Source organism: Wenyingzhuangia marina (assembly GCF_900130035.1).
In the GTDB taxonomy this organism is placed as follows: Bacteria; Bacteroidota; Bacteroidia; order Flavobacteriales; family Flavobacteriaceae; genus Wenyingzhuangia; species Wenyingzhuangia marina.
On the sequence record NZ_FQXQ01000004.1, the window covers coordinates 57,672 to 173,014 of the forward strand.

Consider the following 115,343-nt stretch of genomic DNA (forward strand, 5'->3'; position numbering starts at 1 on the left):
CTTGCTCGTTTTTTGAATCAACAGTAATAGACATATTTTTATAGCTGTTTATAGAGGGTAAAGTTACGTATTTCTACTGGTATATTAAAGTTAAACAAAAAGAACCCTTGTGTCTGTTTTAAAACAACTGTTGTTTAAAGAATTTAATGAGTGGTTGGGCTTTTAAAGTAACTGTAAATCTGATGTTTTCGTAGTATTTATTATCTTTTGGAACAAAACCTTCTTTGTTGTAAATAGGTAAATAAAATTCTAAAATATCTGGAATAAAGTTTAGTCTAATCCCTCCTTCATAATCAAAAAAAGCAGCTTCAGTTTTACTTTTTGATAAAGAGATATTGTTAAAAGCTTCTACCCATCTTACAATTCCAATACTGGTGTTAATACTTGTTAGCCATTGATTAGAAAATCCAGGTTCGTTTTGACTAACAAAACCTCCTTCGGCTTTTACATATTGCTGACTTAAGACCCCTGAAGTTTCGGATCTTCCTAAATATGGAAGTTCAAATAAATAATCATTTGCAGTATGTTGATTAAAACTAAAATAATCTGAGGTTGAGGCGTTTCGTAAAAAGATTCCACCAAAAAATCTAAACTCAACAGGTCGTTTTTTATTGGTTAAATGACGATATCTAAAATCAGTAGTTAATTTAGAAAACTTCGTTGCTATTTCTGTGCTGATGTTTAATTTATAATCGTTAATAAGCTGATTTTTTCTATAGTTATAAGCAACTTTAAATAACTGATATTTGTCTTCGTCTGTTTGTGTTGTTCCTGGTGCAACTTCTTTATTGATTCCTAAAAATCGAGCGGTAATTTTATTGGTTCCAATAGCTCTCATATTTGGTTGCTTAAAAGCGATTTCAAAATATGGAGAGATAACATTATAGTTAAGGTCTTTTGTATAGTGATAATTACTACCACTCATTCCTAAACTTACATCAAAAACATTGGTTTTTTCTGGGAAAACAGTATAAGAAAAATCGAATCCACCGGTTAGGGTACCACTAGCGGTACTAAAGGTTGGTTTTAGTTTGTATTCAAAGTTTTTGTGAATAAAAGCTTTGTTTTGAATTCCAATTCCTAAAATAACACCATCGTATAAGTTGTAAGCAAACTCAGGGTTTAAAAAAACTTGATGTGCATTAGGGTTGTTTAAATCTTTTAACAATTTAATTTTTAACGGACGTTCAAATAATTTGGGTTTGGCATTTTTCCAATTGTTTCGATTGTTAATTTCTGGGTAATCATTTTCATAGTTTAAAATAACCTTGTCTAAACTATCATTTTTAATGGCTATTTTTTTTGTGTCCGAAAATCCGTCTGTCCATGTTTTACTTTTAATTTCGTTATTTTTTAAACCATATATAGCTACAGGGGTTTTAATACTTCTTCGGTTTTTTAAAGTAATGTATACACTGTCTTTTTTAAAGGTAGCTTTACTTATTTTATGATCTATTTTTTTGTTAGAATTCACCCATTCTTCCATAAACCAAGAAATGTCTTTAGAACTATTTTTTTGTAAAATATTTATTAAATCTTTAGGATTACTGGTTTTATTAAGGTTTTTATGAATGTATTCTTTAATAGAATTTTGTAGTTTTTCTTTACCTATATAATGTTCTAAAAAAACAAAACTTAATCCTGCTTTGTATGGAGTGATGACTTTTTTGTTATAGTTAGATAATTCTTTTAACGGAGTGTTTAAACTTTGATCTAAATTTTCTCTTGCAGTAATTTGATGAACGATAGAAAACTTATCAGTGAATTTACTTTTAGCAATATTCATAGATCTAAGTCCCCAAATTTCAGATAAACGTCCTATTAGTTTTGAATTAGGATGGTTTTCATTCATATATTGAATAAACAAATAAACTTCTAAACCTTCGTTAAAACAATAATACTTGTATTTGTTGTTTAAAATCACTTGATCAATATATTCAGAACTTAAAGTTTTAAAGAATTTAATTTCCCATTTAAATTGTTCTTCATAGGGATGAAATATTTTAGGTAAATATTTCAATTCATAAATAGGTTTTTGGTTGTAAGTTTCTTTTTCAACAAGAATTTGTTTATGAGGAAGTTGTCCCAAGTTTTTTTCTAAAAAAGACATCATTTGTTGCATCTTTTCCTCTTGTATGGCTGTGTCAAAATCCTCAGAAATAAAATCAGTAATAATATTTGTTTTTCCAGTGTTTACTTTTAAATAAGATTTTAAAAAAGTAATACTAATGTTGGCTTTTACAAAGTCTTCTCCGCTTAGGTGATAGTTTAAGAAATCACTTCCAATTTTTTTTTCTTGATGAAAAGCACTGTGAACCTGAAAACCAATAGGAACCTTGAAGTTGATATTAAAGTCTGTAGGTGTGTTATATTGGTAGTTTAAATTGTTATGAGAATCTAAGACCCATGCCTCTTCATATGGAGCAGCAGAAATGTACCAATCTTGTAAATAATAATCCATCCCTTTTTTTCCGCTTCCTGTAAATTTAGCATCGGGTATTTTAATGGTATATTTTAAAGAAATAGTAATATTTTTATTGGGGAATAGAGGGTTTTTTAGGTTTACATAGATCAAATCTTTTTGATGAATAGGCGAGTGGTAGCTAAGGTTTTTGTTGTTTGATTTGATACTGTTGATTTGTGAATATCCACGATCATCATCTTTAGAGAAATAAAAATCAGTCTTATAATCCTCTAATAATCTTTTGGCCAAAGGGGTTTCATTATCTCTATAACTATCTGCCCAGTTTCTTAATACAATTTCATGTAAAGTGTCTTTACTAGTGTTGTAATAGGTGAGTTCTTGGGAGATATTTAGAATATTTTTTTCCGCAAACAATTGAGCATTTATAGTCGTTTGGTTTTTTTGACTATAAATGCTTAATCCTGTTAATAAAAGTATGATGCGAAAAAATACCTTGAACATTAAAAGTTAGGTTTTAAATGATATTTTTCGTAGAATTTGTTTAAATGTTCAACTGCTTCATCAGCTGTATCTACTAATCTAAATAAGTTTAAATCCTCGGGACTAATGGTTTTGTAATCTTCTAACAAACGTTCTTTAATCCAATCTAGTAAACCACTCCAATAAGAAGTTCCTACCAATACAATTGGGAAACGACCAATTTTTTTTGTTTGAATTAAAGTGATGGCTTCAAATAGTTCATCTAAAGTTCCAAACCCTCCAGGCATTACAATAAAACCTTGAGAGTATTTTACAAACATTACTTTTCTTGCAAAAAAGTAATCAAAGTACAAACTTTTGTCTTTGTCTATCCAAGGGTTGTTGTGTTGTTCAAAAGGCAAATCAATATTTAAACCTACCGAAACTCCATTTCCTTTACGAGCTCCTTTGTTACCAGCCTCCATAATTCCTGGTCCACCACCGGTAATAATTCCAAAACCACTTTTGGTTAATTTAAAGGCAATTTCTTCGGCTAATAAATAATTTTTATCGTTTGGTTTTGTTCTTGCGGATCCAAAAATAGTAACGCAAGGTCCTATTTTTCCAAGTTTTTCGTATCCATCAACAAACTCAGACATAATTTTAAATACTGCCCATGAGTCGTTGGTTTTTATTTCATTCCAATCTTTTTGCTCAAACTTATCGTAAATTTTATCTTCTTCGTTTTCCTGATCTGTCATGTATGTAAAATCTTTTGTAAATAATAACTCATGTTAAGATACAAAAAATAGAACATGAGTTATAGTTCTTTCTTCAAGAATCGAGCCGTATAGCTTTTTTTATGTTGCGCAACTTCTTCGGGGGTTCCAGAGCAAATAATTTTACCGCCACCTTTACCTCCTTCGGGTCCTATATCTATAATATGATCGGCAAGTTTTATCACATCCATGTTGTGTTCAATAATCAAAACAGAATTGCCTTTATCAACCAATTTTTGAATTACATTCATCAAAACTCTAATGTCTTCAAAATGTAGTCCAGTGGTAGGTTCATCTAGAATGTAAAAGGTATTTCCCGTATCTCTTTTTGATAATTCAGCAGCCAATTTAATACGTTGTGCTTCACCACCAGACAAAGTAGTAGATTGTTGTCCTAAAGTAATGTATCCCAAACCAACTTCCTTAATGGTTTTTATTTTTCTGTGAATTTTAGGGATATGTTCAAAAAAGACAACGGCTTCGTTAATGGTCATTTCTAAAATATCAGAAATAGATTTTCCTTTGTAACGAATTTCTAAGGTTTCTCTGTTAAAACGTTTCCCTTGACAAGTTTCACATTCTACATGAACATCGGGTAAAAAATTCATTTCAATTACACGCATTCCGCCACCTTCACAAGTTTCACATCTACCGCCACTTACATTAAAAGAAAAACGACCAGGTTTGTAACCACGAATCATGGCTTCTGGGGTTTTGGCAAATAAACTTCTTATTTCATCAAAAGTTTTGGTATAAGTTGCAGGATTAGAGCGTGGAGTTCTACCAATAGGAGATTGATCAATATCGATGATTTTATCAATATGTTCTAGTCCTTCAATACTTTTATATGGTTGAGGTTTTTTAACGCCATTGTAAATATGTGCATTTAAAATAGGGTAGAGCGTTCCGTTAATTAAAGTAGATTTTCCACTACCGGAAACTCCTGTAATACAAACTAGTTTTCCTAAAGGAAAATGAGCAGTTACATTTTTTAAATTGTTACCTGTCGCTCCTTTTAAAATTAATTCTTTTCCGTTTCCTTCTCTACGTTTTTTAGGAACTTCAATGGTTTTTCTACCAGTTAAATAATCGGCAGTTAGGGTTTCTACTTTAGAGAATAAATCATAAGATCCTTGACTTACAATTTCTCCTCCGTGAATTCCTGCTCCGGGACCAATATCGATGACGTGATCGGCACGTTCCATAATATCTTTATCATGTTCTACTACCAAAACCGAATTTCCAACATCTCTTAACTGTTCTAAAGAGTTGATTAGTTTTTCATTATCACGTTGGTGTAATCCAATACTTGGTTCATCTAAAATATATAATACTCCAACCAATTGAGAACCAATTTGAGTAGCCAAACGAATACGTTGTGCTTCACCTCCTGATAATGATTTTGAGGTTCTATTAAGTGTTAAATAATCCAATCCAACATCTAATAAAAACTGAATTCGGGTTCTTATTTCTTTGGTGATTTCTGCACCAATGGTTTTTTGTTTGTTGCTTAATTTGTTATCAATAGTATCAAACCAATGAGCCAGTTCTTTAATATCCATAGAAGTTAACACTCCTAAATCGTATCCATCAATTTTAAAATAAAGAGATTCTTTGCGTAAACGGCTTCCATTACATTCACTACAAACCACGTCATTCATAAAATCTTTTGCCCAACGTTGGATGCTTTTAGAATCTGTATTTTTGTGTTGACTTTCTATAAAAGAAACAATTCCTTCAAAATCTATCTCATAACTTTTAGTAACACCTGCAACTTTGGCTTTTACTTGTATAAATTCTTTACCACCATTTAAAATAATGTTCATAGCAGTCTCGGGAATCTTGGCAATAGGATCTTCTAAACTAAATTGATATGCATTGGCAATGGTTTGCAGTTGCTTAAAAATCCATGTGTTTTTTTGAGTTCCTAAAGGAATAATTCCACCATCTTTGATAGAAATACCATCATCCGGAATTACTTTTTTGAGTTCAATTTCTGCTACATGTCCCAATCCGCTACATTTAGGACAAGCTCCTTTAGGAGAGTTAAAAGAAAAAGAGTTAGGTTCTGGTAAGGGATATGAAATACCAGTGGTTGGACACATTAAGGCCCTACTAAAATAACGAGCATTTTTCTCGTTAAACTTCATCACCATTAAAACACCATCACCAGCATACATAGCGGTTTTGATAGTTTCTTCCAAACGTTTTTCTTGCTCACTATTAATAACCAAACGATCGATGACAATTTCAATGTCATGTGTTTTGTATCGATCTACTTTCATGCCTTTGGTGATGTCTAAAATTTCACCATCTACACGAACTTTGGTAAATCCTTGTTTGGCAATTTGCTCGAACAATTCACGATAATGTCCTTTTCTAGATTTTACTACAGGAGCTAAAATCAAGGTTTTTTCACCATCAAAATCTTGTAAAATTAACTCTTTGATTTGCTCATCGGAATAACTCACCATTTTTTCATTGGTGTTGTAAGAATAAGCATCGGCTACACGAGCGTATAACAAACGTAAAAAATCGTAAATTTCTGTAATGGTTCCTACGGTAGAACGTGGACTTTTATTGGTGGTTTTTTGCTCAATGGCAATCACAGGAGATAATCCATCAATTTTATCAACATCGGGTCTTTCTAAGCCACCTAAAAACTGACGGGCATAAGCAGAAAATGTTTCTATATATCTACGTTGTCCTTCGGCATAAATAGTGTCAAAAGCTAAAGATGATTTTCCACTTCCACTTAAACCAGTAATAACGACTAGCTTGTCTCTCGGGATTTTTACATCAATGTTTTTTAAGTTGTGAGCTCTAGCTCCTAAAACTTCTATATACTCGTTTGTTGCCATGTGTTTTTTGCAAAACCACGAAGTTAAGATTTATAGTTTTATGTTCAAGGTTTAAGATTTAAAGTTTGTTCATCTAAGTTCAATGTTCAATATTTAAAGTTGTGATGATGTCACTTCGAGTTGCGTTTATTAGAACAAATTGGAGATAAACGAAGTATCGAGAAGTTGTTTTAACTGAGAATGTTTCTAAATGTTAAATTGATTCGTGGAGATTTTACCAAAGTAGTAGGTGGTAATTTATGCAACCAATGGGGTTGAGTATCTCCTTTCATAATTAATAAACTTCCTTTTTCAAGGACAAGAGAAACGGTTTGTTTGGTGGTTTTGTGTTTAAAAGAAAATTTTCTATCGGCACCCAAACTAATAGAAGCAATTACGGGTTGGTTGCCTAATGCTTTTTCATCATCGGAATGCCAACCCATATTTTCGTTTCCGTTATGATACAAATTCAACAAACAGGCGTTAAAAGAAATGTTACATTTCTGTTCTGCAATTTTTTTTAAATCGATGAGTTCTTTTGTCCATGGTAAGGCTTTCTTGATGGTGTTAGAATATCCATATAAAAAATTGGAATTCCCATACAAAGCCACTTTTCTATCGGTTACAATATGTTTACCAAAGATGATGGCTTCATCATTTTTCCATTCAATATTTTTGAGTAAGTTTTCATAATATTTTTTGGAGTCAGATATGCTTAAAATATTAGGATAATAATATACTTCTCCATCAAAAGGTAAAAGGTTGGATGGGTTGGGGTTAAATAGATCCATTTACAATTCTGTTTTTGCAGCTTCCCAACCAATGATAGAAGTTTTTCTAGTAGCTCCCCACATATAATTTCCAAAAACTCCCGTAGATTTAATCACTCTGTGGCAAGGAATTAAAAAGGCAATAGGATTGTTTCCAATAGCTGTTCCTACTGCTCGGCTGGCTTTTGGTTGTTGAATTTGCTGAGCAATATCTCCGTAAGTACTCAACTTTCCTAAAGGAATTTTTAACAAGGCTTCCCAAACTTTTAATTGAAAATCGGTACCTTTAATATGTAGTTGTAAAGATGTTTTATTGGTTAGTGGGTTTTGAAAAATATCTACAGCTTGATTTTGCAATAGGTGTTTTTCGTTTTTATAAGTTGCATTTGGATATCTGTTTTTTAAATATTGAATATCGGTTTCCAAATCATCAATAAAAGAAATATGACAAATACCTTTATCTGTATTGGCAATTAAAATAGCTCCAAAAATGCTTGAGTAGTCTTGATAATAAATCGTTAAGTTTTTTCCTTGATTTTTATATTCTCCGGGAGTCATTCCTTCAATTTTAATAAATAAATCATGGAGTCTTCCAGTGCCAGATAAACCTGTTTCTATAGCTGTATTAAAAAGGGTTTGTTCAGGTGTTTTTAATAAGTTTTTTGCGTGTTGAATGTTTAAGTATTGCAAAAACTTTTTAGGACTAACTCCTGCCCATTGCGTAAACATTTTTTGGAAATAGTGCGGGCTTAGGTTTACTGCTGCAGCGATGGTTTCTAAACTAGGTTGCTCGTTTTTATGCTGCTCAATAAAAGCAATGGCTTTTTCTATAATTTGATAATTGTTGTTGTTTTCCATTGATGTTATCATGAGGCTTTACAAATGTAAGTTTCCTAAAAGATATTTAAAACCCGATTCTTGTTCTCCATACAATTTTATTTCGTTCCACTTCATAAAATCACTCGAACTGACATAAGTAGATTTAAAGATGTGATGATGTCACTTCGAGTTGAGTTTGTTGAAACGGAGTGGAGACAAACGAAGTATCGAGAGGTGTTTCTGATAAGATTAATTTGTAGATAGATTTAAGTTCTGGTTTTTTGAATGTAATTAATAAAAATAAAAAAGATGAAACTTTATGAGTTTAATCTTTTTGGAATATTTTGTGTTAGAACTTCTTGTACAGATTCATAAAGCATTTGTTTTAAATCATCACCCATTTGATTTTGAATAGCAAACTTATGATTAATTTCTAGTTCAATTCCTACATATTTTTCAGGAAACTGTTTTCTAAGCGTTTTGGTAAATCCATCGCTCACTCCCTTGTATGGATAGTTAAAACGTACATTCAATTCGGGAGCTCTTTTTTTTAGTTCCGTTTTTAATTGTTTGGCAATGTTTTTTTCTAATTCTTTAGCAGGATCATACAAAATACCAATATCACATTTTCGAGTGACTCCTTTGAAAACAGGAGTAAACGTGTGAATGGATAGATGGAATACACTTTTATTACAGTCTAAAATATTCTCTATTTGTTGAGTGATTTTACTTCTGTAAATTAAATAATACTGTTTTATTAAAACTTGCTTTTGTTCTTTACTTAAAGATTTTGTGCACTCTGAAAACAAGGCAGGGTGATGTAAAGATCTATTCAACTCAATCAATAAACGACTAATTTCATTGCTTTTACTGTATGTAGCAAGTGGTCGTAAAAATTTAAATAAATCTAAAGCACCAGGATCATAACCTTTGTGCGTTTTTAAAATAGTTTCATGTTTTTGAAACAGTTTGTCGTAGGCTAAAGGAATTTGATTTCCTCCGTGTTCACAAGAAAGAATTAATTTCATGCTTTAAATATCGAATAAAATATTGGATTGTAAACAATCAGCTAATTTTATATAAACCATAGTAATGTTTTCAGGAGACATATTATCATTCAAAGCCTTTTCAATTCGGGTAGCCAAAGTCCCTTTGTTTAAAATAACTTCTAAAGCTTCTCTGTAATGAGGAGCAATGTTGTTTTTAACATGTTCATACAAATGTTTCCAAACATCTTTTACCAAACAATGATCTCCTAAACCTAGTTCTTCTAAATAGCCAAAGTTTGTGATTTCATAATTTTCACCCTCTTTGATGATTTTATTTAGTATGCTGGCTAATTCATTTTGATGCCAATCTTTTTGTGATATTAAAGAGGTAAAAGGATGGTAAACCAATAATTTTAAAACTTCAATCACCAACACAGCAATAGCGATATCGGCTTTTGGGCATTCTTGAATATCAATGACTCTAATTTCAATGGCATTTCTATCAAATCTAGCAATGGCACCTCTTGAGTTTACAAAGTGATAATCTAAAATTCCATCTTCGTTAAAAGGCTCAATAGCTTTTTGAATGGGTAAATAAATACCAGCTTCATAAGCTTCTTTACTAAAAGCTTGTTCAGGAACTACTTTCCCTGCAATGACAGGAATTTCTTTTTGATTGGTTTTATAACTTTCTAATCTACTATCTTTAAAACCAGTAATTTTTCCATCTAAAATAGGGGAACTAGCACATAATCCTGGAAGGATAGGTAACAAAATACGAATGGCAGCATGTAGTTTTTCAAACTCTTCATCGTTGGCAAAAGGCAAGTTAATGTGCATACTTTGTAAGTTGCTCCATCCGTGACCTCTACAATCAAAAATTTTGTTGTACAATTCATAAATCTCGTTGGAACCATGCTCCCAAAGTTTGGTTTCCTCAAAAGGATTCATCAATGGGTGGCAAGCAGTACCCAACAATTTGCTATCAAAAGGTTTTAATAGATTGTTGATTTCTAAAATATTTTGATGAAAGGCATCAGCCAAACCATTCAATTCATCCGTAGGACCATTGGTTTTAATTTCTATAACATGCGCAACCAATTCGTTACTCCATGCAATGGCTCCGTTTTCAATATCATCAATTAAAACGCCATTTTTAGCAGTTAAAACCTCTGCTACTTTTGGATTTACTTTAAAAGTTGAATTGTTAACTAACATGTATTCTAGCTCAATACCGAATACTTCAAATAAATGATAAACATTATTCATTTTATTCTAAACGATTTTTAAGGGCTGTTAAAATTTTTGTGTATACCAAATCACCGTAATATTCATCTTCTACACCCACATCAATATTGGGGTTGTCGTTAATTTCTATCACCATTGGTTCGTTGTTTATGACTTTGATGTCTATTCCGTATAATCCTTTTCCCATCAACTTGGCAGATTTTACAGCCATGTTAATTACTTTTTTAGGAACTTTTTCTATGGGTAAACATTCTGATAGTCCGTCTTGTTCTTTTTTCTTTTTGGCACTCCAGTTATAAATTTGCCAGTGACCTTTGGCCATGTAATATTTACAAGCAAAAAACGGTTCACCATCAATAATTCCGATTCGCCAATCATAATCTGATGGACAAAATTCTTGAGCAATAATTAAGTCCGATTCTTTTAGCATATCACCAACCATAGTGTTGTACTCTTCTTTAGAAGTTGCTTTTTTAACTCCAAAAGAAAAAGTAGAATCGGGGGCTTTTAAAACACAAGGAAAACCAATAGTGTCTATGACTTTTTCTTTGTTATCGCTATGAATAATTGCTGTTTTTGGAGTACTGATGTTCGCGTTTTGTAAAGCTTCGGCCATGTACACTTTGTTACAGCATTTTAAAATAGCATCAGGATAATCTACAATAGCAATAGATTCTTGTTGTGCTTTGCGGGCAAACATATAAGCCTCGTTATTCACCTCGGTACTTTGTCTGATAAACAAAGCATCAAAAGAAGTTAGTTTAGACAAATCTTTAGGCTGAATAATTTCAGTATAAATATGCATTTTCTCAGCAATGTCCATAAACTTTTTAATGGCCTTGGCGTTGCTAGGAGGAGCAGGATCGTTTGGGTTTACCAAAATAGCCAAATCAAAATCGTATTTGGTTAACTTGGGTTTGTCGTAACGTTTTTTAGAAAAATATTGATTGGCAAAAATCTGTACATCTTCCATGTGTTCCAAAGGAATTTCTGCCTCGGAAATGGGTTTAATGCTTTGTATTTGCCACTTGTTGTTAAACACAAAGTTGACACGTACAAACGGAATTTGAAAATGTTTGTAAAACAAACTACTTAACTCCTTGTATTTTTGAGCCACGTTTTGACCAAAGTAAATACTTAAGGTAAACTCTCTAGATTTAATGTTTTTTAAACTTTGTTGAATAACATTGTCAAACTCATCAGATAAAATCCTTACAATTTTTAAGGTTTTTAAATCTACTAAGTTTTTAACGGTTGGCGATACCAAATGTCCACGAGCCTCTGCTAATAAAGACACATAATATCCTTTAGATTGATAGCTGTAGTCTTTACAAAGGTTGAAAATCCTTGCTTTTTTTAGCAAAGCGTATTTGGGGTTGGTAAGATATTCTTGAGGGGAAATAACAAAAATTGTGTCAATCGAAAAATTCCATTTTTCAGGTTGATTTACAACAATATACTTGTTCATTAAAAGGTGTTCATCTTGCTTTAATTTTGGGATAAATGTATATTAAAAAACAATACAAATTCAAAAAAAATAACAAACCCATTTTAAAATTTAGATGTTAAAAATTAGCGTTACCGTAGCTCCTTTATCCGGGTTGTTGGTTATTTTTATATCAGCATTGTGAACTTCCATAATTAATTTAATCAAAGCCAATTCTAGACCTTTATTTTTATCGGTCTTTTCTTTATCTGAGGCAAATAGTTTAAATAAATTGTTTAATGCATACTCACTAAAACCTTCTCCTTCATCAATAACTTTACATATAATCTGATGGTTTTGAGTACTTAGTTTTACATCAATAGAACTATTTTCGTTGGAGTGTTGTATTGCGTTTTTGATGATTTTTTCTAAACTATATAAAATTAATGTTGGGTCTCCTTGAATGGTAAAATTTTCAGGGCTATCCTCTATATTTAGATGTATTTTTTTGTCATTTAGTTTTGAAGATAGTTTTAGAGAACACAAACCTAATACTTGATTAAGTAGAATAGGTTTTTTTATAAAACTGTCTTTTTGAGTTCTTAATTCTGTAATTCTTAAACTTAATTTAGAAAAAGATAAAAGTCGGTTGGCAGATTCTTCTAATAACTTAACAAAATCAATTAGTTCGGAGCTTTTTAACTCGTCTTTTAATACATTAGTGAATCCTAAAATACCGTTAAGAGGGGTGTTTATTTCGTGACTAATAATGGCTAAAAAATCATTTTTAATGTTGTCTAAATTTTCAAGTTCATGATTAGCAATTTGTAAGTCTTTATTAATGCACTGTATTTTTTGGTTGTATTCAATATTTTTAGATCTGTAATAGGCTAGTATAAAAGAAGTGAATAAGGCTAATAATACTAATAAGATTACTGGTTGAAAGTATGCCGTTAGAATTTCTTTTTTAAGAGCTTCTAATTTTAAAGCAGGAACAAATGAAACTACTTTCCAATATTCATCTGTAGAAAAGTAGTTAATCTCATTAGTTGTTTTGCTGTTGATGTTTCTAAAATTTAAGGTATTAAAAGTAAATATTCCGTATTTATTAATAATCTGTCCATTATTTGCAACTTTAATATCCTTCCATGCATTAGGATAAATATGAGCATAAGTATTGTCCTTTTTATCATCAAACATAAATCCCCAATTGTTTTCAATATTTGGTGATATTAAAAAATATCCATCAGGATCAAGTAAATGGATATTGCTAGGGCTGTTAATATTTAAATCTTTAATTCTTTTAACCAAATCATTTCCTTGGTAGTTTAAAATTAAATAACCTGTAGTTTCTCCAATACAGTTTGATATTTTACATCCTGCTCTTAAAACTTGATTGAATGGAATTTCAATTTTTTTGTTTTCAATATTTAAATCAAACTTAGAAAAGTAAAGATCTCCAATATCTAAACTTTTCATCTCTTGATAATAATAGCGATGCGATTTGTCTACTAAAAGACTGTCTGGAACAAATGAAGGAAGCGTATTATTATTGTAATTGCATTTTATAAGCTCTAGGCCGTTGTTGTTTAAAATTTTTATTTGGCTATATATTTCCTGATGTTCTATAAATTTATAAATATCTTCTTTTAAGGTGTTGGTTTCCCTTCCTTTATTACAATTAAATAACTTAGTAGAAGAGGCTAAACTTTGTATAAAGAGTAAATCTCTTTTTACCATATTAAAATCTTGGGTGATTTCATTTACTTGTAATTGAAGTTTATTGATTTCGTTTTTTTCTAAGTTTTGTAAAGTTATTGTTGTTTTAGAACAATACATAACATACGAAGCTATTAAAAGGATTGTAACCGTTAACAACGACAATTTAAAAAACTGAAGAATAAAAGTTTTATTCAAAAAATCCTCTTTACTCATGGTGCTCATAATCAAGTTATATAAATGTAATAAAATTCTATGTTATAATTTCATTGTTAGACCAATACGTTTATTGTCTAAATCTAATTGAATTACTTTAACAGTCACAATTTGGTTTAAGTGTAAAACATCATTTGGAGAGTTGATAAATTGATGGGTAATTTGAGAGATATGTACCAATCCATTTTCTTTAATCCCTAAATCTATAAAAGCTCCAAAATTGGTGATGTTGCTTACTTGTCCTTGTAAAATCATTCCATCATGCAAGTCATTAATAGTGGTAATGTTTTTGCTGAATTCTAATTGATCTTCTTGTTTTCTAGGATCAATGTTGGGTTTGGCTAATTCGTTTAGCAAATCATTTAAAGTAAGTTTTCCGATCTGTTCTTGTAAATTGATATCATTATTTAATGATAGAATATCTTTGTTTCCAATTAAATTTTCTATAGATAACTTTTGTTCTTTAGCAATCTGATTTACAACAGAATATTGTTCCGGATGTATCCCCGTATTGTCTAAAGGTTGTTTTCCTTGTACACGTAAAAAACCAGCACATTGTTCAAAAGCTTTATCGCCCAAACGAGATACTTTTTTAAGTTCGTTTAAACTGTTAAACTTTCCGTTTTTTGCTCTGTATTCTACAATGTTTTTTGCCAAACCAGGACCAATTCCTGCAATATATTGCAATAAATATTTACTAGCGGTATTTAATTGTACGCCAATTTTATTTACACATTTTTCTACTACGTGATCTAATTCAGTTTTTAAAAGCGTTTGATCAACATCGTGCTGATACTGTCCTACACCAATAGATTTAGGTTCTATTTTAACTAATTCTGCTAATGGGTCCATCAATCTTCTACCAATGCTTACTGCTCCACGTACGGTAATATCGTGGTTAGGAAATTCTTCTCTACCAATTTCGGAGGCAGAATAAATAGAAGCACCGTTTTCATTTACCAAATAAATAGCAATGTCTTTAGCAAGGTTTATAGATTTTATAAATGTTTCGGTCTCTCTACCAGCCGTTCCATTCCCAATAGCAATGGTTTCAATTTTGTGTTTATTTAGTAGTTGTAATACTTTATCTATGCTTTTGCTATGCTGTTGCTGTGGCGGATGTGGATAAATAATAGTGTCTTCTAATAAATCTCCTTGTTTGTTTAAACAGATTACTTTACACCCTGTTTTAAAACCAGGGTCTATGGCTAAAACATTCTTTTTACCAATAGGAGCTGCCAATAATAACTGTTCTAAGTTTTTAGAAAAAACCTGAATTGCTTCTACATCTGCTTTTAACTTTAGTTCATTTAGCAATTCTTTTTCTAAAGATGGTTTTAAGCTTTTTCCATAAGTGTTAGCAATGGCTTGTTTTACAATTTCAGCGCTTTTGTTTTTACTTTTGATAAAATTTCTTTCCAGTAATTCAATAGCGGTTTGTTTGTCTATACTAATGCCAGAACTTAAAAGTCCTTCGTTGGTTCCTCTTAAAATGGCTAAAATTCTGTGTGAAGGTAGTCTTGTTGCTTTTTGTTCAAATTCAAAATAAGTTTTGTAAACCTGAGCTTCCGTTTCTTTTCCTTTTTTGATTTTACTCTTTAAAACTCCTTCTCGGTTAAATAATCTCCTTAGTTGATTTTTGCTATAACTATGTTCAGTAATCCATTCACTAATAATATCCATAGCCCCTTCAATGGCTTCAGTTTCGTTTTTGATGTTGTTTTTGATGAAAGGTTGAATATTGATTTGGTCACTTTTTTGTGACATGATGATTTTTGCCAAACCTTCTAAACCGTTTTCCTTAGCTACACTAGCTTTGGTTTTACGCTTGCTTTTGTACGGAGCAAATAAATCTTCTAGTTGTTTTTTATCCCAACAACTTTTAATATTGTCAATCAATTGTGTGTTATCAATCTTTAATTCTTTGAGGGTTTCTAACACATATTCTTTTCTCTTAACCAATTCTTCTATGGAAATAGCTTCTTTCTGAATTTTAAAAATTTCATGATCTTCTAATCCTCCAGTTTGGTCTTTTCTATAACGTGCAATAAAAGGAACAGTGGCTCCTTCATTTAATAAATCTAAGACTGCTTGTATGTTGTTTTGAGCGAGTTGGGTATTGTTTGCAATTTGTAAAGATAAGATGGCTTGACTCACAGTTAAAATTTTTAATTGGGAACTGTAAATATAATGGTAGAAGAGGAATTGTTCGTATAATTATTAAGAATAAATCATCTTTTTTTAATTGAAATAAAAACACAAAGAAAATATATATGTTTTAAGTCATATAAAGTTATGTTGTTACTTAGTTATTATAAGTAGTAACATTTTGTTAACTTGCGCTAAATTGATTTTAAGGAATGAGTTTGATAAATGATATCCGACATTTTTTTGAAAAACACGGTTTTGATGTTTCATCAAGATTGGCAGATCGTATGGGGATAAGAACCGCCAATGTGCGACTGTTTTTTGTGTATATATCATTTGTTACCTTTGGGTTTTCCTTTGCCATTTATTTAACCTTGGCATTTTTATTAAGGTTAAAAGACATGGTCAGGACCAAGAGGACATCCGTTTTTGATTTATAAAAGCCCTATGCTGAGCAAAATTTATAAAGGTTTAGTTTTATTTGCCATTGTTCTGCTTATAGGGACTCTGGGGTTTTTCTTAGCGTTTGACTATTCTTGGTTAGATGCTTTTTTTATGACCATTATTACCACAACAACGGTGGGTTTTGGGGAGGTAAAGCCACTAGATGATGCTGGAAAGTTATTTACTATATTATTACTCTTAATGAGTATTGGGGTTTATGGATATTTAGTAACTGTAATCTCAGATTTTTTTTCAAACAACGTACTTATGGATGCTTTTAGAGTAAAAAAAGAATTAAAAGAAATTGCGAAATTAGAAGGACACACCATTATTTGTGGTTTTGGAAGAAATGGAAGACAATCATACGAGAAGTTAAAAAGATTTAAAAAAACTTGTGTGGTGATAGAACAGAGTGAGGATTTTATAGAAAATCCAATGTATCAAGAGATTCAATTTGTAAAAGGAGATGCTACGAATGACGATGTTTTAAGAAATGCAGGTATAGAAAAAGCATCAAGTTTAATTACAGCCTTACCATCAGATGCAAACAATTTATATGTGGTTTTGTCTTCTAGGCAACTAAATGAAAAATTAAATATTGTTAGCAGGGCAAACGATGAAAATGCTACAAAAAAATTAAAGATTGCAGGAGCTAATCATGTCATCATGCCCGATAAACTTGGAGGAGACCACATGGCTTCTCTTTTAGTAACGCCCGATTTGGTAGAGTTTGTGAATAGAATTAATATGGAAGGTGATTCTAATGCCAATTTAGAAGAAATAGGTGTAGATGAATTGCCTGAGGAATATTTAATGAAATCGATACAAGATTTAGACGTTCGTAGAAATTCAGGATGCAACGTCATTGGTTTTATTACAGAAGAAGATGATTATATTGTAAATCCATCTTCTCAAATGATTTTAGAACCAAAATGTAGATTAATCGTCTTAGGAAGACCTGAACAAATTAAAAAATTTAAAGAAATTTATGAGTAAAACTATTCGAAAAACTATTCAAAAAGCTGTCGGTGTACTACTGTTATTGTTGCCAACCATTTCCTTTGCTTCTATTGATGAGGTAATTGAAGAGAATTTTGCACCTATTTCGCATGTAGTAACACAAATTGTATTTTATCCTATAACCATTGGACCTAAGCAAGTGCCTATTGTATTGGTTATATTGTTAGGGGGGGCTTTCTTTTTTACGTTGTATTTTAAATTTGCTAATATTCGTTTGTTAAAAGTAGCTATCAAGGCAACCAAAGGAGATTATGACGAAATAGACCATGCTTTTGAAGAAGGTGATGATATTGAAACAATAAAAGAAATTGCAGATACTGACAAAGAGAGAAAAACAACTCCTGTAATTGGAGTTGTAACTCACTTCCAGGCTTTAACGGCAGCTCTTTCAGCTACCGTAGGTTTAGGGAATATAGCAGGGGTAGCAGTCGCTATGGCCTTAGGAGGTCCAGGGGCTATTATTTGGATGATCTTGGCTGGTTTCTTAGGAATGTCTACTAAATTAGTTGAAGCTACTTTGGGAGTGAAATATAGAGAAGTAAGTCCAGAAGGAAATATTTATGGAGGACCTATGTATTACTTAAAACAAGGATTGAAAGAAAAAAACATGGCTGTTCTAGGTAAGGTTTTGGCAGCGATGTATGCTGTTTTTGTTGTTGGAGGTTCTCTAGGAGGAGGAAATATGTTTCAGGCAAATCAAGCAACTGCTCAGTTTATGTCTCTAACAGGAATGAAATCAGGCTTTGTTTTTGGTTTGGTTTTGGCTGCTTTGGTAGGAGTTGTAATTATTGGAGGAATTAAGAGAATTGGTAGAGTAACAGAAAAAATTGTTCCTTTTATGGGGATATTATTTGTTGGAGCTTCTCTTGTTATCATATTTAAAAATATAGACATGGTTCCTAGAGCTGCTTTTCAAATTTGGGATGGTGCTTTTGGAGACAATGCCATGTTAGGTGGATTTGTTGGTGTCATGATTGTTGGTTTTCAGCGTGCAGCATTTTCTAATGAAGCCGGAGTGGGTTCTGCTTCTATTGCTCATGCAGCGGTAAAAACAAAATTCCCTGCAAGTGAAGGTATTGTAGCGAGTATAGGACCCTTTGTAGATACTGTAGTTATTTGTAGTATGACTGCTTTGGTGATTATTATTACTAACTTAAAATACGATTTGTTTAGGTATGCAAACTTAGATGGAAGTAATGTAATTATGAATGGTACTGGTGATAAAGTAGGAGGGGTAGATTTAACTTCAGTTGCATTTGATTCTTCTATACCTCACTTTTCTGTAGTGTTGACTGTAGCTGTTATTTTGTTTGCTTTTTCTACCATGTTGTCTTGGTCTTATTACGGAATTCAAGGATGGAGTTATTTATTTGGAAAAGGAAAAGTTGCAGATATTACTTATAAAGTATTATTTTTATTTGTAATTGTTGTGGGAGCTTCTTCTTCATTAAACTCTGTAGTAGAATTTTCAGATTCTATGATTTTTGCCATGGTCTTTCCTAATATTATTGGTTTGGTATTATTGGCTCCAAAAGTTAGGCAAGAGATTAAACGATACTTAACTGCTATTAAGCACAAAGTGGAAAGTTAAAAATAAATAAAAATGAAATATATTAAATCCCATTTTTTGTACTCAAGAAGTCAACGAAATGGGATTTTTTTATTGGTACTTATTGTTATTGTTCTACAGGGTGGTTTGTTGTTTTTTAATAATTTTCAAAATAATTCTGTTGTAATTTCATCGGTATCTAAAGAACTACAGTCTCAACTAGATAGTGTTTTGTTAATGAATCAAACCAAGGAATTAAAAATCTATCCTTTCAACCCTAATTACCTGTCAGATTATAAAGCATACCAATTAGGAATGTCTATAGAGGAGATTGACAGGTTGATGACTTTTAGAAGTACTGGAAAATATATCAACTCTACATCTGATTTTAAGAAAGTAACCCAGGTCTCAGATTCTTTATTAAATAACATCGCTCCTTATTTTAAGTTTCCTGATTGGGTTACAAAGAAAAAATCAATAGTAAAAGAAAAGATTGTTGATGTGTTCGTTGTAAAGGATATTAATACTGCTAGTTTAGAAGAGCTGATGAAGGTAAAAGGAATTGGAGAGAAAAGAGCTTCTAGTATTATTAAGTATAGAACTTTATTAGGAGGTTATACCTATGATACACAATTAAAAGAGGTTTGGGGAATTCCTCCGGAGGTTTTAGAGCAATTTCAAAAAGAATTTCAAGTGTTGTCAAAGCCTAGGATTGATAAAATAAATATCAATACAGCTACGGCTTATCAGCTTTCTAGAGTTGTTTATATAGATTCTAAACTGGCAGAATCAATCATTGAATACAGAAAAGAAGTAGCTGAAATACAGAACTTAGCCGAGTTGAAAATAATAAGAGATTTTCCTGAGGATAAATTTAACTTAATAAGCTTATATTTGCACGCTTACTAAAAAACACAAAAATTTTTTTGAATGAATTTCGAGACGAATGAAACCCAAAAAATGATAGCATCTTCTATTCAAGATTTTGCAAAAATTCATATTGCTCCCAATGTTTCTAAATGGGATGAGTCACAGGAATTTCCTGTGGATTTATTTAAAAAGTTAGGTGAAATGGGATTTATGGGCGTATTGGTTCCTGAGGCTTATGGCGGATCAGGATTGTCTTACCATGAATACATCACAGTTATTGAAGAGATTTCTAAAGTAGATCCTTCTATAGGGTTGTCTGTAGCAGCTCATAATTCACTTTGTACAGGACATATTTTGCAATTTGGAAACGAAGAGCAAAAAGCAAAATGGTTGCCAAAATTAGCGACAGGTGAGTGGATTGGTGCTTGGGGACTGACAGAACACAATACAGGTTCTGATGCTGGAGGAATGAATACCACTGCGGTATTAGATGGAGATGATTATGTGTTAAACGGAGCAAAAAACTTTATTACCCATGCCATTAGCGGGAACATAGCTGTGGTAATTGCCAGAACAGGAGAAAAGGGAGATTCTCATGGAATGACTGCTTTTGTGATAGAAAAAGGAACTCCAGGTTTTAGTTCAGGAAAAAAAGAAAACAAATTAGGAATGAGAGCTTCTGAAACAGCAGAGCTTATTTTTGATAACTGTAGAATTTCTAAAGAAAATGTGTTAGGGAAAGTAGGTGAAGGATTTATTCAATCAATGAAAGTTTTAGATGGCGGAAGAATATCTATAGCCGCCTTGTCTATTGGTGTTGCTAAGGGAGCTTATGAAGCTGCTTTGAAATATTCAAAAGAAAGAATTCAGTTTGGAAAGCCTATTTCTTCATTCCAAGGTGTTTCTTTTAAGTTGGCAGAAATGGCCACAGAAATAGAAGCTTCAGAATTGTTAACTCACAAGGCAGCTGCCAAAAAGGAATTAGGTGAGAAAATGACTACCATTGGAGCAATGGCTAAAATGTTTGCTTCAGAAGCATGCGTGAGAGTGTCGAATGAAGCAGTTCAGATTCACGGAGGATATGGGTATACTAAAGATTATCCTGTAGAGAAGTTTTATAGAGATAGCAAGCTATGTACTATAGGAGAGGGGACTACGGAAATACAAAAAGTAGTGATTTCAAGAAATATTTTAAAATAAAGTATTTATATCGTTTTTTAAACTATCTTTGCAGTCCAAAAATTTGACTTAAAAACACTTAAAATATATTACGACATGAAGGGAGGTGCTAAATTATGTTAATTATTCCAATTAAAGACGGAGAAAACATTGATAGAGCTTTAAAGCGTTTCAAGAGAAAATTCGACCGTACGAAGACAATGAAGCAATTACGTGAACGCCAACAGTTTAATAAACCATCTGTAGTAAACCGTAAGCAAAGAATTAAAGCTTCTTATGTTCAACGTTTAAGAACTAACGAAGAGCAAGCTTAATAATTTGTTTCAACGTATAATAAAAACCCTGTGAATTTTCACAGGGTTTTTTTATGTCTTAACTTTCGCTAGATAAAAGATTCAAATATGGAATTGATTCATAAGTTTTTAGAGTACTTGTCTTTAGAGAAAAATTATTCTCCACATACCATTACTGCTTATCAAAAAGATCTTCTTGATTTTTTTGCATTTATAGAATCTGAATATCAGGAAATAGACCCTTGTGCTGTAGAGTATTCCTACGTTAGGTCGTGGATTATTAGTTTAAATGCCTCAGGAATTGTTAATAGATCTGTCAACAGAAAATTAACGGCTTTAAAAAGTTTTTATAACTATCTGCAAAAGATAGAAATGATGGCTAAAAACCCACTTTCAAGTCAAAAAAGTTTAAAAACAGCTAAAAAAGTCATCATTCCATTTTCTGAAAGAGAAATCGAGGAATCGCTTTTGGTTACAGATGAACGTGATACTCCATTTGAACAATTAAGAAATAAATTAATGATTCATTTGTTATATGCTACGGGAATAAGGCAAGCAGAATTAATGAGTATGAAAGTTCAAGACATTGATTTTGAATTAGGTACGATTAAGGTGGTAGGAAAAAGAAATAAGGAAAGAATCATACCCTTGTATACAGAGGTTTTAAAAGAATTAAAAAGCTATATAAAACAAAGAGCTGGTATGGATGTTGATACTTTATACTTGTTTGTTACTAAACGAGGTGGAAAAATGTATGGAGCGCTTGTTTATCGAATTATTAATTCTTATTTTAGTAAGGTCTCGACGAAGGAAAAAAAAAGTCCTCATGTATTAAGGCATTCCTACGCTACGGATTTGATAAACCAGGGAGCAGATTTGAATTCGGTAAAAGAGTTACTAGGGCACTCTAGTTTAGCCGCTACTCAAGTCTATACCCACAATAGTTTAGACAAGTTGAAACAAGTTTATAACCAAGCACACCCTAGAAGTGCGAAAAAAAAATAAAGTATATGAAAATATTTGTTCAGTCAGTAAATTTCAACGCCGACAAAGATTTGGTGGAGTTTGTAAACAAAAAAGTAGAAGGATTGGAGAAATTCCATGATAAAATAGTTGATGCAGAGATATTCTTAAAGGTGCAACAGACTAGTGAAAAAGAGAATAAAGTAACGGAATTGAAGCTGAATATTCCTGGGCATGATTTGATGGTGAAAAAAGAATCAAAAACTTTTGAAGAAGGAATAAGTTTATGTGCTGATGCCATGAAAAGACAGTTAATGAAGACCAAAGAAAAGGAAAGAGTTGCCTAATGATAAAAAAAAGTAAAATATTTTTAAAATGTTTTGCATGATATCGAAAACTTTATAAATTTGCAGTCCGTTAAGATAGCGGGCTGCTTTTTTGTGGAAACTATCTAAAAGCCGATATAGCTCAGCTGGCTAGAGCAGCTGATTTGTAATCAGCAGGTCGTAGGTTCGAGTCCTATTATCGGCTCAAAAAGAAAAGAAAGCGTTCTTTTAAATTATTGGATTGGTGGGATACTCAAGTGGCCAACGAGGGCGGACTGTAAATCCGCTGACTATGTCTTCGAAGGTTCGAATCCTTCTCCCACCACAAATGAGGCGTAAATTGTATTTATGTTCCTTCTGATGAAAAATCAGTAAAATGCGAAAGTAGCTCAGTTGGTAGAGCGTCAGCCTTCCAAGCTGAATGTCGCCGGTTCGAACCCGGTCTTTCGCTCAAATTTAAATCCATGCCGGTGTAGCTCAGTTGGTAGAGCGCATCCTTGGTAGGGATGAGGTCACCGGTTCAAATCCGGTCATTGGCTCAAAAGGATTAAAATAGGTTTAAAATAAACACTAATATATAACTAAGAATTAAAATTTATAATCATGGCAAAGGCAACATTTGATCGTTCGAAACCACACTTAAACATCGGTACTATCGGACACGTAGATCACGGTAAAACTACTTTAACAGCTGCTATTACTACTGTATTAGCTAACGCTGGTTTATCTGAATTAAGATCTTTTGACTCTATTGATAACGCACCAGAGGAAAAAGAAAGAGGTATTACTATTAACACTTCTCACGTAGAGTATTCTACAGCTAACCGTCACTACGCTCACGTTGACTGTCCAGGTCACGCGGATTATGTTAAGAACATGGTAACTGGAGCTGCTCAAATGGATGGTGCTATTTTGGTAGTTGCTGCAACTGATGGACCAATGCCACAAACTCGTGAGCACATCTTATTAGGACGTCAGGTAGGTATTCCACGTATCGTTGTTTTCTTAAACAAAGTTGATATGGTTGATGATGAAGAGTTATTAGAATTAGTAGACATGGAAGTTCGTGATTTATTATCTTTCTATGACTATGATGGTGATAATACTCCTGTGATTCAAGGATCTGCTTTAGGAGGATTGAACAATGAGCAAAAATGGGTTGATTCTATTATGGAATTAATGGATGCTGTTGATTCATGGATTGAAGAGCCAGTTCGTGAGGTTGAGAAAGATTTCTTAATGCCAATCGAAGATGTATTCTCTATTACAGGTCGTGGTACTGTTGCTACAGGACGTATTGAAACTGGAGTTGCTAATACTGGAGATACTGTTGATATTATTGGTATGGGAGCTGAGAAATTATCTTCTACTATTACTGGAGTTGAAATGTTCCGTAAGATTTTAGATAGAGGTGAAGCTGGAGATAACGTAGGTATCTTATTAAGAGGTATTGCTAAAGAAGATATCAAAAGAGGTATGGTAATCTGTAAGCCAGGTTCTGTTAAGCCACACGATAAATTCAAAGCTGAGGTTTATATCTTGAAAAAAGAAGAAGGTGGACGTCACACTCCATTCCACAACAACTACCGTCCACAATTCTATGTACGTACAACTGACGTAACAGGTACTATTAACTTACCTGATGGAGTTGAAATGGTAATGCCAGGAGATAACTTAACTATTAAAGTTGATTTACACTCTCCAATTGCAATGAACGTAGGTTTACGTTTCGCTATCCGTGAAGGAGGTAGAACAGTTGGTGCTGGTCAGGTAACTGAAATTTTATAATCGTAAGATTTTATTATATAAAGAGCTTGTTTAAAGCAGGCTCTTTTTTTTACGGGCGTAGCTCAGTTGGTAGAGCACTGGTCTCCAAAACCAGGTGTCGGGAGTTCGAGTCTCTCCGCCCGTGCAAAATAGAAGGAATTATAATTTTTATAATTCCTTTTTTTAGCAAACAAGTCAAAAAAAGATATAAAGTTATTTACGTGTTGAATAATTTTATATCTTTGCACGGCTTTTCAAGAAAATATTATGAATATTCTTAATTACATAAAATCGTCATTTTCAGAGTTAAAAGACGAAATGACGTGGATCTCTAAAGAAGAGGCTCAAAAATCTACTGTAGTGGTGGCTGTGTTTACAATCATTTTTGCTATCGCTGTTTTTTTAGTAGACCAAGGGTTTCAAAAAACATTAGAAGGTTTTTTTAATTTTATAAAGTAAAGGTAAATTATGGCTGATTCTGTAAAGAAGTGGTATGTAGTAAGGGCTATTGGTGGTCAGGAAAACAAGGTGAAAAATTATATTGAAAATGAGATTTCACGTTTAGGTTTGTCTGATTATGTAGATCAGGTATTGGTACCAACAGAAAAAGTTGTTCAAGTTCGTAATGGAAAAAAATCTACACGTGAGCGTGTTTATTTTCCAGGTTATATCATGGTAGAAGCTAATTTAACAGGAGAAGTTCCTCACGTTATTAAAGCAGTTACTGGAGTTATTGGTTTTTTAGGTGAAACTAAGGGAGGAGAACCAGTACCAATGAGACAAAGTGAAATTAACAGGATGTTAGGTAAGGTTGATGAATTAACCGTTCAACCAGATCACAACATAGCTATTCCTTATACTGTTGGAGAAACTGTGAAAGTAATAGATGGTCCATTTAATGGGTTTGATGGTGTGATTGAAAACATTCATGAAGAGAAGAGAAAACTTGAAGTAATGGTTAAAATCTTTGGTCGTAAAACGCCTTTAGAGTTAAACTATATGCAAGTAGATAAAATATCATAAATAAAGAGTGTTACAAATTAATCTTGTGTTTGCTTCCAACTAATACACAGGGTTTAATTTAATTTTATATTAAAAATGGCAAAAGAAGTAAGTAAGATTGTAAAGTTACAGGTTAAGGGAGGGCAAGCAAATCCTTCACCACCAGTAGGTCCTGCTTTAGGTGCTGCCGGGGTTAACATTATGGAGTTCTGTAAGCAATTTAATGCTAGAACTCAAGATAAACAGGGAAAGGTTTTACCAGTTGCAATTACTGTATATTCTGATAAATCTTTTGAGTTTATTGTTAAAACTCCTCCAGCTGCAGTTCAAATTTTAGAAGCTGCTAAACTAAAGGGTGGATCGGGAGAACCAAACCGTAAAAAAGTTGCAAGTATCTCATGGGATCAGGTAAAAACGATCGCAGAAGATAAAATGCCTGACTTAAATGCATTTACTGTAGAGTCAGCAATGAAGATGATTGCAGGTACTGCAAGATCTATGGGAGTAACGGTAAGCGGAGACGCTCCATTTTAATTGATAAACAAGAAAACATGGCAAAATTAACAAAAAAGCAAAAAGAAGCTCAAGCTAAGATTGACAGTTCTAAAGTTTATTCTTTGAATGAAGCATCTTCTTTAGTAAAAGAAATTACATTAGCTAATTTCGACGCATCTGTAGATGTTGCTATTCGTTTAGGTGTAGATCCTAGAAAAGCAAATCAAATGGTACGTGGAGTTGTAACATTACCTCACGGAACTGGTAAAGATGTAAAAGTATTAGCATTGGTTACACCAGATAAGGAAGCTGAAGCTAAAGAAGCAGGAGCAGACTACGTTGGTTTAGACGAGTACTTAGCAAAAATAAAAGCAGGTTGGACAGATGTTGATGTAATCATCACTATGCCAGCTGTAATGGGTAAATTAGGACCGTTAGGACGTATTTTAGGGCCAAGAGGTTTAATGCCTAACCCTAAGACAGGAACCGTTACAATGGATGTTAAGAAAGCAGTAGCAGAAGTAAAAGCTGGTAAAATTGACTTTAAAGTTGATAAAACTGGTATCGTACATGCTGCTATCGGTAAGGTATCTTTTGATGCTGATAAATTAACTGAAAATGCTAAGGAATTAATTCAAACAATTATTAAGTTAAAGCCTACAGCGGCTAAAGGAACTTATATTAAGAGTGCATATATCTCTTCTACACAGTCTCCTTCAGTTCAGTTAGATCTTAAAACGCTTTAATTAGCTGTTAAAACTCATAGACAATGACAAGAGAAGAAAAATTTCAAGTAATTGAAGATTTAACAAGCCAATTAGAGGAGAATACAGTAATCTATTTAGCCGATATTTCAGGGTTAAATGCTGCTGCAACTTCTAACTTAAGAAGAGCTTGTTTTAAGGCAGATATCCAATTATCTGTAGTGAAAAACACATTGCTAGAAAAAGCAATGGAGAAGTCTGAAAAAGACTTTGGTGATTTACCATCAACATTAAAAGGTAATACTTCTGTGTTTTACGCTTCAGTAGCTAATGCTCCTGCAAAAGTAATTCAAGATTTCTTAAAGAAATCAAAAGGAGAAAAGCCATTATTGAAAGGAGCTTTCATTGCTGATGAAGTATATGTTGGAGCTGATCAATTACCTGCTTTAGTAGCAATTAAATCTAAAGAGGAACTTATTGGTGATATCATCACTATCTTACAGTCTCCTATTAAAAACGTTGTTTCAGCGTTGACTAATGAGGAACGTCCAGATAGAGCTGGTGAAGCTGTAGAAGCATCTACAGAAGCAGCAGAATAATTACGCGCACAAATAAATTATAATACACCACGTTTAATAAACGTACAAAAAGAATCAAAATGGCAGAATTAAAAGATTTCGCAGAACAATTAGTTAACTTAACAGTTAAAGAAGTAAATGAATTAGCTACTATCTTAAAAGATGAGTATGGTATCGAACCAGCTGCAGCAGTAGTTGTAGGAGGTGGAGCTGCTGAAGGTGGTGACGCTGGAGAAGCTCAAACTGAGTTTGATGTTATCTTAAAAGAAGCAGGAGCATCTAAATTAAAAGTTGTAAAAGCAGTTAAAGAATTAACTGGATTAGGATTGAAAGAAGCTAAGGAATTAGTTGATGGAACTCCATCTGCAATTAAAGAAGGTGTTTCTAAAGAAGAAGCAGAAGGAATTAAAGCTTCTTTAGAAGAAGTTGGAGCTGTAGTTGAGTTAAAGTAATTTTTTTACTACAAAACCTTATAGGTTTAGGTCTTTCCCTCAAGGGTTAGACCTAAACCATTTTTTGCGTTTAAATAGTTCCTATATTTATTCGCACCGCATACAAGCTTAAAAAAGAAAATAGAATTATTAATTCACCTAAATTTTTCCCCTTTGGCAACGAAAAATAATACAAGAGTTAACTTTGCTTCAGCCAAACTAAGTACAGAATATCCGGACTTTTTAGATATTCAGATTAAATCTTTCCAAGATTTTTTCCAGTTGAAAACTAAGGCTGACGAACGAAGCGATGAAGGTTTGTATAAAACTTTCATGGACAATTTTCCAATTACTGACACACGTAACAACTTCGTGTTAGAATTTTTAGACTATTTTGTAGATCCACCTAGATACTCTATTGAAGAGTGTATTGAGCGTGGTTTGACTTATAGTTTACCATTAAAGGCAAGATTGAAATTGTACTGTACAGATCCTGAACATGAGGATTTTGAAACCATCGTGCAAGATGTGTACTTAGGTACTGTTCCTTACATGACCAATTCTGGTACATTTATCATTAACGGTGCTGAGCGTGTTATCGTTTCTCAGTTACACCGTTCTCCAGGGGTATTCTTTGGACAATCTTTCCATGCAAACGGTACAAAATTATATTCTGCAAGAGTAATCCCTTTTAAAGGATCTTGGATAGAATTTGCTACCGATATCAATCAAGTAATGTATGCTTATATTGATAGAAAGAAAAAATTACCTGTAACTACTTTATTCCGTGCGATTGGATTTGAAAGAGATAAGGATATTTTAGAAATCTTTAACCTTGCAGAAGAAGTTAAAGTTTCTAAGTCTGGATTAAAGAAAGTATTAGGAAGAAAATTAGCTGCTCGTGTATTAAGAACTTGGTTTGAGGACTTCGTTGATGAAGATACTGGAGAAGTTGTATCTATTGAGCGTAACGAGATTGTATTTGATCGTGACACTATTTTAGATAAAGAACATATTGATGAAATTGTTGATACAGGAGCAAAAACAATTTTATTACACAAAGAAGATAATGAAAGTGGAGATTACGCAATTATCCACAATACATTACAAAAAGATCCTACCAACTCTGAAAAAGAAGCAGTAGAGCATATCTATAGACAATTACGTAATGCTGAGCCGCCAGATGAGGAAACTGCAAGAGGAATTATTGAAAAATTATTCTTCTCTGAGCAACGTTACAACTTAGGTGAAGTAGGACGTTTTAGAATGAACAAAAAGTTAGGACTTAACGAATCTTTAGATGAGAAAGTTTTAACTAAGAATGATATTATCACTATCATCAAAAACTTAATTGAGTTAGTGAACTCAAAAGCAGAAATTGATGATATTGACCACTTATCTAACAGACGTGTTCGTACAGTAGGAGAACAATTAGCTGCTCAATTTGGAGTAGGTTTATCTCGTATGGCTCGTACTATTAGAGAAAGAATGAATGTACGTGATAACGAAGTGTTTACACCGATTGACTTAATTAACGCGAAGACTTTATCTTCTGTGATTAACTCATTCTTTGGAACCAACCAATTATCTCAGTTCATGGATCAAACAAACCCGTTAGCAGAGATTACTCACAAACGTAGATTATCAGCTTTAGGACCTGGAGGTTTATCTAGAGAAAGAGCAGGATTTGAGGTTCGTGACGTTCACTATACTCACTACGGTCGTTTGTGTCCTATTGAAACTCCTGAAGGTCCAAACATTGGATTGATTTCATCTTTAGCAGTATATGCAAAAGTGAACAATTTAGGGTTTATTGAAACAGCATACCGTAAGGTAGTAGATGGACAAGTAAATACTACTGAGGAACCTATTTACTTAAGTGCTGAGGAAGAAGAAGGAATGAAGTTTGCACAATCAAACATTGATATTGCAGAAGACGGACAAATCAATTTAGAAAAAGTGATTGCTCGTGAAGAGGCTGATTATCCAGTTGTAACTCCACAGGACATTGACTACATGGATGTATCTCCAAACCAGATTGCATCTATTTCAGCTTCGTTGATTCCTTTCTTAGAACATGATGATGCGAACCGTGCCTTGATGGGATCTAACATGATGCGTCAAGCAGTTCCTTTATTAAAACCTGAAGCTCCTATTGTTGGAACAGGTTTAGAGCGTAGAGTTGCAAAAGATTCAAGAATCTTAATCAACGCGGAAGGTATTGGTGAAGTTATTTATGTTGATGCTAATAAAATAACTATTCGTTACGAAAGAACTGAGGAGGAAGCTTCTGTAAGTTTTGATTCTAACGAAATTACATACGACTTAATTAAGTTTAGAAAAACCAACCAAGGAACTTCTATCAACTTAAAGCCAATTGTTAAAGTTGGAGATACTGTTGAAGAAGGACAAGTATTGTGTGAAGGATATGCTACTCAAAAAGGTGAATTAGCCTTAGGACGTAACATGAAAGTAGCCTTCATGCCTTGGCAAGGGTACAACTTTGAGGATGCGATTGTGATTTCTGAAAAAGTTGTAAGAGAAGATATCTTTACTTCTATCCATATTGATGAGTACTCTTTAGATGTAAGAGATACTAAATTAGGAGCAGAAGAGTTGACCAATGATATTCCTAACGTTTCTGAAGAGGCTACTAAAGACTTAGATGAAAACGGAATGATTCGTATTGGTGCTGAAGTGAAGCCTGGTGACATTTTAATTGGTAAGATTACTCCAAAAGGAGAATCAGATCCAACACCTGAAGAAAAATTATTACGTGCCATCTTTGGAGACAAAGCAGGAGATGTAAAAGATGCTTCTTTAAAAGCTTCTCCATCATTAAGAGGAGTTGTAATTGGTAAAAAATTATTTAAGAAAGCAGTTAAAGATAAATCTAAGAGAGTTAGAGATAAGGAGCAAATTGAAGCTTTAGAAGCACAATTTACTCACGACTTTGAATCTTTAAAAGATACTTTAATAGACAAGTTGTTTACTTTAATTTCTGGTAAAACTTCTCAAGGAGTTCAGAATGATTTAGGAGAAGAAGTATTCCCTAAAGGTAAAAAGTATACTTTAAAAATGTTAAACTCTGTTACAGACTTTACACATTTAACTAAAGGAGCTTGGACAACAGATGATCACTTAAATAACTTAGTTGCTGAATTAATTCACAATTATAAAATTAAAGTTAGTGATTTACAAGGTGCTTTAAGACGTAAGAAATTTGCGATTACTATCGGAGATGAATTACCAGCAGGTGTCTTGAAATTAGCTAAAATTTATATCGCTAAGAAACGTAAGTTAAAAGTAGGAGATAAGATGGCAGGACGTCACGGTAACAAAGGTATTGTTGCTCGTATTGTTCGTCAAGAAGAAATGCCATTCTTAGAAGATGGAACACCTGTAGATATCGTATTGAATCCATTAGGGGTACCATCTCGTATGAACATTGGACAGATTTATGAAACCGTATTAGGATGGGCAGGACAAAAATTAGGTCAAACTTATGCAACACCAATTTTTGATGGTGCGAAGTTAGATCAAATTAACGCCTTAACAGACGAAGCAGGAATTCCAAGATTTGGACACACTTACTTATATGACGGTGGAACAGGAGAAAGATTTGACCAACCAGCAACTGTAGGTATTATCTACATGATTAAGTTAGGTCACATGATTGATGATAAGATGCACGCACGTTCTATTGGACCATACTCATTAATTACACAACAACCATTAGGAGGTAAAGCTCAATTTGGAGGTCAGCGTTTTGGAGAGATGGAAGTATGGGCATTAGAAGCCTATGGAGCATCTAGTATTTTACGTGAAATTTTAACAGTTAAGTCTGATGATGTTATTGGTAGAGCCAAAACTTACGAAGCAATCGTAAAAGGAGAACCAATGCCGGAACCAGGTTTACCAGAATCATTCAACGTGTTGATGCACGAATTGAAAGGTTTAGGATTAGACGTAAGATTAGAAGAATAGTTGTTAAGTACAAAGTACAAAGTATAGAGTACAAAGTAAAAAGTATAAAGTAAAAAAGTATAGAGTATTGAGTTGATAACATTTCGTTTAAGTAGCAAAGCTACTGTACTTAATACTCTGTACTAATTACTAGATACTAAAAAACAAAAGATCATGGCAAGAAATAACGATAAAAACCCTACGCAAAAGAGATTTGAAAAAATTTCTATTGGTTTGGCATCACCAGAGTCTATTTTAGAGGCTTCTCATGGTGAAGTTTTAAAACCAGAAACAATCAATTACCGTACACACAAACCAGAAAGAGATGGTTTGTTTTGTGAGCGTATCTTTGGACCTATCAAAGATTTTGAATGTGCTTGTGGAAAGTACAAGAGAATTCGCTACAAAGGTATTGTTTGTGATCGATGTGGTGTAGAGGTTACAGAAAAGAAAGTGCGTAGAGATAGAGTAGGTCACATTAATTTAGTGGTGCCTATTGCTCACATTTGGTATTTTAGATCATTACCTAACAAAATGGGATACCTTCTAGGGTTGCCATCTAAAAAGTTAGATATGATTATTTACTACGAAAGATACGTAGTAATTCAACCAGGTAATGCAACTCAATTAGATGGAACTCCATTACAAAAAATGGATTTCTTAACAGAAGAGGAGTATTTAGATATTTTAGAAACTGTTCCTATGGAAAATAGATATTTGGATGATGATGATCCAAATAAATTTATTGCCAAAATGGGAGCTGAGTGTTTAATTGAGTTATTAGATCGTATTGATTTAGAAACTTTATCATATGAATTAAGACACAAAGCAAACACAGAAACTTCTAAGCAACGTAAAACAGAGGCTTTAAAACGTTTAAATGTAGTTGAGGCTTTCCGTGAATCTCAAAAGAACAGAGAGAACAATCCATCATGGATGATCTTAAAGGCTATTCCGGTGATTCCACCAGAATTACGTCCTTTGGTACCATTAGATGGAGGTCGTTTTGCTACTTCTGATTTAAATGATTTATACCGTAGAGTAATCATCCGTAACAACCGTTTAAAGCGTTTGGTAGAAATTCAGGCACCTGAAGTTATTTTACGTAACGAAAAACGTATGTTACAAGAATCTGTAGATTCATTGTTTGATAACACTCGTAAATCATCAGCAGTTAAAACAGAATCTAACAGACCATTAAAATCTTTATCAGATTCATTAAAAGGTAAACAAGGTCGTTTCCGTCAAAACTTACTTGGTAAGCGTGTGGATTATTCTGCTCGTTCGGTAATTGTTGTAGGACCTACTTTGGCTTTATCAGAATGTGGATTACCAAAAGATATGGCAGCAGAGTTATACAAACCATTTATCATTCGTAAGTTAATTGAGCGTGGTGTTGTAAAAACAGTAAAATCTGCAAAGAAAATAATAGATAAAAAAGAGCCTGTAGTTTGGGATATTTTAGAAAATGTAATTAAAGGACACCCTGTATTATTAAACCGTGCCCCTACGTTACACCGTTTAGGTATTCAAGCATTCCAGCCTAAGTTAATTGAAGGAAAAGCAATTCAGTTACATCCATTAGTATGTTCGGCATTTAACGCCGATTTTGATGGGGATCAGATGGCGGTACATTTACCGTTAGGACCTGAAGCTATTTTAGAAGCTCAAATGTTATTATTAGGTTCTCACTCTATCTTGAATCCAGCGAATGGTGCTCCTATCACAGTACCTTCTCAGGATATGGTACTTGGTCTTTATTATATGACCAAATTACGTGTTACTGATGAAAAACATACCGTAAAAGGAGAAGGGTTGACGTTCTATTCACCAGAAGAAGTTACTATTGCTTTTAATGAAAAAGCAGTTGAATTAAATGCTGGAATTAAAGTTAGAACTCAAGATATTGATGAAAACGGAAATCAAGTAACTAGAATTATAGAAACTACAGTTGGTAGAGTATTGTTTAATGAACACGTACCAGCTGCAGCAGGATATATAAATGAAGTATTAACTAAGAAATCTTTAAGAGGAATTATTGCAAAAGTGTTAAAAGCTACTGATATTCCTACTACTGGTAAATTCTTAGATAATATTAAAGATATGGGATTCAAGTTTGCTTTTAGAGGTGGATTGTCATTCTCATTAGGGGATATTATTATTCCAGCTGAAAAGAAGCAGATGATTGCTGATGCCAATGTTGAAGTAGAGATGATTATTCAAAACTATAACATGGGTATGTTAACGAACAAAGAGCGTTACAACCAGGTGATTGATATTTGGGGATCTACAAACAATCAATTGACAGAATTGTCTATGAAACGTTTGAGAGAAGATCAACAAGGATTTAACTCTGTGTTTATGATGCTTGATTCTGGAGCCCGTGGTTCTAAAGAACAAATTCGTCAGTTAACAGGTATGCGTGGATTGATGGCAAAGCCTAAAAAATCTACATCATCAGGAGGAGAAATTATTGAAAACCCAATTTTATCTAACTTTAAGGAAGGTTTATCAATTTTAGAATACTTTATTTCTACTCACGGTGCTCGTAAAGGTCTTGCCGATACAGCATTAAAGACTGCCGATGCAGGATACTTAACACGTCGTTTGGTAGATGTTGCACAAGATGTAATTATTAACGAATTTGACTGTGGTACTTTAAGAGGTTTAGAAGTATCTGCTTTAAAGAAAAATGACGAAATTGTTGAGTCTTTAAGTGAGCGTATTGTAGGTCGTGTTGCATTACACGATGTTAAAGATCCTGTAAATCATGAAGTAATGGTAACTGCAGGTTCTGAAATTACTGAAGAATTAGCTGCTGTTATTGAAGAATCAGGGTTAGATACTGTTGAAGTAAGATCTGCATTAACATGTGAATCTAAGAGAGGTATCTGTTCTAAGTGTTACGGACAATCAATGTCAACACGTGATATGGTTCAAATAGGAGAATCTGTTGGAGTTATTGCTGCACAGTCTATTGGAGAACCTGGTACACAGTTAACATTACGTACTTTCCACGTTGGAGGGGTAGCTGGTAACATTTCTGAAGATAATAAGTTAATTGCTAAGTTTAGCGGTGCATTGATTATTGACGACTTGGTAACTGTACCAGGTAAGAATCCTCAAGGTGAGCCAGTAGAGATTGTAATTTCTCGTACAGCAGAAGCTAAAATTATTGATGATAAAATCGGAACTGTATTAAGTAATACAGTAATTCCTTATGGTTCTTATATTTTTGTAAATGGACAAACATCTATTAACAAAGGAGATGCTATCTGTCAATGGGATCCATTTAACGGTGTAATTGTTTCTGAATTTGCAGGTAAAATTGCCTTTGAAGATTTAGAACAAGGTATTAACTATGCAGTTGAAATTGATGAACAAACAGGTTTCCAAGAAAAAGTAATTATTGAATCTAAAGACAAGAAGAAAATTCCTGCTTTATTGATTCAAGATCTTGATGGAAATACTTTAAGATCATACTCTTTACCTTTGGGAGCTCACTTAATGGTGAACAATGGTGAAGAAATTGAAACAGGTAAAACATTGGTTAAAATTCCTCGTAAGTCTGGTAAGGCTGGAGATATTACTGGAGGTTTACCACGTGTAACAGAATTGTTTGAGGCACGTAACCCATCTAACCCAGCAGTTGTTGCTGAAACTGACGGTGTGGTATCTTTTGGTAAAATCAAGCGTGGTAACCGTGAAATTATTGTTGAGTCTAAGTTTGGTGATGTTAAGAAATACTTAGTGAAGTTATCTAGTCAAATTTTAGTACAAGAGAATGATTATGTAAAAGCTGGTATGGCTTTATCTGATGGTTCTGTAACGCCAGAAGATATCTTAAGAATTCAAGGACCTTCTGCAGTGCAACAGTATATTGTTAATGAAATTCAAGAAGTTTACCGTTTACAAGGGGTAAGAATTAATGATAAGCATTACGAGGTAGTTGTACGTCAAATGATGCGTAAAGTTAGAATTATTGATTCTGGAGATACTTTATTCTTAGAGAACTCTTTAGTACATAAGAATGACTTTATAGAGAAGAATGATGAGATCTACGGTATGAAGGTGATTGAAGATGCTGGAGGTTCTAACATATTTAAAGCGGGTCAAATTATTACTGCTCGTCAATTAAGAGATGAAAACTCAAGATTGAAGCGTGAAGATAATGCTGAAATTGTTGCAAGAGATGCTAGACCGGCAACGGCAGAGCAAATTTTACAAGGTATTACAAGAGCATCTTTACAAACTAAATCGTTTATTTCTGCAGCATCGTTCCAGGAAACAACAAAAGTGTTGAATGAAGCAGCTGTAAGTGGTAAGATTGATTACTTAGAAGGATTAAAAGAAAACGTTATTGTTGGTAAGAAAATTCCTGCTGGTACAGGTATGAGAGCTTATAACAACGTAATTGTTGGTCCTAAAGAGGAAATTGAAGAAAGTTTTGAAATTAAATAAGAAACTTACTTGATATAAAATGAAAACGGATTCCTATTGGAATCCGTTTTTTTTTGGTTTATAAATATACTATTTTAGTGCAGACAATAAGAACATTATATTATGGAGGAGTCTAAAGACAAACAAGGGAATATCAATATAGAATTAACACCAGAAGTAGCCGAAGGAATTTATTCTAATTTGGTTATTATCAATCATTCAAACTCAGAATTTGTGGTAGATTTTGTAAATATCATGCCAGGAGTGCCTAAGGCAAAGGTAAAATCTAGAATTGTATTAACACCACAACATGCTAAACGTTTGGCACAAGCTTTAATTGATAATATCAATAGATTTGAAGCTCAAGTAGGAGAAATAAAGGAGTTTGAGCAACAAGATTATCCTATAAATTTTGGACCGGTTGGAGAGGCTTAAAATACTCTTAGTTATACTGATGTTTTCTACTTTCAGTATACAAGCTCAGCATACCATAGAGAAGATAGGAGATGTAGGTTTATATTCCATGCCTTTTGTTGCTTTAGGAACTACTTTTTTAAAGAAAGATAAACCAGGTGCTTATGCGTTTTCAAAAGCTTTTGTACTGAATACTGTTGTAACTTTAGGATTGAAAGAGATTACTAATAAAGAAAGACCAAATGGAGAAGATTTTAAATCATTTCCTTCAGGACATACTTCTATTACATTTCAAGGAGCTGCTTTTTTACAAAAAAGATATGGATGGGATTATGGTATTCCTGCCTATGCTGTTGCTGCTTTTACAGGTTTTAGCAGGGTGTACGCGAAAAAGCATTATGTTGAAGATGTGGCTGTAGGAGCTGCTTTCGGAATATTATCATCCTATATTTTTACAAAGAAATTAAACAATGACCAAGTAAGTTTTTCTTTTGGTAAAAAGGGGAAAGATTATTGTTTGAGTTATCATTATCAGTTTTAAAACAAAAAATCCCGATGTGAATTCACATCGGGATTTTTTGTTTTATCTAAAAGAAAGTGTCTTATTTCTTTCCTTTTTGTTTAGCTTGTTGTTCTTGAGCTTGTTTCATCGCTTCATCTAAACGTTGTTTAAACTTACTTGTTTTCTTAGGTTTCTTTCTGTTCTCATGAATTTTAGCTAAGATTTTTTCTTCATCAATTACATACGTTTTAATTACATACATAATTGTTAACGTTAATAAGTTAGATACAAAATAGTACAAACTTAATCCTGATGCATAGTTGTTAAAGAAAAACAACATCATAATAGGTGAGAAGTACATCATCATCTTCATCATTTTTTGCATATCAGGCATTCCTTCTTGTGCAGGTTGTTGCATGCTCATTTGTTGACCTTGGTTCATTCTCATGTAAAAGAAAATAGCAATAGAAGCCAATACTGGGAATAAGCTAAAGTGGTTTCCGTAAAAACTAGATAATATTGGAATATGAGTAGACCATTCAAAAACACTATCATAAGAAGATAAATCATCAGCCCACAAGAATGGTTGTTGTCTTAAATCTATTTCAGAAGGGAAGAAACGGAACAAAGCAAAGAAAACTGGCATTTGTAATAATGCAGGAATACACCCCGCCATCATGTTTACTCCAGACTTACGCTGTAAGGCCATGATTTCTGATTGACGTTTCATTTGATTTTCCTTACCTGGGAATTTTGCATTAATGGCATCCATTTCTGGTTTTAAAACTTTCATTTTAGCACTAGACACATATGATTTGTAAACCAAAGGAGACATTAATAAACGTACTACTAAAGTCATTAAAATAATGACAATACCATAGTTTCCAATAAAGCTACTTAAAAAGTGAAAAATAGGAATGAATGCATTTCTGTTGATCCATCCAAAAATCCCCCAACCTAAGTTCATTACATTTTCTATTCCTTTGTTATAAGATGCTAAATTCTTGTGAATGTTTGGTCCAATATAAAAATTCATATTATAACTCAATGCACCATTGGTTAATTTTAAAGGAGCCACTGTACTAAAACTTTTAGTAGCAATAGTATCAACCAAAACATCTTTTACCAATGATTTTGAAGTCAATTCAGCTTTTTCAAAAGGAGTGTTGGTCAATAAAATTGTAGAAAAGAAATGTTGCTTGTAAGCAATCCAATCTACATCAGATTCCATTTCATCATCTTCAGAACCTACAGATAGGTCATCATATTTACCATCTTCTTTTTCATAATGTAAAGCAGTCATTTGATTTTCGTACTTGATACTTTTCTCTTGACGATTAGCAGTCATGTCCCACTCAAGATTGATCTTGTTGTTGCTGTTGATGACATTTTCTAATCCTACAGATCTTACAGAAAAATCTAACATATAATCGTTAGGCTTTAACTCATATCTATATTCTAAATATTGACTGTTAGATACTTTTAATTTAAAAGAAGCTACTTGGTTTTTCCCGTTTTTAGAAGTTGTAGGGGCAAAAATTAAATCTTTGGTGTTGATTAATTTATTGTCTTGTGTCCCAAATTGGATATTAAAATTAGAGTTGTTGTCTTTAATTAAATATAAAGGAGCTTTTTGATAGTCCTCGTAATTTTTTAATTGAGCTTCTACAATTTGTCCTCCTTTGTTGGCAATGACTAATTTTAATACATCATTCTCCAAAGTAGTAGTTCCGCTTTCTTCAGTTCCACTAGCTACTGCATAAGCAAAAGTTCCATACTTTTGAACAGCTGCTGCTTGTAACAAAGAATCTGTAACCACAGCATCAGAAGTTGTTGTTTCTGATTCGTTGTTTTGTACTATTTCTGTTTTGGTATTTTCTGCTACAGGCTCTTTGTCCTTTTGAGTCATTGTGTACCAAACTAACACTGCTCCAATTAATGCAAAACCAATTAACTGGCTAATGTCTAATTTCTTTTTTTCTTCCATTGTTTTAAAAAATAGAAGTCTGTCATTAATATAATGACAGACTTAATGGGTTATTGTGTGTGATTTATTTTGATTCTAAATATTCTAAACTAGCGTTTACAAAATCCTTAAATAAAGGATGAGGATTTAGTACCGTACTTTTGTATTCTGGGTGATATTGAACTGCAACGAACCAAGGATGAGCAGGAATTTCTACCACTTCTACCAATCCTGTTTTAGGATTTACACCAGTAGCTTTCATTCCGGCAGCTTCAATTTGTTCTTTAAAGTCGCTGTTGAATTCATATCTGTGACGATGTCTTTCAGAAATATTTTCTTTTTCATAGGCATGGAATGCTTTAGAATCTTTGTCTAAAACACAATCCCAAGCTCCTAAACGCATGGTACCTCCCATATCCGTAACTTCCTTTTGATCTTCCATAAGGTTGATGACAGGATATTTTACGTTTTCATCCATTTCGGTAGAATTAGCATTTTCTAAACCTAATACGTTTCTAGCAAATTCAATAACTGCCATTTGCATTCCCAAACAGATTCCCATAAAAGGAATGTTGTTTTCACGAGCATAACGAATGGTTTCAATTTTTCCTTCAGTACCACGGTTTCCAAAACCTGGAGCAACCATAATTCCGCTAAGACCATGTAGCTTTCTAGCAACGTTGTCTTTGGTAATATCTTCAGAGTGAATCCACTCTACTTTTACTTTAATTCTTTGAGAAGAACCAGCATGTATAAAAGCTTCGGCAATAGATTTATAAGCATCTTGTAATTCAACATATTTACCAATTACTCCAATTTTAACTTTGTGCAAAGGATTTTTATGTTTTTCAACAAACTTATTCCACTCAATTAATTTAGGCTCTTTTTTGCTTGTTAAGGCTAATTTTCTCATTACTACTTTGTCCAAACCTTCATGTAACATCATGTTTGGTACATCGTATATGGTTTCGGCATCTAAAGAAGAAATTACTTCTTCTTTTTTTACGTTACAAAACAAAGCCAATTTACGTTTGATGTCTTCAGAAATAAAGTGTTCTGATCTACAAACTAAAATATCAGGATTTAAACCGTTTTGCATCATCATTTTTACAGAATGTTGCGTAGGTTTTGTTTTTAACTCTCCCGCTGCAGCTAAGTATGGAATTAAAGTTAAGTGAACTACTACAGAGTTATTATCTCCTAATTCCCAAGTTAATTGACGTACAGATTCTACGTATGGTAAAGATTCTATATCACCTACAGTACCACCAAGTTCAGTAATGATTACATCATAATCACCTGTTTCTCCTAAAATTTGGATACGTTCTTTAATTTCATTGGTAATATGAGGAACCACCTGAACTGTTTTTCCTAAAAACTCTCCTCTACGTTCTTTATCTATTACAGATTGATATACTCTACCCGTAGTAACATTGTTTGCTTGCGAGGTATTTACATCTAAAAAACGTTCGTAATGTCCTAAGTCTAAATCTGTTTCTGCCCCGTCATCGGTAACAAAACATTCCCCATGTTCATAAGGGTTTAAAGTACCTGGATCTATATTAATGTAAGGGTCGAACTTTTGTATTGTAACTCTGTATCCTCTTTCTTGTAGTAATTTAGCTAAAGAAGCAGCAATAATTCCTTTACCTAAAGATGAAGTAACACCACCGGTTACAAAAACATATTTCGTATTTGCCATTCGTATTTTGTTTGTGCAAAAGTACAAACTTCTGTAGAAATAGAAGTATATTTTTATAGACTATATCTAAGTAATTGTATATCTTTTCGATAAGTAATTAAAGCTGTGAGATAAAGGTGTTTTTAGTACTTGATAAAAAACTTTAATTTTTAGATAAAAAACATTTGTAATTCTTAAATAATGATTTATATTTGCACACGCTTTAGGAAACCCTATAAGTGTCCAAGTAAACAGCAATAAACAAACGACGTAAGATATAATACAATGAAAAGAACGTATCAACCATCGAATAGAAAAAGAAGAAACAAACACGGTTTCAGAGAGAGAATGGCTTCAGCTAATGGACGTAAAGTCTTAGCTAGAAGAAGAGCTAAAGGTAGAGCAAGCACAACTGTTTCTTCGTCTCCAAGACATAAGAAATAATAATGCTTTCATTATAATATATCAGGTGTTACTTTTAAGTAACACCTTTTTTTTGAAATTTTTTTTTAGAATCTAGTTCAACCAAAGATAATCAGATTGTTATCTTTGTCATAAAATTAAACGTATGCCTAAAAATCCTAAAATCAAATCGGTTTTAATTATTGGTTCAGGACCTATTGTAATTGGTCAAGCTTGTGAGTTTGATTATTCAGGGTCTCAATCAATCCGTTCATTAAAAGAAGAAGGAATTGAAGTAACTTTAATCAATTCGAATCCTGCAACTATTATGACAGACCCGTCATTAGCAGATAACGTGTATTTAAAGCCTTTAACCACTAAATCAATTAGAGAAATTTTAGAAGCACATCCAAACATTGATGCTGTGTTACCTACTATGGGAGGTCAAACAGCATTAAACTTGTGTATTGAAGCTGATGAAAAAGGAATTTGGGAAGATCATAATGTAGAAATGATTGGAGTAGATATTGCTGCAATTAATATTACTGAAGATAGAGAGCAATTCCGTGAATTGATGGGGAAAATAGGTGTTGATATGGCTCCTCAGGCTACGGCAACCTCTTTCTTAAAAGGAAAGGAAATTGCTCAAAAATTTGGTTTTCCATTATGTATCAGATCTTCGTTCACTTTAGGTGGAGCAGGAGCTTCTATTGTATACAAAGAAGAAGACTTTGATGATTTATTAGCCACAGGATTAGAGATTTCTCCTATCCACGAGGTAATGATTGACAAAGCCATGATGGGGTGGAAAGAGTACGAACTTGAATTGTTACGTGATGCAAATGACAACGTAGTAATTGTGTGTTCTATTGAGAATATGGATCCTATGGGAATTCACACAGGAGATTCTATCACCGTTGCACCAGCAATGACTTTAAGTGATAGTACTTTCCAAAAAATGCGTGATTTAGCCATTAAAATGATGCGTTCTATTGGAGATTTTGAAGGAGGATGTAACGTACAGTTTGCAGTATCTCCAGATGAAAATGAAGATATCATCGCCATTGAAATCAATCCACGTGTATCTCGTTCTTCTGCATTGGCATCAAAAGCAACAGGATATCCAATTGCAAAAATTGCAACTAAATTAGCTTTAGGTTATAACTTAGATGAGTTGAATAACCAAGTTACAGGAAATACATCGGCTTTATTTGAGCCTACTTTAGATTACGTAATCGTAAAGATACCTCGTTTTAACTTTGATAAGTTTGAAGGATGTGATAGAACTTTAGGGTTACAAATGAAAGCAGTAGGAGAAGTAATGGGAATTGGACGTTCTTTTCAAGAAGCATTACACAAGGCTACTCAGTCTTTAGAAATTAAACGTAACGGTTTAGGAGCAGATGGTAAAGAGGAAACTCACTACGATACCATTATTTCTAAATTAACACATGCTTCATGGGATAGAGTATTCACTATATATGATGCGATTAAAGCGGGAATTTCTTTAAAGAAAATTTACGATATCACTAAAATAGATATGTGGTACTTAAAGCAATACGAGGAATTGTTTGCTTTAGAGTGCGAAATATCTAAACATAAATTAGATAATTTACCAAAAGCTTTATTGTTAGAGGCAAAACAAAAAGGATATGGAGACAGACAAATAGCACACATGTTGGGTTGTTTAGAGTCAGAAGTATATAACAAACGAGATGAATTAAACATCAACCGTGTATATAAGTTGGTAGATACTTGTGCTGCAGAATTTGCTGCATCTACACCTTATTACTATTCAACTTTTGAAAATACTATGACTTTGGCAAATGGGCAACCTTATGCTGATAACGAATCTGTAGTGACAGATAAGAAAAAAGTAGTAGTGTTAGGATCTGGACCAAACAGAATTGGACAAGGAATTGAGTTTGATTATTGTTGTGTGCATGGAGTTTTGGCTGCTAAAGAAGCGGGATACGAAACTATTATGATTAACTGTAACCCAGAAACGGTTTCTACTGATTTTGATACAGCAGATAAATTATACTTTGAACCAGTATTTTGGGAGCATATTTATGACATCATTCGTCATGAAAAACCAGAAGGGGTAATTGTTCAGTTAGGAGGACAAACAGCATTAAAGTTGGCAGAAAAATTAGAAGCTTATGGGATTAAAATCATGGGAACTAGTTTTGAAGCTTTAGATTTAGCAGAAGATAGAGGACGTTTCTCTGATATGTTAACTTCTTTAGACATTCCTTTCCCTAAATTTGGAATTGCAACCAATGCAAATGAAGCTTTAGACATTGCTGATAATCTAGATTTCCCAATCTTAGTTCGTCCATCTTATGTATTAGGAGGGCAAGGAATGAAGATTGTGATTAATAAAGAAGAGTTAGAAGAGCATGTTGTAAGTTTGTTGCGTTCTATTCCTGGAAACAAATTGTTGTTAGACCATTATTTAGATGGAGCTATAGAAGCAGAAGCAGATGCTATTTGTGATGCAGACGGAAATGTTTACATTATTGGTATTATGGAGCACATTGAGCCTTGTGGAGTACACTCTGGAGATTCAAATGCTACATTACCTCCGTTTAACTTAGGTGAATTTGTAATTCAACAAATTAAAGATCATACTAAGAATATTGCCATTGCTTTAAAAACAGTTGGATTGATTAATATTCAGTTTGCGATTAAAGATGATACAGTTTATATTATTGAAGCAAACCCAAGAGCTTCTCGTACAGTTCCTTTTATTGCTAAAGCATACGGAGAGCCTTATGTAAATTATGCAACAAAAGTAATGTTAGGGGTAAATAAAGTAACAGACTTTAAATTTAATCCTCAACTAAAAGGATATGCAATTAAACAACCAGTATTCTCTTTTAATAAGTTTCCTAATGTTGATAAAAAATTAGGACCTGAAATGAAATCAACCGGAGAGGCTATCTTGTTTATTGACAATTTAAAAGATGATGCTTTTTATGAGTTATACTCTAGAAGAAAGATGTACTTAAATAAATAAAGTATTACTTATCATAAAATAAAAACAGCCACTCATAGAGTGGCTGTTTTTATTTAGAACCATTTTCTAGATTAATTTTAAGTTTTAATGCCAATCCGTTTTGAACTTCTTGTTTGATAAGATTTGGTATCTTGATATTATAATTATTAGGGCTTATATGATAGCTAATTTGTAAAGTATAGTTTCCATTATAATTATTAAAAAAGCCTCCTTTTAGGGTAATGATTTGTGCGGCTCCATTCATGTTTACATAGCTTTTAAATCGAATGTCTGTATTTGTGTTTTTAAATAAACTACTCTTGAAAAAAGATTTTTGAGGTAAACGTAAAAAATTATCTATATCTTGAATAGGGATGAACTTTTCCAATTGGTTTAAATTAAAAGAATAATGATATCCTTTAATAAAAGGAGAAGATGTGATGGATCTTTTAATCGCTTCAAGATCATTTGGGGTTTTCTTTTTTTGTGGTTGTTTAAGTTTTACAAAGTTGATGTTCTTAGAATTAAATGAATAGGTACTATCCTTATTTATTACTTGTGCTGATAATAAATTAGAGGAATAGAAGCTAATTATGAATATTAAAATAGTAGTTCCTTTTAAAAAACTATTCAGGATAACCATCAGCAATCCATTTTTTAATTAAATCTATTTCAGTCTGAGGAAGCTTGTTTACATTTCTAGGCATTTCTCCTAGTTCAATTTGTGATAAAGCACCTCTGCTTACAAATGCATTTTTAGTTGCTGTGAAAGTTTCTAAGGAAACTCCACCACTACTACCATGACAGCTAGTACAATTAGCAGTCATTATTGGTTTGATGTCTTTAGTGTATGTGGTTAATGGTGCCTGTTGGGTTCCATTTCCAGATAAGCTTACACTTGCTAAGATTGTGTTTTTTGTTTTAAAAGTAATAACATCATTATAGTTTTGAACTTGTGTAGGGGTAAAACTAATGTTGATTGTTTTTGTTGCCTCTGTGTTTAATGGAAAAGAAGTAGGCGATACTGAGAATTCACTAACGGTATTATTAACAGTTATAGCGTTTATGTTTTGATTTCCATTGTTGCTAATCACTAAAGATAGCTGTATGGTATTGTTGATGGTTACATCATTAAAGTTTAAAGATGTTTTACTGCTTTGAATACTTGTAATAGGAGTAGCGGTAATTCCATCTCCATTAACATTTATAGAACTAAGAATTGTTTGTCCTAACTTTAAACTAAAAGTGTCTGTATAATTTTGTACTTGAGTAGGTGTAAAAGTAATAGTAAATGTTTTTGATTGATTTTTAGATAATGAAAATGTAGCTGGAGATATTGTGAATACTGAATTTGAATTAACAATACTAGCATTGTCAATATCAGTATTTCCGGTATTGCTAACGTTAAATGTTAATTCAGAACTAGTGTTTATTTCCGTTTCTGAAAAAGAAATTGTTTGTAATGAGGTATTAATAGAGGTTACGGATTCTATTTCTTCAGTAGCATCAGATCCACAAGAAATAAATAATAGTAGGGTAAAAAGAGACAAGTATTGAATTGTTTTTTTCATTAGTTAGTTTTTATAAAATCAGTAATTAAGATAGTGATTTTTTAGTTAAAGATAAAAAACCAATCATAGGGCCTATAGCTAAAAAAATAAATACATATTGAATGTTCATCTCCTTTAATAAAAGGTTAAAAAAATAAATACTAATAATGGTCATTAAGAAACCAATACAAGTAGATAAAGTTAAGGCGGTTCCATTGTAGTTTTTAAGACTGGTTTTGTTAATTAAAGTTGAAAGTAATGGAGAGTCTGCTACCACACTAATTCCCCAGATAATTAAATACGCTAAGAATACATATGGAGTGAACCAGAAACTAAAAGGACAGATTAAACAACAAGTTGCAGAAATTAATAACGAGGTTTTAGTCACTTTAAATGTTTCTTTTCTTAAAGCTAATTTTCCTGCAACTACACAACCTATAGCCCCGCTACTAATAATTAGAAAAGTCCATAGAGAAACATTTAAATTTATTTGATGTTCATTTTTGTAGGCTAAAATTAACAAGGGTAAAAAAGTCCAAAAAGTATATAATTCCCACATATGTCCAAAATATCCTATGCTAGCAGCTTTAAAGGCTTTGTTTTTAAAAAGTTTTGGAATGATGTTTATATTTATTTTTTGAACATTTTCTTTTGAGGGCGTGTTTAGAAATAGCATAGTAACTCCTCCCACTATTGCTAAACTAGAACTTATAAAAATTATAAAAAACCATGATAAATTAATATTGAAACTTCTGATGAAATATGGAAAAGCAGTTCCTAAAACCAAAGCTCCTACCAAAACACCTAGAGCTTTACTCACTGATTTTGGAAAAAAATGTGCAGCGATTTTCATTCCTACGGGATATACTCCTGCTAGGAAAAAACCTGTAGCGAACCTACATGAAAACACTATCGAAAAACTTAAATTAGGAATAAGAATCGCAGCGTTGGCTAATGAAGCTAAAAGAATACTAATGCTAAAAACTCTGTTGGCATAAAATCTATCAGCAATGTTTAATAAGGAATACCCTAAGCTACCTATAATAAAACCTAACTGGGTGGCAATGGTTAAGTTTGCTAATAAATTTTTACTTACCAAGTGATGAGCTGTTGCAATCTCAGTTAAGATAGCATTACTACTAAACCACAAAGAAGTTCCAAAAAACTGACTCAAAACAATCAGTGTTAATACCAAGGTTTTATTCATAAAATAAAGTTATGATCATAGAGTCGGTAAACTGTGAATATCTTTCTTCTAAACTAGTAAAAGTTTCTTTTATATTTGTTGTTCTTTGACAGTAAGACTTGTGATGTTTCTCACTAAACTGTTGTCATTATTTTTGTCTGTAAAAAAGATTATAAATTCACATCCATGAAAGTTTGCATTGCTGAAAAACCAAGTGTTGCCAAAGAAATAGCTGCTGTATTAGGAGCTAATCTTCGTTGTGATGGCTATTTTGAAGGAAATGGTTATCAGGTTACTTGGACATTTGGACATTTGTGCGGTTTGTATGCCCCGCATGAGTACAAGCCGCATTGGAAAAGTTGGAATTTAGATACGTTGCCGATGCTTCCAGAAAGATTTGAAGTTAAGGTGATGGAAGATAAAGGGGTTCAAAAACAGTTTAAAACCATTAAGTTTTTATTCGATAAGGCTGATGTGGTTATCAATTGTGGCGATGCCGGGCAAGAAGGAGAATTGATTCAGCGTTGGGTAATCAATCAAGCTGGTTATAAAGGGAAAGTAGAACGTTTATGGATTTCTTCTTTAACAACAGAAGCCATTAAAGAAGGTTTTGAAAAACTAATTCCCGCAGAAAAATATGATAATTTATACTATGCAGGAAGTTCAAGAGCTATTGGAGATTGGTTGTTGGGAATGAATGCGACTCGTTTGTATACGTTAAAATATGGGAGAGATAGACAAGTACTTTCTATAGGTAGGGTACAAACTCCTACTTTAGCCATGGTGGTAAAAAGATTTTTAGAAGTACAGAATTTTAAACCACAGCCTTATTGGGAAATTCAGACCACCTATAGAGATACTGTTTTTAACAATGAACAAGGACGTTACTTAAAAAAGGAAGATGGTGAACAGACCATGGAATTGATTAAGGATGAGCCTTTAGAGATTATTTCAGTAGAAAAAAAGAAAGGAAAAGAATACGCTCCAAAATTGTTCGATTTAACAGGATTACAGGTTTATTGTAATCAGAAATTTGGGTTCACAGCAGATGAAACTTTAAAGTTAACCCAAGGATTGTATGAGCAAAAAGTAGTTACTTATCCTCGTGTAGATACCACTTTTTTACCGAATGATGTGTATCCTAAAGTAAGAGGTATTTTATCAAAATTAACCAAATACGCAGCTTTAACAGAACCTGTTTTAGCTGAACCAAAGATTAAAAAATCGACCAAGGTTTTTAATGATAAAAAAGTAACAGATCACCATGCAATCATTCCAACTGGAGTAGAAATTCCTTTACATGCCAATGCACAAAAGGTGTACGATATTATTACTCGTAGGTTTATCGCTGTTTTTTATCCAGATAGTAATGTTTCTAATACCACGGTATTGGCCGAAGTAGCAAAAATAGGATTTAAAACCACAGGAAAAGAGGTGTTGTCTGAAGGTTGGCGAGTAGTGTTTAAAACTCCAGAACAAAATCAAGCAACAGCAAATAAAACCGATGAAGAAAACATCATGCCTACTTTTGTAAAAGGAGAATCAGGGCCTCATGAACCTTCTTTTTTAGAAAAAGAAACCAAGCCTCCAAAACAATATACCGAAGCTACTTTGTTACGTGCTATGGAAACGGCAGGTAAACAAGTAAAAGATGATGAGTTAAGAGATTTGATGAAAGAAAATGGTATAGGAAGACCCTCTACCAGAGCAAGTATTATAGAAACTTTATTCAAGCGTAATTATATAGAGCGTAATAAAAAACAATTGTTACCAACCTCCACAGGAATTCAGTTGATAGGAACCATTCAGAATAGATTATTAAAGTCGGCGAGGTTGACAGGGGAGTGGGAAAAGCAATTAAAAGATATTGAAAGAGGAACCTATCATGCAGGGACCTTTATTAAAAACATGAAAAAAATGGTTGATGATTTGGTGGTAGAGGTACGACTGTCTAATCACAAACCAATATTTATAGACCCTGTTTCTAAACAAGATGTTAGTCCTGCTAAAAAAGAAGTTAAAGGAGTAGTAGGCTCTACTTGTCCTAAATGTAAAGAAGGACATTTGTTAAAAGGAACCAAAGCTTACGGTTGTAGTAAATATAATGAGAATTGTGATTTTGTCCTTCCGTTTGAATTTAAAGGAAAGAAAATTTCGGACAATCAGTTGTTGAGGTTGATTAGCAAAGGAAGCACCGTAAACTTAAAAGGATTTACAACCGAAGAAGGTACTGTAGACGGATCTGTGACATTTAATGATGCCTATCATTTAACTTTAAAAACTAAAAAATCAACATCCAAAACAACTAAAGTACCTGATGTTTTAACTTGTCCCAAATGTAAAAAAGGAACCATCTTAAAAGGAAGTTCTGCTTATGGATGTTCAGAATATAAATCGGGATGTGATTTTAAAGTTGATTTTGCTACCATTAAAGAAAAAGCAGCAGGAAAAGAGTTGACCAAAGCTTTGGTTTGGGAGATATTAAATGCTTAAACTATAAAATAAAAGCATAGATGTTTTTATGTATAACATCTATGCTTTTACGGAAAAGTTACTTTTTATAAATTAATTAACTCTAGCCATAATATCTGTAATACTAGCGTTGTTTACAGGGTTTACTCTGGTTAATGAAAAATTTCCAAAATCATCAAAATTACCAGTTCCATTTAATGTACCTGCTTTTAGAATGTAATGATCTCCTTCTGATTTTTTTAAAGAACCTATAAGTTCTTCGTTTTTATAAACTTGATATTCGTCTTGAGTCCCTGTTTCTTTAAATAGATAATTTTGTCCTTTAAGCTCTAATATAAAAGAATTGCTGCTTGAAATGTTTTGTGCTGTTGTAGTCGTAGAAGTAATAGTACCTGTAAATTGATGTTCTTGAATATTTGGATCTTTTAAAGCTGCTCTTAAAGATTCGTAATAGGCAGGTTTAAATTCTTTAATTCTACTAACTCCTTCTATTGAGTTATGTACATTATTTCCATAACAATCGGTAAAAGAGATGATTACTTTAGTGGTTAAAAAACCAGATTTATCAGCATCTAAATTTAAAATATCACACGGATTTATATTTTTAGGAATGGTGTCTCCTTTAATAAAAACTGTAAAGTCATATTTAGTTAAATAGTCTTTTAGAATGGTGTTGATGCCGTATTGATTAGGACTTTTTTGAAGAGCAAGTTGTTTAGGAATAGAGATGTACTTGTATTTATTAAGTTTTTCTTGTGCATAAGAGCTTATGCTAAAAATGGCAATAAATAATAGTGTAATGTTAATTCTGAATGTATTCATGATTTTTTTTTATTTTAAAAAGCACACAATAATAGTGCCTGAGAGATTGACTAAATTTAATATTATTATTCGATAATTACATTAGATAAATATTTGATTATTTACCTGTTTTAATGATTTTTTTTACATTTTTTTGAATACCAGGTGATAGTGTTTCTAAATATTGATCTTGCGAAATAAAGGACATTTCCCCACTCAGTTCAGGATATTTCTGACAAGTTTTATGGATAAATTTAAAAGCAAGATATCTTACTGCTGGAGCTTTGGCTAAGTTTTCCCAAATAGACATACAAATGTCAAAAAGTTTTCCTTCTTGCTCATCATTTAGTTTCATTTTATCTAAAATTTTAATGGTTTCTCTTTGTTGTCCATCTTTTTGCTTGGGAATTTTTTCTATAAAATTTGAAATATAAGGAATGATACGAGAATCATTTTTAGAGGTGCAATGTGTTAAAATCCATGTTGCTCTCCAAGCCTGAGGCTGTTTGTTACTTAAAGCTACTTGAATAGCAGCAGTGTGTACTTCCTTTTGTTCTTGAAACAATTGAATTAGAAAATCTTTGTCTAAACGATTAGAAAGAATATTGTCTAGATTTAGGTTATTCATGTAAGTTAAATTCTATATAATCAAACTCTTTTCCATTGGCAATTATAGTAATTCTATGAATTCCAAAATGATATTTACGTGTGGTAATTGGTTTAAAATGTTGTTTACGTCTTATTTTATTGATGCTGTATGGAGAATAATTTTTTTGACTGATTTGAAAAACTTTTTTGGATAAATTTCCATTTTGCTTTAAGTAATACACAGCATACTCCAAACGAATAAGTGTTTCGGTTTTGCTATTGTTAATAATGTCAAAAGAAAAATGTAAATAATCTCCTAATCGGATATTATTGGAGTTTATTTTTACATTTTGAACGTCAATTTGTGCCGTGTTTCCAAATCCAAAAGCTTCCATAATTCTAGGTTCAGCTTGCTTTAGTAAATTTCTGTTGGCATGTTTTAAAGTCCAATCTGTTTTGTGGGTTTCCCCAATATGTTTTAGTGTAAAAGCGATGACTGTTTCTGGATGATCTTTAGAAATATCATTTAGATTATTGGCCACACTTTTGCGTACATAAACCATTTCATCATTCAGTAAGTTTTCTAAAATAGGTAATATAACTGATGGATTTTTTTTAAACTTAGGCAAAGCCATAGCCCATGGTAAACGTGGTCTGCAACCTTCGCTAGCCAATCTACGAATATGAAGATTTGGATGAAAAGACCATTCTAACATTTTAGCCATTACATATTTTGGATGGCTTATGATAAAAGGACGAACAGCAAACTCACAACTCACATAAGGCGTAATAGTTTCAAAGCTAGTAATACTTTCTACCAAATAATTTTGTCCAAACATTTCTACATAATCGGGTAAAAATAAATATTCAAAACCTCCAGGAATTTGATGTTTTTGTAATACTGGAATTAGTGATTTAATTTCATTAATAGCAATTCTAAAATCAGGATTTAGGTGATGGTATAAAGTTTTTGCAATGTGATGCATTCTATCTTTTAATTCCATTTGTTCCCAATCAGAAATAAAAATAGCCGCTAAAAACTTAGCTTTATCAAGCTGAGGTTTTACTTCTTCTAATGCGTTTAAAAAAGCATTGAAAAATTTTTGGTTGTATGCGTTTTTAAGAGGTTCCATGTTTGCCATAAATTTAAAGAAAGCAAATGAAAATGCTATGGATTCAATTCTATATTTTTGTTAAATGCAATCACTCTTAATTATTGGTTATGTTTGGCCTGAACCTACAGCAACTGCTGCGGGTAGCAGAATGTTACAAATTATTGAACAATTTCAATTGATGGGTTATAAGGTAACCTTTGCCAGTCCAGCCCAAAGGCCATCAACTGCTTTTGATTTAAACTATATTGAAGTTGAGCAAGAGACTATTTTATTAAATGATGTTTCTTTTGATGAATTTTTAAAAGAGTTAAATCCTACCGTTGTTCTGTTTGATCGGTTTATGATGGAAGAACAATTTGGTTGGAGGGTGTCAGAAATTTGTCCTGATACTATAAGAATGTTAGATTCGGAAGATTTACATTTTTTAAGAAAAGCAAGACAAGAAGCTGTTAAGAAAGGATTGGATTTACCGCAAGGGATTATATTTTCAGAAGATGCTAAAAGAGAAATTGCCAGTATTTATAGATGTGATGTAACGTTGACTATTTCGGAGTATGAAATGATTTATTTAAAAGAGGTGTATCAAATTCCAGAAACCATTTTGTGGTATTTACCTTTTTTGGTTCAGGTTGATAAAACTCCAACCCCTGTTTTTGAGGATAGACAAGATTTTTTATTCATTGGTAATTTTATTCACGCACCCAATTGGGATGCTGTTTTGCAATTAAAACAAGTGCTTTGGCCAAAAATAAAAAAGGAACTTCCCAAAGCAAAACTTCATATTTACGGAGGTTATCCATCAGATAAAGTATTTCAACTACATAATGCTAAAGATGGATTTATAGTGCATGGTAGGGCTGAAGAAGTTTCTAAAGTTATGCAACAAGCTAGGGTTTGTTTAGCCCCTATGAGATTTGGAGCAGGTTTAAAAGGAAAATTGATAGATGCGATGCAAAATAATACCCCTTTTATTACTACAGAAATTGGTGCAGAAGGAATGTTTGGAGATGTTTATATGGAGACTTCTGTAGCTTATGATGATGAAGATTTTGTTAAAAAAGCCATTCAGTTGTATACAGATGAAAATCTTTGGAATATTCAAATTAAAAAAGGGAAAGAGATTTTAAAAACAAGGTTTGATAAATCAATCTTTCAGAAAGAATTTTCAAAGAAACTGCAAAATTTAGTGTTAAATTTTAAAATATATAGGAATGAGAATTTTATAGGAAGTATGTTGCAACATCACACTTTAAAAAGTTCCATGTACCTATCTAAGTGGATTGCAGAGAAAAATAAGTCTTAAAACTTATAGCTAAACTGAATGCTTCCGTATCGGGTGATTTTAGTTCTCATTTCTTGTACATTTTTTGTGCAATAAATAATATGATAGCTAAAGTTTGTGTGTTTTGAGTTCCAATAAAATCCAAAATCATTTTGCCAAGTCCATGGTTCTATATGAAATTCCTTTTGTGTCGGATTTTTTTCTAACTCACCAGTAATGGTTTCATCTTTAATTTGATAGGTCGCAAAAGATTTTATACCAAAATAACTTTCTTTAATCCATTTTTCATCACCATATTGCAGGGCAGTACCAAAAAATGTGCTATTAGATATTGGAGCTAATTCCTTTTTTAAAAAATTAAATCGGATAGCAATTCCACTAGAAATATTGGTGAAAACATTATTTAGTTTTGCCGTGTTTATCCAAGATAATGAAAGAGGGAAGTTTTCTTTATAGAGAATACTGCGTGTATAATTGGCTAAAACTCCTATAGCATATTTTTCTTTTATTTGTGTATCCCATCCATTAGAAGGATCGATATTATAAAAGGTGTGAATAAAATTTTGAGCCCATTCTGCTCCGGATTTGGTATTGGTAACACCTACAGTAGCACCTAAAGTTAAAATGCTTTTTGTGTTGATTAAGTGTTCTGAATAATTGGCGTATAAATATCCAGCATAAGGCCTTTCTTGAAAAGTTACTTTAGTTACATCACTATCTTGGGGGTTGTATATGTTTTGACCAATTGTGAATTGTCTAATTTTTTTATTAAAAAAATCATAATTAGTACTGGTGGCTTGTTTGTAAAAAAGTTCTAGACCATTGGTGTAATATTCATCTAAATAAAAAGAAACATATAAGTCATTGTCATTAATCAATCCTATTTCATGTTTGGTTTGTGCGTGAGTGTTTGTTTTACACATGTAAAGACTAATAAACAGTAAAAAGAATATTTTATTAAAATTCATGAAAATAGCATCAAAAGTTGCTTAAAAGTACAATTATTAGCCTTGTTAAACTATGTTAAAAGCAGTGGAATATGTATATTTACTCGTCATAAAGATAAAAAATCCCCAAAAGATATGAATGAAAAAGAAATGCTAACAGCTGAAGATTTGGCTTCAGTAAGCACGAGGGCTGAGTTGGTACGCAAATTAGATGAAAAAGGAACGGATGTTTCTAATATTTTAAATAAAATAAAATACGAAGAAGAGCTTAAATTACTACAAATAGAATTGGTTAAGCTACAACAGTGGATTAAGAAAAATAACAAACGAGTAGCCATCATTTTTGAGGGAAGAGATGCAGCAGGAAAAGGAGGTGCTATCCGTAGGTTTATGGAACATCTAAATCCTCGTTCTTCTCGTTTAGTGGCTTTAAACAAACCTACAGATATAGAAAAAGGACAATGGTATTTTATGAGGTATATTAAGGAATTACCTAATCCTGGAGAAATTGTTTTTTTTGATCGTAGTTGGTATAATAGGGCTGTGGTAGAGCCTGTAATGGGATTTTGTACAGATGATCAATACAATACTTTTATGGCACAAGTTCCAGAATTTGAACATATGTTATATGAAGATGGATTAGTAATTATAAAATTCTGGTTGTCTATTTCTAAAAGTGAGCAATTGGCTCGTTTTGATTCTAGACAAGAAAATCCATTAAAGAGATGGAAATTTAGTCCTGTAGATAAAAAAGGACAAGAATTATGGAGTAGATATACCACATATAAAGAGCACATGTTTAGTAAAACGCATACTACTTATAGTCCTTGGGTGATTGTGAAAACCAATGATAAACAAGAAGCTAGGTTAGAAAGTATTAGATATGTTTTATCTAAGTTTGATTATGAAGGGAAAGAGCATGCTGTGGCAAATTTATTTCCTGACCCCAACGTTGTGATGCATTATTTTAGATCATCATACCAAATAGATTAATAGCATGGAGAATAATATAACACCAAACGATATTAAAAACTTAAATACCAAAAAAGGAATTCAAGCTTTGTTAATAGACAAAGAAGTGAATATTCAAAAAGCGGTAAGGAGTATTAATTATATAAAATCATTAAAAAAACTTCAAAAGGAGTTGATAAAAATGCACGAGGAGATTATTGAAAAAAATCAACGTGTGATTGTCGTTTTTGAAGGAAGAGATGCAGCAGGAAAAGGAGGAGCCATTCGTAGAATGACAGAACGTATCAACCCACGTCATTTTAGAATTGTAGCGTTACCCAAACCTACAGATGAAGAACGTTCACAATGGTATTTTCAGCGCTATATTAACAAATTTCCAAAAGCAGGAGAGATTGTTTTTTTTGACCGTAGTTGGTATAACCGTGCTGTGGTAGAACCTGTAAACGGATTTTGTACTCAAGAAGAATATGTTCGTTTTATGAACAATGTAAATGATTTTGAGCGTATGATTACCTCATCGGGAATTAAATTGGTAAAAATATATATGTCCATCACCAAAGATGAACAAGCCAAACGTTTTGAAGAAATAAAAACCAACCCATTAAAACAATGGAAAATTACTCCTGTTGATGAAAAAGCTCAGGAATTATGGGATGAGTACACTAAGTATAAAAATGTAATGTTTACCAATACCAATACAGATTATGCTCCATGGAAAATTATTAAAGCCAATAGAAAAACTTTTGCAAGGGTAAATGCTATTAAGTATTTATTATCTAAAATACCATATGATAAGAACAGAGAAGTATAAAATATATGGATAACCCTGAATACGAAAAAATATCTAAGAAAAAGCCAACATATCCAATACAGCCTTTTTTTAGTCATTACTTATCAAAGTATAACAGAAATGCCCTAATTCCTGTTTTTTACGATGATTTGCTTCGTTTTTCAGGAGCAATTGAGGTGTATGATGAAAATGGAGATGATACGCTTTGGGTACGAGTTTATTACCCAGAACACGAAAGAACAACTATTGATAGAGATTTAAAAAAAGTATACTCTATTTTACATGGTGATGGTTCTGATACATCAGTTCCTTTTTTAAATATTGATGCGGTTGATTATTGTACGTTTGGAAATTCAAAGCCTTTTAGAATTAAGGTAAGGAATATCTTAAATGACAATTATACCTATATGTATGTAAAAAAAGCAGATGCCTCTAGGGTTTATGGTTTAGAACTAGAGCATTTGTTATCGCCTAACAGGATTAACTTTTTGGTATATAAAGAAACTTTAATTGAAGATCATATTTCAGGAATTCCAGGTGATACTTTTATAGAAGCAGGTTTAGATGCTTATTCTATTAGAACTCAAAAACAGATCGCCAAAGAGTATGTAAAGTTTAATGAACGTTGTATTGTACGTTTGTTAGGAGATATGAGGGCGTATAATTATGTAATTGTTCCTACACATGATTTTGACCAAGTCCGTTATAGAATCAGAGCGATTGATTTTGATCAGCAATGTTATGAAGGACGATTGAGAGTCTATATGCCTCAGTTTTTAAAAGAAAATTATTTATATGTAGAAATGGTTCATAACAATTTAAGACCAGAATCTATAGAGCAATATAAACAAGAGGAAAGATCTACCATTGCTAAAAGAATTTTACTTGGGAAAAAGAGAATTCAAGAGTTGTTAAATTGTATGTTAAAAGATAGAATTTCCTCAGACGAAAAGGTAGCACAGTTAAAAAAAGATTTATTTGATTATACTAAGGATGAGGCTTTTAATAAGTGTAACTGCATGGGAGAAATTTTAGAAACAGCTTTTAAATACTTAATTAGGCATTATCAGGATGTAAATCATTTTAATGATATAAAATATTAGAGACAAAAAAACTCCATGAATTTCATGGAGTTTTTTTTGTTTATAATTAGGTGAATTTTAACTAATTCTTTCTAATAAGGCCATATAAAAACCATCGTAGCCAGAAACAGAAGCCAATACTTTTTTGTCTTTTATCAATTTAAAATTTTCATTTTTTTCTAAAAATTTAGCTACTTGCTCTTGATTTTCAGAAGGTAAAATAGAACAAGTGGCATATACTACTTTTCCACCTACTTTGGCAATTTTAGTATAACGCTCTAAAATATCAGCTTGAGTTGCTTTAATATTGTCAATAAACTCAGGTTGTAATTTCCATTTACTATCAGGATTACGTTTTAGAACCCCCAATCCAGAACAAGGAGCATCAATTAAAACTCTATCCGCAGTATTGTATAGCTTTTTAATGGTTTTAGTTGATTCAATTTTTTTAGTAGTAATATTAAAAGCACCTGCACGTTTTGCACGTTTTTTTAACTCAATTAATTTACCACCATATATATCAGTCGCAATAATAGATCCCTTATTTTCCATTAAAGCAGCAATATGCAAGGTTTTTCCTCCGGCACCAGCACAAGTGTCTACTACCCTCATTCCTGGTTCTATTTCTAAAAACTCAGCAACTAATTGAGAAGAGGCATCTTGCATTTCAAACATTCCACTTTTAAAAGCTTGGGTTACAAAAACATTTTTACGCTCATCTAACTCTAAAGCAGAGGGATATCCTTTAATAGGTTTTGTAATAATATCATCTTTAGCTAATAAATCTTGTAATTGTTTTTTAGTAGCTCTTAAGGTATTCACTCTTAAAATAGCAGATGCAGGAATGTTTTGTGCTTTTAATTCAGCCGTCCATTTCTTTTCTCCCAATTCTTTTAAACATAAGTCGTCCATCCAATCTGGAATAGATTGTGAAATAGCTCTGTTACTTTGTAGTTCATCAAACTTTCCTTTAATTCTTCTTACAGGTGTTTCTTCAAAGTATTTCCAATCTGGTAAATCAATCCCACGTAATACTGCCCAAACAGCAAAAATTTTCCAAAGATTTTCTCTAGAATAATGATTTTTTGTTCCTGCAATTTCGTTATACAAACGTTTCCATCGTACAATTTCATAAATGGTTTCGGCAACAAATTTTCTATCTCTTGCTCCCCAACGCAAGTCTTTCTTTAAGGCTTTTTGTACTACTTTATCAGCGTATTCTTTTTTGTTAAAAATATCCTCTAAAGAATCTATAACGGTAAATACTAAATTTCTATGAAGTCTCATGTATTGTGAACTATTTGGCAGCAAAGTTACGTGTTTTTTACCTAGTGCATCAAAGAAATTTAATTTCTGTTAGGAAAGGCTATAATTTTAAGCTCAGGTCTTTTTTTTATACTATAAAAAGCGGTATAAACGCTGTTTTACTTTTGTTTAAAGTAGTAGATTTGTGAAATCTATGTTTGATTTTGATACAAATATTACTTACTTAACAGGAATTGGGCCTGCCAAAGCATTAATGCTCCAAAAAGAAATGGGGGTTTTTAATGCAAATCAGTTATTGAATCTATTTCCAAACCGATATGTAGATAAATCAAAGATGTTTACTATTCGTGAATTGCAGGCAGGAAACACCGAAGTACAGATCAAAGGAATAGTGACAGATTTAAAAGAAGTAAAACAAAAGAGAGGTTCTCGTTTGGTAGCTACTTTTAAAGATGAAACAGGGAGTATGGAACTGATTTGGTTTAGGGTTAATAGATGGCTAAAGACCAGTATAAAGATTAACGAACCATATGTGATTTTTGGAAAGCTCAATTTTTTTAATGGAACTTTTAGCATGCCTCATCCAGATATGGAATTAGAGGTAAATTATAAAAAGAATTTTATAGCAGGTTTACAGGCTATTTATCCATCTACCGAGAAAATGAGTGCCAAAGGCTTTAATAATAAAGTGATGTCTAAGGCGATTCAACATTTAATTAAAGAAGCTTATCCTTTTATTCAGGAAACCTTGTCTCAAGAAATATTAGATGAATATCAATTGTTAAGCAAAAAAGAAGCTTTATTACATATTCATTTTCCTAAAAATCAAGAGTATTTAGCTAGGGCTCAAAAACGATTAAAGTTTGAAGAGTTTTTCTTTATTCAAACCCAACTCATCAGAAACAAACTGGTGAGAAAAGACAAAATAAAAGGATTTGTGTTTGGACAAGTAGGCGATTATTTTAATGATTTTTACAAATCAGGTTTAAAGTTTGATTTGACCAACGCTCAAAAAAGAGTATTGAAAGAAATCAGAGCAGATATGGCTAGTGGTGCGCATATGAATCGATTGCTGCAAGGAGATGTGGGAGCAGGAAAAACCATTGTGGCTTTGTTAACTATTTTAATTGCCTTGGATAATAATTTCCAAACAGCCATGTTAGCTCCCACAGAAATTTTAGCCACACAGCATTTTCAAGCGGTATCAGAATTGGTGACTCCATTTAATATTTCTGTAAAATTACTAACAGGATCCACTAGAACCAAAGAACGTAGAATCATTCATGAAAGTTTAGAAGATGGTTCTTTGCAAATTTTAATAGGAACTCATGCCATTCTAGAAGATAAAGTGGTATTTAAAAATTTAGGCTTGGCCATTATTGATGAACAACATAGATTTGGAGTGGCTCAACGTTCTAAAATGTGGATGAAAAACACTTTGCCACCTCATGTATTAATTATGACGGCAACGCCTATTCCGAGAACTTTGGCTATGAGTGCGTATGGTGATTTAGATGTTTCTATGATTGATGAATTACCACCAGGAAGAAAACCTATTCAAACCGTACATAGATTTGATAGTGCTCGTTTGCGAGTCTTTAAATTTATGCGTGATGAAATTGAAAAAGGAAGACAAATTTACGTGGTGTATCCTTTGATAGAAGAATCTGAAGCCATGGATTATAAAGATTTACAAGATGGATATGAGAGTATTCAACGTGAATTTCCTCTCCCAAAATACAGAATTAGTATTGTACATGGAAAAATGAAACCTGCTGATAAGGAATTAGAAATGCAGCGTTTTGTAAAAGGGGAAACACAAATAATGGTGGCCACTACAGTCATAGAAGTTGGGGTAAATGTTCCCAATGCTTCCGTAATGATTATAGAAAGCGCAGAACGTTTTGGTTTGTCTCAATTACATCAGTTAAGAGGACGAGTAGGACGTGGAGCCGATCAGAGTTATTGTATTTTAATGTCTGGCGTAAAATTATCTAATGATTCTAAAACTCGTTTGGAAACTATGGTAAGAACCAGTGATGGATTTGAAATTGCAGAGGTAGATTTAAAACTCCGTGGTCCAGGAAATTTAATGGGTACGCAACAAAGCGGTGTGTTAAACTTAAAAATTGCTGATTTGGTAAGAGATTCTAAAGAATTACACATGGCAAGAAATACAGCTTTGGAAGTGTTAAGAGAAGATCCTAATTTGACTTTAACTAAAAATTTACCTATCAAAAAAGCTTATCAGCAAATACATAAAAGAACTAGTATTTGGGCGAATATTTCTTAAGGATTAAAAGATACAAATTATTGAGCATTGTAAATTGCACATTGCTAATTGAAATCGTAAATTTGCGCACTTAAAACAGAATTTTAAACAGATGAAAATATCATACAATTGGTTAAAACAATTTATTAAGATTGACTGGGAAGCTGAAAAGACTGGTGAATTGTTAACTGATCTAGGTTTAGAAGTAGAGGGGATTGAAAAGGTAGAATCTATCAAAGGAAGCTTAGAAGGAGTGGTGGTTGGTGAGGTTTTAACTTGTGAAAAACATCCTAATGCAGATAAATTAAGTGTTACTACAGTAAATGTTGGAGGTGAAGCTCCTATTCAAGTAGTGTGTGGTGCTCCAAATGTGGCAGCGGGTCAAAAAGTGCCTGTGGCTACTGTTGGAACGATCTTGTATGATGAAAAAGGAGAAGGGTTTAAAATTAAAAAAGGAAAAATTAGAGGAGAAGAAAGTCACGGAATGATTTGTGCCGAAGATGAATTAGGTCTAGGTAAAGGTCATGATGGGATCATGGTTTTGGCTGAAGATTTGGTTCCTGGAACTCCAATTGCTGAGGTATTTAATATTGAGGTAGATGAAGTTTTTGAAATAGGATTAACGCCTAACAGAGCCGATGCGATGAGTCACTTGGGAGTAGCAAGAGACTTACGTGCTGGATTGATGCAACAAGGAATTCAAAAAGAATTGGTAACACCTTCTGTAAGTGATTTTCACGTATATGAAAGAGCTTTAAAGTTTGATATTCATGTCAAGAATTTTGAATTGGCTCCTAAATATGCAGGAGTTGCTATTAAAGATATAAAAGTTGCAGATTCCCCAGAATGGTTGCAAAATAAATTAAAAGCAATTGGAATTAAACCTACAAATAACGTAGTAGATGTAACTAATTACGTATTACACGAATTAGGGCAGCCATTACACGCTTTTGATGCGAATAAAATTTCAGGAGGAAAAGTAGTGGTAACTACCTTAGAAGAAGGAACGAAGTTTACTACTTTAGATGGAGTTGAACGTACTTTAAGCGAAGAAGATTTAATGATTTGTGATGCTGATGAAACGCCATTGTGTATTGCAGGAGTTTTTGGAGGTTTAGAATCAGGGGTTACAGAAAATACGACTGCAATCTTTTTAGAATCAGCCTATTTTAATCCAGTATCAATTCGTAAAACAGCTAAAAGACACGGTTTAAATACCGATGCTTCTTTCCGTTTTGAAAGAGGAATTGATCCTAATGGAACAAAATACGCGTTGATTAGAGCAGCTTTGTTAATAGAGGAAATTACAGGAGGAAAAGCTGTTTCTGATGTAGATGTAGTGTACCCAAATAAGATTGAAGATTTTGAAGTTTTTATGTCTTATGAAAACGTAGCAAGAATTATTGGTCAAAAATTACCGAATGATACCATTAAAAATATTTTAGCTTCTTTAGAAATTAAAATCAATAGCGAAACCGAAGGTGGTTTAGGATTGGTAGTGCCTGCTTATAGAGTAGATGTGCAAAGAGAAGCGGATATTGTAGAAGAAATTTTACGTGTTTACGGATATAACAATATTGAGTTTTCACACAAATTAAATACTTCTATTGAACCTTCAAGGTTTGATGGTGTAAAAACTGAAAATACCATTGCAGAGCAATTAAGAGTTCAAGGGTTTAATGAAACCATGGCAAACTCTTTAACCAAGCCTTCTTATGTTGAATTGTCAGAAAATTTAAATTCTGAGAACAATGTAGAAATGTTAAATCCTTTAAGTGGTGATTTGGCAGTGATGAGACAATCTTTATTGTTTAGTGGTTTGGAATCTGTAAGTTATAACATCAACAGAAAAAATAATGATATTAAGTTTTACGAGTTTGGTAAAACCTATCATAAATACAATGAGAAGTACGAGGAGAAAAAACACTTGACTTTATTTATTTCAGGAAACAGAGATAAAGAAGCTTGGAATGCTCCAAAAAAAATCACTGATTTTTATTATATCAAAGCCGTTGTTAATGGTGTTTTAGAAAGATTAGGTCATAAAAACGTTAAAGTAACTCCAACTAAAAACGATGTATTTTCTGAAGGAATTACTTTTGCTTTAGGAAAAATGAAGTTGGTAGATGTGGGAATGGTAAGTCCTAAAATCTTAAAAGAATTTGGAATTAAACAAGAGGTTTTTTATGCAGATTTTGATTGGGATACTATTTTAAAAATATCACAAAACAACAAATTAAAAGTAACAGCTTTGCCAAAATATCCTTTGGTAAAAAGAGATTTGGCTTTGTTACTAAACAAAGAGGTTGCTTTTAAAGATTTATACAATGCTGCTTTTCAATCAGAAAAACAATTGTTAAAAGAAGTTGATTTGTTTGATGTGTATGAAGGAGATAAATTACCAGAAGGCAAAAAGTCTTATGCCTTGAGTTTTGTGTTACAAGATGAAAACAAAACTTTAGAAGACAAACAAATAGAAAAAATTATGACCAAGCTTCAAAACTCGTTTGAAAAACAGTTTGATGCTTCATTAAGATAATCTAAAAGCCTTTGAATTTTCAAAGGCTTTTTTTTGAGATTCGTTTCACATAGCGAATGAAATAAAGTTCGTAAATTTGCGACCAACAAACAAAGACAAAAACTATGAGTCTATACAAGGCTATTATCCGTCCCATCTTCTTTCAATTCGATCCAGAAAAAGTACATTATTTTACTTTTGATATGATTAAATTCATGTCTAAAATTCCAGGAGTTTCTGCTTTGACGAGAAGTATGTATAAGGTTGAAGATAGAAGATTAGAAAGAAATTTGTTTGGAATTACTTTTCCAAATCCAGTAGGTTTGGCAGCGGGGTTTGATAAAAATGCTGTGTTGTTTAATGAATTGGCAGATTACGGTTTTGGATTTATAGAAATTGGAACAGTAACTCCAAAAGCACAGGCTGGAAATCCTAAAAAACGTTTGTTTAGGTTAAAAGATGATCAAGGAATTATCAATAGAATGGGGTTTAATAACAATGGGATTGAAGCAGCTATTGAAAATTTAAAAAAGAACAAAGGAAAAGTAATTGTTGGGGGAAATATTGGGAAAAATACCGATATTCCTACAGAACAATACACGCAAGATTATTGTGAAGTTTTTGAAGCTTTACATCCTCATGTAGATTATTTTGTACTGAATGTAAGTTGTCCTAATGTTAGTAGTCATGCTAAGTTGGGAGATAAAGACTATTTGTTAGAGTTGATTGCGGCGGTGCAAAAGTTAAACAGTGCTAAAAAAGAGTTAAGACCTATTTTATTAAAAATTGCTCCAGATTTAAATCCACATCAATTAGATGAAATTATAGAGATTGTTGCAGAAACTAAGATTGATGGAGTCATTGCTTCAAACACTTCTGTAAACAGAGAAGGATTAAAAGCTACAGAGAAAAGATTGACTGAAATTGGAAATGGAGGATTGAGTGGAAAACCTATAAAAGATAGAAGTACCGCTACCATTCAATATTTGGCAGACAAATCAAATAAAGCCTTTCCAATTATTGGAGTAGGAGGAATTCATTCAGCTGAAGATGCTTTGGAAAAAATAGCAGTAGGAGCAGACTTAGTTCAGGTATATACCGGATTTATTTATGAAGGTCCTTCGTTGGTTAAAAAGATCAACAAAGCGATTTTACAATCTTCTTAAAGAACTACTATGTTTTCTTTTATCATTCCTTTATACAATCGTCCAGAAGAGATCGATGAATTGTTGTTTAGTTTAACCAAACAGAATTATCCCAAACCTTTTGAGATTGTTATTGTAGAAGACGGGTCTGATAATAATGCTAAAGAAATTATAGAAAGCTATAGAGATCGTTTAAATATTCAATATTTTTTAACGCAGAATCAAGGAGCTGGAATGGCAAGGAATTATGGAATGTCTCAAGCTAAAGGAGATTATTTTATTGTATTAGATTCTGATGTTTTAGTGCCAGCTAATTATCTAAAAAGGGTTAAAAAGGCTTTACAAGCCAATTACACCGATGCTTTTGGAGGTCCCGATGCAGCACATCCTACTTTTACACCTATGCAAAAAGCGATTAACTTTTCTATGACTTCTATGATGACTACTGGAGGAATTAGAGGAAAGAAAAAAGGAGTTGGGAAATTTCAACCAAGAAGCTTTAATCTTGGAATTTCTAGAAAAGCATTTGAAAAAACAGGGGGATTTTCTTCTATGAAAATAGGAGAAGATATTGACTTGTCTTTTAGACTTTGGGAACATGGATTCGAGACTCAGTTGATAGAAAAAGCTTTTGTATATCACAAAAGAAGAACCTCTATTGAAGCTTTTTATAAACAAACTTTTAAGTTTGGAAGTGCAAGACCTGTATTGAATAAAAAATATCCTGGAACTGCTAAAATCACCTATTGGTTTCCTAGTGTTTTTATCACAGGATTTATACTATCCTCTCTTCTTTTTATGATGGGGAGTTGGGAATTGATAACTCTTTATTACTTATACTTTATGTTGTTGTTTATGTCTTCTTTAATTGTGAACAAAAACATTACGGTTGCATTTTTATCAATCATCACTACTTTGGTACAAATGACTGGTTACGGTTTTGGATTTTTAAAATCGATGTTTTTTAAGAGTTAATGTTGTGGAGTTGTTTGTTTGAGAGTTCTTAATTTTCACTACTCACTACTCACTACTCACTACTCACTACTCACTACTCAAGAATCCTGGTTTCAAAACCATCAATACTCACAGTGTTTTTTTCTTCCCAATAAGTTTCAATTTTTTCTTGACCTTGCTTTTGAGCCCAATTTTTTAAAACAGTTCTATCTTCTTTGTAATCCATAAAAGGTACTGCATAACCGCAAGAGGTTTGTACCAAATCTACTTCCATTTCAATCACTTGTCTAGAACCTGGTGTTTCAGGAAATAAGTCAATAAAATCTTGATATTCTTGATCTCTAGGATGATAAATTTTAGCAGTACCATACAATCTTAAAATCATAGGTTTTCCTTCAAAAGCACAGAACATAATGGTCATTCTATCGTTTTTTAACAAATGAGCAGCAGTTTCGTTTCCGCTTCCTGTTAAGTTTAACCAAGCTATTTTGTTTTTGTTTATAACTCTAAAAGAATCCATTCCTTTGGGAGATACATTTACATTTCCTGTTTCTGCAGCCGTACCTACAAAAAATATTTTTTGATTTTTGATGAACTCTTGTAGCTCAGGAGCTATTTCAGTAAATTTTTTTCCCATGATTTTTTCAAGAAATTAAAAAGTACAAAATTTTTATAAAAATACTAAAAGACTAATATGTTTTAGCTTAGTTTATTTAGAAAGATTAAGAGGTAAAGTGAATTTAAAATCACTTCCTTTTCCTTCCTCACTTTTAACTCCAATATGTCCCCCAAGTTTCTTTACAAATTCTATACAAAGTACCAAACCTAGTCCAGAACCTTTTTCGTCCGCGGTACCTATAGATGATATATGACTAGATAAATCAAAAATAGTATGAATTGTTTTTTCATTCATACCAACTCCGTTGTCGGAAATAGAAATTTCGATATGATCTTGATTGATGGTTGTTAAAATATTAATTTCTCCTCCTTGATTTGTGAATTTTATAGCGTTAGAAATTAGGTTTCGTAAAATGGTACCTAAAATATTTTTATCAGTGTATAGTTCTAGGTCGTCGGTAGGAGAATAATGAATGGTAATGTTCTTAGCTTTAGCAACAGATGTTTTAAGTGCTATCGTCTCATGTATAATTTTTGACAGCATAATTGTTTCTAAGTTTAAACTTAGCTCTTCTGTTTGAGCTCTTGCCCAATTTAATAAGTTGTCAAGCAAGGCAAGTGTGTTTTGAGCTGTAGTATTAATAATATTTATATATTCCTCTGATGATGAATGATTGGTTTTATTTCCGTTTGCTAATAATAATTCTGATAAACCTAAAATGTTATTAAAAGGACTTCTTAAATCGTGTGCAATAATTGAAAATAGTTTGTTTTGTGTTTGGTTTAATTTTTCAAGTTTAAGTTGATTCTTTTGAATGATTAAATTTTTTTTAAGAATTGTTTTTTGATCTACTTCTTTTAAAAGCATAATAAAACCAACATTACAAGAACTAATTGCAAAAGTAGAAATAATGAGAAACCAATTGTTAAATGTAGTGACCTTTAAAAGACTGTAATCAGGTCCTGTTTGATAGATGTCAAACACACGAATAAGTTGAAATATTGAATACACAAAAAGAACACAGCTTAAAAGCAAAGAAAACTTGTATTTACTTTTGTGGTTAAAGAGATAAAAGGCACTAATTCCATAGAAAAAAGAACAAGAAAGAGTTCTTGTAATATGGATAACGGTTAAATTGTTTTCAGCTATTAAAATGGCAGAATAAAAAAGTAAAACAGAAATGGAGAAAATCCAAATAAGGTTTTTTCGCACTTTTCCATCAAATGAAATAAGTCCAAATGATGCAATAGCAAAACTAGAAATCATTAAAAAATTATTGATAAGGACTGTGTTTAAGACAGGAAAAATATTATGATTGCTAAAAAGAAAGATGGCAACCGTTTGAAAAATAATAGACAAGGTAAGCAACATTAAGTACCAATATTTGTGTTGATAAAAATATTGATAGATAAAAAGGACAATAATAAACAAATTGTTTAGTGCTAAAAAAAAGAATATCGAAGCGTAATCTAAGGTCATATTTATTCTTCTTTATTAGTTTTAACTTGTTATTGAAAGTAATTTGTGTTCTTTTTAGAAAAAACATACGGTACTTAGTAAATATACGTAAAATACTGTACTAAGTAAATATTTTATATGAACTTTAGTTACGGTCAACTTTATAATTTAAACTCCAGTTTTAGTATTCTTTTTTTAATAGCATTTTATTCCATTAGACCTTAGTTTGCTTTTTAGGATTAGTAACTCACTCTTTATAAATAATTTTTAATGATGATTAATACATGATTTTAATTTTTTAGTTGTCTTTATGTTCAAAATCTTCTTTGTCTTTGTTTTGAATTCTTTTGATGATTAAATAAATAATGATTCCAATAGTAATGATTAGAAAAGCAGCGTATATACCTAGAATTAAAAAACTCATTTTTATTTTAGTTTAACAGCAGTTCCATAAGCTAGAATTTCAGAAGCTCCTTGAGTAATGGTAGAAGTAGTAAGTCTGATGTTTACGATGGCATCTGCTCCTAGTTTTTGTGCATCTTGTGTCATTCTTTGTAAAGCTTGTTCTCTAGCTTGAGCTTGTAGTTTGGTGTATTCATCAAGTTCCCCTCCAACAAAGTTTTTTAATCCTGCCATAAAATCACTGGCTACACTTTTAGCTCTTACAGTGCTTCCTCTTGCAATACCTAAAATTTCTGTAATTTCTTTATTTGGAATGTTTTCTGTTGTGGTAATAATCATGTTTTCTGTATTAAATTTTTAATACTTAAATATAACTAAAAAAGCCTTTTCTATTAAGAAAAGGCTTACTGTGTGTTTACTCAGTTGTTGTGTTTATTATTTAAAACGGAACATCGTCATCATCGGGTTGTACTGGAGCATCAAAAGCATCTGCAGGATTTATGTTTCCAGACAAGTCATTAAAGTTCATGGAAGATTCTAATTGTCCGCCAAAGTCATCTTCTAAATCTGAGAATTTTGCTAAGTGACCTGTAAATTTTAATCTAATATTATCTAATCCACCGTTACGATGTTTGGCAACAATAAATTCTCCTTGTCCCTCACAAGGCGTGTGGTCATCATCATCCCATTCTGTCATTCCGTAATATTCTGGACGGAAAATGAATGATACAATATCAGCATCTTGCTCAATCGCTCCAGATTCACGTAAATCTGAAAGTAACGGACGTTTACTTCCTCCACGAGTTTCTACCGAACGAGATAACTGAGACAAAGCAATTACAGGAATGTGTAATTCTTTTGCCAGGGCTTTTAAGTTACGAGAAATCATAGAAATTTCTTGTTCACGATTTCCTCCAGCAGCTCCACCAGCAGTCATTAACTGCAAGTAGTCAATAACAATAATTTTTATATCGTGTTGAGATTTTAATCTACGGGCTTTTGCACGTAAATCAAAAATAGATAGAGAGGGGGTATCATCAATAAAAATAGGCGCTTCTGATAAGTTTTTTACTTTTACGTTTAGCTGCTCCCATTCATGAGGTTCTAAAGTTCCTTTTCTTAATTTTTCTGAAGACAATCCTGTTTCCGAAGAAATCATACGGGTAATTAACTGTACCGAAGACATCTCTAGAGAGAAAACTGCAACTCCGTGATTAAAATCAATGGCCATGTTTTTAGCCATAGAAATTACAAATGCCGTTTTACCCATACCCGGACGTGCCGCAATAATAATTAAATCCGAAGGTTGCCAACCAGAAGTCAAAGCATCTAATTTGGTAAAACCAGTGGCGTAACCAGACATTCCTTCTCTACCTCCTAATTCTTCAATTTTTTTAAGGGCTTGCCTTACCAAAGAATCAGATGTTTCAGAACTCTTTTTTAAATTTCCTTGTGTTACTTCAAAGAATTTGGTTTCTGCCATGTCTAACAAATCAAATACATCGGCAGTTTCATCATAAGATTGTTCAATAATTTCACTAGAAATAGTAATCAATTGTCGTTGTATATATTTCTGTAAAATAATACGAGCATGGAACTCAATATGGGCTGATGAAGAAACTTTTTGAGTCAGTCCAATCAGGTAAAAATCACCTCCAACCATATTCAGTTTTCCATCTTTTTTTAATTGATTAGATACTGTTAATAAGTCGGTAGGTTCAGAATTCTGGAACAAAGTGTGAATGGCTGAATAGATTGCTTGATGTTGTTCTCTGTAAAAAGCATCAGCATGTAAAATATCAATTACTGTATCAATTCCTTTTTTATCAATCATCATAGCTCCTAGCACAGCTTCCTCCATATCTACTGCTTGTGGTGGAATTTTTCCATGTGCCAAATTGATGATCTTACTCTTGTCAATTTTCTTTCCTGAAAAGCTTTTTGTTTGTTCCATAGAAGAGCAAATTTAATCGATATTCTGATTTTTTAATAAAAAAAGAGAAGTTAATTTTTCTACAAAAACTGTTAACAACTTTTATTTTGTTGATAAGTATTTTAAAAGTCTAGTAGGAGTGCTTTCTTTAGCGATTTTTTTTGCTAAAATGTTATTTTTATTGAATTTATATTAGCTATGGTGACGAAAGTCAAAAGTGTACCTTTGCGATGTAAAACATAAAGCAACAAAACATGGATTTATCTAAAGTAAAACTGATTGTGACGGACATGGACGGAACCTTATTAAACTCCGAACACAACGTAAGCAATTTGTTTTTTGAGCAATTTGAAATCTTAAAAGCCAAAAATATAAAGTTTGTGGCAGCTAGCGGAAGACAATATCACAGTATTTTACAAAAATTAGAAAGTATTAAAGAACATATTACCATAGTGGCCGAGAATGGTGCTTATGTGGTAGCCAATGATCAAGAATTATTTGTTAATGCGTTGGATAAAAAAGATGTGATAGAATTGATACGTTTAAGTCAACAAATTCCAGAGACCCATATTGTACTTTGCGGTAAAAAAAGAGCTTATTTTTTAAAGGAATCCGCTGAATTTAAAAATACGGTTACTGAATATTATAGTGAATATGAGTTGGTAGAAAGCTTTGAAGAGTTGCCAAATGATGATTTTTTAAAGATAGCCTTATGTCACTACGATGGTTCTGAAGCAAACATTTACCCTTATTTAAAACATATAGAGGGAGATTGGCAAATAAAAGTATCGGGTGAGTTGTGGGTAGACATTGCTTTACAGGCCAATCACAAAGGAAATGCTTTGACTCGTATTCAAGAGCAACATGGAATTACAGATGAAGAAACCATGGCTTTTGGAGATTATCAGAACGATTTAGAAATGCTTAAAAAAGCAAAATATAGTTTTGCGATGGCCAATGCACACAAAGATGTAAAGCAAATAGCCAATTACGAAACTCTTTCTAATAATCATTTTGGCGTAGAATCAATTCTTGACAAACTGATTGCTGTAATTTAGTATTTTCGCATTAAATTAAAAAGAGACATGCACAAACAAATTAGTAGTGCTCAAAATAGCATCATTAAATCTTTGGTGGTTTTAGGTGAAAAATCAAAAGCACGAAAACAATCTGGAAGTTTTATAGTAGAAGGTAGAAGAGAATTGTCTTTGGCTTTACAAGGGGGATATCAACTTGTGCAGGTGTTTTATTATAAAGATTTACTACCTCCAAATTATGATATCACCCAATTTGCTGCAGATACTTATATTGAAGTCAGTAAAGAAGTATATGAGAAAATAGCTTACAGAGCTACTACAGAAGGAGTTTTAGCAGTGGTAAAAGACAAATCTATGCAATTGAGTGATTTGAAATTTAACACCAAGACTCCTTTAATTTTAGTAGCAGAAGCCCCTGAAAAACCGGGGAATATTGGAGCTATGTTAAGAACAGCTGATGCTGCTAATGTAGATGCTGTTTTAATTGCGAATCCTAAAACTGATATGTTTAATCCTAATATTATTCGTTCTAGCGTAGGTTGTTTGTTTACTACTCAGATAGCTACGGGAACTACTCAGGAAATATTAGCTTATTTAAAAGAACATCAAGTAGCTACTTATGCTGCAGCTTTAAAAGAGGATTCAGAATATTATCATCACCAAAACCTTACAGAATCTACTGCATTGATAGTAGGGACAGAGGCTGTAGGGTTGTCTGATGAGTGGTTAGAGCAATCCACTAAAAAAATTATTATTCCCATGTTGGGAAAAATAGATTCTATGAATGTGTCCGTTGCTGCCGGAATATTAATGTACGAAGCCAAAAGACAACGTAATTTTAAGTAATGAGTATAAAGTATCAAGTAAAAATATTTATTTGATTTAACCAACAACCAACAACCAACAACCAACAACTAAAAAATGACAGGTACTATTTTATTTATTATCATTATAGCATTAATTGTGATCAACTTTATTAAAGATGAAGTGATTAGTTATGTAAACGCTTTACATTTTAACGATCCTATTCCAAAGGAATTAAAAGATGTATATGATACAGAAGCTTATGAAAAATCACAAGCTTATAAGATGGAGAATTATAAATTTTCAACCCTATCAGGTTTATTTAGTTTTGTGGTAACTCTTTTGTTTTTTCTGCTAGATGGTGTTGCCTTGGTAGAAAAATGGTCTTTACAAATTACTTCAAATTCTATTTTACAAACCTTGGTGTTTTTTGGTATCATAGGTTTGGTGAGTTCTATTATTCAGATTCCTTTCGGCTATTATCACACTTTTGTGATTGAAGAAAAGTTTGGTTTTAACAAAAGCACTAAAAAATTATTTGTGATTGATAAAATCAAAGGGCTTTTGATGACCTTGGTTTTAGGAGGAGGATTGTTGTGGTTAATTACCTGGTTGTATAGCAAAATGGAGCAAAATTTTTGGTGGTATGCTTGGTTGGTGTTTGCTGTGTTTACATTGTTTTTAACCATGTTTTATTCAAGTATTATTGTTCCTTTATTTAACAAGCAAACTCCTTTAGAAGAAGGAAGTTTAAAAGACAAATTATTTGCCTATGCTACAGCACAAGGATTTAAACTAGATAATATTTTTGTGATAGATGGTTCCAAGCGTTCTACCAAAGCCAACGCATATTTTACAGGTTTTGGTCCCAAAAAAAGAATTGTATTGTACGATACTTTGGTTCAAGATTTAAGCGAAGAAGAAATTGTAGCAGTGTTTGCACATGAAGTAGGTCATTACAAAAGAAAACATACTATTTTTAATATGATTGCTTCTTTGTGCTTAACAGGTTTTACTTTATTTATTTTAGGAAGGTTGTTGGGGAATCCTTTACTGGCTGATGCATTTGGAGTAGAAAAAAGTAGTTTTCATATCGGGATGTTGGCTTTTGGAATTTTATATAGCCCCATTTCGGAAATTACAGGAGTAATTATGAATCTTTTTTCTAGAAAGTTTGAATATCAAGCAGATGATTTTGCTAAGGAAACATATGAAGGAAAATATTTAATATCATCACTTAAAAAACTATCTAAAAACAGTTTAAGTAATTTAACACCACACAAATGGAATGTGTTTTTTCATTATTCACATCCTACCTTGTTACAGCGAGTATTGAATTTGAAAAAATAGTCGTATATCGTAGAAAAAATAGTATATTTATTAAGAAGATACATAGCAATTTACTGGTGACATTTTAAAAATGCCATCGGTATTTTTGTTTTAAAAATAATCGGTTTATGGGCTATATAATTGATGTAGAAGCGGAAAACAAAGAAATTACGCGTAGGTATAAAGACCTTTTAAAAGATAGCTATCAGTATTTGTCAGATGATGATAAAAAGTTGATACGTAAAGCCTTTGATATTGCTGTTGAGGCACATAGTGAACAAAGAAGAAAAACAGGAGAACCTTATATATATCATCCTATTGCTGTGGCAAAATTGGTGGCGGTAGAAATTGGTTTGGGAGCGATCTCAATTGCATCAGCTTTGTTGCACGATGTTGTAGAAGATACTGACTATACCATAGAAGATATGGAGCGTTTGTTTGGTGAAAAAGTAGCTAAAATTGTAAACGGGTTGACTAAGATTTCTAGAATGAGTAAAGACCAAATGGCCTCTATTCAAGCAGAGAACTTCCGTAAAATGTTACTAACCTTAAATGATGATGTCCGTGTTATTTTAATAAAAATTGCAGATCGTTTGCATAATATGCAAACGATGGATGCCATGCCTCCTCATAAACAAGTAAAGATTGCCTCAGAGACTTTATATATTTATGCTCCCTTGGCTCATCGTTTAGGATTGTTTAATATTAAAAGTGAGTTAGAAGATTTAGGATTAAAATATACGGAACCTGAGGTTTATAACTCTATAGAGAAAAAGATCATCGCTAATAAAGATAATCAGTTAGATTATATAGAAAATTTCTCTTCAAAAATAAGTCAAGCACTAGAAAAACAAGGATTTAAGTTTGAGATTAAAGGTAGAACCAAGTCTATTTTTTCTATTCGTAAAAAAATGCTTTCTCAAGGAGTAAAGTACGAAGAGGTTTATGATAAGTTTGCCATTCGTATTATTTATGATTCCGAAGGCGAAAATGAAAAATTTGATGCATGGAAAATATATTCCATTGTTACAGATAATTATAGACCAAATCCTAGTCGTTTAAGAGATTGGATTTCTCAACCCAAAACTACTGGGTACGAAGCTTTACATATTACGGTAATGGGGCCAGAAGGACGTTGGGTTGAAGTACAAGTTCGTTCTAAAAGAATGAATGAAATTGCCGAAAAAGGATATGCAGCTCACTTTAAATACAAACAAGGAGAGGTTAACGAGAGTGGTTTAGAATCATGGTTAAATAGGTTAAAAGACACTTTAGAAAACCACAGTATGAATGCTGTAGATTTTGTGGAAGATTTTAAGTTGAATTTATATTCTAAAGAAATCTTTATTTTTACGCCTAAGGGAGATATTAAATCTTTACCTAAAGGTGCATCTGCTTTAGATTTTGCATTTAGTATTCATACCGACATCGGCTTAAAATGTAGAGGAGTAAAAGTCAACGGAAAGTTAACTCCTTTAGATCGAGTTTTAGAAAGTGGAGATCAGGTTGAGGTGATTACTTCGGAAAACCAAAAGCCATCAGAAAGGTGGTTGACTTTTGTGGTGACTGCCAGAGCAAGAGCCAAAATTCGTCAAGCCTTAAAAGAGGAAGAACGTAAAGTTGCAGCGGATGGAAAAGAGTTGTTGAGAAGAAAATTACGTCATTTAAAAATTGAACCTTCAGATAAAAATTTAGGAGCAATGATTTCTTACTTTAAGCTAAAAACTACTTTTGATTTGTTTTATAGAGTAGGAGTTGGAACCATTGATAATACTCAAATAAGAAATTTTGCCAATCAACAAACCAGTACTTTTGCTAAATTGTTCCGTAGAACAAAATCAGATCCTTCTAAAATTGAAAAGAAAGAAGAGCTTTCTACCAATTACGATTTGCTTTTGTTTGGAAATGATAATGAAAGGTTAGAGTATACATTATCTAAATGTTGTAATCCTATTCCTGGAGATAAAGTGTTTGGTTTTTTAACGGTTAACGAAGGAATTAAAGTTCATAAAACCAATTGTCCAAACGCCATTAGTATGCAGTCTAATTATGCATACAGAATTATGAAGGCTCATTGGGTAGATTCAACCAAGCAAGAATTTAAAGTTACCTTAAGTATTACAGGAGAAGATAGTTCTGGAATGCTAGGAAACATTACAAGAGTTATTTCTAGTAATAATCATGTTAATATTAATAGCCTAAATATTTCTGGAGATGGTAGCTTATTTGAAGGTAAATTTACCATCACCATTAATAATAAGAGTAAACTAAAGAAAATAACACAGCAGTTACAAGGTGTAAAAGGGGTGAAGCGAGTAAAACGTATTATTTAAAAAAAAGCCCCTTTTTTTAACAAGATAAAACAAATAAAAGTATAAATTTGCATCTTGCTGTTTTTAAACAACAACCTAGTCATGGATACTAAAGAAAAAAATCAAGAAATCGTTAAAAATGTGTTTGTTAAGTTTTTAGAAACTAATAAACATCGTAAAACGCCTGAGCGTTTTGCCATTTTGCAGGAAATTTATGATTTAGAAGAACATTTTGATATTGAGTCTTTGTATATCAATATGAAAAACAAAAAGTATCGAGTAAGTAGAGCTACCCTCTATAATACTATAGAATTGTTGTTAGAATGTGGTTTGGTAAGAAGACATCAATTTGGACAAAACCAAGCACATTACGAAAAAAGTTTTTTTGACAAGCAGCATGATCATTTGATTTTAGACAGTGGAGAAGTAGTTGAGTTTTGCGACCCAAGAATACAAACCATTAAGAAAACAATAGAAGATGTATTTGGTGTAGAGATTCATAAACACTCTCTATATTTTTACGGAACTAAGAAAGAAAATTAGAATTATACATTTATAAAGCAAAATGGCGGTAGATTTATTATTAGGATTGCAGTGGGGTGATGAAGGTAAAGGAAAAATAGTTGATGTTTTAACTCAAAACTACAACTTAATATCTCGTTTTCAAGGAGGTCCAAATGCAGGACATACTTTAATCTTTGACGGACACAAACATGTTTTACACACAATTCCTTCTGGAATTTTTCATAAAGATGCTGTAAACGTTGTAGGTAATGGAGTGGTTATAGACCCTGTTATTTTTAACAAAGAAATTGAAAACTTATCTCAGTTTGATATTGACTTTAAAAATGTGTTATTAATATCTAGAAAAGCACACTTAATTTTACCAACTCACCGTTTGTTAGATGCTGCATCTGAAAAAGCAAAAGGTAAAGATAAAATTGGTTCTACTTTAAAAGGTATTGGTCCAACTTATATGGATAAAACAGGACGTAATGGAATGCGTGTTGGAGATTTAGAGTTAGATAACTGGAAAGAAATTTTTGAAACCTTAACTCAAAAGCATGTAAAAATGATAGACTTCTACAATGTAGAATTAGACTATGATTTAAATGCTTTAAGAGAAGAGTTTTTTGCTAGTGTAGCAGAATTAAGAAAGTTAACTTTTATTGATAGTGAGGAGTATTTACACACTGCTATTAAAAATAAAAAAACCATTTTAGCAGAAGGGGCTCAAGGTTCTTTGTTAGATGTTGATTTTGGAACGTATCCATTTGTAACTTCTTCTAACACTACTGCTGCGGGAGCTTGTACAGGTTTAGGTATTGCACCTAACCAAATAGGAGAAGTATTCGGAATTTTTAAAGCTTATACTACTCGTGTAGGTTCTGGACCTTTCCCAACAGAATTGTTTGATGAAGATGGAGCAACCATGGCTAAAGTAGGTCATGAGTTTGGAGCAACAACTGGTCGTGCACGTAGATGTGGATGGTTAGATATGGTGGCTTTAAAATATGCTTGTCAAGTAAACGGTGTAACACAATTAAATATGATGAAAGCTGATGTGTTATCAGGTTTTAAAACTTTAAAAGTGTGTACTGCTTATGAATATAAAGGAGAAATTATTACTCATTTCCCTTATAATATTGAACCAGAAAATGTAAAACCAATTTATACTGAATTACCAGGTTGGAATGAAGATTTAACTGGAATGACTTCTGAAGATCAATTACCACAAGCATTGTTAGATTACATCGCTTTTATTGAGAAAGAAACAGGTATTAAAATTACAATTGTTTCTGTTGGACCAGATAGAAAACAAACTATTGAAAGATAGTTTACAAAAAAAATAAAATAAAATAAAATAAAAAAACCTCATCAAAATTGATGAGGTTTTTTTGTAAGTAAAATTTTGACAGATGAGTTTTATTTAATGTTTTTAAGTTTTAATAGTTATATAGGTAAAAACAAGTATTAAATATTATGTTTTTGCTATAATTAGAGTGATAATATTATTTTATCCCTCTTTTATTATTGATTTACTACTCTTGTAAGCAATGAGACTTAGTTAATTTTGACAAACAATTATTAACTAATTTAAATTTTATAATACATGAAAAAAACTACTAAATTATTAGGAATAGCAAGTTTGTTATTTGCTACATCGTTTAATGTAAACGCACAGTGTTATACACCTACTGAATCAGGAACAAATATAATTTTTAATCCTTCTTTTCAAGGAGATTTTGATGCCAGTGGTTTTACAAAGGGGTGGACAAATTTTGATCCATACACAACAGTAAATTCTTGTGATGATGTGTCTGATACATCTGGAAGTTTGTACTTAAAAGGAAATTGTTATCCTAATGGAGGGGTGATAGAGTATGTTGCTCCAGTTCAGATATTACCTGGGCACAACTACCAAATTAAGGCGATGATTAAAAATGAAACTGCTGCTGATGATGCATTTAATTTTCATTTACCTGGTGATGTTTGGGATTTGCCAGATACTAATAACCATAGCTCATCTGCTCATTTAGTTGGTATACCATCAACAACAGGTTGGGTTCAATTTGATAAAACTGTTACCACAGGACTAAATGCTTCAGGAGATTTAAAGTTTTTGATAATGTCTTGTGATGGTTTTGTTGATTCTACTATTGATGATTTTATTTATATTGATAATCTTGAAATATATGATTTGGGGGAGAACCTTGAACCAGTTATGATTGTTTCTGAAACCAAATTAGTATTTTCAGAAACTCCTGATGAAACAGCAACTTTTACAATCAGTAGTTCTAACTTGTCAGGAGATATTACTTTAACAGCTCCTACAGGAATTACATTAGATAAGACAACAATAACTATTGCAGAAGCAGCAGAAGGAGATGTAACAGTAACAGCTACTTTTGATGGTTTGGCAAATATTTTAAATGAAAATATCACAATTTCTACTTCAGGTATTGATCCAAAAATGATTAGTGTTATTGGTTCTGTAGATTCAGGTTGTTTTACACCTCTAAATTCAGCTAGTAATATGATTTCAGATTCTAAATTATTATCAAGAGGTAGTTTTGGTGGATGGGGTGATGTTACCATTGCTTATGAAGTTGCAGGTGCTTGTGGAGCTACCACAGCTTTATTATCAACAGACGGAGTAAATGTTGGGTATCCTGATGGAGCGGCATTAGATGCTTCAGGAATTGCATGGTTACCAAATACTCAGTACAGAGCTCGTGCTTGGGTAAAAACAATTGAAGGTGGTATCGCTATAAAATTAGGACAGGTAGATGGAGGTACTTTTGATGGAGAATTTGTAGATGCTTTAGATATTGATACAAACGGAGAATGGGTTTTAATGGATAAAACTTTTACAACAGGAGCAGCTCCGGGAACTGGTGGGTTTTTTAGCTTTAACACTGCGGATGCTACAGGAACTGTTGCTACACAAACATATGTAGATAATTTTGAATTGTATGATATTAGTACTTTAAGTTCTGAAGAGGTTGCTTTTAATTCTTCTTCGGTAAAAATTTCACCTAACCCAGTAAATGATGTTTTAAACATTATTACAGGAGATAAAATTTCTAAAGTAACTATTTATGATGTATTAGGAAGAGTTATTTTATCTAAAGACAATCAATCATCTATTGATGTTTCTAGTCTAAGTAGTGGTTCATACATTGTTAACATAGTTGTAGGAGGTACTTCTCAATCATTAAAATTCTTAAAATAAAAATTAAGTTTATTAAATAAAATAGGCCGATGCTTTTGAAAGCATCGGCCTTCTTTTTTATATGCATTTCGTTATGATTAAAAATCTTTTTTATGATGTGTTCTGTTAGTATTTTGTAAGATATACCCTCTATTTTTGGGCATACATATTGCTTATTCAATTGTTTTATAAAGATTTCAAAAATTCACTTAATAAAGTATCTTTGCTAGCGTATGAAAGTATCTATAAAACTTAAAATGTTATTTTTGTTTCTTCCTTTTTTAGGAATGTCTCAAACTAGCAAAATAAAAATATTACATGCCAACCAAACTTATGCGGATCAAAAGCAGTATCCTAAAGCATTGGTTTTAAATGGTGATGTTCGTGTATTGCATCAAGGTGCTTTGATGACTTGTAAAAAAGCGTTGTATTATAAGTTAGATAATAGATTGTATGCTTATGGTGATGTGGTCATTAATCAGGGAGATACTATTAAGCAATATAGTGATCATTTACAATATGATGGAGATTCACAGAAAGCATTGTCTTGGGGAAAAGTTATCGTAAATGATAAAGACATGACTTTAACCACCGATACGCTTCATTTTAACAGAGCTACTCAGGTATTAAGTTATGATTGTTTTGGGAAAATTGTGAACAAAGAAAATACCTTAACAAGTCAGATAGGGGAGTATTTTGCCAATGATAAAAAATTAACGGCAAGACAAAATGTTAAAGTGGTAAATCCGGACATGGATTTAAAAACTGGACACTTAGATTATTATACAGAAACAGGAAAAACTTATTTATACGGTCCATCAATCATTAAAAATAAGGATAGTGATTTATACACTGAAAGAGGAATTTACGACACTAGACTTTCTTTAGGATATTTATTAAAAAACTCAGTTATCTATCATCAAGATAATGAGATTCAAGGAGATAGTTTGTATTACAATCAGAAAAATGATTTTGCTTCCGGTACTGGGAATTTAATTATTACAGACACCGTAAATAAAATAGTAGTAAAAGGAGATTATGGAGAAATTTATCGTAGAAAAGACTCTATGATTGTTTCCAAAAGACCTGTAGCTATTTCTATTGTAGATAAAGATTCTATGTATATCCATGGGGATACCATATCTGTTACAGGAAAGGAAAAAAACAAATTGATGAAAGTATATCATCATGTAAAGTTTTTTAAATCAGATTTAAGTGGAAAGTGTGATTCTTTAGTCACTCGTCAAGAAGAAGGAGTTACAGAGTTGTTTACCAACCCAATACTTTGGTCTGGTGAAAATCAAATTACAGGAGATAGTATTCGTTTATTAAGTAATAAAGAAACACAAAAGCTAGATTCTTTAAAAATTGTTAAAAACGCTTTTATTGTTCAAAAAGATAGTGTTGGTTATAATCAGATTAAAGGAAAAGATATGTATGGAAAGTTTATAGAGCAAAAACTTTCTACGCTCTTGGTAAAAGGAAACGGAGCTGTAATTAATTATGCTAGGAATGATGAAACCAAGGAGCTTACAGCAATTATGAGAATGGAATGTAGTAATATTCTTTTTTCATTAAAAGAAAATAAAATGGAGACCATTATGTTTTTAAAACAACCTGATGGAAAAACGTATCCGCCTTCACAATTTCCAAAAGATCAAGCTTTATTAAAGGGATTTATTTGGAGGGGTGATGAACGTCCACTAACCAAAGAAGATATTTTTATACATGACTAATTTAAGAGAAGATTTTTTTAAGCATCAGGCACAAACATCTCCACATCCCTTAATTATAGAGGTAGCAAGTGCAAAAGGATCTTATGTATATGATATTCATGGGAAAGCTTATTTAGATTTTATAGCAGGGGTTTCTGCGAATAGTTTGGGACATAATCACCCAAAAGTTTCTCAAGCCATCAAAGATCAGGTAGATACTTATACGCATGTAATGGTCTATGGGGAGTTTGTTCAGCAACCACAAACAGAGCTTTGCAAGTTGTTAGTAGATTTATTACCTGAAAACTTAAATACTGTTTATTTAGTAAATTCAGGAACTGAAGCCACAGAAGGAGCTTTGAAATTGGCTAAAAGAGTGACTAAAAGATCGGAAATAGTTGCTGCTAAAAATGCATACCATGGGAATACTCAAGGATCTATGAGTGTTTGCGGAGCAGAAGTACAAAATAGAGTGTTTAGGCCTTTAATTCCAGGAACAAAATTTATTACTTATAACAATGTAGAGGATTTGTCTAAAATTACTACAGAAACAGCTGCAGTAATTTTAGAAACCATTCAAGGTGGAGCCGGTTTTATTGTTTCACAAAATGGATATTTAGAAAAAGTTAGAAAAAGATGTGATGAGGTTGGGGCTTTACTAATTTTAGATGAAATTCAATCAGGAGTAGGACGTACAGGGAAATTTTTCGGTTTTGAACATTATAACTGTGTTCCAGATATTGTGGTTACAGGAAAAGGTCTTGGTGGCGGAATGCCAATAGGCGCTTTTATTAGTAGCTATGAAAATATGAGTTTATTAAAAGAAAATCCAATGTTGGGACATGTCACTACTTTTGGCGGGCATCCTGTAATTGCAGCGGCTGCTTTGGCTACTGTAAAAGAAATTACAGAAACCAATCTAATGGATGAAACTTTGCGTAAGGAACAATTGATTAAAGATTGTTTACAACATCCGGCTATTAAAGAAATTAGAGGGAAAGGATTGATGTTGGCTTTGATGATGGAAAATGCTGATGTAGCGGCTGATGTAGTTTTAAAATGTATGGATGAAGGATTGTTGTTGTTCTTTTTATTATTTGAAAAAAGAGCCGTAAGAATTAGTCCACCACTAACTATTTCTGATGAAGAAATCAGAATAGGATGTGAAATAATAATAAAGGTAATAAATGAAGTTACTGCATAAAAAAAGAGGATGAGTCATCATCCTCTTTTTTTATTATAATTTTTGAGAGGATTGTCTAATAATTAATTCAGTCCCTAAAGTTTTTGAATGTTCTGAAGGGGTTTTAATTGTTTTTTTGATAAGTTCAATCAATAATGAAGATGCGATAATTCCCATTTCAACATCTGGTTGATTAATTGTGGTTAGGTTTGGTTCTATAGCTGCAGAAATGGGATCATTATTGAAACCTACAATAGCTATGTCATCAGGAATTTTTATGTTATTCTTTTTAAAATGTTGCATAGCACTAATAGCTGCAGTATCATTTGAAGAATAGATTCCATCAACTTTGGGTAGTTTTAAAACTTTTTTAGCCATTTCTATACCATCTGCCTCGGAAAGTTGTGATTCTAGAATATACTCAGGTCTAATAGGTATATCGTTGTCAGTTAAAGCAGCAACATAACCTTCAGTTCTTCTTTTGTAAAGTGCTATTTTTTGGAATCCTGAAAAATGAACAATATTTTTACATCCGTTTTTTATAAGATGTTTGGTAGCATTATAACTAGCTTCATAATCATCAATACTAATACTAGGGGTATCTAACATGGTAATGGGTCTATCAAAAAAAACGATTGGTCCACCATTGGTTTTAAAATTAGATAGATGATCGTAGTTAGTAGTTCCCATGGAAACCGAAATTAATAATCCATCTACACGATTAGATAGTAAAGTGGAAACTAACTCTTTTTCTCTTTCAAAACTTTCTAAAGATTGACCGATAACTACATTGTAGCCCGCGTTGTATGCTGTTTCTTCAATACCAGAAATTACAGAAGAAAAAAAGGTTCTAGAAATTCTAGGAACAATAATGCCAATGGTATTTGTTTTGTTTGTTCTTAAATTAGAGGCTAGAATATTTTTTTGATATCCCAATTCAATTGCCTTTTTTTGAATTAAGTCTTTGGTTTTTTGAGAAACTCTAGGACTATTATTCAATGCTCTAGAAACAGTAGAACTGTTGATCTTTAGTGCTTTCGAAATATCATGAATAGTAGTCTTTTTTTTCATTTTTTATATTGACTATTCTAAGTAGAATTAAAAACAAAACTGAAAATTATAGACTTATAATCTTCAGTTTTGTCTTTGTATTAAGATGAATGTTCTATTAGTTTAATAAACCAAATACTCTTGGTAACCATAAACTTAAATCAGGGAAATAAGTTACAAGGAATAAAGAAACTATCATTGCTAAAAATAATGGCAATAATGGTTTAATTACCTTATCAATGGTAGTGTTTGCAACTCCAATTCCAACAAATAGCACGGAACCTACAGGAGGTGTACACAATCCTATACTCAGGTTTAATACCATAATCATCCCGAAGTGAATAGGGTCCATTCCTAAAGATGTTACTACTGGTAAGAAAATAGGAGTAAAGATTAAAACTGCTGGTGTCATATCCATAAATACCCCAACAAATAATAATAACAAGTTGATGATGATAAGTATGACAATTTTATTATCACTAATTCCTAATAATACGTTGCTAATATCTTGAGGAATATTTTCAAAAGACATTACCCATGACATACTCATAGAAGCTCCAATTAACAGCATTACAATAGCTGTAGTACAAGAAGAATCTAATAAGATTTCAGGTAAGTTTTTAAAGTTTATTTCTTTATAAACAATTCCTAGTAAAAAAGTATATAATACTGCTATTGCTGAAGCTTCAGTAGCGGTGAAGATACCTACTACGATACCACCAATAACAATAATTAACAATAACAAACTAGGAACAGCATCAATAAAAGTTTTAAATACTTGTTTTAAAGAACTGCGTTCTCCTAATTTATATTTTTTCTTTTTTGCCCATAAAGAGGCAACGATCATTAATAATAATCCTGTTAAAATTCCAGGAATGTATCCAGCTAAGAATAAAGCAGCAATAGACACTCCTCCGCTTGCTAAAGAATAAACAATTAATACGTTACTTGGTGGAATAATTAATCCTGTTGTTGATGAGGTAATGTTTACAGCAGCACCAAATTCTTTAGAATATCCTTCTTTTTCCATTTCAGGTCCTAAAATACTTCCCATTGCAGAAGCAGATGCCATAGCAGATCCTGCAATAGCTCCCATAAGCATAGCTCCAATGACATTGATTAATGCTAAACCTCCTGGTAATGATCCTACTAATGTTTTAGCGAAAGCAATGAGTCGATGGGCAATACCTCCTTTGTTCATTAATTGTCCTGATAATACAAAGAAAGGAATGGCTAATAGAGAGAAACTATCTAATCCTGTTCCCATTCTTTGGGAAACAGTAGTTAATGCTGGTATAACAGGTATACTTACAAGCATTGTTAATACTGAAGAAATGGCTATACTCCAGGCAACAGGTGTTCCAATGGTTAGCAAGATTAAAAAACTTACTACTAATACTAATTCTGGTAAAAATTCCATCATAATTATGCGCTTAAAAGATCTGTTGTTTTATAATAAATAATTAAGATTCCGCTTAAAGGAATTACTGCGTACACAAAGGCTAAAGGTATTTGTAGTGCAGGAGATGTTTGTCCTAGTAAAAAACTAATGTAAACCAATCGTGATCCTCCAACAACCATTGCTGCAAAAGCAAAAAGAATTACTAAGGCAAAAACCAATACTCTTAATTTTTTTTGAGTAGCAGGTCCTGTTTTTAATGGTACTACATCAATAGCTACGTGCATATTTCTTCCAGACACATATGCTGCTCCTAAAATTCCTACCCAAATCATTAAATATCTCGATAATTCATCTGTAAAAGAACTTGGAGACCCAATTACAAATCTTGAAAATACTTGCCATAATACATTGATTACCATTAATCCCATGATAACAGTTAATATAGAACCTAGTATTTTATCTACTTTTTTTCTTAATTTCATTTTACTTAGTATTTCGAATTCGTTGAATTAATTTGTTTACCTCAGGATCTTTTTCTACTTCATCATAAATAGGTTTAACCATATCTGAGAATAAAGTTTTGTCTGGTCTAATAATTTCAACCCCAGCTTTTTCAACTTCAGTAAGTGCTTCTTCTTCTGCATCTAACCAAAGTTCTCTTTGATATTTAACAGAGTTTTTTACAGCAATTTTTACCCATTCTTGTTCTTGTTCAGTTAAAGCATTCCAAAAATGAGTACTTCCAACCAATACATCAGGAACTACAGTGTGTTCATCTAAAGTATAGTGTTTACACACTTCATAATGTCTAGATAAGTAAAAAGATGGAGGGTTGTTTTCGGCAGCATCCACCACTCCTTGTTGTAAAGAGGTGTATAACTCTCCCCATGAAATAGGGGTTGGAGAACCTCCAAAACTACGAACCATATTCATAGCACTTACACTTTCCATTACACGTACTTTAAGTCCTTTTAAGTCAGCAGGAGTCCTAATCGCTTTGTCTTTACTGTAAAAACTTCTACTACCAGCGTCATAATACCCTAAACCTTTTAACCAAAATTTAGTACCATTATCTAGCAATTCTTGACCAATAGGACCATCTAATACATCAAAAGAGTGTTGTCTGTCTCTAAATAAATAAGGTAGTCCTAGGACTTTCATCTTTGGAGCAAAGTTTTCTAATACTCCTACAGATACTTTTGTCATTTCTAGACTTCCTATTTGAAGTAGTTCTAAACATTCTCTTTCGGTTCCTAATTGCTGACTAGGATAAACATTAATTTTTAATGTACCGTTTGATAATTTGTACAAATCATCACTCATTTTTAACATAGCAATATGCACTGAGTGTTTGGTATCTAAACCATGAGCTAATTTGATGGTTTTTGTTTTTTTTGTTAATTCGTTACATCCATATAATAATGGAATGAAACATAAACAATATAAGATTGTTTTAAGTCGCATGAGTTTTGTCTTATTTGGGATTTTAATGATGATTTTAAGTAAATTAAGTTTTAAATAAAGGTGTTAAGGTAATGTTATTTATATTATATTTTTATATGTGTCAATGCTCTTTTTTCTGATGTATGTGTAAAATTTAGAAGAAAAAATTATTGAATTATTAGAGTTCAAGCAAATGTATAATTTTATATTCATAATACAATCGATTGTATTGTGTTTTTTTTTTACTACATTTACCTAGAATAAAAACTAATATAATATAAGTATGAAACATAATATCGAGACTAGATATGCAGCTTCCCCAAGAGAAGTAAAACAGATGGATACTCAGCAATTAAGAGAGGAATTCTTAATCGAAGATTTATTTACTGAGGATCAAGTTAAATTGGTGTATTCTCATTATGATAGATATATTACTGGGGGAGTTTTACCGGTAAATAAGGCTATTATATTAGAAACAATAGATCAATTAAAATCTTCTTATTTTTTAGAGAGAAGAGAATTAGGAGTTATTAATGTAGGTGAAGCTGGAACTGTAAGTGTTGATGGTAAAGTATATGAGTTAGGACATAAAGAAGCTTTGTATGTAGGAAGAGGGAATAAAGAAATTATTTTCTCTAGTAATTCTTCTTCTAATCCTGCAATATTTTATATCAACTCAACACCTGCTCATAAAGAATATCCTACTAAAAAAATAGGTTTAGATGATGTTGAGGTAGTTGAGTTAGGAACAGCAGAAACTTGTAATGCAAGAACCATTCGTAAATATATAGTGAACAGTGTGGTTGATGTTTGCCAGTTACAAATGGGAATGACTACTTTAAAATCAGGAAGTGTATGGAATACCATGCCAGCACATGTACACGATAGAAGAATGGAGGTTTATTTTTATTTAGATGTACCACAAGATCAAGCAGTATCTCATTTTATGGGAGAGCCTACAGAAACAAGACATGTCTGGATGGCTAATCATCAAGCAATTATTTCTCCACCATGGTCAATTCACTCAGGAGCAGGAACTTCATCATACACATTTATTTGGGGTATGGCTGGTGAAAATTTAGACTATGGAGATATGGATATGTGTGCAATAAATGAATTAAGATAACCTATAATAATAAAGACATGTCAACAAAATTATTCGACCTAACAGGAAAAGTTGCTCTTATTACAGGGGCAACTCATGGTTTAGGAATGGCCATGGCTACTGGTTTAGGAATGGCTGGAGCAACGGTGGTAGTTAACGGAAATTCGTCGCAAGAAAAATTAGACAAAGCTGTAGCTACTTATAAAGAGTTAGGAATTAATGCCTATGGTTATTTATTTGATGTTACTAACGAAAAACAAGTAATAGATAGTATTGATAAAATTCAATCTGAGGTAGGGAATATTGATATTTTAATTAATAACGCAGGTATTATTAAAAGAACGCCATTGGTTGAAATGGAAGTGGCTGATTTTAAACAAGTAATAGATGTAGATTTGGTTTCTCCATTTATTGTTTCTAAAGCTGTTGTTAAAGGAATGATTGAGAGAAGAAGCGGAAAAATCATTAATATTTGTTCAATGATGAGTGAATTGGGAAGAAATTCTGTAGGAGCTTATGCAGCAGCAAAAGGTGGTTTAAAAATGCTTACTCAAAACATGGCTACAGAATGGGCAAAGTTTAATATTCAGACCAATGGAATTGGACCAGGATATTTTGCTACAAGCCAGACTGCACCTATTAGAGTAGATGGAAATCCTTTTAACGATTTTATTGTTAGTAGAACACCGGCAGGTGTTTGGGGAGATCCAGATGATTTACAAGGAGCTGCTATTTTCTTAAGTTCTAATGCTAGTAATTTTGTAAATGGTCAGGTACTTTATGTTGATGGAGGAATTTTAGCAACCATTGGAAAACCATCAAACGAAGATTAATCAACAAAACGTAAACATGAAACCCCTATTCAATATTATAGCATCAGCAATGTTGTTTACCTTATTATCTTGTACAAATACAAGAACTTTTTTTGTACAGAATATGATAGATAAAGAACGTTCTTTTGAAACGGTAACGTTAACCAAACAGTTTTTAGAGGTTGATAAGTTAGAAGGCTTAGGTATTAAAAATACTGAAACCAATGAGTACGAAATTTCTCAGTTAATAGATGTTGATGGTGATGGAATTATGGATGAGATTATTTTTCAGCCTAACATTACATCATATGGTAGAACGACATATAAAGTGGTAAGTATGTCAAAAAAAGAACAGCCTAAGGCTGAAGATTTGTGTTATTCTAGATTTGTTCCAGAGCGTACCGATGATTATACTTGGGAAAACGACAAAGTTGCTTTTAGAGTATACGGACCAACAGCTCAAAGATTAACAGAAGAGAACAAACCAAATGGGACGTTATCTAGTGGGATTGATGCATGGTTAAAACGAGTAAGTTATCCTATCATTAATAAATGGTATAAAGAAACACTTGTTGATAAGACCGGAAGCTATCATGAGGATACAGGTGAAGGGTTGGATAATTTTCATGTAGGATCAAGTAGAGGAGTAGGAGGAAGTTCTGTAAAAGTTAATGATGAGTATTATCTTTCAAAAAACTATACTGAATGGAGAACGATTACTACAGGTCCATTAAGAACTTCTTTTTATTTAAAATATGCGGATTGGAAAGCAGGTGATAACAATATTAGTCAATACAAAGTAATCACTTTAGATAGAGGAAGTAATTTGTCTAAAATTGAAGATTATATTACCGGGACGGATGTTGTTTCAGTAGGACTAACTTTACACAAACAAGAAGGAGTTGTATATGGTGATAAAGCCAAAGGATGGATCAGTTATTGGGAGCCTTTAGATGATTCTGAAATTGGAACTGCTGTAGTTGCCACAGGTGATTCTTTTATTAACAACAATACTTATATTGTAGATAATAAAGATTTGTGTAATGCATTTGTAGATTTAAAAGTAACAAATAACAAAGCTGTTTACTATTCAGGTTTTGGATGGAAAAAAGCAGGTGAATTTAAAACTAAAGAAGATTGGTATCGTTATTTAAGTGATTTTAAAACCAAAATAGACAATCCTTTGATTGTTAAAAGAGTCAAATAAAAATGATGTTAAACATTTTTTAGATTTACAAAAAAAGAGGATGCGATAATCATCCTCTTTTTTTTATTCATCTTTTTTAAAGCAAAGAGCGGCTGCTCCAATTATACCAGCATCATTTCCTAATGTAGCCAATCTAATATCTAAATCTTCAAGGTAATAATCAGGAAGCCTTTTTTTAAGGGCTTTATTCATGTTCTTTTTAACAATTTTATAGGCTTTGCTTACACCACCACCAATAAAAATAGTTTTAACATCAAGAATTCTAATGGTAGAAACGATGGTTTCTCCTAAAATAACACCTACTTTTTTAAAAACATCTACGGCTACAGGATCTTCATCGGTAGCAGCTATTACAATATCTTTTGCTGTTAAATTTTTTGCAATTAAATTGGTTTTGTTTCCTTTTTTAATTTTTTTCAATGCCATTTCAACCAAAGCTTTTTTACCCATATTTTCTTCTGCCGTTTTTCCATTAGAAGAAATAATATGACCAGCTTCCATGGCGTTTCCATTTCCACCTTTAAAAATTTTGCCATTTAGCACAGCTGCTCCTCCAAGACCTGTTCCTAGAGTCATAAAAATAAAGTTTTTAGGAACTTTGGTTTTTGCAAAATGTAACTCTCCAATAGCAGCAGCATTAGCATCATTCTCTAGAAAAAATGAAATTTCAGGATATTTTTTTTCAAGAATAGAAATTAAAGGGGTGTTGTTAAATTCAGGAATGTTTATCATGAATACCGTTGATAATCTGTCTTTAGAAATCATACCTGGTACTGCAATTCCAACTCTTTTAATATGCGGATGATTTTTTAGTTCTTGTCCAATAATTTTGACAAATTCATTTATAAAATCACCACTTTGTTGTAATATAGAAGTTGGATATTTTTCCTTTTTTAGTAAATCTCCTTTTTTGTTCACAACTCCAATTTTTATATTGGTACCACCGACATCAATTCCTAGGTATTCTTCCATACTGCTTTGTTTTTATCAATTAAAATAGGGCTATTTGAGTAAATATAAGTAAAATCTGTTTTTTATAAAGCTTTGTAGATGGATTATGTGGTTTAAATCTGAATCATTTTGCTATCAAATACATTTTTTGATGAAATATCACTGATTTACAATTCAAAATAATTTGTCCTACATAAATAAAACTGTATTTTTGCCGCACTAAATTAAATAAAATGGCAAGTATTCAAGAGCTAAAAGATTTTACACAACAAGTAAGAAGAGATATTTTACGTATGGTTCATGCTGTAAATTCAGGGCATCCAGGAGGATCATTAGGGTGTGCAGAATATATTACAGTGTTGTATCAGGAAATTATGAAGCACAATGCTGAAGAATTTGATATGGATGGAAAAGATCAAGATTTATTCTTTTTATCTAATGGACATATCTCTCCAGTATTTTATAGTGTATTATCTCGTAGTGGATATTTTCCAGTTTCTGAGTTAGCAACTTTCCGTTTGTTAGATTCAAGATTACAAGGACACCCAACTACTCACGAAGGTTTAGAAGGAATTCGTATTGCTTCGGGGTCTTTAGGACAAGGAATGAGTGTTGCTCTTGGGGCTGCACAAGCTAAAAAATTAAACGGAGATACTCGTTTGGTTTATAGTTTACATGGTGATGGTGAGTTACAAGAAGGTCAAAACTGGGAAGCTATAATGTATGCTGCTGCTAAAAAAGTAGATAATTATATTGCTGCAGTTGATGTTAATTTAAAACAAATTGATGGTACCACTGATGAGGTATTGCCAATGGGATCTATTAAAGCTAAGTTTGAAGCTTTTGGATGGGAAGTTTTAGAAGTTAAAGAAGGAAATGATATTGAGGCAATTATTGCTGGAGTTAAAAAAGCTCAATCTTTAACAGGAAATGGAAAACCAGTGTGTATTTTATTATATACAGAAATGGGTAATGGTGTTGATTTTATGATGCATACACATGCTTGGCATGGTAAAGCTCCTAATGATGAGCAATTAGAAAATGCATTGTCTCAAAACCCTGCAACTTTAGGAGATTATTAAGAAGATATTCTTAGTTCTAAAATATTAGTTTTAAAAGCGTTGTAGCAATACAGCGCTTTTTTTATGGATAAACTTAAGAGAATAAAAGAGATAGTTGTTTTTTTATAATAAATAACAATAATATTAGATACTTTTATATGATTAGTAGTGATAATAATTTTATAGTTAGAGTATTAGAGTAATCATATATTAATTGATTAGTACATATCATTACTGTTTTAATGACTATCGGCTTTGGTGTTTAATTTTTGTTGTTTGTTAAGTTTCATTTAAATAGTTGTTTTCTTCTCTATATTTAGAAGGTGTTTTTCCAAATTTCTTTTTAAAACTAGTACTAAAGTATTTAGCATTTTGAAAACCAACAAGTAACGAAATTTCTACGATAGATTTTTTTGTATGGATAAGCATCTGAGATGCTTTGTTTAACCTAACTGTTAGTATTAAATTATTGATACTCATATTTGTAATATTAGCCATTTTGTTGTATATGAGTGACTTACTCATTCCTAATTCTTTAGAGAATTTAGTAACATTAAAGTCAATGTCGTCTATATGTTTTTCAATAATTGCAATGGTTTGTTCATAAAATTTTTCGTCAGATGTATTAATTGTTTCAGAGTCTATAGGAATTTCTAAGTTATTAATAACTTTATTGTTAAGTCTAACCTTTTTATGCAGTAGATTATTGATGATAGATTTTAAAAGATTTAATGAAAAAGGTTTTTCGAGATAAACATCTGCTCCAGTATTGTATCCTTCTACTTTTTCTTCATTAAGGGTTTTAGCAGTTAATAAGACAATAGGAAGGTCACAAGTTTTAATGTTTTCTTTTAATTGTTTACATAATTCCATCCCATCCATTAAAGGCATGGTAACATCTGTAACAACTAAATGTATTTTTTCTTTTTCAATAATTTCCATTGCCTGTAACCCATTTTCTGCAGTTTTTATAATATATGAGTTGGATAGATTTTTATATAAGTAGTCTCTTAAGTCTGTTTGGTCTTCTACAATTAATATGATTTTGTTTTTTAATTTTATATCATAAAAAGTATCATTTTTAATTGTTTTGTTTTCTATTAAAATAGCTTTGTTTTCTTTATTGAGTTCAACTAAGTCTTTTTTATTAAAGTGTTTATTTCCTAAGTGAAAAGTAACTTTAAAGGTGCTACCATTTTTTAATGAACTATCAACTTTTATATATCCTTTATGGGCATTTACAAAACTTTTACATAGTGCTAATCCAATTCCAGAACCACCTATGTGATTTTTCGATTGATAAAATCTTTCAAAAATGTAAGGTAAATCTTCTGAAGAAATGCCTTGTCCAAAGTCTTGGATCGTAATGTTAACATGTTTTTTAGTAGAGCATATTTTTAAGACAATTTCTCCATTTGTATCACTATATTTAAAAGCATTAGATAATAGATTATAAAAAATAGTCTCTACCATATACTTATCAAACCAAAGAGGAAGTTTATCTATTTCGCTGATAAATTTAAGTTTAATATTTTTACTCATAGAAAACTCTTCAAAACTCCCAACAAGTTCTTTAAGAAAATGAATAATATCTTCCTGTGCAATTTGTATATCAGGTTCTTTAAATTGTGTTTTTCTAAAATCAATTCCTCTATTGATTAATCTGTTTATTCTTGATGCATTTTTTTGAATTAGACGTAAATTATTTTTTATACTTTGACTAGTGGTTTGTTGAATGAGTGTTTCAACGGGACTTAATATTAAACTTAAAGGAGTACGGATTTCATGTGATAAATTGGTGAAAAATTGTAATTGTTGTTCATCTAATTCTTTTTGATCTTTTAGTGATTTTTTTTCAAATTCAAATTCTCTCTTTAATCGTTCTCTATTTAAAATAGCTTTGTTTATAGTGAATAAGGCGATAATCATTAGTATAATTATTAAAGCTTTAAACCATAAAGTTTGCCACCATGCAGGTAAAATATTAATATCTATTGAAGCATAAGAATTTTTCCATAAGCCAGATAAACTAGAAGCCTTTACTTTTAGAGTATAAGTTCCTGGTTCTAAATTCATGAAAGTTAAAGATCTTTCTCTGGTGGTACTCCATTCATTATTATAGCCTTCAAGTTTATAAGAAAACTGTATGTTATTTGTGTATTTTAAATTAAATGAAGTAAAGCCTATGGTAAATACTTTTTGTTGATGATTTAGGGTTATTAGCTTTGAATTTTCTATTGGACCATTTATAATTTTACTTTCGTTAGGATCTAAATTTTTATGGTTTACAGATAATTTAGTAAAAACAACATTATTGACTTTTGTTTTTGTTTTTATGCTATCTGGATGGAACATTAAAAGTCCTTTTTCACCTCCAAAAATTAAACGACCATTGGCTAATTTTAAAGACTTTAAGCTTTTAAAAGAATTGTCTATAAAACCATCTTTGTAAGAGTAATTTGTGAAAGTTTTTGTTTTTATATTAAAAGAGGAGATTCCTTGAGAGGTTCCTAACCACAACTGATTATGTTTATAATTTGATATTGAGTTGATGTTTTCATTTAATAATCCAGATTCTGTTCCATATAATTGGCTATTATTGGTTTTAGTATTATAGAAAATTAGTCCTTTATTTGTAGCGAGCCAATATTCGTTTTGATTAAATTTAGAAATACCATTTACTTTTTGTCCTGTATGTAAAAGCTCTTTAAACTTTTTGTTTGAATGTTGATAAAAGCCCACATAATTACCAAATAAAGTGGTGTCTTCTGATCGTTTCTCAAAACACAAAGCTCTTATGTTATTGTCTTGAAAACTTATATCTGGTTTTATAAAAGCATTTTTGGGTATAGCTAAACATTTAATTATTTTATTTCCACCAATCCAAAATGTATTATTGGTTTTTTCTATAAAGGTGATTTTTGAATCTAAGTTTAATTTGTTGTTGATGTATTTTTGATTTACAATTTTATGGTTAGAAACATCATAAGTGCTAACACCATTTTTATAAGTTCCTAGTATTAATGTATTATTGTTTATTTCGTTGATACTGGTAATTGTTTTTATTGTTTTATCGTAAAAAACAAACTTTAACATATTGTTCTCAAACTTATATAAACCTTTACCATCAGAACCTACCCAAATTCTGTTTGACGAGTCTAAAAATAAAGAGGTGATAGGGATGTTGAATTTTTGATTGTTTTCTGTAATAATTAATTTATAAGTACTAAAAGGGTTTTCTTTGTCTAACTGACTAACCCCATTTTTTACAGTTCCTAGCCATAATGATGAGTTTTTATCAATATATGCAGTGTAAATAAAATTAGAAGCTAAAGAGTAATTACTGTTTAGGTCATTAACAATATATCTAAATTTCTTTGTTTCAGTATTGTAAATATTTATTCCTCCACCATCTGTAAATAACCAATATTCTTTATTAGGCATTATTTTAAAGTCTAATATAAAATTGCTTGTTAAATTTAATCCTTCTTTAGCATCACCTTCAGTATATCTAGCAGATAATATTCCATTTTTTACAACAAATACTCCTGATAAACTTAAAATCCAAAATTCAGATTTATCAATAGCAATTATTTTTAATATTTGTGTAGAAATAGGAACGATATCTTTGGCGAGAAAACTTGTTTTTGTAGAGTTTAAATTTAAAAGATAAAATCCTTCATTTTCCACATGTAGAACTACATTGTTTTTATCGTACTTAAAAACATCAATACTATTTTTAAACTGTTGATGATTTGTTTTTATATCGGATAATCTAATCTTATTTGTAGGTTGTAAATTCGAGTTTAAAACAACGATAGTGTTGTTTTTTGTAAGAATCCAGATTTCATTATTACTAGTCTCAAGAATTCCTTTAAAATTATAATGTTCAGAAAAACTTACATGCTTAAACTTTTCTGTTTTGTAGTTAAAGACATCAACACCATCAATTGTACAAATAAGGAGTTTTCCTTTAGAGGTTTGTAATATGTCTATAATATAATTATTGTTTAATGAGCTAGCATCTTTCTTAATATGTCTATAAGTATCTATATGTACACCATCATATCTATTTAAACCATCATCAGTTCCAAACCACATGTATCCAAAAGAATCTTGATACATGGTTCTTACAAAGTTACTTGCCAAACCATCTTTTCTTTCTAAATTAATGAAATGCGCATTTTGAGCTATACCCGCAAAAGGTATTAACAAAAGGAAATTAATGAAGAGAGTTAATAAAGTTTTCATATGTAGTTAACTCCTAATACGTTAATAATACATCAAGATAGGAAATATAAATGACAGACTTCTTGATTAAATTAGTTACACTCCTTACATAAAGAAAATTCTTCCAAAGAATGTTTTGGAAGAATTAATTATATTTTATCTAATATTTACTATTAAAAGGCAACAGTCTATTCCTTAATAAATTTTGAAGTAGACACACCTTTGTCAGTAGTAATTTCAACTAAATACATACCTGTAGATAAATTTTGAACATTAATATTGTTTGAGTTTTCATTACTGGCAACTTTGTTTCCTAATAAATTATATAAATCTAGTTTTTTTATGTTGCTTAAAGCCGTTTTTACATTTAAGACATCTTTAGCGGGGTTTGGGTATAATTCATTTTTATACTCTTCAATGTCTTTTATTGCTAAAGTTTCATTATTAGTAAAAATTATGTAATCAATAATTACAGTACCTGCAACGCTTTTATTAGCATTGGCTGTGCTTTTAGGAAAAAATTTAAAAGGAGTAATTTGTCCAGTCCAGTCCACATCTGTTATTTCTACAGTATAATCTTTAAATTCAGTATCATTAGTAGTTACATCTATTGTTTTAACAATTTTTCCTGATCCTAGAGCAAGTGCTAATTTATCGTTGTCACCAGATTCATTTTTAATTCTAATGTGTAAAAATGAATTACTGTCTGCATCAACATTATTTGTTAGTTGAGCCATTCTTGCATATGCCGAAGTTGTGTGTGTAAAAGTTATAAATCCAGATGGCTCTGCAGTTACAGTCCCACCCTCACCAACAAAAAATTCTTCACTGTTGTCAAAGTTATAAGCGTTTTGTTCTACTTGTGCCCAAGTACCTAAAGAGAATGTGATTAATAAAATAAAGGTGAAATTTTTCATAATAAATTGAATTGAAGTTAATAATGCTTCAATATTAGACTGTTATGTTTTTTGAGAGGTATTTTATTTTCCAAAAAAGGTTTGTTTTTAGGTTTTACTCGAGCTTTTTTGAATAAAGAGATAGTTAAATACAAAAGCTAACCTTTTTGAGAAAATACAGAACTATAGTATCTGTTTAGTGGAGTACATTTGATTGTTCATTATTAAACTAAAATTCATGAAAGACTTTAAAGGCTATAAAATACTTTGTCTTGTGTTATTATGTAATATATCATCTGCTTTTTCACAAAAGACGGATATAAATAATATTGTAAAAAGCTTTACTATTGGAGCGCCTAAATCTTTTGAAGTTCCAAAATTTATAAGCTTTATAGAAGAAGACTTGTCCAAAACATCTGTAAATACTTTGTTTTTAATGGTTAATTATAAATACCAATTTAAGACTCATCCAGAACTTGTAGAGAGGTCATCTTTATCTGAAAGTGATGTAAAACAGATTGTTAAAGCTTGTAGTAATAATAATATTAAAATAATACCTCTTATCAATTTATTAGGACATCAGTCATGGAAGCAAGATAATATTCATGCTTTGTTAAAAGCATATCCTGAATTTGAAGAGAATCCAGGAGATAAAATTTTAGAAAAAAACTTTTATTGTCGTAGTTATTGCCCTTTACATCCAGAGGTTCACAATGTTGTTTTTGATTTGATAGATGAGTTAATTGATGTTTTTGAAACAAACTCAATCCATGTAGGAATGGATGAAGTCTTTGTCATAGGGGAAGATGGTTGTGTAAGGTGTAAAGGAAAAAATAAGGCAAAACTTTTTGCTGATGAAGTCATAAAAATACACAGTCATTTAAAATCCAAAAAGATAAAAATGTACATGTGGGGAGATCGGCTTATAGATGGAAAAACAACAGGTTTAGGGATTTGGAGCGCTTCGGGGAATGAAACATATCCTGCCATTGATTTAATACCTAAAGATGTTATTATTTGTGATTGGCAATACACATCAGCAACTCCAACACCAGCTTATTTTGCTATTAAAGGTTTTAATGTGATTAGTTGTTCTTTTCAAAAACCAGAATTGGCAAAACAACAATTACAAAATGTTATAAGCAATAGAGAATTTGCAAATAAAACCATAGGAAACAGAAGTTTAGGAATTATGCATACCTACTGGAGTTCTTTTGATTCTTTTTTAAAATGTTATAAAGACAATGATTGTTCTTCTGAAAAAATAGAAGGAGCAATTAATACATTTAAAGCTTTATACAAATAGTTTTTGAAACAATAAGTTTTTAACTAAACAAAAATATTATGGAAACAGGAGTTGAAGTAAAACAAAGACTTATTTCTCTAGATACATTGAGAGGGTTTGATATGTTTTGGATTATTGGAGGAAAAAATTTAGTCTTAGGGCTTTTAGTTTTGTTGAGGTTTAATAGTTCAATTATAAATGCTGTAGAAAAAGAATTATCACACGTTGGATGGGATGGGTTTAATATGTTTGATTTAATTTTTCCCTTATTTATGTTTATGTCTGGAGTAAGTATGGCGTATTCAATAATTCATAAAAAAAATAAAGGAGTTTCAACAAAATTACTTCATTTAAAGTCTTTAAAGAGACTGTTTTGGTTAGTGCTCATAGGTCTAAGTTTTACTTTGTTTAAGTTTCAATTAGAAAAAATAAAGTTATACAATGTTCTGTTTTTAATTGGAATGGGAAATTATATTGGAGGTCTAATTATAATTTATAAAAAGAAAACAATTTCTCAATTGTGTTGGGCTATAGGTATTTTAATAGGATATTATTTAGCTACTTATTTAATTCCTTACCCTAATAGTGTTTTTGGGGAGTTATTACCAGGAAATCATCTTGCAGGTTTTTTAGATCAAAACTTAATACCGTCTCCTATGTATATGCATGTTTTTGATCCTGAAGGAACTATTCGTGTAATTCCTGCTTCAGTTATGTGTGTGTTAGGAGCTTTAATAGGTAAACATATTAAAAGTTATAATGAGGCTTCTTTACGTTGTGCTATAGAGGTGTTTCTAATAGGGATTTTTACAATGTTAATTGGATGGTTATTTAGTTTCTTCTTTCCTATTATTAAATCTATTTGGTCTAGTTCGTTCATTTTATATACTGCAGGAATTTCTATGATTTTTTTGAGTCTATTTTATTTAGTTATAGATGTATATAAACAAAGGTGGCTAGGTTTCTTTTTCATTCCAATTGGTATGAACTCTATATTGATATATGCGGCTATTGTATATGTTAACTTTAGATATACCGCTAATTATTTCTTTAAAGGTTTAGGTACATTTTTAGGCGGAGATTGGGAACCTTTTTTAACCGCTTTTGGAGTGGTTTTGTTTGAGTGGTTATTACTTTATTTTTTATATAAGAAAAGAATTTTCTTAAAAGTATAAGTATAACAAGCATAATAAATATAAGACGTAAAGATGGATTTAAAACAGGAAATATTCAATACAAAAAAGATAAGAGTGTTTATAAAACAGGGGGTTTTGCAAATAATATATGCTATTACTTTGGTGTTTTGTTTTATTTGGGTATTAACTCAAATAGCTATAAGTAATTCCGAAAAGCCACAAAAATTACTTTTTGAGAACGGCAAAAAACAACTTCTTTTGACTCCATTTAATGCTTCGGTAGGGGGAGATTTAGAGTTTGAACCTATGTTGCTTGAAAATCAAAAGAATGATTTTGAATATATGTATGGTAGAGATCTTTATAAAGAAAGAAAAGATCGAGTGGTTAATGCATGGAAAGATTATAATGCTTCTTTAAGTTGGTTGGTTGTGTTTAATCAAAAAGTAGAAATACAGTTAAAAATTACAGGAGAACAGTCAACTAATCAAGACAATGTAGTAAAGCTATATTTTAACAATCAATTACAACCTCTTAAAAAGGTGAAGTTATCAAATGTTACTGGGGTTTTTAAAACATATTATAATACACATTTATCAATAGAAAGAGTAGGGACGTATAAAATAGAAGTAAAGTTAATAGACCCTACAGAAACAGAAGTTTTTCAATTTAAATCTATTTCATTAAAAATAAAAAAATAAAATAAACATGAAAAAATATCACATAATTGTACTCCTTTTTTTAGTTAATGTTGTAAATACTTACGCCTATAATTCTAAAGATGTAAGAGAGTATTTAATTCCATCTCCTAAAACAATAGAAGTTTTAGAAGGATCTTTCATACCGAATAACGGAAGAATTATTGCATATAATATTGCAACAAATTCAGGAATTAGATTTATAGCTAATCATCTTCAGAAAACACTTAGCGAAAAAGGGATGCATTTTTCCATTGCTGGTGGTGTTGCTAGTGGAGAGGCTCCTGAAATTGAGTTGATTATCAATTCAGCAATTCAATCCAAGTCCCAAGGATATTCATTGGTAATAAATGATAGAAAAATTACCATTACGGCTAATAATGAAGCTGGCTTGTATTATGGAGTTCTTACCTTAGGTCAAATCTCTCAATATTCATATGATTCTGGAAATTTTCCTCAGCTAATTATTAGTGATTATCCAGATTTTGAAAAGAGAGGAATAACGTTAGATCTTAGTAGAACTAAAGTACCAACAATGGCTTCGTTATATCAATATATAGATATGTTTGCCTCATGGAAAATTAATGAAATTCAACTTTATACAGAGCATACTTTTCAATATCAAAATCATAAAAAGGTTTGGCAAGATGCCAGTGCTCTATCATCAGATGAAATTTTAGCCTTAGACAAATATTGTAGTGATAGATTTATAGACCTTGTTCCAAATCAAAATGGTTTTGGACATATGGAACGTTGGTTAGAGCACAAAGAATATTGGGAAATTGCAGAAAATGAAACCATTGCAGATCCTACACATCATATTTTAGGAATTAGAAGAACTATTTCTGCAGTAGACAAAAGTTCTGTAGATTTTGTTGAAGACTTATATGATGAACTTTTACCTAATTTTTCTAGTGATTACGTAAATATTGGTGGAGATGAGCCATATGAGTTAGGAACAGGGAAATCTAAAAAAGCAGTTTTAGAAAAAGGTAAAGGTCAAGTGTATTTAGATTTTTTATTAGAGCTAAATAATTTAATAGTTAAGAATCGTAAACAAGCTCAGTTTTGGGGAGATATTATTTTAGAACATCCGGAGTTAATTAAAAAATTACCACAAAACATTACTTGTATGATTTGGGGATACAGATGGAATCATCCTTTTGATAAACAGTCTGCTAAATTTAAAAAAGCTAAAATTCCTTTTTATGTATGTCCAGGAACTTCATCATGGCGTTCAATAGTAGGGAGAACAGATAATGCATTAAAAAATCAAATAAATGCTGCTGAAAACGGAATTAAATATGGGGCTATAGGTTATTTAAATACAGATTGGGGAGATGATGGACATCCTCAACATCTTATAAGTAGTTACGCACCTTATCTTTATGGAGCTGCAATTTCATGGTCTTTAGAGAACAATAGAGATATTGACATTAATGGATTATTAAACAAATATGTTTATCAAGATAGGAGTAAAAAAACTTCTCAAGTTATATATGATTTAGGAAACGTTAATCAAATTGTTGTTAAAAATGATATTTATAATGCTTCATTTTTTGCTTTATTAAAATATGTTGACAAACCTATGAGTAAATATGCTCAGACTAAAAAACTAACAATCAAAGAATTATCAGAGGCTGCTGAGGCACTTAATAAAATTATAGATAGAGTAGAAACTTGTAAAGCGACAGCTAGCGATGCTGAAATTATTTATAGAGAAATTAAAAATTCAGCAAGGTTGGCTATTCATTCTTGTAATTTAGGTATCGCCAAATTAAAAACACAAGATGGAACTGTTAAAAGTGTTGATGCTGTTACCAAATACAAGTTATTAGTAGATATTGAAGCTATCATTGCTGAGTATAAAGAAATTTGGGTAAAAAGAAATAGAATTGGTGGATTAACAGATAGTTTAGAACATTTATTAAAAGTTAAAAACACATATGTAAATTAATAGTTCGTTATCTATAGTAGAACGTTGTTTGCCACTTATCATCTTAAGAGTTTTTTCTGAAAATGGTAAGTGGTTTTTTTTGTTTTAATAAGTGTGTTATGGATGTTTTAAAACTTTGTTTGTATGATTCCAAACCTACATGAGGTTTATGCTTTTTAATTTTAGAAGCTAATTCTAAACATACAAATTATGAGAAAAAAAATGATTATTAATCAAGTTTTTAAAACCCATAAGAATTTATTCTTTATGTGTTTTATGTTGTTAATTTTTACAAGTGTTAATGCACAAGATGTGGTAGGTGGGTATATACCGCATTACAGAATTCCTTCAAATCCATCGAGTAGTTTTACAACTCAAATAAAAGAGAAGATGAAGAGATTAACACATATTTATTACTTTTCTGTTAGTTCAAATAAAGATGGGGATTTAGGAACAGTTGTAAAAGCAAATCCTAAAGTAGGAATTAACCAATACACAGATGCTAATTTTAGTTTTACGCCTATTGTGAATAGTAGCTATGTAGATAACGAATTACAGTTTTTAAAAAATATTAAATCAACTTATGGATTACAAACAAAAATAATATTAGTACTTGGGGGAGAAACCTCATCACGTAATCTTCATTATGCTTTAAAATATTCTAATTCAAGAAATAATTTAGCAGAACAGTTGGTTGATTACTGTTATCAAGAAGATTTAGATGGAATTGATATAGACTGGGAATCTTATAATTTACCCAATCCTAATTATGATCCCAATGACAGTAATAGTAAAGAAGGAATTTATACTAAAATAGATCCTAATAAATATGTGCATTTTGTAAATGCAATAAAAGATGAAATTGATAGTAGAGTTCAAAATGGAGATAGGAGAATAAGTATTTCATTAACCCTTACTCCAGAGCGTACGGATATAGCAAGTCCTTTAAGTCCTGCTTTTAGCAAAATAGATTATTTACAAATTATGTCTTATGGTTCTAGTAGAACAGGTTCTGGTACGCAAGTTCCAATTAGTAAATTAGAAACATATAGACAAAATTGGGCTAACAAAGGCCTAAGTGGGAGTAAATTAGTTATAGGATTACCTTGTTATGCAGTTAGATCAGGAAGAAGCTCTGGTTACAAATACAATGATATAGTAAATAATACAGGTAGTAACTTTACTTGGCCATATAGCGGAAGTCTTGATAAGGTATATATAAGTAGTGAGAATGCTATTTTCTATTTAAATGGTATAGGTACTATGGGGGATAAAGCTGATTGGGTTAATACTAAAAATTTAAAAGGAGTTATGTTTTGGGAAATAGGTCAAGATGTCGATGCTACTGATAGTAATTCTCTCTTAAAAGCAATTACAGAAAGTAAGCTAAAAGTAAGAAACGGAGAATTTGATTTGTCGTCAAATACAAAATCGTCAAAAGGAATGTTTGTAATTGCGGCTGACTCAGAAACCATTATTCAAAATAATAATAATGGATTAAGTGTATATCCAAACCCTTTTAATGATGTGTTAAATATATCATTTAACAATAGTAATAGTAAAACAATCAAAATAATAATGTATGATATTAAAGGGAGTCTTGTTTGGCAAAATACTAAAACTATTGAGATGGGGAATCATGTTTTAAAAATTAATACAGAGCTGTTTAATAAAGGTTTTTATGTGTTAAAATATATTGATGGAGATAATGTAATTACTAGGAATGTCTTAAAAAAATAAAAAAACTTAATAGTGAAAAGGAATTAGTAGTTTATTTAGTAAAATCGGGGTTTTTAAAGCTCCGATTTTTTTTATTTTTATATACTATCCATCATTATAAATAACATTAAGTGATTTTTTGCAAGATATCAAACCTTTTAAGGACTATATAGGATTTGATGTGTGGTAATTTAATGGAATTTTAGGTTATATAATTTTAAACATTCCATTTATGAAAATCAAATCAATAAAGATTTATGATTTTAAACATCTGCTAACTTTATTATGTTTAATTGCTTTTTGTGAGGCTTTAGCAAAAACAAATAGGTTTATAAGTTTTTCTCCAAATAATTTCATTCAAACAACAACTACAATAACAGAGTTAAATAATGCAGAGGCATTTACTTTGGAAATGCAAATTTATATTAATCCTAGTATGTCTGGTGGTTTAACCAATGTTTTAAGTAAAACCAATACACTTTCTGATAGAATTGCTTTACAACTAAAAGATGGGGTTATATATGCTATAGTTGCTAATGGAAGCAATACTAATTTGCATACTTCAAGTGCGGTATTAAATCCAGGGGTTTGGTACCATATTGCAATGGTTTATGATGGAACTGAAGCTGAAATAGCAAATAGGATTAAGCTTTTTATTAATGGCGTTCAAGATTTGGATCTAGTAAATAGCGGAACGTTACCTGTTATAACTTCTTCAAATACTCAGGCTTTTAAAGTTGGTGGAACTTATTTTGATGGAAAAATTGATGAGGTAAGAATATGGAGTACAGCACTTAATAGCTCTATAATTAATTCTTGGAAAAATAAATCAATAGAATCTAGTCATCCAAAATCAGACAGTTTAAAACTTTATTGGGATTTTGAAAACTTAGATAGTCAACTAATAGTAAATGCAGTAGGAACGAGTCTGTATGAAGGACTTATTTCGGGAGCTTCTTTAATGGTTTCATCAGAGAATGAATATGTTGTCGGAGGGTATATACCTTATTATAATATGGACAATTTTGTTTCTGCAAATCCATCAATTGTAATGAAACATTTAACGCATTTATATTATTTCTCAATCAGTACTAATATAAATGGAGATTTAGGAAGGGTTAGTTCTACAGGTGTTTTTACACCTTTTACCGGATCCTTATTGTCAACAACCAAATCACATTTAAACACAATAAAAGAGTGGAGAGGAAATAATAAAACAAAAATAATTTTAGTTTTTGGAGGATGGGTGTCATCAGATTATATTGATGAAGTGGCAGCAAACCCTATAGCTACAGATAATGTAGCAAATCAATTAATCAATTTTTGTATTGAGAATGAATTAGATGGAATAGATATAGATTGGGAAAAATATCATGGTACTGTAAATAATTCAGATTATGTAAATCTGGTGTCATCTATAAGGTCTAAGATTTCAGCTTCAAGTAACCCAAATCTAGAGTTGTCTGTTACCATTACACCAGAACATAAAAATCCAGAGGGATTGTTTGGATTGTTTGGGAATATAGATTTTTTACAAATTATGTCTTATGGAAATTCAAGAATATCTGAAGGAACTCAAGTGCCAATGTCTAAAATAGAAGAATATTGCCTTTATTGGAAAAATGCAGGGTTGCCGAGCTCTAAATTAGTTTTAGGACTTCCAAATTATGCTAAAACAATTGAAAACAATTCGGGAGATGGTAATGTACTATATAGGGAGGCTGTAGCACAGTATCCAAACTTAGATCCAGATGCGGATTTTGTAGTGCATAATAATAAGACATATTATTTTAACGGTGTTACTACAGTAAAAAATAAATCGAAATATGTGTTAGAAAATGATTTGAAAGGGGTGATGTTTTGGGAGCTATCTCAGGATGTAAATATTACGAATTCTAAATCTTTATTAAATGCTGTTACTGAGGTAATACCTATAACAACAAAATTGTTAAGTAATAATTTAATAAAGGACAAAGAATCTCAAACTCAACTTAAAGTTTTTCCTAATCCTTCTTCAGGTTTGTTTAATGTTTCTTTTTACTCATTGAATAATAGTAAAATAAATAAGTTACAAGTGTGTGATGTTAATGGTCGTTTGATATGGGAAAGTACAAAAACTACAAATACAGAAGAAAATTCATTAGTCATAAATCTTAGTATGCTAAATAGTGGTTTTTACATTTTAAAAATTATTAATGGACATGAAATACTAACAAGAAAATTGATTAAAAATTGATATAAAACATTAATCAATATGCAGTTTATTATAAATCACAGAATAAAATTAAACTAACTATAAAAACAATTCATTAATTCTAAAATATGGTGATTATACTTAGATTTAAACATGATTTTTAAGTGGTTAAACTGTTGTTTTACTGGTGTTTAGAAGAAGTGAAACCTTTTATGGAATATTGTGGATTTATTTAAGTTTAATTTATCAGAACTTTACAATACAACTAATTTTAGAATATAAATGTTTTGAATAGAATTTTATGTAATGATGTTTTTGTTAAGGGAAGCACAATAACAAAAACTTAGTTTAAGATATTAAAAACATAAATTTTAATAACAGCTGTGAATATAAACTAAAAACTAAAACTATACTTTATGAAAGAAATAACCAACCAAAAGTATAAGCAATATAAAAGCTTATTAACTATTGTATTAATTGTTCTGTGTTCTGGTTTTACACATGCAAACATCTCATGGAATGATGTTGAACAAAAGAAAATAACCGGAATTGTTACAGATGTTAAAGGACAACCGATCCCAGGGGTTAATGTCATAATACTAGGTTCTCAGAAAGGAGTGATCACAGATTTTGATGGGCATTACACCATTTTAGCATCACCCAAGGATGTGCTTATGTTTTCCTATTTAGGAATGGTAAGTAAAAGTGTAATTGTAGGAAAGTCAACAACCATTAATGTAGTACTTAAAGAAAATGAAAATGTACTAGATGAAGTAACTATTATTGGTTATGGTTCTGTAAAAAAAGATGATGTTACAGGAGCTGTTTCTGCAATAAAACCAAATGATAATGAGGCTTTAAGAAGTCCTTCTATAAATAATTTAATACAAGGTAAAGTTGCTGGTTTAGATGTAACCAATACAACCGGAACGCCTGGAGCTGCACTTAGTGTAAGAATTAGAGGAACAAATTCATTAAGAGCCGATAATGAACCTTTATATGTGATTGATGGAATTATAATGAACTCAGCAACGGAAGATGCTGCAAATCCATTTGCAAATACCATTAATGATTTTCAAACTCAACAAAGTGGTTTGTCAGGAATTAATCCTAGTGATATAGAAACTATTCAGGTCTTAAAAGATGCTTCAGCTACAGCAATTTATGGGTCAAGAGGAGCTAATGGTGTTGTTCTTATTACCACAAAAAAAGGGAGAGAAGGTAAGGCAAGAATTAAAGCAAGTACCACTACAACAGCTTCTATGATAGGAAGAAAGATTGATCTTTTAGGAGCAGATGGGTATGCTGAAATGAGAAATGGGGATGCTTTGTTAGAAAATGTAGGAGTTAGATATGGTTTTTATGAAGGAAATATTTATAAAATAAAAAACGTAGCTACTGGTGATACCTATTTCACGGATCCTGAAAGTGCTAACTTAACAACAGATATTATTGATAACTATAATCTTGAGCCTACAGATCAAATAGATTGGTTGACTGAAATGACCGATATAGCGATAAGCACATCTAATAGAGTATCCGTAAGTGGTGGAACAGGAGGAATATATTATTATTTGGCTACAGGGTTAAGTACTGATAAAGGGATTATTCCTAACTCAAACATAAAATCGGGAGACATTCGTAGTAATTTAAGTGTTAAGATAAATGATAGAATTAAAATAGCATCAACTATTTACGCTAGTTATAGAACCAACGATATGAATCTTTCTACAGATGGAACAGGAAATCGAGGTTTAATGAATTCAATTCTTAATGCGTCACCTTTAAATGATGATATTTTTGCTGATGATGGTGAACCTTTGTCTAATCCAAGATTGTGGGCCTCTGATTATTATGACAATTCTAAAGAGTCAAGAATGGTTGCGTCGTTTAGTACAGACATAAAACTTACAGACTTTTTAACATACCAGTTTAGGTTAAGCGGTAACATTAGAAATAAAGAAAGAGTACGTTATTATACAGATAAAATAGGATTGGGTATTTCTCATGGAGGAGATATTGGAGAGTCTAACTTAGTGTCTAGAAACTATTCTACAGAAAATTTATTACAATTTAATAAAGATTTTTCTAAAGCACACTCTTTAAATGGGACTGTAGGTTTCACTACGGATGAGTACAGAACAACCACCAAATCAATTTCGGGAAGTAATTTTTCAGATTTTATATTAGGAGAGAATGGGTTAAACTTTGCACAAACTCTAACATATAATAACCCTATAGAAAGTCCTAAAAATTATGTATCTGCGTTTGCAAGGACCAACTATGCTTTATACAATAAATATTTATTTACTTATACTTTTAGACGAGATGGAGTAAGTGTGTTTAGCGGAAAAAATAAATGGGATAACTTTCATTCTTTAGCGTTGGCTTGGAAGTTAGAAAAAGAAAAATTTATAAAAAACTTAGGTTTTGTTAGTCAACTAAAATTACGTGCTGGTTGGGGACAAACAGGAAATTCTAGTATTTCACCTTTTCAAACTCTTAACCTTTATAGAGTAGATCAAGGAGCAGGTTATGATGGGGCTACGGTAACAGGGCTTGTTTCAACAGGAATACCAAACCCTTCTCTTGTTTGGGAAGCTACAGTACAAAGTAATGTAGGATTAGATTGGTCTATTCTAAAGGGAAGATTTAGTGGGGCTATAGATACCTACATAAAAACTACAGAGCGTTTATTATTAAGAAAACCAATACCAGCTTCTAATGGTTTTACTAGTACTACCGTAAATGTAGGTGAAATAGAAAATAAAGGATTAGAGTTTACTGTAGATGCTAATATTATTAATAACAACAAGTTTAGTTGGTCACTAGGAGCAAACATTGCTTTTAATAAAAATAAAATTTTAGACTTAGGTTCAGAAGATACTTATGGTGATGGTAGGGCACATTTTTTTGGAAATGGTTTAGGAACGGGTACCTATACAGATCCGGTAAATATTTTTATTGAAAATGAAGCTATTGGAATGTTTTGGGGATTAAAAACAGATGGTATATACCGCACAGCAGAAGAATTGGTTGATGCTCCTTTGTATAGAAGTGCTGCTCCTCAGCTTGGGGATATTCGTTTCATTGATTCAGATGGAAATGGTGAAATTGACAATTCAGATAAACAAATTATAGGGAATCCCAATCCTGATTATACTTATGGAATTAATACAGAGTTAGCTTATAAAAATTTATCTCTTAGACTAGTATTTACAGGTAAACAAGGAAACGACGTGTTTAATGCTAAATTAGGTCAAAATGCATATGGAGATAAACTTACCTCTAGAAATGTTTATGCAGAGTCATGGTTAGATAGATGGACACCAGATAATATAGACGGAGTTTATCCTAGACAAGGTTTTGGTTTATTAGATGCTGCAGATGTATTGGTTGAAGATGCAAGTTATTTAAGACTATCTACCGCAACCCTTAATTTTGATTTTCCTAAAAATTGGTTAAAACAAATAGGGGTAAATAGTGCTAGTGTTTATTTAACAGGAAACAATCTTTTCTTGTTAACCAAGTATAAAGGTTTTGATCCTGAAGTGAATTCATTTGCTTATGATGGAACAAGAATAGGAATAGATTGGTCAAGTTCTCCAAGACCAGTTTCTTATACATTAGGAGTTAACGTTAATTTTTAACATTTAATACTTGAACAAAATGAAATATTCAGTAATAGATATAACCAAAAAAATAATAATAGAAACTAAGATTTATTTCTTGATTTTTATAAGTGTAATTATATTCACATCTTGTGAAGATACTTTAATAGAAGACCCAAATTTTAGTGTAGATGCTGCAAAAATATTTTCTACAGAAGAAAGGGCTCAATTGGCTTTGCAAGGAGCTTTGTCTCAACTAGAAAATAATTTTTGGGCAAATCAAGGATATCATCAATTAATAGCACCAGCAGGAGGTTTTTTATATCGTCCAGGTAGTGGACACATTTCTGAGTACAATAATTTTATTTTTAAAGACAATCAACCTTGGCCAGAAAATGTATGGGATAGTAATTATCAAGTAATTTATTCTTTAAATGTAATTATTAAATATTTTGAAGATAATTATGAGAATTATGAGTCCTTAACGGACGGTTTTAAAAATATTTTAGGAACAGCCCATTTTTTAAGAGCTTATGAATATTTTAAACTGGTAAGATTATGGGGCCAAGTTCCTATGCCACTTGAACCAGCTGTAGGTATTACCCATACTCCGCTTTCTACTGAAGTAGATATTTATGAAATGATTATTAGTGATTTTGAGCAAGCTAAAAATTTACTACCCGAAGGTAGTGGTGTCCCAAAAAAATATCAAGGACCTATTAAAACAGCAGCTGATGCTTTTTTGGCTAAAGTATATGCAACACAAGCAGGTTGGCTAAATATGCCATCTTTGTGGGAAAAAGCAAAAATTCATGCCGATATAGTTATCAATTCTAATGATTATAAATTATTAGACGATATAGCGGTGTTACATTCCACAGCTGGTAGAAATTCTGAGGAGGCAATATTTGAATTACAATCTAATTATGTTGTAAATCTTAATAATTTATCACAAGCATATAATCCTCAAGGTTTAGAAGTAGATATTTTTGGAGGTTATATAAGAGTACAACCATGGATGTGGACACAACAATTAGGAGACGATTTGTATAGTGATTATACAAAAAATGCGACAACAGATAAAATAACAGAAGTCAGAGATCACGATCCTAGAGTTGATATTACTTATATAGATTCAACTTTTACTAAAATAAATGGAACTAGTTCATCTATTTATCCAAAGGCTAAATGGGCCAGTGGAGCTTATTTTTATGTAGCAAAATATTTAGACCCTAATAGAACAAGCAGTGCAAGTAGTAGAAATTGGAAAGTATTAAGATATGCTGATATTCTTTTGTTAAGGGCCGAAATTGAAAATGAACTAAATGGACCAGCAGATGCTTTTCAATATGTAAATCAAGTGTTGGATAGAGCAAGAGCTAATGGGAAAGGAGTGTATCCTTTAAGTTGGGATCTTGTGAAAGTTCCATCAAAAGAAGATTTTAGAAAAAAAATAGCCTGGGAACGCATGTATGAATTGATAGGAGAGGGGCATGAGTTTTATGAAGCCAGAAGAAGAGGAAAAGATTTTTTAGTAAACGATTTCTTAATTCCAGTTCATAACAACTTTAACGATCCTATATTAAGCACAACATATAGAACAAAATCTACAGATGATGATATTATGCATTTAGTAATTCCATTGTCAGAGTCTTCCAATAATAATTCTATAGACTAACTTATTAAGTATTTGTATAGTTTATATCGTAATAAAAGGGGAATAAAGGTTAAATAATACAATCCCCTTTTTTTTTAAGCTAATAACTAATTTAAAAATATCATATTTTGAAAATAAAACACCTCTATCTATTAATTCTAATGTTGCCTTTTTATGTGGGGGCTCAAGATTTAGAATATAAGCAATCAAATGCTATTTCTTATTTAGATTTAAAAACAGATAGTTTGTCTGAGTATCAAAAGAAAATGTGTTTGCTGGATATATATTATCCACAAAAAAAAGAAAAAGTTCCTGTAATTATATGGTTTCATGGAGGTGGATTAACCACTGGAGAGAGAGAAGTTCCAGCTGCTTTAAAAAAGAAAGGATATGTTATTGTAGGGGTTGGTCATAGATTAGCACCTCTTGTAAAAGCAGAATCTTGTATTGAAGATGCAGCTGCTGCTGTTGCTTGGGTTTTTAAAAACATTGAATTGTATAATGGAGATCCAAATTCAATTTTTATTTCGGGTCACTCAGCTGGAGGATACTTAGCTTTAATGATTACAATGAATAAGAAAATGTTGAGTAAGCATGGTGTTGATGCAAATAAAATAGCCGGTTTAGTTCCGTTTAGTGGTCATACAATTACACATTTTAAAATACGATCAGAAAGAGGAATTCCTGGTAAGCAACCACTGATTGATGAATTTGCTCCTTTATATTATGTGCGTAAAGAGGCTCCTCCAATTTTATTAATAACAGGAGACAGAGAGCTAGAAATGCTAGGTAGATATGAAGAAAATGCATATTTCTATAGGATGATGAAAGTGTGCGGGCATAATGATATTAAGTTATATGAAATGGATGGATATGGTCATATTATGGTTGGACCTGCTTACCCATTATTACTGAGGTTTGTAGAAAGAGTATCGAAAGTAAAAATGAGTAATTAAATATTTGATCAGAATCTGAGCGTTATATCACTGCCAGAATATATTATAAACTCATATTTAAATTATTATACATTAAACATAACGATGTCTATTATTACCAGGAAGTTAAAAAAAAGGATTCATTTGTTTTTTATCACTTTCATTATTTGCTTTTTAAGCATAAATAAATCATATGCTAAGGTTTATATGTTTATTCATGCACATCCAGATGATGAGATATATTTTAAATCAGGTTGGATTTATGATAGAATACAATCAACAGATACTTTAATTGTTGTAATAGCAACTGCTGGAGATGCTAATAAATGGAGTTATCCAAGATGGGAGAATAGTCCTGATGCAAAAGATTTTGACAAAGATGGAGATATTGATATGGTTGATAGGGGCTACGATAGAATGGCATATAGAACTACGGCTGGACTTGCTTCTTTAGGACTAAATACTAATAATAACCTTATATTTTTAGGCTATCCTGATGGAGGAATTTATGATATGTGGGAAGATAGAGACTTACAATATTTAAATCCTATCACTCAATATAATAAATCTCCGTACACTGTTGATGCTCCCAAGTATTGTTATGGTCTTAGTTATAAAAAAGAGGTGCCATATAATTACGCATCATTATCTGAAGATTTAAAAAGATTGTATTTAAAATACAAACCAGATTGTTTGATGATCCCAGATTTTTTAGATACTCCTTCAGATCATGGAGCTTTAGGAAGGTTTGCAACTCAGGTATTGTATGATTTAAGAGAACTAGGAAATAATGATTGGGTAAACAAAGTAGAGGTTATTTGGTCCTTTGCCTCGCATTTTGCTTGGGCAAATTCAGAATCATGGTTAGGTGGTAAAGAGTTTTTACCAAATAAAGAAGGTCCTTTTTTAGCAGCACCTTTTCCTCAAGATATTTTTCCTCCACAAGTTCAATATTTTGATAGTTTAGGAGGAGTAAATAAATGTAAGTTGTGGGATTTTCATCCTTATGAAATGCCAAATCCTCCATGTTTCAGAGCTAGAAAAAATGATATCATACGTGGTCCATTTGTAATGTACGATGATACAGTTCCTTCTAATTGGTCTAACTTTTTAATTACAAAAAGCGAAACAGATAATTTATTAAACTGTAGTGTTATGGTTAAAGATATAGTTCCAGGACTTAATACAACTGTAAACGCTCAGTATATTTACTCTAATGATAAAGGGAAGAATTGGATTGGCATAAATGGATTAAAAGGTTTTTATAGAAATAAAAATAACAAAATAATATATGACTCGAAAGGGATTAAAAATAGACCTGAAACTGAGAATTATGCTTATTGGCAAGGAAAAGTTGCGATGCAAAGGATTGATGCTAAAATAGATTTTGATCTTGGATTTGATCCTGGTGATAGAATTAATAAAGATTATTGGTCTGCTGAGTGGATTGGTTGGGTTAAAACAGTTAAAGAAAGTGGCTTATATTATTTTTATTTAGATGCAAAGGATTCAGGATTTATAATGGTTGATAATAAATTAATTGTTTGGGATCATAAGGATTTTTTAATGGGAACCAAGAGAGGAATTAGTATTTATCTTGAAAAAAATAAAGTTTATCCCATTCATATGGGCTTTTGGAATTATACAGGAGATGCAGGTTGTAAGTTGTTTTGGAAAACACCAAAAGGAACAGAACCTAAAATATTACCCTCTTCTAATCTTTTGTGTGGTGACGCTTTTATTGATGGGGTTGATGGATCAACTGAATTTCAAACTATTTCAGCAGATAATATTCCTCTTAATCTAAAGTCAAAAAAAAATAAAATAATATTTATGATAATGGATATGGTAGGAAATATAGGAGTAAGTCCAGCATTGCAGTTGAACAAATAATATTTAATCATTTTATATAACCCTTTACAATAATTAAAAGTATCATATGCTAAAACTTATAGAAAGAGCAAATAATTTTAAAGAAAATATAGCAATTAAAAGTGGAGGATACAGTTATACATACCAAGCGCTTTTAAATAGGTCAGAATCTATTGCTGTTGAATTATTAGCAGGTAAAAAAGATTTAGAAGAAGAAAGGGTAACTTTTTTGGTAGACCCTAGTTTTAAATATACAAGTATTCAATGGGGAATATGGAGAGCAGGAGGTATTGCTGTTCCATTATGTGTAAAACATCCATTAGCATCTATTGAATATGTGTTAGATGACACCAAAACCTCAATTCTAATTTATGGTAAAGAGTATAAGAGTTTAATAGCACCATTGTTGAATCGTAAGGATATTCGATTTATAAAAGCGGAATCATTCGAAAATATATTTGGCATATTACCAGATATAGAGATCGAAAGACGTGCAATGATTATTTATACTAGTGGAACAACTGGAGCTCCTAAAGGGGTTGTTTCTACTCATAAAAATATTGAAACTCAGATTACGGGGTTAACAAATTTTTGGGAGTGGACAGAAAATGATCATATTTTAAATGTACTACCTATGCATCATGTACATGGTATTATTAATGTTTTAAGCTGTGCACTTTGGAGTGGTGCTTGTTGTGAGTTTTTAATCAAATTTAGTCCTAAAGATATTTTTGAAATATTTAAAAAACAAGAAATTAATTTATTCATGGCGGTTCCAACCATCTATTTTAAGTTAATTGCTTATTGGGATAATTTATCAACGTTAGAGCAGAACAAAGTTTCATTAGCGTTAAAAAACTTTAGATTAATGGTTTCTGGCTCTGCTGCTTTGCCATTAAGTGTGCATGAAAAATGGAAAAGAATTAGTCACCATGTTCTCTTAGAGCGTTATGGAATGACGGAGATGGGAATGGCAATTAGTAATCCCTATAAAGGAGATAGAATACCTGGCTCTATAGGTAAACCTTTGAAAGGTATAACTGTAAGACTTGTTGATGAAAATAATAAAATAGTAGAGCCTGGGGAGGCTGGAGAGATACAAGTAAAAGGAGATAATGTTTTTAAAGAGTATTGGAATAAGCCTGAAGCTACTAAAGATACATTTACAAGTAATGGTTGGTTTAAAACTGGGGATATTGCTGTTTTAGACAATGGGAATTATAAGATTTTAGGGAGAAATTCAATTGATATTATTAAGTCTGGTGGTTATAAAATTTCAGCATTAGAAATTGAAGAGGTTCTTCGTTTACATCAAGATATTAAAGATTGTGCTGTAATTGGGTTGCCTGATGAAGAATGGGGAGAAACTATTGCTGCTAGCTTGGTGTTAAAAAATGCAAACTTATCTTTTGATAATCTTAATTATTGGTTAAAAGGAAAATTACCAGGATATAAAATACCAAGAAAATATATAGTACAAAGTGATTTGCCTAGGAATGTAATGGGTAAAGTCACGAAAAATGAATTAAAGAATTTATTTAACGTGGATATTTTATAGTATGAAAATATATGGTGTTGCTTTATTAGCTGGGTGTTTTCTTCTAGGAAAGCTTACAGGGTATTTATTAGGAACCCTTATAAATATTGATGGAGATATGGGAGGGGTAGGTTTTGCAATGATTTATCTTATCGCTGCAAATGTATTTATGGAAAAAAATAAATTACAAAGAAAACAGACTAAAAATGGTGTTTTGTTTTGGGGAGCAATGTATATACCAATTGTAATTGCTATGGCAGCTACTCAAAATGTAAAAGCAGCTTGGAATGGTGGATGGATTGCTGTTCTTGTGGGAGTCTTAGTAAGTATTTTAGGGTATTTACTAGTGCCTTTAATATCTCAGATAGGTAAAAAAACAGACAAGTTAGAATTTTAAAAATTATGATAGAGATTGTTCAAAATATTATATTTAAAAACGGGTTAATATTTGCTTTTTTATGTGTTGGAGTTTTAATGTTATTGGCTTTTTGGACTTCTAAATATATTTTAAAAAATCACATACCAGGAGTTGCCATTGCAATTATTGTTGCATTAATCTTAGCTTTTTTTGGAGATAAAAAAGGATTGGGAGATGTTAAAATATTTTCAGGTCTTAGTTTGTTAGGAGGCTCAATGTTTAGAGATTTTGCCGTTGTTGCAACAGCTATGAATGCAGATTTAATTAAAATTAAAGCTGCTGGTGTAGCAGGGTTTATTTCATTAATTGTAGGGGTCTCTTTTTCTTTTTTTATAGGGGCAATTATAGCATTTTTTTTTGGATATAATGATATTTTGAGTGTTACAACAATAGGAGCTGGGGCATGTACTTATATTGTTGGTCCAATAACTGGTTATGCCTTAGGAGCAAGTTCGGAAGTCATAGCCATTAGTATAGCAACAGGAGTAATAAAAACAATATGTATAACTATTATGACTCCATTATTAGCTAAAAAAATTGGCTTAAACAATTCTCATAGTGCAATGGTTTTTGGAGGGTTAATGGGCACAACTAGTGGTGTCGCAGCGGGACTGGCAGCTACCGACGTTAAGTTAGTTCCTTATGGTGCTATGGTAGCAACTTTTTACACAGGGTTGGGTTGTTTATTGTGCCCTACTTTGTTTTATATAATTATGAATTACTTTTTCGTATAATTTTAACTTTAGCAGATATTCAATGCAAAACAACAAATACATTTCTAGTGATAAATGCATAGATACTCGTAACAATATTATTGATAGTATAGATTATATATTGATTTTATGTGAAGAGTTAATTTCATATAAAGGTCGTACCTCAGGAATATCATTAGCCACAACTATTTTAGATCAG

At 31.7% G+C, this 115,343-nt stretch carries 90 protein-coding genes and 5 tRNA genes (2 of these 95 cut by a window edge); 62 read left to right on the plus strand and 33 right to left on the minus strand.

Going from position 1 to position 115,343, the window contains the following annotated elements; translation table 11 throughout:
- The 11 genes from BUB70_RS09715 to BUB70_RS09765 form a co-directional block, all read right to left on the minus strand.
- Positions 1–34, minus strand: the start of a protein-coding gene (locus BUB70_RS09715) for an alpha-ketoacid dehydrogenase subunit alpha/beta (RefSeq protein WP_073121038.1). Its footprint begins 2,423 nt before the window's first position; the window shows 34 of its 2,457 coding nt (coding positions 1–34); it begins with the start codon at positions 32–34; the stop codon falls past the left edge of the window.
- Between the two features lie 84 nt (positions 35–118).
- Positions 119–2,926: a M1 family aminopeptidase gene (locus tag BUB70_RS09720; RefSeq protein ID WP_073121040.1), complete on the minus strand. Its 2,808-nt coding sequence runs from the start codon at positions 2,924–2,926 to the stop codon at positions 119–121.
- The gene (locus tag BUB70_RS09725) at positions 2,926–3,645 is read right to left on the minus strand and encodes an LOG family protein (RefSeq protein WP_073121042.1); all 720 of its coding nucleotides are present in this window, start codon (positions 3,643–3,645) and stop codon (positions 2,926–2,928) included. Before BUB70_RS09725 ends, BUB70_RS09720 begins: the two co-directional genes overlap by 1 nt.
- 59 nt (positions 3,646–3,704) lie before the next feature.
- Positions 3,705–6,524: an excinuclease ABC subunit UvrA gene (uvrA, locus tag BUB70_RS09730; RefSeq protein WP_073121044.1), complete on the minus strand. Its 2,820-nt coding sequence runs from the start codon at positions 6,522–6,524 to the stop codon at positions 3,705–3,707.
- A gap of 170 nt (positions 6,525–6,694) precedes the next feature.
- Positions 6,695–7,294, minus strand: coding sequence for an alpha-ketoglutarate-dependent dioxygenase AlkB family protein (locus BUB70_RS09735; RefSeq protein ID WP_073121046.1), 600 nt, complete (start codon positions 7,292–7,294; stop codon positions 6,695–6,697).
- Positions 7,295–8,143 carry a bifunctional helix-turn-helix domain-containing protein/methylated-DNA--[protein]-cysteine S-methyltransferase gene (locus tag BUB70_RS09740; RefSeq protein WP_084730247.1) on the minus strand — a complete coding sequence of 283 codons (849 nt, stop codon included), beginning with the start codon at positions 8,141–8,143 and terminating at the stop codon, positions 7,295–7,297. It lies immediately after the preceding gene.
- A 266-nt stretch (positions 8,144–8,409) separates the two neighbouring features.
- Positions 8,410–9,120, minus strand: coding sequence for an N-formylglutamate amidohydrolase (locus BUB70_RS09745; RefSeq protein WP_073121050.1), 711 nt, complete (start codon positions 9,118–9,120; stop codon positions 8,410–8,412).
- A 3-nt stretch (positions 9,121–9,123) separates the two neighbouring features.
- Positions 9,124–10,350: a carboxylate-amine ligase gene (locus BUB70_RS09750; protein ID WP_073121052.1), complete on the minus strand. Its 1,227-nt coding sequence runs from the start codon at positions 10,348–10,350 to the stop codon at positions 9,124–9,126.
- Position 10,351: 1 nt separating this feature from the next.
- Complete coding sequence (locus BUB70_RS09755; RefSeq protein ID WP_073121054.1) at positions 10,352–11,797, minus strand: RimK family protein; 1,446 nt, start codon at positions 11,795–11,797, stop codon at positions 10,352–10,354.
- A 90-nt stretch (positions 11,798–11,887) separates the two neighbouring features.
- Positions 11,888–13,594: a sensor histidine kinase gene (locus tag BUB70_RS09760; RefSeq protein ID WP_159431427.1), complete on the minus strand. Its 1,707-nt coding sequence runs from the start codon at positions 13,592–13,594 to the stop codon at positions 11,888–11,890.
- 138 nt (positions 13,595–13,732) lie between these two features.
- A complete protein-coding gene (locus tag BUB70_RS09765) occupies positions 13,733–15,847 on the minus strand; it encodes a Tex family protein (RefSeq protein WP_073121058.1) in 2,115 nt (704 codons plus the stop codon).
- A 203-nt stretch (positions 15,848–16,050) separates the two neighbouring features.
- Here BUB70_RS09765 and BUB70_RS14270 point away from each other — a divergent pair, with 203 nt between their 5' ends.
- The 24 genes from BUB70_RS14270 (at position 16,051) to BUB70_RS09885 (ending at position 36,820) form a co-directional block, all read left to right on the plus strand.
- Complete coding sequence (locus BUB70_RS14270; RefSeq protein WP_229742992.1) at positions 16,051–16,278, plus strand: PspC domain-containing protein; 228 nt, start codon at positions 16,051–16,053, stop codon at positions 16,276–16,278.
- 7 nt (positions 16,279–16,285) lie between these two features.
- Positions 16,286–17,278 (plus strand): potassium channel family protein, encoded by a 993-nt coding sequence (locus tag BUB70_RS09775; RefSeq protein ID WP_188351959.1) that lies wholly within the window; start codon positions 16,286–16,288, stop codon positions 17,276–17,278.
- Complete coding sequence (locus tag BUB70_RS09780) at positions 17,271–18,893, plus strand: alanine/glycine:cation symporter family protein (protein WP_073121061.1); 1,623 nt, start codon at positions 17,271–17,273, stop codon at positions 18,891–18,893. The genes BUB70_RS09775 and BUB70_RS09780 overlap by 8 nt, the downstream gene beginning before the upstream one ends.
- A 12-nt stretch (positions 18,894–18,905) precedes the next feature.
- A complete protein-coding gene (locus BUB70_RS09785; RefSeq protein ID WP_073121063.1) occupies positions 18,906–19,760 on the plus strand; it encodes a ComEA family DNA-binding protein in 855 nt (284 codons plus the stop codon).
- 21 nt (positions 19,761–19,781) lie between these two features.
- A complete protein-coding gene (locus tag BUB70_RS09790; protein WP_073121065.1) occupies positions 19,782–20,921 on the plus strand; it encodes an acyl-CoA dehydrogenase family protein in 1,140 nt (379 codons plus the stop codon).
- Between the two features lie 95 nt (positions 20,922–21,016).
- A complete protein-coding gene (gene rpsU / locus BUB70_RS09795) occupies positions 21,017–21,214 on the plus strand; it encodes a 30S ribosomal protein S21 (RefSeq protein WP_073121067.1) in 198 nt (65 codons plus the stop codon).
- Between the two features lie 87 nt (positions 21,215–21,301).
- Complete coding sequence (locus BUB70_RS09800) at positions 21,302–22,198, plus strand: tyrosine-type recombinase/integrase (protein ID WP_188351958.1); 897 nt, start codon at positions 21,302–21,304, stop codon at positions 22,196–22,198.
- A gap of 5 nt (positions 22,199–22,203) precedes the next feature.
- Positions 22,204–22,503: a ribosome hibernation-promoting factor, HPF/YfiA family gene (gene hpf / locus BUB70_RS09805; RefSeq protein WP_073121071.1), complete on the plus strand. Its 300-nt coding sequence runs from the start codon at positions 22,204–22,206 to the stop codon at positions 22,501–22,503.
- A 110-nt stretch (positions 22,504–22,613) separates the two neighbouring features.
- Positions 22,614–22,687: transfer RNA gene (locus tag BUB70_RS09810), tRNA-Thr, on the plus strand.
- A gap of 38 nt (positions 22,688–22,725) precedes the next feature.
- Positions 22,726–22,807: transfer RNA gene (locus BUB70_RS09815), tRNA-Tyr, on the plus strand.
- Between the two features lie 53 nt (positions 22,808–22,860).
- Positions 22,861–22,933 (plus strand) — tRNA-Gly (locus BUB70_RS09820).
- 15 nt (positions 22,934–22,948) lie between these two features.
- Positions 22,949–23,021 (plus strand) — tRNA-Thr (locus BUB70_RS09825).
- 64 nt (positions 23,022–23,085) lie between these two features.
- The gene (gene tuf, locus BUB70_RS09830) at positions 23,086–24,270 is read left to right on the plus strand and encodes an elongation factor Tu (protein WP_073121073.1); all 1,185 of its coding nucleotides are present in this window, start codon (positions 23,086–23,088) and stop codon (positions 24,268–24,270) included.
- Positions 24,271–24,321: 51 nt separating this feature from the next.
- Positions 24,322–24,394: transfer RNA gene (locus BUB70_RS09835), tRNA-Trp, on the plus strand.
- A 122-nt stretch (positions 24,395–24,516) separates the two neighbouring features.
- The gene (secE, locus tag BUB70_RS09840; protein WP_073121075.1) at positions 24,517–24,708 is read left to right on the plus strand and encodes a preprotein translocase subunit SecE; all 192 of its coding nucleotides are present in this window, start codon (positions 24,517–24,519) and stop codon (positions 24,706–24,708) included.
- 9 nt (positions 24,709–24,717) lie between these two features.
- Entirely contained in the window at positions 24,718–25,272 is a 555-nt protein-coding gene (gene nusG, locus BUB70_RS09845) for a transcription termination/antitermination protein NusG (RefSeq protein ID WP_073121076.1), read from the plus strand.
- Between the two features lie 75 nt (positions 25,273–25,347).
- On the plus strand, positions 25,348–25,785 hold the full coding sequence (rplK, locus tag BUB70_RS09850; RefSeq protein WP_073121078.1) for a 50S ribosomal protein L11: 438 nt from the start codon (positions 25,348–25,350) through the stop codon (positions 25,783–25,785).
- 17 nt (positions 25,786–25,802) lie between these two features.
- Positions 25,803–26,492 carry a 50S ribosomal protein L1 gene (gene rplA / locus BUB70_RS09855; RefSeq protein ID WP_073121080.1) on the plus strand — a complete coding sequence of 230 codons (690 nt, stop codon included), beginning with the start codon at positions 25,803–25,805 and terminating at the stop codon, positions 26,490–26,492.
- 23 nt (positions 26,493–26,515) lie between these two features.
- Positions 26,516–27,049: a 50S ribosomal protein L10 gene (gene rplJ, locus BUB70_RS09860; protein WP_073121081.1), complete on the plus strand. Its 534-nt coding sequence runs from the start codon at positions 26,516–26,518 to the stop codon at positions 27,047–27,049.
- Positions 27,050–27,108: 59 nt separating this feature from the next.
- Positions 27,109–27,480, plus strand: coding sequence for a 50S ribosomal protein L7/L12 (rplL, locus tag BUB70_RS09865; protein WP_068824286.1), 372 nt, complete (start codon positions 27,109–27,111; stop codon positions 27,478–27,480).
- Positions 27,481–27,633: 153 nt separating this feature from the next.
- Positions 27,634–31,446, plus strand: a complete 3,813-nt coding sequence (gene rpoB / locus BUB70_RS09870; protein WP_073121082.1) for a DNA-directed RNA polymerase subunit beta — start codon at positions 27,634–27,636, stop codon at positions 31,444–31,446.
- Positions 31,447–31,599: 153 nt separating this feature from the next.
- Positions 31,600–35,886, plus strand: coding sequence for a DNA-directed RNA polymerase subunit beta' (gene rpoC, locus BUB70_RS09875; protein ID WP_073121084.1), 4,287 nt, complete (start codon positions 31,600–31,602; stop codon positions 35,884–35,886).
- Positions 35,887–35,988: 102 nt separating this feature from the next.
- The gene (locus BUB70_RS09880) at positions 35,989–36,300 is read left to right on the plus strand and encodes a DUF3467 domain-containing protein (RefSeq protein ID WP_073121086.1); all 312 of its coding nucleotides are present in this window, start codon (positions 35,989–35,991) and stop codon (positions 36,298–36,300) included.
- A gap of 19 nt (positions 36,301–36,319) precedes the next feature.
- Positions 36,320–36,820, plus strand: coding sequence for a phosphatase PAP2 family protein (locus BUB70_RS09885; RefSeq protein ID WP_084730249.1), 501 nt, complete (start codon positions 36,320–36,322; stop codon positions 36,818–36,820).
- 61 nt (positions 36,821–36,881) lie between these two features.
- Here the strand turns inward: BUB70_RS09885 and yidC are convergent, their stop codons facing one another.
- The gene (yidC, locus tag BUB70_RS09890) at positions 36,882–38,768 is read right to left on the minus strand and encodes a membrane protein insertase YidC (protein ID WP_073121089.1); all 1,887 of its coding nucleotides are present in this window, start codon (positions 38,766–38,768) and stop codon (positions 36,882–36,884) included.
- Between the two features lie 64 nt (positions 38,769–38,832).
- Entirely contained in the window at positions 38,833–40,449 is a 1,617-nt protein-coding gene (locus BUB70_RS09895; RefSeq protein WP_073121091.1) for a CTP synthase, read from the minus strand.
- 264 nt (positions 40,450–40,713) lie between these two features.
- On the opposite strand from BUB70_RS09895, the gene rpmH reads away from it, so the two are divergent.
- On the plus strand, positions 40,714–40,872 hold the full coding sequence (rpmH, locus tag BUB70_RS09900; protein WP_073121092.1) for a 50S ribosomal protein L34: 159 nt from the start codon (positions 40,714–40,716) through the stop codon (positions 40,870–40,872).
- Positions 40,873–40,996: 124 nt separating this feature from the next.
- Complete coding sequence (gene carB, locus BUB70_RS09905; RefSeq protein WP_073121093.1) at positions 40,997–43,852, plus strand: carbamoyl-phosphate synthase large subunit; 2,856 nt, start codon at positions 40,997–40,999, stop codon at positions 43,850–43,852.
- A 49-nt stretch (positions 43,853–43,901) separates the two neighbouring features.
- Here the strand turns inward: carB and BUB70_RS09910 are convergent, their stop codons facing one another.
- Genes BUB70_RS09910 through BUB70_RS09920 form a run of 3 tightly spaced genes read right to left on the minus strand, consistent with a single transcriptional unit; the run spans position 43,902 to position 46,588 of the window.
- Positions 43,902–44,474, minus strand: a complete 573-nt coding sequence (locus tag BUB70_RS09910; protein ID WP_073121095.1) for a hypothetical protein — start codon at positions 44,472–44,474, stop codon at positions 43,902–43,904.
- On the minus strand, positions 44,458–45,402 hold the full coding sequence (locus BUB70_RS09915) for an Ig-like domain-containing protein (protein WP_073121096.1): 945 nt from the start codon (positions 45,400–45,402) through the stop codon (positions 44,458–44,460). Before BUB70_RS09915 ends, BUB70_RS09910 begins: the two co-directional genes overlap by 17 nt.
- A gap of 25 nt (positions 45,403–45,427) precedes the next feature.
- Entirely contained in the window at positions 45,428–46,588 is a 1,161-nt protein-coding gene (locus BUB70_RS09920; RefSeq protein WP_073121098.1) for an MFS transporter, read from the minus strand.
- A gap of 165 nt (positions 46,589–46,753) precedes the next feature.
- Here BUB70_RS09920 and BUB70_RS09925 point away from each other — a divergent pair, with 165 nt between their 5' ends.
- On the plus strand, positions 46,754–49,060 hold the full coding sequence (locus BUB70_RS09925) for a type IA DNA topoisomerase (RefSeq protein ID WP_073121099.1): 2,307 nt from the start codon (positions 46,754–46,756) through the stop codon (positions 49,058–49,060).
- Between the two features lie 72 nt (positions 49,061–49,132).
- Here BUB70_RS09925 and BUB70_RS09930 read toward each other — a convergent pair whose 3' ends face one another.
- The 3 genes from BUB70_RS09930 to BUB70_RS09940 all read right to left on the minus strand — a co-directional run bounded on the left by BUB70_RS09930 (position 49,133) and on the right by BUB70_RS09940 (position 51,570).
- Positions 49,133–49,861 (minus strand): hypothetical protein, encoded by a 729-nt coding sequence (locus BUB70_RS09930; protein WP_073121101.1) that lies wholly within the window; start codon positions 49,859–49,861, stop codon positions 49,133–49,135.
- A 97-nt stretch (positions 49,862–49,958) separates the two neighbouring features.
- Complete coding sequence (locus BUB70_RS09935) at positions 49,959–50,468, minus strand: hypothetical protein (RefSeq protein ID WP_073121102.1); 510 nt, start codon at positions 50,466–50,468, stop codon at positions 49,959–49,961.
- On the minus strand, positions 50,461–51,570 hold the full coding sequence (locus tag BUB70_RS09940) for a DNA alkylation repair protein (RefSeq protein WP_084730250.1): 1,110 nt from the start codon (positions 51,568–51,570) through the stop codon (positions 50,461–50,463). The genes BUB70_RS09935 and BUB70_RS09940 overlap by 8 nt, the downstream gene beginning before the upstream one ends.
- A 55-nt stretch (positions 51,571–51,625) precedes the next feature.
- Between BUB70_RS09940 and BUB70_RS09945 the strand changes: the two genes are divergently transcribed.
- Positions 51,626–52,846, plus strand: coding sequence for a glycosyltransferase (locus BUB70_RS09945; RefSeq protein ID WP_073121104.1), 1,221 nt, complete (start codon positions 51,626–51,628; stop codon positions 52,844–52,846).
- On the opposite strand, the gene BUB70_RS09950 is transcribed toward BUB70_RS09945, so the two are convergent.
- On the minus strand, positions 52,843–53,793 hold the full coding sequence (locus BUB70_RS09950) for a lipid A deacylase LpxR family protein (protein WP_084730251.1): 951 nt from the start codon (positions 53,791–53,793) through the stop codon (positions 52,843–52,845). The genes BUB70_RS09945 and BUB70_RS09950 overlap by 4 nt on opposite strands.
- Positions 53,794–53,907: 114 nt before the next feature.
- On the opposite strand from BUB70_RS09950, the gene ppk2 (BUB70_RS09955) reads away from it, so the two are divergent.
- The 3 genes from ppk2 (BUB70_RS09955) to BUB70_RS09965 are packed head-to-tail and all read left to right on the plus strand — an operon-like array spanning position 53,908 to position 56,637.
- Entirely contained in the window at positions 53,908–54,765 is an 858-nt protein-coding gene (gene ppk2 / locus BUB70_RS09955; RefSeq protein ID WP_073121107.1) for a polyphosphate kinase 2, read from the plus strand.
- A 4-nt stretch (positions 54,766–54,769) separates the two neighbouring features.
- Positions 54,770–55,555 (plus strand): polyphosphate kinase 2, encoded by a 786-nt coding sequence (gene ppk2, locus BUB70_RS09960; protein ID WP_073121108.1) that lies wholly within the window; start codon positions 54,770–54,772, stop codon positions 55,553–55,555.
- 5 nt (positions 55,556–55,560) lie between these two features.
- Positions 55,561–56,637 (plus strand): hypothetical protein, encoded by a 1,077-nt coding sequence (locus tag BUB70_RS09965; protein WP_073121110.1) that lies wholly within the window; start codon positions 55,561–55,563, stop codon positions 56,635–56,637.
- A 57-nt stretch (positions 56,638–56,694) separates the two neighbouring features.
- Here BUB70_RS09965 and BUB70_RS09970 read toward each other — a convergent pair whose 3' ends face one another.
- Positions 56,695–57,903 carry an RsmB/NOP family class I SAM-dependent RNA methyltransferase gene (locus tag BUB70_RS09970; RefSeq protein ID WP_073121111.1) on the minus strand — a complete coding sequence of 403 codons (1,209 nt, stop codon included), beginning with the start codon at positions 57,901–57,903 and terminating at the stop codon, positions 56,695–56,697.
- 172 nt (positions 57,904–58,075) lie between these two features.
- Between BUB70_RS09970 and recG the strand changes: the two genes are divergently transcribed.
- The 4 genes from recG to BUB70_RS09990 all read left to right on the plus strand — a co-directional run bounded on the left by recG (position 58,076) and on the right by BUB70_RS09990 (position 64,792).
- Entirely contained in the window at positions 58,076–60,175 is a 2,100-nt protein-coding gene (gene recG, locus BUB70_RS09975) for an ATP-dependent DNA helicase RecG (protein ID WP_073121112.1), read from the plus strand.
- A 91-nt stretch (positions 60,176–60,266) separates the two neighbouring features.
- Positions 60,267–62,693: a phenylalanine--tRNA ligase subunit beta gene (pheT, locus tag BUB70_RS09980; RefSeq protein WP_073121114.1), complete on the plus strand. Its 2,427-nt coding sequence runs from the start codon at positions 60,267–60,269 to the stop codon at positions 62,691–62,693.
- A gap of 104 nt (positions 62,694–62,797) precedes the next feature.
- The gene (locus tag BUB70_RS09985) at positions 62,798–63,838 is read left to right on the plus strand and encodes a quinone-dependent dihydroorotate dehydrogenase (protein WP_073121116.1); all 1,041 of its coding nucleotides are present in this window, start codon (positions 62,798–62,800) and stop codon (positions 63,836–63,838) included.
- A gap of 9 nt (positions 63,839–63,847) precedes the next feature.
- The gene (locus tag BUB70_RS09990) at positions 63,848–64,792 is read left to right on the plus strand and encodes a glycosyltransferase family 2 protein (RefSeq protein ID WP_073121118.1); all 945 of its coding nucleotides are present in this window, start codon (positions 63,848–63,850) and stop codon (positions 64,790–64,792) included.
- Positions 64,793–64,865: 73 nt separating this feature from the next.
- Here the strand turns inward: BUB70_RS09990 and BUB70_RS09995 are convergent, their stop codons facing one another.
- The 5 genes from BUB70_RS09995 to dnaB all read right to left on the minus strand — a co-directional run bounded on the left by BUB70_RS09995 (position 64,866) and on the right by dnaB (position 69,204).
- Entirely contained in the window at positions 64,866–65,408 is a 543-nt protein-coding gene (locus tag BUB70_RS09995; RefSeq protein WP_073121120.1) for a pyridoxamine 5'-phosphate oxidase family protein, read from the minus strand.
- Positions 65,409–65,480: 72 nt separating this feature from the next.
- Positions 65,481–66,761, minus strand: coding sequence for a sensor histidine kinase (locus tag BUB70_RS10000; protein ID WP_073121122.1), 1,281 nt, complete (start codon positions 66,759–66,761; stop codon positions 65,481–65,483).
- Positions 66,762–67,146: 385 nt separating this feature from the next.
- Positions 67,147–67,272, minus strand: a complete 126-nt coding sequence (locus BUB70_RS14315) for a hypothetical protein (protein ID WP_262508094.1) — start codon at positions 67,270–67,272, stop codon at positions 67,147–67,149.
- Positions 67,273–67,274: 2 nt separating this feature from the next.
- Positions 67,275–67,589: a YbjQ family protein gene (locus tag BUB70_RS10005; RefSeq protein ID WP_073121124.1), complete on the minus strand. Its 315-nt coding sequence runs from the start codon at positions 67,587–67,589 to the stop codon at positions 67,275–67,277.
- Between the two features lie 100 nt (positions 67,590–67,689).
- A complete protein-coding gene (dnaB, locus tag BUB70_RS10010; protein ID WP_073121125.1) occupies positions 67,690–69,204 on the minus strand; it encodes a replicative DNA helicase in 1,515 nt (504 codons plus the stop codon).
- 233 nt (positions 69,205–69,437) lie between these two features.
- Here dnaB and BUB70_RS10015 point away from each other — a divergent pair, with 233 nt between their 5' ends.
- From BUB70_RS10015 to BUB70_RS10055, 9 genes are all read left to right on the plus strand, one after another.
- Positions 69,438–70,241 carry an HAD family hydrolase gene (locus BUB70_RS10015; RefSeq protein ID WP_073121127.1) on the plus strand — a complete coding sequence of 268 codons (804 nt, stop codon included), beginning with the start codon at positions 69,438–69,440 and terminating at the stop codon, positions 70,239–70,241.
- A gap of 27 nt (positions 70,242–70,268) precedes the next feature.
- Complete coding sequence (locus tag BUB70_RS10020) at positions 70,269–71,066, plus strand: TrmH family RNA methyltransferase (RefSeq protein WP_073121129.1); 798 nt, start codon at positions 70,269–70,271, stop codon at positions 71,064–71,066.
- Between the two features lie 75 nt (positions 71,067–71,141).
- Positions 71,142–72,374 (plus strand): M48 family metallopeptidase, encoded by a 1,233-nt coding sequence (locus tag BUB70_RS10025; protein ID WP_073121131.1) that lies wholly within the window; start codon positions 71,142–71,144, stop codon positions 72,372–72,374.
- 107 nt (positions 72,375–72,481) lie between these two features.
- A complete protein-coding gene (locus BUB70_RS10030; protein ID WP_073121133.1) occupies positions 72,482–74,686 on the plus strand; it encodes a RelA/SpoT family protein in 2,205 nt (734 codons plus the stop codon).
- A gap of 81 nt (positions 74,687–74,767) precedes the next feature.
- The gene (locus BUB70_RS10035; RefSeq protein WP_073121135.1) at positions 74,768–75,208 is read left to right on the plus strand and encodes a Fur family transcriptional regulator; all 441 of its coding nucleotides are present in this window, start codon (positions 74,768–74,770) and stop codon (positions 75,206–75,208) included.
- Positions 75,209–75,230: 22 nt separating this feature from the next.
- A complete protein-coding gene (locus tag BUB70_RS10040; RefSeq protein ID WP_073121137.1) occupies positions 75,231–76,502 on the plus strand; it encodes an adenylosuccinate synthase in 1,272 nt (423 codons plus the stop codon).
- A gap of 276 nt (positions 76,503–76,778) precedes the next feature.
- Entirely contained in the window at positions 76,779–78,401 is a 1,623-nt protein-coding gene (locus tag BUB70_RS10045) for a T9SS type A sorting domain-containing protein (RefSeq protein WP_073121139.1), read from the plus strand.
- 212 nt (positions 78,402–78,613) lie between these two features.
- Complete coding sequence (locus tag BUB70_RS10050) at positions 78,614–80,116, plus strand: OstA-like protein (RefSeq protein ID WP_073121141.1); 1,503 nt, start codon at positions 78,614–78,616, stop codon at positions 80,114–80,116.
- Positions 80,109–81,299 (plus strand): aspartate aminotransferase family protein, encoded by a 1,191-nt coding sequence (locus tag BUB70_RS10055; protein WP_073121143.1) that lies wholly within the window; start codon positions 80,109–80,111, stop codon positions 81,297–81,299. The genes BUB70_RS10050 and BUB70_RS10055 overlap by 8 nt, the downstream gene beginning before the upstream one ends.
- Positions 81,300–81,332: 33 nt before the next feature.
- Here BUB70_RS10055 and BUB70_RS10060 read toward each other — a convergent pair whose 3' ends face one another.
- From BUB70_RS10060 to BUB70_RS10075, 4 genes are all read right to left on the minus strand, one after another.
- Complete coding sequence (locus tag BUB70_RS10060) at positions 81,333–82,349, minus strand: LacI family DNA-binding transcriptional regulator (RefSeq protein WP_073121145.1); 1,017 nt, start codon at positions 82,347–82,349, stop codon at positions 81,333–81,335.
- Between the two features lie 97 nt (positions 82,350–82,446).
- Positions 82,447–83,748, minus strand: coding sequence for a TRAP transporter large permease (locus tag BUB70_RS10065; RefSeq protein ID WP_073121659.1), 1,302 nt, complete (start codon positions 83,746–83,748; stop codon positions 82,447–82,449).
- Positions 83,749–83,753: 5 nt separating this feature from the next.
- Entirely contained in the window at positions 83,754–84,212 is a 459-nt protein-coding gene (locus BUB70_RS10070; protein ID WP_073121146.1) for a TRAP transporter small permease, read from the minus strand.
- Between the two features lies 1 nt (position 84,213).
- Complete coding sequence (locus BUB70_RS10075; RefSeq protein ID WP_073121148.1) at positions 84,214–85,194, minus strand: TRAP transporter substrate-binding protein; 981 nt, start codon at positions 85,192–85,194, stop codon at positions 84,214–84,216.
- 262 nt (positions 85,195–85,456) lie between these two features.
- On the opposite strand from BUB70_RS10075, the gene kduI reads away from it, so the two are divergent.
- Genes kduI through BUB70_RS10090 form a run of 3 tightly spaced genes read left to right on the plus strand, consistent with a single transcriptional unit; the run spans position 85,457 to position 88,297 of the window.
- Positions 85,457–86,299 carry a 5-dehydro-4-deoxy-D-glucuronate isomerase gene (gene kduI / locus BUB70_RS10080; protein WP_073121150.1) on the plus strand — a complete coding sequence of 281 codons (843 nt, stop codon included), beginning with the start codon at positions 85,457–85,459 and terminating at the stop codon, positions 86,297–86,299.
- A gap of 17 nt (positions 86,300–86,316) precedes the next feature.
- Positions 86,317–87,111, plus strand: coding sequence for a gluconate 5-dehydrogenase (locus BUB70_RS10085; protein ID WP_073121152.1), 795 nt, complete (start codon positions 86,317–86,319; stop codon positions 87,109–87,111).
- A gap of 16 nt (positions 87,112–87,127) precedes the next feature.
- The gene (locus BUB70_RS10090; protein WP_073121661.1) at positions 87,128–88,297 is read left to right on the plus strand and encodes a DUF4861 family protein; all 1,170 of its coding nucleotides are present in this window, start codon (positions 87,128–87,130) and stop codon (positions 88,295–88,297) included.
- A gap of 63 nt (positions 88,298–88,360) precedes the next feature.
- On the opposite strand, the gene BUB70_RS10095 is transcribed toward BUB70_RS10090, so the two are convergent.
- The gene (locus tag BUB70_RS10095; protein WP_073121153.1) at positions 88,361–89,269 is read right to left on the minus strand and encodes an ROK family protein; all 909 of its coding nucleotides are present in this window, start codon (positions 89,267–89,269) and stop codon (positions 88,361–88,363) included.
- Positions 89,270–89,481: 212 nt separating this feature from the next.
- Between BUB70_RS10095 and BUB70_RS10100 the strand changes: the two genes are divergently transcribed.
- Positions 89,482–90,330: a transketolase gene (locus BUB70_RS10100; protein ID WP_073121155.1), complete on the plus strand. Its 849-nt coding sequence runs from the start codon at positions 89,482–89,484 to the stop codon at positions 90,328–90,330.
- A 258-nt stretch (positions 90,331–90,588) separates the two neighbouring features.
- On the opposite strand, the gene BUB70_RS10105 is transcribed toward BUB70_RS10100, so the two are convergent.
- On the minus strand, positions 90,589–94,560 hold the full coding sequence (locus BUB70_RS10105; RefSeq protein WP_084730253.1) for a hybrid sensor histidine kinase/response regulator transcription factor: 3,972 nt from the start codon (positions 94,558–94,560) through the stop codon (positions 90,589–90,591).
- A gap of 167 nt (positions 94,561–94,727) precedes the next feature.
- Complete coding sequence (locus tag BUB70_RS10110) at positions 94,728–95,456, minus strand: T9SS type A sorting domain-containing protein (protein WP_073121157.1); 729 nt, start codon at positions 95,454–95,456, stop codon at positions 94,728–94,730.
- A 217-nt stretch (positions 95,457–95,673) separates the two neighbouring features.
- Here BUB70_RS10110 and BUB70_RS10115 point away from each other — a divergent pair, with 217 nt between their 5' ends.
- From BUB70_RS10115 to BUB70_RS10180, 14 genes are all read left to right on the plus strand, one after another.
- Entirely contained in the window at positions 95,674–96,741 is a 1,068-nt protein-coding gene (locus BUB70_RS10115) for a family 20 glycosylhydrolase (protein WP_073121159.1), read from the plus strand.
- 38 nt (positions 96,742–96,779) lie between these two features.
- On the plus strand, positions 96,780–97,895 hold the full coding sequence (locus BUB70_RS10120) for an acyltransferase family protein (RefSeq protein WP_073121160.1): 1,116 nt from the start codon (positions 96,780–96,782) through the stop codon (positions 97,893–97,895).
- 219 nt (positions 97,896–98,114) lie between these two features.
- A complete protein-coding gene (locus tag BUB70_RS10125) occupies positions 98,115–98,555 on the plus strand; it encodes a hypothetical protein (RefSeq protein WP_143155286.1) in 441 nt (146 codons plus the stop codon).
- 7 nt (positions 98,556–98,562) lie between these two features.
- Entirely contained in the window at positions 98,563–100,509 is a 1,947-nt protein-coding gene (locus tag BUB70_RS10130; protein WP_084730254.1) for a beta-N-acetylhexosaminidase, read from the plus strand.
- A 189-nt stretch (positions 100,510–100,698) separates the two neighbouring features.
- The gene (locus BUB70_RS10135; RefSeq protein ID WP_073121164.1) at positions 100,699–102,228 is read left to right on the plus strand and encodes a glycosyl hydrolase family 18 protein; all 1,530 of its coding nucleotides are present in this window, start codon (positions 100,699–100,701) and stop codon (positions 102,226–102,228) included.
- 211 nt (positions 102,229–102,439) lie between these two features.
- Positions 102,440–104,443, plus strand: coding sequence for a glycosyl hydrolase family 18 protein (locus tag BUB70_RS10140; protein ID WP_073121166.1), 2,004 nt, complete (start codon positions 102,440–102,442; stop codon positions 104,441–104,443).
- Positions 104,444–104,817: 374 nt separating this feature from the next.
- Positions 104,818–108,051 (plus strand): SusC/RagA family TonB-linked outer membrane protein, encoded by a 3,234-nt coding sequence (locus BUB70_RS10145; protein WP_073121168.1) that lies wholly within the window; start codon positions 104,818–104,820, stop codon positions 108,049–108,051.
- A 19-nt stretch (positions 108,052–108,070) separates the two neighbouring features.
- Positions 108,071–109,690, plus strand: a complete 1,620-nt coding sequence (locus tag BUB70_RS10150; RefSeq protein ID WP_073121170.1) for a RagB/SusD family nutrient uptake outer membrane protein — start codon at positions 108,071–108,073, stop codon at positions 109,688–109,690.
- Positions 109,691–109,797: 107 nt separating this feature from the next.
- Complete coding sequence (locus tag BUB70_RS10155) at positions 109,798–110,625, plus strand: alpha/beta hydrolase (RefSeq protein ID WP_073121172.1); 828 nt, start codon at positions 109,798–109,800, stop codon at positions 110,623–110,625.
- 186 nt (positions 110,626–110,811) lie between these two features.
- Entirely contained in the window at positions 110,812–112,497 is a 1,686-nt protein-coding gene (locus BUB70_RS10160) for a PIG-L family deacetylase (protein WP_073121174.1), read from the plus strand.
- Between the two features lie 46 nt (positions 112,498–112,543).
- Entirely contained in the window at positions 112,544–114,034 is a 1,491-nt protein-coding gene (locus tag BUB70_RS10165) for an acyl-CoA synthetase (RefSeq protein ID WP_073121176.1), read from the plus strand.
- 1 nt (position 114,035) lies between these two features.
- Entirely contained in the window at positions 114,036–114,410 is a 375-nt protein-coding gene (gene madL, locus BUB70_RS10170; RefSeq protein WP_073121178.1) for a malonate transporter subunit MadL, read from the plus strand.
- Between the two features lie 5 nt (positions 114,411–114,415).
- Positions 114,416–115,165 carry a malonate transporter subunit MadM gene (gene madM, locus BUB70_RS10175; RefSeq protein ID WP_200777493.1) on the plus strand — a complete coding sequence of 250 codons (750 nt, stop codon included), beginning with the start codon at positions 114,416–114,418 and terminating at the stop codon, positions 115,163–115,165.
- Between the two features lie 22 nt (positions 115,166–115,187).
- Positions 115,188–115,343 carry the start of a malonyl-CoA decarboxylase domain-containing protein gene (locus BUB70_RS10180; RefSeq protein WP_073121180.1) on the plus strand. The gene runs 1,131 nt beyond the window's last position, so only the first 156 of its 1,287 coding nucleotides appear in the window; the start codon lies at positions 115,188–115,190; its stop codon lies off the right edge, out of view.

Coding starts and splice junctions, on each gene's coding strand:
- BUB70_RS09720 (WP_073121040.1), bottom strand. CDS start 2,926: ATGTTCAAGGTATTTTTTCGCATCATACTTTTATTAACAGGATTAAGC.
- BUB70_RS09725 (WP_073121042.1), bottom strand. CDS start 3,645: ATGACAGATCAGGAAAACGAAGAAGATAAAATTTACGATAAGTTTGAG.
- uvrA (WP_073121044.1), bottom strand. CDS start 6,524: ATGGCAACAAACGAGTATATAGAAGTTTTAGGAGCTAGAGCTCACAAC.
- BUB70_RS09735 (WP_073121046.1), bottom strand. CDS start 7,294: ATGGATCTATTTAACCCCAACCCATCCAACCTTTTACCTTTTGATGGA.
- BUB70_RS09740 (WP_084730247.1), bottom strand. CDS start 8,143: ATGATAACATCAATGGAAAACAACAACAATTATCAAATTATAGAAAAA.
- BUB70_RS09745 (WP_073121050.1), bottom strand. CDS start 9,120: ATGAAATTAATTCTTTCTTGTGAACACGGAGGAAATCAAATTCCTTTA.
- BUB70_RS09750 (WP_073121052.1), bottom strand. CDS start 10,350: ATGAATAATGTTTATCATTTATTTGAAGTATTCGGTATTGAGCTAGAA.
- BUB70_RS09755 (WP_073121054.1), bottom strand. CDS start 11,797: ATGAACAAGTATATTGTTGTAAATCAACCTGAAAAATGGAATTTTTCG.
- BUB70_RS09760 (WP_159431427.1), bottom strand. CDS start 13,594: ATGTATTGTTCTAAAACAACAATAACTTTACAAAACTTAGAAAAAAAC.
- BUB70_RS14270 (WP_229742992.1), top strand. CDS start 16,051: ATGAGTTTGATAAATGATATCCGACATTTTTTTGAAAAACACGGTTTT.
- BUB70_RS09775 (WP_188351959.1), top strand. CDS start 16,286: ATGCTGAGCAAAATTTATAAAGGTTTAGTTTTATTTGCCATTGTTCTG.
- BUB70_RS09780 (WP_073121061.1), top strand. CDS start 17,271: ATGAGTAAAACTATTCGAAAAACTATTCAAAAAGCTGTCGGTGTACTA.
- BUB70_RS09785 (WP_073121063.1), top strand. CDS start 18,906: ATGAAATATATTAAATCCCATTTTTTGTACTCAAGAAGTCAACGAAAT.
- BUB70_RS09790 (WP_073121065.1), top strand. CDS start 19,782: ATGAATTTCGAGACGAATGAAACCCAAAAAATGATAGCATCTTCTATT.
- rpsU (WP_073121067.1), top strand. CDS start 21,017: ATGTTAATTATTCCAATTAAAGACGGAGAAAACATTGATAGAGCTTTA.
- BUB70_RS09800 (WP_188351958.1), top strand. CDS start 21,302: ATGGAATTGATTCATAAGTTTTTAGAGTACTTGTCTTTAGAGAAAAAT.
- hpf (WP_073121071.1), top strand. CDS start 22,204: ATGAAAATATTTGTTCAGTCAGTAAATTTCAACGCCGACAAAGATTTG.
- tuf (WP_073121073.1), top strand. CDS start 23,086: ATGGCAAAGGCAACATTTGATCGTTCGAAACCACACTTAAACATCGGT.
- secE (WP_073121075.1), top strand. CDS start 24,517: ATGAATATTCTTAATTACATAAAATCGTCATTTTCAGAGTTAAAAGAC.
- nusG (WP_073121076.1), top strand. CDS start 24,718: ATGGCTGATTCTGTAAAGAAGTGGTATGTAGTAAGGGCTATTGGTGGT.
- rplK (WP_073121078.1), top strand. CDS start 25,348: ATGGCAAAAGAAGTAAGTAAGATTGTAAAGTTACAGGTTAAGGGAGGG.
- rplA (WP_073121080.1), top strand. CDS start 25,803: ATGGCAAAATTAACAAAAAAGCAAAAAGAAGCTCAAGCTAAGATTGAC.
- rplJ (WP_073121081.1), top strand. CDS start 26,516: ATGACAAGAGAAGAAAAATTTCAAGTAATTGAAGATTTAACAAGCCAA.
- rplL (WP_068824286.1), top strand. CDS start 27,109: ATGGCAGAATTAAAAGATTTCGCAGAACAATTAGTTAACTTAACAGTT.
- rpoC (WP_073121084.1), top strand. CDS start 31,600: ATGGCAAGAAATAACGATAAAAACCCTACGCAAAAGAGATTTGAAAAA.
- BUB70_RS09880 (WP_073121086.1), top strand. CDS start 35,989: ATGGAGGAGTCTAAAGACAAACAAGGGAATATCAATATAGAATTAACA.
- BUB70_RS09885 (WP_084730249.1), top strand. CDS start 36,320: ATGTTTTCTACTTTCAGTATACAAGCTCAGCATACCATAGAGAAGATA.
- yidC (WP_073121089.1), bottom strand. CDS start 38,768: ATGGAAGAAAAAAAGAAATTAGACATTAGCCAGTTAATTGGTTTTGCA.
- BUB70_RS09895 (WP_073121091.1), bottom strand. CDS start 40,449: ATGGCAAATACGAAATATGTTTTTGTAACCGGTGGTGTTACTTCATCT.
- rpmH (WP_073121092.1), top strand. CDS start 40,714: ATGAAAAGAACGTATCAACCATCGAATAGAAAAAGAAGAAACAAACAC.
- carB (WP_073121093.1), top strand. CDS start 40,997: ATGCCTAAAAATCCTAAAATCAAATCGGTTTTAATTATTGGTTCAGGA.
- BUB70_RS09910 (WP_073121095.1), bottom strand. CDS start 44,474: ATGGTTATCCTGAATAGTTTTTTAAAAGGAACTACTATTTTAATATTC.
- BUB70_RS09915 (WP_073121096.1), bottom strand. CDS start 45,402: ATGAAAAAAACAATTCAATACTTGTCTCTTTTTACCCTACTATTATTT.
- BUB70_RS09920 (WP_073121098.1), bottom strand. CDS start 46,588: ATGAATAAAACCTTGGTATTAACACTGATTGTTTTGAGTCAGTTTTTT.
- BUB70_RS09925 (WP_073121099.1), top strand. CDS start 46,754: ATGAAAGTTTGCATTGCTGAAAAACCAAGTGTTGCCAAAGAAATAGCT.
- BUB70_RS09930 (WP_073121101.1), bottom strand. CDS start 49,861: ATGAATACATTCAGAATTAACATTACACTATTATTTATTGCCATTTTT.
- BUB70_RS09935 (WP_073121102.1), bottom strand. CDS start 50,468: ATGAATAACCTAAATCTAGACAATATTCTTTCTAATCGTTTAGACAAA.
- BUB70_RS09940 (WP_084730250.1), bottom strand. CDS start 51,570: ATGGCAAACATGGAACCTCTTAAAAACGCATACAACCAAAAATTTTTC.
- BUB70_RS09945 (WP_073121104.1), top strand. CDS start 51,626: ATGCAATCACTCTTAATTATTGGTTATGTTTGGCCTGAACCTACAGCA.
- BUB70_RS09950 (WP_084730251.1), bottom strand. CDS start 53,793: ATGAATTTTAATAAAATATTCTTTTTACTGTTTATTAGTCTTTACATG.
- ppk2 (WP_073121107.1), top strand. CDS start 53,908: ATGAATGAAAAAGAAATGCTAACAGCTGAAGATTTGGCTTCAGTAAGC.
- ppk2 (WP_073121108.1), top strand. CDS start 54,770: ATGGAGAATAATATAACACCAAACGATATTAAAAACTTAAATACCAAA.
- BUB70_RS09965 (WP_073121110.1), top strand. CDS start 55,561: ATGGATAACCCTGAATACGAAAAAATATCTAAGAAAAAGCCAACATAT.
- BUB70_RS09970 (WP_073121111.1), bottom strand. CDS start 57,903: ATGAGACTTCATAGAAATTTAGTATTTACCGTTATAGATTCTTTAGAG.
- recG (WP_073121112.1), top strand. CDS start 58,076: ATGTTTGATTTTGATACAAATATTACTTACTTAACAGGAATTGGGCCT.
- pheT (WP_073121114.1), top strand. CDS start 60,267: ATGAAAATATCATACAATTGGTTAAAACAATTTATTAAGATTGACTGG.
- BUB70_RS09985 (WP_073121116.1), top strand. CDS start 62,798: ATGAGTCTATACAAGGCTATTATCCGTCCCATCTTCTTTCAATTCGAT.
- BUB70_RS09990 (WP_073121118.1), top strand. CDS start 63,848: ATGTTTTCTTTTATCATTCCTTTATACAATCGTCCAGAAGAGATCGAT.
- BUB70_RS09995 (WP_073121120.1), bottom strand. CDS start 65,408: ATGGGAAAAAAATTTACTGAAATAGCTCCTGAGCTACAAGAGTTCATC.
- BUB70_RS10000 (WP_073121122.1), bottom strand. CDS start 66,761: ATGTTGCTTACCTTGTCTATTATTTTTCAAACGGTTGCCATCTTTCTT.
- BUB70_RS14315 (WP_262508094.1), bottom strand. CDS start 67,272: ATGAGTTTTTTAATTCTAGGTATATACGCTGCTTTTCTAATCATTACT.
- BUB70_RS10005 (WP_073121124.1), bottom strand. CDS start 67,589: ATGATTATTACCACAACAGAAAACATTCCAAATAAAGAAATTACAGAA.
- dnaB (WP_073121125.1), bottom strand. CDS start 69,204: ATGGAACAAACAAAAAGCTTTTCAGGAAAGAAAATTGACAAGAGTAAG.
- BUB70_RS10015 (WP_073121127.1), top strand. CDS start 69,438: ATGGATTTATCTAAAGTAAAACTGATTGTGACGGACATGGACGGAACC.
- BUB70_RS10020 (WP_073121129.1), top strand. CDS start 70,269: ATGCACAAACAAATTAGTAGTGCTCAAAATAGCATCATTAAATCTTTG.
- BUB70_RS10025 (WP_073121131.1), top strand. CDS start 71,142: ATGACAGGTACTATTTTATTTATTATCATTATAGCATTAATTGTGATC.
- BUB70_RS10030 (WP_073121133.1), top strand. CDS start 72,482: ATGGGCTATATAATTGATGTAGAAGCGGAAAACAAAGAAATTACGCGT.
- BUB70_RS10035 (WP_073121135.1), top strand. CDS start 74,768: ATGGATACTAAAGAAAAAAATCAAGAAATCGTTAAAAATGTGTTTGTT.
- BUB70_RS10040 (WP_073121137.1), top strand. CDS start 75,231: ATGGCGGTAGATTTATTATTAGGATTGCAGTGGGGTGATGAAGGTAAA.
- BUB70_RS10045 (WP_073121139.1), top strand. CDS start 76,779: ATGAAAAAAACTACTAAATTATTAGGAATAGCAAGTTTGTTATTTGCT.
- BUB70_RS10050 (WP_073121141.1), top strand. CDS start 78,614: ATGAAAGTATCTATAAAACTTAAAATGTTATTTTTGTTTCTTCCTTTT.
- BUB70_RS10055 (WP_073121143.1), top strand. CDS start 80,109: ATGACTAATTTAAGAGAAGATTTTTTTAAGCATCAGGCACAAACATCT.
- BUB70_RS10060 (WP_073121145.1), bottom strand. CDS start 82,349: ATGAAAAAAAAGACTACTATTCATGATATTTCGAAAGCACTAAAGATC.
- BUB70_RS10065 (WP_073121659.1), bottom strand. CDS start 83,748: ATGGAATTTTTACCAGAATTAGTATTAGTAGTAAGTTTTTTAATCTTG.
- BUB70_RS10070 (WP_073121146.1), bottom strand. CDS start 84,212: ATGAAATTAAGAAAAAAAGTAGATAAAATACTAGGTTCTATATTAACT.
- BUB70_RS10075 (WP_073121148.1), bottom strand. CDS start 85,194: ATGCGACTTAAAACAATCTTATATTGTTTATGTTTCATTCCATTATTA.
- kduI (WP_073121150.1), top strand. CDS start 85,457: ATGAAACATAATATCGAGACTAGATATGCAGCTTCCCCAAGAGAAGTA.
- BUB70_RS10085 (WP_073121152.1), top strand. CDS start 86,317: ATGTCAACAAAATTATTCGACCTAACAGGAAAAGTTGCTCTTATTACA.
- BUB70_RS10090 (WP_073121661.1), top strand. CDS start 87,128: ATGAAACCCCTATTCAATATTATAGCATCAGCAATGTTGTTTACCTTA.
- BUB70_RS10095 (WP_073121153.1), bottom strand. CDS start 89,269: ATGGAAGAATACCTAGGAATTGATGTCGGTGGTACCAATATAAAAATT.
- BUB70_RS10100 (WP_073121155.1), top strand. CDS start 89,482: ATGGCAAGTATTCAAGAGCTAAAAGATTTTACACAACAAGTAAGAAGA.
- BUB70_RS10105 (WP_084730253.1), bottom strand. CDS start 94,560: ATGAAAACTTTATTAACTCTCTTCATTAATTTCCTTTTGTTAATACCT.
- BUB70_RS10110 (WP_073121157.1), bottom strand. CDS start 95,456: ATGAAAAATTTCACCTTTATTTTATTAATCACATTCTCTTTAGGTACT.
- BUB70_RS10115 (WP_073121159.1), top strand. CDS start 95,674: ATGAAAGACTTTAAAGGCTATAAAATACTTTGTCTTGTGTTATTATGT.
- BUB70_RS10120 (WP_073121160.1), top strand. CDS start 96,780: ATGGAAACAGGAGTTGAAGTAAAACAAAGACTTATTTCTCTAGATACA.
- BUB70_RS10130 (WP_084730254.1), top strand. CDS start 98,563: ATGAAAAAATATCACATAATTGTACTCCTTTTTTTAGTTAATGTTGTA.
- BUB70_RS10135 (WP_073121164.1), top strand. CDS start 100,699: ATGAGAAAAAAAATGATTATTAATCAAGTTTTTAAAACCCATAAGAAT.
- BUB70_RS10140 (WP_073121166.1), top strand. CDS start 102,440: ATGAAAATCAAATCAATAAAGATTTATGATTTTAAACATCTGCTAACT.
- BUB70_RS10145 (WP_073121168.1), top strand. CDS start 104,818: ATGAAAGAAATAACCAACCAAAAGTATAAGCAATATAAAAGCTTATTA.
- BUB70_RS10150 (WP_073121170.1), top strand. CDS start 108,071: ATGAAATATTCAGTAATAGATATAACCAAAAAAATAATAATAGAAACT.
- BUB70_RS10160 (WP_073121174.1), top strand. CDS start 110,812: ATGTTTATTCATGCACATCCAGATGATGAGATATATTTTAAATCAGGT.
- BUB70_RS10165 (WP_073121176.1), top strand. CDS start 112,544: ATGCTAAAACTTATAGAAAGAGCAAATAATTTTAAAGAAAATATAGCA.
- madL (WP_073121178.1), top strand. CDS start 114,036: ATGAAAATATATGGTGTTGCTTTATTAGCTGGGTGTTTTCTTCTAGGA.
- madM (WP_200777493.1), top strand. CDS start 114,416: ATGATAGAGATTGTTCAAAATATTATATTTAAAAACGGGTTAATATTT.